At 67.3% G+C, this 112,574-nt stretch carries 105 protein-coding genes, 5 pseudogenes and 3 riboswitches (2 of these 113 running past the window's edge); of the genes and pseudogenes, 64 read left to right on the forward strand and 46 right to left on the reverse strand.

What is annotated here, in order from left to right; all coding sequences use genetic code 11:
• The 7 genes from WS61_RS01030 to WS61_RS01060 form a co-directional block, all read left to right on the forward strand.
• Positions 1 to 263, forward strand: the end of a protein-coding gene (locus WS61_RS01030) for a sugar phosphate isomerase/epimerase (protein WP_059498864.1). The gene continues 502 nt to the left of window position 1, outside the view; the window shows 263 of its 765 coding nt (coding positions 503-765); its start codon lies beyond the left edge, outside the window; its stop codon occupies positions 261 to 263.
• 28 nt (positions 264 to 291) lie between these two features.
• Positions 292 to 1,284, forward strand: coding sequence for a sugar kinase (locus WS61_RS01035; protein ID WP_059498865.1), 993 nt, complete (start codon positions 292 to 294; stop codon positions 1,282 to 1,284).
• A 113-nt stretch (positions 1,285 to 1,397) separates the two neighbouring features.
• Positions 1,398 to 2,678, forward strand: a complete 1,281-nt coding sequence (locus WS61_RS01040; protein WP_059498866.1) for an MFS transporter — start codon at positions 1,398 to 1,400, stop codon at positions 2,676 to 2,678.
• A gap of 4 nt (positions 2,679 to 2,682) precedes the next feature.
• Positions 2,683 to 3,648: an NAD(P)-dependent oxidoreductase gene (locus WS61_RS01045; RefSeq protein WP_059499081.1), complete on the forward strand. Its 966-nt coding sequence runs from the start codon at positions 2,683 to 2,685 to the stop codon at positions 3,646 to 3,648.
• A 332-nt stretch (positions 3,649 to 3,980) separates the two neighbouring features.
• Complete coding sequence (locus WS61_RS01050; RefSeq protein ID WP_059498867.1) at positions 3,981 to 5,024, forward strand: LacI family DNA-binding transcriptional regulator; 1,044 nt, start codon at positions 3,981 to 3,983, stop codon at positions 5,022 to 5,024.
• A gap of 55 nt (positions 5,025 to 5,079) precedes the next feature.
• A complete protein-coding gene (locus tag WS61_RS01055) occupies positions 5,080 to 5,868 on the forward strand; it encodes a YhfC family intramembrane metalloprotease (RefSeq protein ID WP_059498868.1) in 789 nt (262 codons plus the stop codon).
• A gap of 13 nt (positions 5,869 to 5,881) precedes the next feature.
• Positions 5,882 to 6,244, forward strand: coding sequence for a DUF3022 domain-containing protein (locus WS61_RS01060; RefSeq protein WP_059498869.1), 363 nt, complete (start codon positions 5,882 to 5,884; stop codon positions 6,242 to 6,244).
• A 46-nt stretch (positions 6,245 to 6,290) separates the two neighbouring features.
• Here WS61_RS01060 and WS61_RS01065 read toward each other — a convergent pair whose 3' ends face one another.
• Entirely contained in the window at positions 6,291 to 6,722 is a 432-nt protein-coding gene (locus WS61_RS01065) for a PGDYG domain-containing protein (protein ID WP_059498870.1), read from the reverse strand.
• Positions 6,723 to 6,857: 135 nt separating this feature from the next.
• Positions 6,858 to 7,409 (reverse strand): Spy/CpxP family protein refolding chaperone, encoded by a 552-nt coding sequence (locus WS61_RS01070; RefSeq protein ID WP_059498871.1) that lies wholly within the window; start codon positions 7,407 to 7,409, stop codon positions 6,858 to 6,860.
• Positions 7,410 to 7,658: 249 nt separating this feature from the next.
• Between WS61_RS01070 and WS61_RS01075 the strand changes: the two genes are divergently transcribed.
• Positions 7,659 to 8,123: an Lrp/AsnC family transcriptional regulator gene (locus WS61_RS01075; protein WP_006481526.1), complete on the forward strand. Its 465-nt coding sequence runs from the start codon at positions 7,659 to 7,661 to the stop codon at positions 8,121 to 8,123.
• A 504-nt stretch (positions 8,124 to 8,627) separates the two neighbouring features.
• The gene (locus tag WS61_RS01080) at positions 8,628 to 9,728 is read left to right on the forward strand and encodes a saccharopine dehydrogenase family protein (RefSeq protein WP_006481527.1); all 1,101 of its coding nucleotides are present in this window, start codon (positions 8,628 to 8,630) and stop codon (positions 9,726 to 9,728) included.
• A 116-nt stretch (positions 9,729 to 9,844) separates the two neighbouring features.
• Here the strand turns inward: WS61_RS01080 and WS61_RS01085 are convergent, their stop codons facing one another.
• Together WS61_RS01085 and cydX are read right to left on the reverse strand one after the other, a co-directional pair.
• Positions 9,845 to 10,462 carry an ATP-binding protein gene (locus WS61_RS01085; protein WP_059498872.1) on the reverse strand — a complete coding sequence of 206 codons (618 nt, stop codon included), beginning with the start codon at positions 10,460 to 10,462 and terminating at the stop codon, positions 9,845 to 9,847.
• The gene (gene cydX / locus WS61_RS32355; protein ID WP_082742009.1) at positions 10,459 to 10,605 is read right to left on the reverse strand and encodes a cytochrome bd-I oxidase subunit CydX; all 147 of its coding nucleotides are present in this window, start codon (positions 10,603 to 10,605) and stop codon (positions 10,459 to 10,461) included. The genes WS61_RS01085 and cydX overlap by 4 nt, the downstream gene beginning before the upstream one ends.
• A 201-nt stretch (positions 10,606 to 10,806) precedes the next feature.
• Between cydX and corA the strand changes: the two genes are divergently transcribed.
• Entirely contained in the window at positions 10,807 to 11,784 is a 978-nt protein-coding gene (gene corA / locus WS61_RS01090) for a magnesium/cobalt transporter CorA (protein ID WP_059498873.1), read from the forward strand.
• A 7-nt stretch (positions 11,785 to 11,791) separates the two neighbouring features.
• Here corA and WS61_RS01095 read toward each other — a convergent pair whose 3' ends face one another.
• The gene (locus WS61_RS01095) at positions 11,792 to 12,085 is read right to left on the reverse strand and encodes a YciI-like protein (RefSeq protein WP_059498874.1); all 294 of its coding nucleotides are present in this window, start codon (positions 12,083 to 12,085) and stop codon (positions 11,792 to 11,794) included.
• Between the two features lie 458 nt (positions 12,086 to 12,543).
• Between WS61_RS01095 and WS61_RS01100 the strand changes: the two genes are divergently transcribed.
• From WS61_RS01100 to WS61_RS01160, 13 genes are all read left to right on the forward strand, one after another.
• Positions 12,544 to 13,032 (forward strand): aminoacyl-tRNA deacylase, encoded by a 489-nt coding sequence (locus WS61_RS01100; protein ID WP_059498875.1) that lies wholly within the window; start codon positions 12,544 to 12,546, stop codon positions 13,030 to 13,032.
• Between the two features lie 849 nt (positions 13,033 to 13,881).
• Positions 13,882 to 14,586 carry an energy transducer TonB gene (locus WS61_RS01105; RefSeq protein ID WP_059498876.1) on the forward strand — a complete coding sequence of 235 codons (705 nt, stop codon included), beginning with the start codon at positions 13,882 to 13,884 and terminating at the stop codon, positions 14,584 to 14,586.
• Positions 14,587 to 14,672: 86 nt separating this feature from the next.
• On the forward strand, positions 14,673 to 15,578 hold the full coding sequence (locus WS61_RS01110; protein ID WP_059498877.1) for a MotA/TolQ/ExbB proton channel family protein: 906 nt from the start codon (positions 14,673 to 14,675) through the stop codon (positions 15,576 to 15,578).
• A 20-nt stretch (positions 15,579 to 15,598) separates the two neighbouring features.
• The gene (locus WS61_RS01115) at positions 15,599 to 16,021 is read left to right on the forward strand and encodes a biopolymer transporter ExbD (RefSeq protein WP_034207364.1); all 423 of its coding nucleotides are present in this window, start codon (positions 15,599 to 15,601) and stop codon (positions 16,019 to 16,021) included.
• 81 nt (positions 16,022 to 16,102) lie between these two features.
• Positions 16,103 to 16,534 (forward strand): biopolymer transporter ExbD, encoded by a 432-nt coding sequence (locus tag WS61_RS01120; RefSeq protein WP_059498878.1) that lies wholly within the window; start codon positions 16,103 to 16,105, stop codon positions 16,532 to 16,534.
• 16 nt (positions 16,535 to 16,550) lie between these two features.
• A complete protein-coding gene (locus tag WS61_RS01125) occupies positions 16,551 to 17,741 on the forward strand; it encodes a lipopolysaccharide assembly protein LapB (RefSeq protein WP_059498879.1) in 1,191 nt (396 codons plus the stop codon).
• A gap of 310 nt (positions 17,742 to 18,051) precedes the next feature.
• On the forward strand, positions 18,052 to 18,627 hold the full coding sequence (locus WS61_RS01130; protein WP_059498880.1) for a helix-turn-helix domain-containing protein: 576 nt from the start codon (positions 18,052 to 18,054) through the stop codon (positions 18,625 to 18,627).
• Positions 18,628 to 18,979: 352 nt separating this feature from the next.
• Positions 18,980 to 20,848 (forward strand): extracellular solute-binding protein, encoded by a 1,869-nt coding sequence (locus WS61_RS01135; protein WP_059498881.1) that lies wholly within the window; start codon positions 18,980 to 18,982, stop codon positions 20,846 to 20,848.
• A 12-nt stretch (positions 20,849 to 20,860) separates the two neighbouring features.
• Positions 20,861 to 21,913 (forward strand): microcin C ABC transporter permease YejB, encoded by a 1,053-nt coding sequence (locus WS61_RS01140; RefSeq protein WP_059498882.1) that lies wholly within the window; start codon positions 20,861 to 20,863, stop codon positions 21,911 to 21,913.
• Positions 21,867 to 22,982 (forward strand): ABC transporter permease, encoded by a 1,116-nt coding sequence (locus WS61_RS01145; protein ID WP_059498883.1) that lies wholly within the window; start codon positions 21,867 to 21,869, stop codon positions 22,980 to 22,982. Before WS61_RS01140 ends, WS61_RS01145 begins: the two co-directional genes overlap by 47 nt.
• Entirely contained in the window at positions 22,979 to 24,622 is a 1,644-nt protein-coding gene (locus WS61_RS01150) for an ABC transporter ATP-binding protein (RefSeq protein ID WP_059498884.1), read from the forward strand. The genes WS61_RS01145 and WS61_RS01150 overlap by 4 nt, the downstream gene beginning before the upstream one ends.
• A gap of 46 nt (positions 24,623 to 24,668) precedes the next feature.
• Complete coding sequence (locus WS61_RS01155; protein ID WP_059498885.1) at positions 24,669 to 27,830, forward strand: multidrug efflux RND transporter permease subunit; 3,162 nt, start codon at positions 24,669 to 24,671, stop codon at positions 27,828 to 27,830.
• Between the two features lie 845 nt (positions 27,831 to 28,675).
• Positions 28,676 to 31,396, forward strand: coding sequence for a TonB-dependent siderophore receptor (locus WS61_RS01160; protein WP_059498886.1), 2,721 nt, complete (start codon positions 28,676 to 28,678; stop codon positions 31,394 to 31,396).
• Positions 31,397 to 31,756: 360 nt separating this feature from the next.
• Here the strand turns inward: WS61_RS01160 and WS61_RS35470 are convergent.
• Positions 31,757 to 31,880, reverse strand: a pseudogene (locus WS61_RS35470) (transposase); the annotation flags it as partial.
• 730 nt (positions 31,881 to 32,610) lie between these two features.
• On the opposite strand from WS61_RS35470, the gene tnpC reads away from it, so the two are divergent.
• From tnpC to WS61_RS01240, 15 genes and pseudogenes are all read left to right on the forward strand, one after another.
• Positions 32,611 to 32,976 (forward strand): Tn3 family transposase post-transcriptional regulator TnpC, encoded by a 366-nt coding sequence (gene tnpC / locus WS61_RS35890; protein ID WP_059498887.1) that lies wholly within the window; start codon positions 32,611 to 32,613, stop codon positions 32,974 to 32,976.
• A 398-nt stretch (positions 32,977 to 33,374) separates the two neighbouring features.
• Entirely contained in the window at positions 33,375 to 36,161 is a 2,787-nt protein-coding gene (locus tag WS61_RS01170; RefSeq protein WP_059498888.1) for a type VI secretion system Vgr family protein, read from the forward strand.
• A gap of 35 nt (positions 36,162 to 36,196) precedes the next feature.
• On the forward strand, positions 36,197 to 38,134 hold the full coding sequence (locus tag WS61_RS01175; RefSeq protein ID WP_059498889.1) for a triacylglycerol lipase: 1,938 nt from the start codon (positions 36,197 to 36,199) through the stop codon (positions 38,132 to 38,134).
• A 74-nt stretch (positions 38,135 to 38,208) separates the two neighbouring features.
• Positions 38,209 to 39,168, forward strand: a complete 960-nt coding sequence (locus WS61_RS35125) for a T6SS immunity protein Tli4 family protein (RefSeq protein ID WP_179949647.1) — start codon at positions 38,209 to 38,211, stop codon at positions 39,166 to 39,168.
• An 11-nt stretch (positions 39,169 to 39,179) separates the two neighbouring features.
• On the forward strand, positions 39,180 to 39,467 hold the full coding sequence (locus WS61_RS01185) for a PAAR domain-containing protein (protein ID WP_059498890.1): 288 nt from the start codon (positions 39,180 to 39,182) through the stop codon (positions 39,465 to 39,467).
• 25 nt (positions 39,468 to 39,492) lie between these two features.
• Positions 39,493 to 40,290 (forward strand): hypothetical protein, encoded by a 798-nt coding sequence (locus WS61_RS01190; RefSeq protein ID WP_257126093.1) that lies wholly within the window; start codon positions 39,493 to 39,495, stop codon positions 40,288 to 40,290.
• Positions 40,191 to 40,583: a hypothetical protein gene (locus tag WS61_RS01195; RefSeq protein WP_257126634.1), complete on the forward strand. Its 393-nt coding sequence runs from the start codon at positions 40,191 to 40,193 to the stop codon at positions 40,581 to 40,583. The genes WS61_RS01190 and WS61_RS01195 overlap by 100 nt, the downstream gene beginning before the upstream one ends.
• A gap of 97 nt (positions 40,584 to 40,680) precedes the next feature.
• Positions 40,681 to 42,372: a phage integrase family protein gene (locus WS61_RS01200; protein ID WP_059499083.1), complete on the forward strand. Its 1,692-nt coding sequence runs from the start codon at positions 40,681 to 40,683 to the stop codon at positions 42,370 to 42,372.
• Between the two features lie 955 nt (positions 42,373 to 43,327).
• Positions 43,328 to 43,720, forward strand: a pseudogene (locus WS61_RS01210) (helix-turn-helix domain-containing protein); the annotation flags it as partial.
• A 413-nt stretch (positions 43,721 to 44,133) separates the two neighbouring features.
• Entirely contained in the window at positions 44,134 to 45,276 is a 1,143-nt protein-coding gene (locus WS61_RS01215; RefSeq protein ID WP_059498893.1) for an acyl-CoA dehydrogenase family protein, read from the forward strand.
• A 49-nt stretch (positions 45,277 to 45,325) separates the two neighbouring features.
• Positions 45,326 to 46,228 carry a CoA ester lyase gene (locus WS61_RS01220; RefSeq protein ID WP_059498894.1) on the forward strand — a complete coding sequence of 301 codons (903 nt, stop codon included), beginning with the start codon at positions 45,326 to 45,328 and terminating at the stop codon, positions 46,226 to 46,228.
• A gap of 8 nt (positions 46,229 to 46,236) precedes the next feature.
• Positions 46,237 to 46,890, forward strand: a complete 654-nt coding sequence (locus WS61_RS01225; protein WP_059498895.1) for a pyridoxal 5'-phosphate synthase — start codon at positions 46,237 to 46,239, stop codon at positions 46,888 to 46,890.
• Positions 46,890 to 48,119, forward strand: coding sequence for a cystathionine beta-lyase (gene metC, locus WS61_RS01230; protein WP_373557103.1), 1,230 nt, complete (start codon positions 46,890 to 46,892; stop codon positions 48,117 to 48,119). The genes WS61_RS01225 and metC overlap by 1 nt, the downstream gene beginning before the upstream one ends.
• Positions 48,113 to 48,757 carry a glutathione S-transferase family protein gene (locus tag WS61_RS01235; RefSeq protein ID WP_095211562.1) on the forward strand — a complete coding sequence of 215 codons (645 nt, stop codon included), beginning with the start codon at positions 48,113 to 48,115 and terminating at the stop codon, positions 48,755 to 48,757. The genes metC and WS61_RS01235 overlap by 7 nt, the downstream gene beginning before the upstream one ends.
• 20 nt (positions 48,758 to 48,777) lie before the next feature.
• A complete protein-coding gene (locus WS61_RS01240) occupies positions 48,778 to 49,560 on the forward strand; it encodes a glutamine amidotransferase (protein WP_095211550.1) in 783 nt (260 codons plus the stop codon).
• Here WS61_RS01240 and WS61_RS01245 read toward each other — a convergent pair.
• From WS61_RS01245 to WS61_RS01265, 5 genes are all read right to left on the reverse strand, one after another.
• On the reverse strand, positions 49,483 to 50,217 hold the full coding sequence (locus WS61_RS01245; RefSeq protein ID WP_059498898.1) for an autoinducer binding domain-containing protein: 735 nt from the start codon (positions 50,215 to 50,217) through the stop codon (positions 49,483 to 49,485). The two genes, WS61_RS01240 and WS61_RS01245, sit on opposite strands and share 78 nt — an antisense overlap.
• Before the next feature lie 85 nt (positions 50,218 to 50,302).
• Entirely contained in the window at positions 50,303 to 50,788 is a 486-nt protein-coding gene (locus WS61_RS01250; RefSeq protein WP_257126094.1) for a hypothetical protein, read from the reverse strand.
• A gap of 5 nt (positions 50,789 to 50,793) precedes the next feature.
• Positions 50,794 to 52,332: a DHA2 family efflux MFS transporter permease subunit gene (locus WS61_RS01255; RefSeq protein WP_034207345.1), complete on the reverse strand. Its 1,539-nt coding sequence runs from the start codon at positions 52,330 to 52,332 to the stop codon at positions 50,794 to 50,796.
• Positions 52,329 to 53,693 (reverse strand): efflux RND transporter periplasmic adaptor subunit, encoded by a 1,365-nt coding sequence (locus WS61_RS01260; protein WP_059498899.1) that lies wholly within the window; start codon positions 53,691 to 53,693, stop codon positions 52,329 to 52,331. The genes WS61_RS01255 and WS61_RS01260 overlap by 4 nt, the downstream gene beginning before the upstream one ends.
• Before the next feature lie 9 nt (positions 53,694 to 53,702).
• Positions 53,703 to 55,202 (reverse strand): efflux transporter outer membrane subunit, encoded by a 1,500-nt coding sequence (locus WS61_RS01265; protein ID WP_059498900.1) that lies wholly within the window; start codon positions 55,200 to 55,202, stop codon positions 53,703 to 53,705.
• A 103-nt stretch (positions 55,203 to 55,305) separates the two neighbouring features.
• Between WS61_RS01265 and WS61_RS01270 the strand changes: the two genes are divergently transcribed.
• Positions 55,306 to 56,142, forward strand: a complete 837-nt coding sequence (locus tag WS61_RS01270) for a helix-turn-helix domain-containing protein (RefSeq protein ID WP_059498901.1) — start codon at positions 55,306 to 55,308, stop codon at positions 56,140 to 56,142.
• Positions 56,143 to 56,261: 119 nt separating this feature from the next.
• Positions 56,262 to 57,629 (forward strand): glutamate--cysteine ligase, encoded by a 1,368-nt coding sequence (locus WS61_RS01275; protein WP_059499085.1) that lies wholly within the window; start codon positions 56,262 to 56,264, stop codon positions 57,627 to 57,629.
• Positions 57,630 to 57,648: 19 nt separating this feature from the next.
• Here the strand turns inward: WS61_RS01275 and WS61_RS01280 are convergent, their stop codons facing one another.
• Positions 57,649 to 58,761, reverse strand: coding sequence for a 3-deoxy-7-phosphoheptulonate synthase (locus tag WS61_RS01280; RefSeq protein ID WP_095211551.1), 1,113 nt, complete (start codon positions 58,759 to 58,761; stop codon positions 57,649 to 57,651).
• Between the two features lie 384 nt (positions 58,762 to 59,145).
• On the opposite strand from WS61_RS01280, the gene WS61_RS01285 reads away from it, so the two are divergent.
• From WS61_RS01285 to WS61_RS01320, 8 genes are all read left to right on the forward strand, one after another.
• Positions 59,146 to 59,556: a thioesterase family protein gene (locus WS61_RS01285; protein WP_034207340.1), complete on the forward strand. Its 411-nt coding sequence runs from the start codon at positions 59,146 to 59,148 to the stop codon at positions 59,554 to 59,556.
• Between the two features lie 28 nt (positions 59,557 to 59,584).
• A complete protein-coding gene (locus WS61_RS01290) occupies positions 59,585 to 60,232 on the forward strand; it encodes a hypothetical protein (RefSeq protein WP_059498902.1) in 648 nt (215 codons plus the stop codon).
• Positions 60,229 to 60,780: a shikimate kinase gene (locus tag WS61_RS01295; protein WP_095211552.1), complete on the forward strand. Its 552-nt coding sequence runs from the start codon at positions 60,229 to 60,231 to the stop codon at positions 60,778 to 60,780. Before WS61_RS01290 ends, WS61_RS01295 begins: the two co-directional genes overlap by 4 nt.
• 623 nt (positions 60,781 to 61,403) lie before the next feature.
• Positions 61,404 to 61,823: an organic hydroperoxide resistance protein gene (locus WS61_RS01300; protein ID WP_034201940.1), complete on the forward strand. Its 420-nt coding sequence runs from the start codon at positions 61,404 to 61,406 to the stop codon at positions 61,821 to 61,823.
• Between the two features lie 66 nt (positions 61,824 to 61,889).
• Positions 61,890 to 62,216, forward strand: a complete 327-nt coding sequence (locus WS61_RS01305; protein WP_034207338.1) for a DUF4148 domain-containing protein — start codon at positions 61,890 to 61,892, stop codon at positions 62,214 to 62,216.
• 64 nt (positions 62,217 to 62,280) lie between these two features.
• Positions 62,281 to 62,607, forward strand: a complete 327-nt coding sequence (locus tag WS61_RS01310) for a DUF4148 domain-containing protein (RefSeq protein ID WP_059498903.1) — start codon at positions 62,281 to 62,283, stop codon at positions 62,605 to 62,607.
• A 74-nt stretch (positions 62,608 to 62,681) separates the two neighbouring features.
• Complete coding sequence (locus tag WS61_RS01315) at positions 62,682 to 63,011, forward strand: DUF4148 domain-containing protein (protein WP_059498904.1); 330 nt, start codon at positions 62,682 to 62,684, stop codon at positions 63,009 to 63,011.
• A 167-nt stretch (positions 63,012 to 63,178) separates the two neighbouring features.
• On the forward strand, positions 63,179 to 63,895 hold the full coding sequence (locus WS61_RS01320) for a GNAT family N-acetyltransferase (protein WP_059498905.1): 717 nt from the start codon (positions 63,179 to 63,181) through the stop codon (positions 63,893 to 63,895).
• 52 nt (positions 63,896 to 63,947) lie between these two features.
• On the opposite strand, the gene WS61_RS01325 is transcribed toward WS61_RS01320, so the two are convergent.
• The 12 genes and pseudogenes from WS61_RS01325 to WS61_RS35985 form a co-directional block, all read right to left on the reverse strand.
• Positions 63,948 to 64,403, reverse strand: a complete 456-nt coding sequence (locus WS61_RS01325; protein ID WP_012328506.1) for a MarR family winged helix-turn-helix transcriptional regulator — start codon at positions 64,401 to 64,403, stop codon at positions 63,948 to 63,950.
• Positions 64,404 to 64,514: 111 nt separating this feature from the next.
• Positions 64,515 to 64,643, reverse strand: coding sequence for a hypothetical protein (locus WS61_RS35480; RefSeq protein ID WP_256122098.1), 129 nt, complete (start codon positions 64,641 to 64,643; stop codon positions 64,515 to 64,517).
• Complete coding sequence (locus tag WS61_RS01330; RefSeq protein ID WP_059499086.1) at positions 64,640 to 65,011, reverse strand: GFA family protein; 372 nt, start codon at positions 65,009 to 65,011, stop codon at positions 64,640 to 64,642. The genes WS61_RS35480 and WS61_RS01330 overlap by 4 nt, the downstream gene beginning before the upstream one ends.
• 119 nt (positions 65,012 to 65,130) lie before the next feature.
• Positions 65,131 to 65,241: pseudogene (locus tag WS61_RS35485) on the reverse strand (nitronate monooxygenase); the annotation flags it as partial.
• A gap of 274 nt (positions 65,242 to 65,515) precedes the next feature.
• Positions 65,516 to 65,728, reverse strand: a complete 213-nt coding sequence (locus WS61_RS01335; protein ID WP_059498906.1) for a hypothetical protein — start codon at positions 65,726 to 65,728, stop codon at positions 65,516 to 65,518.
• A 198-nt stretch (positions 65,729 to 65,926) separates the two neighbouring features.
• Positions 65,927 to 66,364 (reverse strand): hypothetical protein, encoded by a 438-nt coding sequence (locus tag WS61_RS01340; RefSeq protein ID WP_059498907.1) that lies wholly within the window; start codon positions 66,362 to 66,364, stop codon positions 65,927 to 65,929.
• 120 nt (positions 66,365 to 66,484) lie between these two features.
• A complete protein-coding gene (locus tag WS61_RS01345) occupies positions 66,485 to 67,408 on the reverse strand; it encodes an ABC transporter permease (RefSeq protein ID WP_059498908.1) in 924 nt (307 codons plus the stop codon).
• Positions 67,408 to 68,280: an ABC transporter permease gene (locus WS61_RS01350; RefSeq protein ID WP_059499087.1), complete on the reverse strand. Its 873-nt coding sequence runs from the start codon at positions 68,278 to 68,280 to the stop codon at positions 67,408 to 67,410. The genes WS61_RS01345 and WS61_RS01350 overlap by 1 nt, the downstream gene beginning before the upstream one ends.
• A 49-nt stretch (positions 68,281 to 68,329) precedes the next feature.
• A complete protein-coding gene (locus tag WS61_RS01355; RefSeq protein WP_059498909.1) occupies positions 68,330 to 69,409 on the reverse strand; it encodes an ABC transporter ATP-binding protein in 1,080 nt (359 codons plus the stop codon).
• A 49-nt stretch (positions 69,410 to 69,458) separates the two neighbouring features.
• Positions 69,459 to 70,625, reverse strand: a complete 1,167-nt coding sequence (locus tag WS61_RS01360; protein ID WP_059498910.1) for an ABC transporter substrate-binding protein — start codon at positions 70,623 to 70,625, stop codon at positions 69,459 to 69,461.
• A 384-nt stretch (positions 70,626 to 71,009) separates the two neighbouring features.
• Positions 71,010 to 71,396: a type II toxin-antitoxin system death-on-curing family toxin gene (locus tag WS61_RS01365; RefSeq protein ID WP_059498911.1), complete on the reverse strand. Its 387-nt coding sequence runs from the start codon at positions 71,394 to 71,396 to the stop codon at positions 71,010 to 71,012.
• Between the two features lie 309 nt (positions 71,397 to 71,705).
• On the reverse strand, positions 71,706 to 72,074 hold the full coding sequence (locus WS61_RS35985; protein WP_373557102.1) for an alpha/beta hydrolase: 369 nt from the start codon (positions 72,072 to 72,074) through the stop codon (positions 71,706 to 71,708).
• An 18-nt stretch (positions 72,075 to 72,092) separates the two neighbouring features.
• Between WS61_RS35985 and WS61_RS01370 the strand changes: the two genes are divergently transcribed.
• The gene (locus tag WS61_RS01370; protein ID WP_059498912.1) at positions 72,093 to 72,797 is read left to right on the forward strand and encodes a glutathione binding-like protein; all 705 of its coding nucleotides are present in this window, start codon (positions 72,093 to 72,095) and stop codon (positions 72,795 to 72,797) included.
• Between the two features lie 122 nt (positions 72,798 to 72,919).
• Here the strand turns inward: WS61_RS01370 and WS61_RS01375 are convergent, their stop codons facing one another.
• Entirely contained in the window at positions 72,920 to 73,435 is a 516-nt protein-coding gene (locus WS61_RS01375) for a MarR family winged helix-turn-helix transcriptional regulator (protein ID WP_059498913.1), read from the reverse strand.
• A gap of 130 nt (positions 73,436 to 73,565) precedes the next feature.
• Here WS61_RS01375 and WS61_RS01380 point away from each other — a divergent pair, with 130 nt between their 5' ends.
• Entirely contained in the window at positions 73,566 to 74,744 is a 1,179-nt protein-coding gene (locus WS61_RS01380) for an MFS transporter (RefSeq protein WP_059498914.1), read from the forward strand.
• A gap of 21 nt (positions 74,745 to 74,765) precedes the next feature.
• On the opposite strand, the gene cobM is transcribed toward WS61_RS01380, so the two are convergent.
• From cobM to WS61_RS01400, 4 genes are read right to left on the reverse strand one after another with little or no spacing between them, the layout of a single operon-like run.
• Positions 74,766 to 75,494: a precorrin-4 C(11)-methyltransferase gene (gene cobM / locus WS61_RS01385; RefSeq protein WP_059498915.1), complete on the reverse strand. Its 729-nt coding sequence runs from the start codon at positions 75,492 to 75,494 to the stop codon at positions 74,766 to 74,768.
• 42 nt (positions 75,495 to 75,536) lie between these two features.
• Positions 75,537 to 76,268 carry a cobalt-precorrin-6A reductase gene (locus tag WS61_RS01390; RefSeq protein ID WP_059498916.1) on the reverse strand — a complete coding sequence of 244 codons (732 nt, stop codon included), beginning with the start codon at positions 76,266 to 76,268 and terminating at the stop codon, positions 75,537 to 75,539.
• A complete protein-coding gene (locus WS61_RS01395; RefSeq protein ID WP_059498917.1) occupies positions 76,265 to 77,353 on the reverse strand; it encodes a cobalt-precorrin-5B (C(1))-methyltransferase in 1,089 nt (362 codons plus the stop codon). The genes WS61_RS01390 and WS61_RS01395 overlap by 4 nt, the downstream gene beginning before the upstream one ends.
• On the reverse strand, positions 77,353 to 78,603 hold the full coding sequence (locus WS61_RS01400) for a bifunctional cobalt-precorrin-7 (C(5))-methyltransferase/cobalt-precorrin-6B (C(15))-methyltransferase (RefSeq protein WP_059499088.1): 1,251 nt from the start codon (positions 78,601 to 78,603) through the stop codon (positions 77,353 to 77,355). Before WS61_RS01400 ends, WS61_RS01395 begins: the two co-directional genes overlap by 1 nt.
• A gap of 202 nt (positions 78,604 to 78,805) precedes the next feature.
• Positions 78,806 to 78,996, forward strand: a riboswitch (cobalamin riboswitch).
• 106 nt (positions 78,997 to 79,102) lie between these two features.
• On the opposite strand from WS61_RS01400, the pseudogene cobG reads away from it, so the two are divergent.
• The 5 genes and pseudogenes from cobG to WS61_RS01420 form a co-directional block, all read left to right on the forward strand.
• Positions 79,103 to 80,458 (forward strand): annotated as a pseudogene (cobG, locus tag WS61_RS35490) (precorrin-3B synthase); the annotation flags it as partial.
• Positions 80,459 to 81,085 (forward strand): precorrin-8X methylmutase, encoded by a 627-nt coding sequence (locus WS61_RS35495; protein WP_060035498.1) that lies wholly within the window; start codon positions 80,459 to 80,461, stop codon positions 81,083 to 81,085.
• Entirely contained in the window at positions 81,082 to 81,816 is a 735-nt protein-coding gene (locus tag WS61_RS01410; RefSeq protein WP_059498918.1) for a precorrin-2 C(20)-methyltransferase, read from the forward strand. Before WS61_RS35495 ends, WS61_RS01410 begins: the two co-directional genes overlap by 4 nt.
• Positions 81,813 to 83,528, forward strand: coding sequence for a precorrin-3B C(17)-methyltransferase (gene cobJ, locus WS61_RS01415; RefSeq protein ID WP_059498919.1), 1,716 nt, complete (start codon positions 81,813 to 81,815; stop codon positions 83,526 to 83,528). Before WS61_RS01410 ends, cobJ begins: the two co-directional genes overlap by 4 nt.
• Positions 83,529 to 83,878: 350 nt before the next feature.
• Positions 83,879 to 85,234, forward strand: a complete 1,356-nt coding sequence (locus tag WS61_RS01420) for a chitinase (protein WP_059498920.1) — start codon at positions 83,879 to 83,881, stop codon at positions 85,232 to 85,234.
• A gap of 101 nt (positions 85,235 to 85,335) precedes the next feature.
• On the opposite strand, the gene WS61_RS01425 is transcribed toward WS61_RS01420, so the two are convergent.
• The 4 genes from WS61_RS01425 to WS61_RS01440 form a co-directional block, all read right to left on the reverse strand.
• Positions 85,336 to 86,079, reverse strand: coding sequence for an IclR family transcriptional regulator (locus WS61_RS01425; RefSeq protein WP_059498921.1), 744 nt, complete (start codon positions 86,077 to 86,079; stop codon positions 85,336 to 85,338).
• 60 nt (positions 86,080 to 86,139) lie between these two features.
• Entirely contained in the window at positions 86,140 to 87,306 is a 1,167-nt protein-coding gene (locus WS61_RS01430; RefSeq protein WP_059498922.1) for an acyl-CoA dehydrogenase family protein, read from the reverse strand.
• A 131-nt stretch (positions 87,307 to 87,437) separates the two neighbouring features.
• Entirely contained in the window at positions 87,438 to 88,739 is a 1,302-nt protein-coding gene (locus WS61_RS01435; RefSeq protein WP_059498923.1) for a CitMHS family transporter, read from the reverse strand.
• A 133-nt stretch (positions 88,740 to 88,872) separates the two neighbouring features.
• Positions 88,873 to 90,048, reverse strand: a complete 1,176-nt coding sequence (locus tag WS61_RS01440) for a CaiB/BaiF CoA-transferase family protein (protein WP_059498924.1) — start codon at positions 90,046 to 90,048, stop codon at positions 88,873 to 88,875.
• Positions 90,049 to 90,323: 275 nt separating this feature from the next.
• Between WS61_RS01440 and WS61_RS01445 the strand changes: the two genes are divergently transcribed.
• Both WS61_RS01445 and WS61_RS01450 read left to right on the forward strand, forming a co-directional pair.
• A complete protein-coding gene (locus WS61_RS01445) occupies positions 90,324 to 90,584 on the forward strand; it encodes a hypothetical protein (protein ID WP_059498925.1) in 261 nt (86 codons plus the stop codon).
• Between the two features lie 151 nt (positions 90,585 to 90,735).
• A complete protein-coding gene (locus WS61_RS01450; protein WP_059498926.1) occupies positions 90,736 to 91,158 on the forward strand; it encodes an NUDIX hydrolase in 423 nt (140 codons plus the stop codon).
• 33 nt (positions 91,159 to 91,191) lie between these two features.
• On the opposite strand, the gene WS61_RS01455 is transcribed toward WS61_RS01450, so the two are convergent.
• The 7 genes from WS61_RS01455 to cobW all read right to left on the reverse strand — a co-directional run bounded on the left by WS61_RS01455 (position 91,192) and on the right by cobW (position 99,383).
• Entirely contained in the window at positions 91,192 to 91,518 is a 327-nt protein-coding gene (locus tag WS61_RS01455) for a low molecular weight protein tyrosine phosphatase family protein (protein ID WP_034207305.1), read from the reverse strand.
• Positions 91,519 to 91,547: 29 nt separating this feature from the next.
• Complete coding sequence (locus WS61_RS01460) at positions 91,548 to 92,180, reverse strand: DUF1993 family protein (protein ID WP_059498927.1); 633 nt, start codon at positions 92,178 to 92,180, stop codon at positions 91,548 to 91,550.
• Between the two features lie 25 nt (positions 92,181 to 92,205).
• Complete coding sequence (locus tag WS61_RS01465) at positions 92,206 to 92,658, reverse strand: YaiI/YqxD family protein (RefSeq protein ID WP_059498928.1); 453 nt, start codon at positions 92,656 to 92,658, stop codon at positions 92,206 to 92,208.
• 37 nt (positions 92,659 to 92,695) lie between these two features.
• Positions 92,696 to 93,328, reverse strand: coding sequence for a VWA domain-containing protein (locus tag WS61_RS01470; RefSeq protein WP_059498929.1), 633 nt, complete (start codon positions 93,326 to 93,328; stop codon positions 92,696 to 92,698).
• A 68-nt stretch (positions 93,329 to 93,396) separates the two neighbouring features.
• Positions 93,397 to 94,488, reverse strand: coding sequence for an ATP-binding protein (locus WS61_RS01475; protein WP_059498930.1), 1,092 nt, complete (start codon positions 94,486 to 94,488; stop codon positions 93,397 to 93,399).
• Positions 94,485 to 98,297 carry a cobaltochelatase subunit CobN gene (gene cobN, locus WS61_RS01480; RefSeq protein WP_059498931.1) on the reverse strand — a complete coding sequence of 1,271 codons (3,813 nt, stop codon included), beginning with the start codon at positions 98,295 to 98,297 and terminating at the stop codon, positions 94,485 to 94,487. The genes WS61_RS01475 and cobN overlap by 4 nt, the downstream gene beginning before the upstream one ends.
• Before the next feature lie 6 nt (positions 98,298 to 98,303).
• Positions 98,304 to 99,383, reverse strand: coding sequence for a cobalamin biosynthesis protein CobW (cobW, locus tag WS61_RS01485; protein ID WP_059498932.1), 1,080 nt, complete (start codon positions 99,381 to 99,383; stop codon positions 98,304 to 98,306).
• A 326-nt stretch (positions 99,384 to 99,709) separates the two neighbouring features.
• Positions 99,710 to 99,975, reverse strand: a riboswitch (cobalamin riboswitch).
• Between the two features lie 152 nt (positions 99,976 to 100,127).
• Between cobW and WS61_RS01490 the strand changes: the two genes are divergently transcribed.
• The 5 genes from WS61_RS01490 to WS61_RS01510 all read left to right on the forward strand — a co-directional run bounded on the left by WS61_RS01490 (position 100,128) and on the right by WS61_RS01510 (position 105,811).
• Positions 100,128 to 102,266, forward strand: coding sequence for a TonB-dependent siderophore receptor (locus tag WS61_RS01490; protein ID WP_059498933.1), 2,139 nt, complete (start codon positions 100,128 to 100,130; stop codon positions 102,264 to 102,266).
• Positions 102,267 to 102,335: 69 nt separating this feature from the next.
• Positions 102,336 to 102,573, forward strand: a riboswitch (cobalamin riboswitch).
• Between the two features lie 110 nt (positions 102,574 to 102,683).
• A complete protein-coding gene (gene cobA / locus WS61_RS01495; protein WP_179949645.1) occupies positions 102,684 to 103,493 on the forward strand; it encodes a uroporphyrinogen-III C-methyltransferase in 810 nt (269 codons plus the stop codon).
• Entirely contained in the window at positions 103,490 to 103,867 is a 378-nt protein-coding gene (locus WS61_RS01500) for a cobalamin biosynthesis protein (protein ID WP_059498934.1), read from the forward strand. The genes cobA and WS61_RS01500 overlap by 4 nt, the downstream gene beginning before the upstream one ends.
• Before the next feature lie 34 nt (positions 103,868 to 103,901).
• Positions 103,902 to 104,504, forward strand: a complete 603-nt coding sequence (gene cobO / locus WS61_RS01505) for a cob(I)yrinic acid a,c-diamide adenosyltransferase (protein WP_034207296.1) — start codon at positions 103,902 to 103,904, stop codon at positions 104,502 to 104,504.
• Between the two features lie 2 nt (positions 104,505 to 104,506).
• The gene (locus WS61_RS01510; protein ID WP_059498935.1) at positions 104,507 to 105,811 is read left to right on the forward strand and encodes a cobyrinate a,c-diamide synthase; all 1,305 of its coding nucleotides are present in this window, start codon (positions 104,507 to 104,509) and stop codon (positions 105,809 to 105,811) included.
• Positions 105,812 to 105,905: 94 nt separating this feature from the next.
• On the opposite strand, the gene WS61_RS01515 is transcribed toward WS61_RS01510, so the two are convergent.
• Positions 105,906 to 107,069, reverse strand: a complete 1,164-nt coding sequence (locus WS61_RS01515; protein WP_059498936.1) for a M20 aminoacylase family protein — start codon at positions 107,067 to 107,069, stop codon at positions 105,906 to 105,908.
• Positions 107,070 to 107,412: 343 nt separating this feature from the next.
• Here WS61_RS01515 and WS61_RS01520 point away from each other — a divergent pair, with 343 nt between their 5' ends.
• Positions 107,413 to 108,489 (forward strand): type IV toxin-antitoxin system AbiEi family antitoxin, encoded by a 1,077-nt coding sequence (locus tag WS61_RS01520; RefSeq protein WP_059498937.1) that lies wholly within the window; start codon positions 107,413 to 107,415, stop codon positions 108,487 to 108,489.
• Positions 108,458 to 109,363 carry a nucleotidyl transferase AbiEii/AbiGii toxin family protein gene (locus WS61_RS01525; RefSeq protein WP_059498938.1) on the forward strand — a complete coding sequence of 302 codons (906 nt, stop codon included), beginning with the start codon at positions 108,458 to 108,460 and terminating at the stop codon, positions 109,361 to 109,363. Before WS61_RS01520 ends, WS61_RS01525 begins: the two co-directional genes overlap by 32 nt.
• A gap of 42 nt (positions 109,364 to 109,405) precedes the next feature.
• Here WS61_RS01525 and WS61_RS35895 read toward each other — a convergent pair.
• From WS61_RS35895 to WS61_RS01550, 5 genes and pseudogenes are all read right to left on the reverse strand, one after another.
• Positions 109,406 to 109,827: pseudogene (locus WS61_RS35895) on the reverse strand (PIN domain-containing protein).
• Positions 109,824 to 110,087 (reverse strand): type II toxin-antitoxin system VapB family antitoxin, encoded by a 264-nt coding sequence (vapB, locus tag WS61_RS01535; protein WP_059499090.1) that lies wholly within the window; start codon positions 110,085 to 110,087, stop codon positions 109,824 to 109,826. The pseudogene WS61_RS35895 and the gene vapB overlap by 4 nt, the downstream one beginning before the upstream one ends.
• Positions 110,088 to 110,337: 250 nt before the next feature.
• Complete coding sequence (locus tag WS61_RS01540; protein ID WP_059498939.1) at positions 110,338 to 111,354, reverse strand: GNAT family N-acetyltransferase; 1,017 nt, start codon at positions 111,352 to 111,354, stop codon at positions 110,338 to 110,340.
• A complete protein-coding gene (locus WS61_RS01545; protein WP_059498940.1) occupies positions 111,354 to 112,193 on the reverse strand; it encodes a N(5)-hydroxyornithine transformylase PvdF in 840 nt (279 codons plus the stop codon). The genes WS61_RS01540 and WS61_RS01545 overlap by 1 nt, the downstream gene beginning before the upstream one ends.
• Positions 112,194 to 112,281: 88 nt before the next feature.
• On the reverse strand, positions 112,282 to 112,574 hold the 3' end of the coding sequence (locus WS61_RS01550; protein ID WP_059498941.1) for a TonB-dependent siderophore receptor. The gene runs 1,975 nt beyond the window's last position; the window shows 293 of its 2,268 coding nt (coding positions 1,976-2,268); the start codon falls outside the window, past its right edge; its stop codon occupies positions 112,282 to 112,284.

Genomic DNA, 112,574 nt, shown 5'->3' on the forward strand with positions numbered 1-112,574 from the left:
TCGGCAACTGGCAGTGGCGCGGCGAAGCGCCGCTCGATTGCGCGCAGGTGCTCGCGCCGCATGTGGAATACATTCACTGCAAGACCATCGAAGGCGAGGGCGCGCGTCGGTTCGCCGCCGCGCCGGCGCCGAACGATCCGCTCGTGACCGGCGTACTCGCCGCGCTGCCGCAGCACGCACCGCGCGGCATCGAGTTCCCGTTCGACGCGGCCGACCTGGCCGGCGATGCCTGCCGGCGCGTCGCGTGGCTTGCGACCGCGTGACGGCGGAAGGATCCTGAGGAGTTCAGTCATGAAAGCAGCACTCGATGTCGTGACCTACGGCGAAGCGATGGCGATGTTCGTCGCGACGGAGCCGGGCCATCTCGCGCACGCCGGGCAATTCGCGAAGCGGATCGCGGGCGCCGATCTCAACGTCGCGATCGGCCTGTCGCGGCTCGGCTTCCGGGTTGGCTGGATGAGCCGGGTCGGCCGCGATTCGTTCGGCCGCTACGTGCTCGACACGCTGGCGCGCGAGGGAATCGACGCGTCGTGCGTGACCGTCGATCCGCGCTACCCGACCGGCTTCCAGCTGAAGTCGCGCAACGACGACGGCAGCGATCCGACGGTCGAATATTTCCGCAAGGGCTCGGCGGCGAGCCATCTGTCGTGCGACGACTACGTGGCCGACTACGTGCTCGGCGCGCGCCATCTACACCTGACGGGCGTCGCGCCGGCGATTTCGGCGACATCGTGCGAACTCGCGTTCCGGTTGGCGCGCGAGATGCGTGCGGCCGGCAAGACGATCTCGTTCGACCCGAACCTGCGCCCGACGCTGTGGCCGTCCGCCGACGTGATGGCGAAGACGCTGAATGCCCTCGCGACGCTCGCCGACTGGGTGTTGCCGGGCCTCGCCGAAGGTCGGCAATTGACCGGGCACGACACGCCGGCCGACATCGCAGGCTTCTATCTCGCGCAGGGCGCGCGCGGCGTCGTGATCAAGCTGGGCGAGCAAGGCGCGTATTTCCGCACGGCCGACGGCCGCGAAGGCACCATCGCCGGCGAGCGCGTCGAGCGCGTCGTCGATACGGTCGGCGCCGGCGACGGCTTCGCGGTCGGCGTGGTCAGCGCGCTGCTCGAAGGCCGGAGCGTCGAGCAGGCGGTCGCGCGCGGCAACCGGATCGGTGCGCTCGCGATCCAGGTGATCGGCGATTCGGAAGGGTTGCCGACGCGCGACGCGCTCGACCGTCTCGAAAGTGTCGACGATCGCGCCGATCGCTTAGAGGAAACCGTCACCGCGCAATGAGAGGCCGGACACGGCACAATCCGCGGATCCATTTCGTGCGCGACGCACGGTAGTTTTGTTCGAGGCCGGGCGGGCGCTGGCGCCCACTGCGGTCCATATACGGAGACACTCTCATGGCAGCCAATCTCGCAGCCCGTCGGTGGTGGACGATCATGCCGATCGTCTTCATCACGTACAGCCTCGCTTACCTCGATCGTGCGAACTACGGGTTCGCGGCGGCGGCCGGCATCAACCAGGATCTCGGGATCAGCAAGGGCCTGTCGTCGCTGATCGGTGCACTGTTCTTCCTCGGCTACTTCTTCTTCCAGATCCCCGGCGCGATCTACGCGGAACGCCGCAGCGTGAAGAAGCTCGTATTCGTCAGTCTCGTGCTGTGGGGCGGCTGCGCGGCCCTGACCGGCGTGGTCAGCAACATCCCGTCGCTGATGGCGATCCGCTTCGTGCTGGGCGTCGTCGAGGCGGCCGTGATGCCGGCGATGCTGATCTACATCAGCAACTGGTTCACGAAGAACGAGCGCTCGCGCGCGAATACGTTCCTGATCCTCGGCAATCCGGTCACCGTGCTGTGGATGTCGATCGTGTCCGGTTATCTCGTGCATGAATTCGGCTGGCGCCACATGTTCATCGCCGAAGGCGTCCCGGCCGTCATCTGGGCCGTGTGCTGGTGGCTCCTCGTGCAGGACAAGCCGGCCGATTCGCCGTGGCTCAGCGCGCAGGAAAAGCGCGACCTCGACGCCGCGCTCGCAGCCGAGCAGGCCGCGATCAAGCCGGTCCGCAACTATGGCGAGGCGTTCCGCTCGCCGGCCGTGATCAAGCTGTGCGCGCAGTATTTCTGCTGGAGCATCGGCGTGTACGGCTTCGTGCTGTGGCTGCCGTCGATCGTGAAGAACGGTTCCGATCTCGGAATGGTCGCGACCGGCTGGCTGTCCGCGCTGCCGTACCTGGCCGCGACGATCGCGATGCTCGCCGCGTCGTGGGCGTCCGACAAGGTCGGTTCGCGCCGCGGCTTCGTGTGGCCGTTCCTGCTGGTCGGCGCGGCCGCCTTCGCCGCGTCGTACGCGCTCGGTTCGTCGCATTTCTGGATCTCGTATGCGCTGCTGGTCGTCGCGGGCGCCGCGATGTATGCGCCGTACGGCCCGTTTTTCGCGATCGTGCCGGAACTGCTGCCGAAGAACGTCGCCGGCGGCGCGATGGCGCTGATCAACAGCATGGGCGCGCTCGGCTCGTTCGTCGGCTCGTATTTCGTCGGCTACCTGAACGGTGCGACCGGGTCGCCCGTCGCGTCGTACGCGTTCATGAGCGCCGCGCTCGTCGCCGCGGTGATCCTCACGCTGTCCGTCAAACCCCAGGCGCGCGATGCGCATCCGCTCGCCGCGCCGCTGCAAGGAAAATGAAACGATGAAGCCCCGTATCGTCGCGTACAAGACGCTGCCCGATGACGTTCTCGCGTACCTGCGCGAGCATGCGGAGGTCGTGCAGGCCGACGGCGCCGACGCGCTCGCCGCTGCGCTCGGCGACGCGGACGGCGCGATCGGCGCGAGCCTGAAGGTCACGCCGCAAATGCTCGACCGCGCGCCGCGGCTGAAGGCGTGGTCGACGATCTCGGTCGGCTACGACAACTTCGACGTCGCCGATCTCACGCGGCGAGGCATCGTGCTCGCGCATACGCCGGACGTGCTGACCGAGTCGACGGCCGATACGGTGTTTTCGCTGATCCTGGCCTCCGCACGGCGCGTGGTCGAACTGGCCGAATGGGTGAAGGCCGGCCACTGGCATCGCAGCATCGGCCCGGACCTGTACGGCACCGACGTGCAGGGCAAGACGCTCGGCATCGTCGGGCTCGGGCGGATCGGCGGCGCGGTCGCGCGGCGCGCGGCGCTCGGCTTCCGGATGCAGGTGCTGTACGCGAACCGGTCCGCGCATGCCGAGGCCGAGACGCAGTACGGCGCCCGGCGCGTGACGCTCGACGCGCTGCTCGCGCAGTCGGATTTCGTGTGTCTGCAGGTGCCGCTGTCGCCCGACACGCGCCACCTGATCGGCGCGCCCGAATTCGCGAAGATGAAGCGCAGTGCGATCCTGATCAACGCGTCGCGCGGGCCCGTCGTCGACGAAGCCGCGCTGATCGACGCGCTGCGTGCGGGGACGATCCGCGGCGCGGGGCTCGACGTGTTCGAGAAGGAGCCGCTGCCGGCGGATTCGCCGCTGCTGCAGATGAAGAACGTCGTCGCGCTGCCGCATATCGGCTCGGCGACGCACGAGACGCGCCATGCGATGGCGCGCTGCGCCGCGGAAAACCTGGTCGGCGCGCTGGCCGGCACGCTGCGCACGAATCTCGTCAATCCGGATGCGCTGGCGCACGCCTGAACTGCCTCCGGCAACCGGCTGGCGCGGCGCCGGCGCCGTTAGAGTCGATGGTCTTGGTGCCGGCGGGCCGGCTGCGTTATGATCGCCCGCTCTCGTCGCATCGACGGCCGGCCGTGCGGCCGGCGGCGTCGGGCGACGGGCATCCGCGCCGGCTCCGGTGCGGCCGACTGCCGTAGCACGCGACTGGCGGGCGCTGCGCGAGCGCGAAGCACCGGGCCGGCGCAGGCGCCGATGCGCCAGGACAGGGGAGGCCGCCGGTTGGCTTACGTTTCCAACAACAATGGTCCGTCTGCTCACGAAGCGGCGCGGATCGTACGTCGCGAGGCACGACAGTGACCGATTCGCAACCTTCCACGACGCGTCCGGCGACGATCAGCGACGTCGCGCGCGAGGCCGGCACGGGCAAGACCAGCGTTTCGCGCTACCTGAACGGCGAGACGCATGTGCTGTCCGTCGATCTGCGCCAGCGGATCGAAGCGGCCATCGCGCGGCTCAACTACCGGCCGAACCAGATGGCGCGCGGGCTCAAGCGCGGCCGCAACCGGCTGCTCGGCATGCTCGCGGCCGACCTGACCAATCCTTACACCGTCGAAGTGCTGCAGGGCGTCGAGGCCGCGTGCCATGCGCTCGGCTACATGCCGCTCATCTGTCACGCGGCGAACGAAGTCGAGATGGAGCGCCGCTTCCTGCAACTGCTCACGACCTACCGCGTCGAAGGGCTGATCGTCAACGCGCTCGGCGCCGACGAAGACGTGCTGCGCCCGTTGCGCGGCGCGGGCATTCCGGCCGTGCTCGTCGATCGCACGGTCGAGGGCTTCGAGGCCGACCTGATCGGCCTCGACAACGACGACGCGATCGAGACGGCGCTCGCGCATCTGGTTGAACGCGGTTTCGACGCGATCCATTTCGTCGTGCAGCCGTTCGAGCGCGTCAGCTCGCGGCGCGTGCGCGAGGCCGCGTTCCGCGCGGCGCTGGCGGCGCGCGGGCTGGCGGTGCCGTCGACGGTCGTGCTCGACCTGAACGCCCCCGACGCGGCCGCGGCGGCGCTCGCCGACGTCGATGCCCGCATCGATCACGCGGTCCGGCGCGGCGTGCGCGCGGCGCTGTTCGCCGCGAATGCGCCGGTCGCGCTGGCGATCGCGCGCCACCTGCGCGCGCGCTTCGGCGCCGCGTGGCAGCAGCAGGCGGCGCTGCTGTCGATCGACGATCCGGAGTGGGCCGAGCTGATCGGCATCACGACGATCCGCCAGCCCACCTACGAAATCGGCTACAAGGCCGTCGAATTCGTGCACGAGCGGATCGACGGCGCGGCGGGCGACGTGCGCGTCGCGATGCTGCCCGGCGAGCTGATTGCGCGCGCGTCGACCGCAAGCTGAGTATCATTCGGGGCACGCGGCGCATCGGGTGCGCTGCCTCGAACCAAGGAAATACATGACTGTCGCTCCCGTCACGCTGGCGGCGCTGATCGCCGCCACGCTGATCATCGCGCTGCTGCCGCTCGTCCTCTACCGCATCCTGCGCAAGCCGCTTGCGCTCAATCGCCGCGACACGATCGTCGGCGTCGCCGTCTTCACGCTGTTTGCCATGATCCTCGAGCGCGCGTTCCATGGGCTCGTGCTGAGCCACACGCCCGAGGACGGCTGGCTCACGCAGCCGCTCGCGTTCGTCGCGTACAGCGTGTTCGCGACCGCCGTGTTCGAGGAAGTCGGCCGCTATCTCGGGATGCGTGTCCTGAACCGCCGCTATGGCGCATCGGACGGCGATGGGCGCGGCATCGGCTACGGGATCGGCCACGGCGGCGCCGAAGCGTGGTTCGTCGGCGTGCTCGTGTGGGGCCAGTGGTCGTATCTCGGGTGGCTCGCGAGCCGCGGCCAGCTCGAGGCGCAATTGTCCGACCTGCCGGTCGACACCGTCGTGCGGCTGCACATGATGCTCGCGACGCTGTCGGTCCAGTCGATCCTGCTGTTGCTGCTCGAACGCTGCGCGGCGTTCGCGGTGCAACTGGCGCTGTCGGTGCTGGTGTGGCGCGGCGTGCGGGCCGGCCGAATGGCCGTGTTGCCGCTCGCGATCGTGCTGCATGCGCTCGCGGCGACGCCGGCGCTGCTGTACCAGGTGCGCGTGCTGCCGGCCGCGTGGGTCGAGGCCGCGTATGTCGTGCTGGCCGCGATCCTGGCGATCGTGCTGGTGAAGGCGTGCCGGCCGTCGCGTGCGGCGGCCTGACGGGAGAGACGGAGTGGACGACTATCTGATCGAATGCCGGAGCGCGGAATTCGACGCGCTCGCGCGTGTGATCTGCGATCTGTTTCCGGAGCAGACGCGCTTCGCCGAAAGCAGCGACGCGCGCGGGCGCTTCCTGTCCGTGCACTGGCTGGCGATGCGTTTCGGCGCGACGCCGAAGCGGATGACGCTCGACATCCGGATCGTGCCGGCCGCGCTCGCGCGCTACCTGGCGCTCAAGCCGATGCAGCGCGCGCGCAGCCATGCGGTGCTGCATGCATATACGGAAGCGATGCTCGGATCGCTCGAAGAGCGGCACGCGGCCGGCGAGGCCGTCGAACGCGAGGCGGAACTCGAACTCGACGAAGACTTTGCGTGAGCAGCGGCGCCGGCCTCGGGCCGGTGCGGTGCATTACGCGGGTGCATTACGCGTCGCGATAGACCTGAGCGAAGCGCTGCGCCTGCACGACGCCGTAGTCGCCGGGCGCGTATTGCATCACCCAGTCGCCGGCGACGCCGCGCAGCGTGTCGCCGTTCTCCGAGCGGGCGATCGTAAACGGTTCGTCCATCCGGCGTGCGAGCACGACGGCAGGCCGATTGCGGTAAGCGCCCGGCGCGCCGTGCGCGAGCGCCGGATCGGCGGGCAGGTATTTGGCGTCGAAGCGCGCGCGCGACACGACCCAGCGGTCGCCGGTCGAGCCGGTGATCAGCGCGTCGCCCACACCATAACGGTTCGGGCCTTCGAGGCTCATCAGTTCGCCGTCGGCCTCCGCGAAGGACACGGCGACGGTTTCGTCCTTGACGACGCGACGGGCCTGCGGATCGGTACGCAGATCGAGTTGCTTGAGTTCGAGCATGGCGGGGAAGGGCGGGAAAGCGGGAAAAGCCGGGAGCTTATCCCGAATTCGGCGCGCCGTGTGACGCGCCGATGCCGCCGGCGGCGCGGCACCGTTCGGCCCGGACGAGCCGGCACGGCGCCGACGGGGAGGGCGTCAGGGCTGCGCGGGTGCGCTCGCGGCCGGCGCGGCGGCTGCGCTGCCTTCCTTGCCCTTCGTCTTGCCCTTGCCGCGGTGCTCGCCGCCGTGGTGCAGCCAGTTGCGGAAGGTCGTGTCGGCCAGCGCCTTCTGCTCGGCCGGGAAGCTCTCGTAGAGCGGCGCGAAGGCGTCGGCGAGCTTCTTTGCACCGTCGGCGTTCGCCTGCGACAGTTCCGCGTACTGCTTCATGTCGTCGAGCGCGGACACGTCGTGCTTGGCCATCCGTTCGCCGTAGAGGCGGCCCATCGTTGCGCCGTTGTCGCGCATCGTATCGGCGAACGTCTTCCATTGCGGCTCCTGCGCCGACGTGATCTTCAATTGGTCGTGCAGGTACTTGATGCGCTGCTCGATGCGCGCTTCGTGGCGTGCCGCGCGCTGTTCGGCGCTCGGGGCCGACGCGGCGGCCGTCGTGGCCGGCGCCTGGGCGGGCGCTTGCGGCTGCGCCGGGGTTTGCGCGAACGCGCTGGCTGCAACGACGAGCGTAGCGAGGGTGAGCGAGATTTTCTTCATGGTTGGCTCTCCGGGGTGGTGTCTTGCGAGCGGGCGCGGCGGCCATCGCCGCCGGCGCGCATCTCGCGTCGCCCGCTATTAGTAGCACGTTGCATGCAGTGCGGCAGCGAATGCGACACTTGCTTACATCCGATACGAATCGAAATCGAAAGGTTCGAATCCGGGCCATGCCGGTTGGGCGCGCCGGCGTTCGGCGCTATCATCCCGTCACTTTCCACTCTGCCGGCACCTGCGTACCGGCCCAGCGTCATGCGTCCACCCCGCCTCGACCAACTCGACGATCTCGACCGGCAACTCGTCGCGCTGCTGCAAGCCGATGCGCGCGCCAGCGTCGCGGATCTCGCGCGCCAGCTCGACGTGGCGCGCACGACGGTCGTCGCACGGATCGCGCGTCTCGAACGCACCAACGTGATCGCCGGGTACAGCGTGCGACTGGGGCAGGACGTGCTCGACGCCAGCATCTATGCGTACGTCGGCATCATCCTCACGCCGAAGTTCGGCAAGGACGTATTGCGCAAGCTCGACCGGATGCCGGAAGTCCAGCTGCTGTGCGCGGTGAGCGGCGAGTACGACTATGTCGCGTGGCTGCGCGCCGATTCGCCCGAACGGCTCAACGATCTGCTCGACCAGATCGGCACGCTCGAAGGTGTCGAACGCACGACGACGTCGATCATCCTGTCGCGCAAGATCGATCGCGGGACGATCGGCGGCTGACCGGTCGCATGCCGCGCCGCGCACGACCGCGCGAGCGTGGTGCGGATTGGGTGGCGTCGCGGCGGGCGCCCGGCCTGGCGTCGGGTGCATGCCCGCACGCATTCGTCTTGACCTTTGCTGTACGTCGTGATCGGCACGGGTTTCCGCCATCATCCTTTCGCGCACTTCGCGCATCTCTCCCGAATCTCCTTTCGCATTCCGCTTCGACCGGCGCGCCGCATCCGACGCATGGGCTGTTCGTGTGTCCGGTGCCACGCCGTGCGTCCTCGTCTTCGTCGTTGCAACTTGCAACCGCTAACGACCGGTCTGCGACAGCACCGCTACGCCTTTTTTAGGCGCTTCTTGAATGAGTATGTCATTTCGGCGAAATACATCGTCATAACGTCGAAATTATCGGTCGTTTCGCATCATTCTTCGTCTTGGAACTGATTTTGAGCGCCCCTACACTGTGTGCATGGCTCGACGCCGTCCACAACACCAAACCCATCATCAGGAGATAAGCGCATGAAAATCGCCATCGTCGGCGCAGGTCTGATCGGCCACACCATTGCTCACATGCTGCGTGAAACGGGCGACTACGAAGTCGTCGCATTCGACCGCGACGCGGATGCGCTCGCGAAGCTGTCGCGCGAAGGCATCGCGACGCAGCGGGTCGATTCGGCCGACGCGAATGCGATTCGCGAAGCAGTGAAGGGTTTCGATGCGCTCGTCAACGCGCTGCCGTACTATCTCGCGGTCAACGTGGCCGCCGCCGCGAAGGCTGCCGGCGTTCACTACTTCGACCTGACCGAGGACGTGCGCGCCACGCACGCGATCCGCGAACTGGCCGACGGCTCCGATCGCGCGTTCATGCCGCAGTGCGGCCTTGCACCGGGCTTCATCGGCATCGCCGCGCACGAGCTCGTGAACGGCTTCAGCGAAGTGCGCGACGTGAAGATGCGCGTCGGCGCGCTGCCCGAATATCCGACCAACGCGCTGAAGTACAACCTCACGTGGAGCGTCGACGGCCTGATCAACGAATACTGCCAGCCGTGCGAAGCGATCCGCGACGGCCGCAAGCAATGGGTGCAGCCGCTCGAAGGCCTCGAACACTTCTCGCTCGACGGCACCGAATACGAAGCGTTCAACACGTCGGGCGGCCTCGGCACGCTGTGCGAAACGCTGTCGGGCAAGGTCGAGACGCTCGACTACAAGTCGGTGCGCTATCCGGGCCACCGCGAGCTCGTCCAGTTCCTGCTGGAAGACCTGCGCCTGTCGACCGACCGCGACACGCTGAAGTCGATCATGCGCCGCGCGGTGCCGTCGACGAAGCAGGACGTCGTGCTCGTATTCGTCACGGTGACGGGCGTGAAGGACGGCCAGCTGGTGCAGGACGTGTTCACGCGCAAGATCTTCGCGAAGGACGTGTGCGGGATGCACATGAGCGCGATCCAGATCACGACGGCCGGCGCGATGTGCGCGGTGCTGGATCTGTTCCGCGAAAAGAAGCTGCCGCAGAGCGGTTTCATCCCGCAGGAAAAGGTGTCGCTGAAGGCGTTCCTGTCGAACCGCTTCGGCAAGCTGTACGACGGCGGCACGATGGAGCGCGTGCACGCGGTCGCCTGACCGCGGTTGCGGGACCATTCGCCAGTCTCTGGCACGAGGGCCGTACGACGCCGGAAGCGCAGCAGCGCTTCCGGCGTTGTTTTTTGAGGAATCGGGAAGGGCGCTTGGCCGTGCGATCAGGCCGGCAGCGGCGGCACGATCGTCGCGGGTTGCGGCGGCGGCACGATGCGGTACAGCAGCGCGTCGATGTCCGCATCGGACGGCGCGGTGTTGTCGAACATCACGATGCCATCGCATTCACGGCCGGTCGGCACGAAGCGGCGTTGCCGGTATTCGTCCCAGTGCGCGAGCTTGTACGCATCGTTCGGGTTGCCGCGCGCGACGATCCGCTGGTGCGCGACGTCTTCCGACGTGTGAACCCATACGACCGTCAGCGCGACGTCGGGCGCGATGCCGAGCCACGCGCGATCGAGGATGCGCCGGTCGCGCACTTCACGCGACAGCGGGCCGACGACGAGCACGCCGATACCGAGTGCGAGATTTTCACGGGCCGTATCGAGCAGGCCCTGGTATTCGGGATCGCGAAGATGTTTGAGGTAGAGCGGGCTGTCGCGGTCGTTCGGATCGTCCGTGAGCGCGCCCATCGCGGCCGCGCTGTAGCGGCCGTACAGCGTGTCCTTGTCGAGCAGGCAGAACGCCTCGCCGGTCGCGCGCATCAGCGGCCCGATGAGCCGCTTCGCGAGCGTGGTCTTGCCGGTGCCGGCGTGACCGCAGAAGAACACGAGATGCGTCACGAATACCGGCTCCCCGCTTTCCGGCGCGACGTGTCGCCGCGCGCGTCGCCGCGCGAGAACACTTCCGCTTCCAGCCACATCGCGTTGATGATGCCGAAGCCGAGTGCCACGCCGATGCCGAGTATCCACGAGAAATACCACATAGGTCTGTCTCCTTGACGGTGGGGCCGCACGGCCGTTGTGCATCGCGCAACGCAGGCCCGGCGGGCCTGCCGACGTGCCCCGACGCGCGTGCTGCGGCGCACGCAGCACGATCATGACCAATATCGGCGTGCCGCGCAAGCCGGGCCGTCCGTGCGGCAAACCGGTAAACTGATGGGCAAACCGCAACATCGTGGGACAACATGCTGATCAACTGTGCTGCTTACCAGGACGGCCGCAAGCTGGCCGATATCGACATCGCCGCCATCAGCGATTACGTGTCGAAGCCCGAATGCTTCGTGTGGGTCGCGCTGAAGGATCCGACGCCCGAGGAAATCGATCTGATGGGCGAGGAGTTCGGCTTGCACGAGCTGGCGCTGGAGGATGCCCGCAAGGGTCATCAGCGGCCGAAGATCGAGGAATACGGCGATTCGCTGTTCGCGGTGCTGCATACGGTCGAACTCGACGAGGACGACGAATTCAAGGTCGGCGAACTGAACGTGTTCGTCGGCCCGAATTACGTGCTGTCGATCCGCAACCATACCGAGCAGGATTTCCGCGACGTGCGCAAGCGCTGCGAGCGCGAACCGCATCTGCTGCGCGAGGGGGCGGCGTTCGTGTTCTACGCGTTGATGGACCAGGTCGTCGACCGGTATTTCCCGATCCTCGAAACGCTCGGCACCGAGCTCGAGGAACTCGAGGATCGCATCTTCGCGAAGGCGACGCCCGCGTCCTCGCGCGCGATCATCGAGGATCTCTATTCGCTGAAACGCCGGCTCGTGATGCTGTACCAGCACACGGCGCCGCTGATGGAGCCGCTCGCGAAGCTCACCGGCGGGCGCATTCCGGAGGTCTGCAGCGGGATGGCGGCCTACTTCCGCGACGTGTACGACCATCTGCAGCGGATCGTGAAGACGATCGAAGGGCGCCGCGAGATGGTCGTGACCGCGATCCAGGTCAACCTCGGAATGATTTCGCTCGCGGAGAACGAGGTGACCAAGCGGCTCGGCTCGTTCGCCGCGCTGTTCGCGATACCGACGATGATCGCCGGCATCTACGGGATGAACTTTGCGAACATGCCCGAGCTGCACCTGAAATACGGGTTCTACGGCTGTATCGCGGTGATGGCCGTCGCCGACCTCGCGCTGTGGTGGCGCTTCAAGCGGGCAGGGTGGCTGTAGCCCGATTTCACGCCGGACGCGGCGCGTGCTTGCCGACCACGACGCGCCACGGCCGCACGCGCCACGATTTCACGAGGCCATTCTGCACGTACGGATCGGCGCGCGCGAACGATTCGGCCGCTTCCGGCGAATCGCCTTCGAACACGAGCACGGCCTGGTCGGCCGGGTCCGCCAGCGCGCCCGCGAGCACGAGTTCGCCGCGCTCGGTCGCGGCCTGCGCGAGTGCGAGATGCTGCGCACGGAACGCGTCGCGCCGCGACAGGTAATCGTCGACGAGTTCGTAGATCAACTGGTAATGCATGATGGCTCCAGGAGTCGGTTTCCGCCGGGAGATGGGGGGCGGCCGGCTCAGTATAGGGCACCGCGAAAGCTGTTGGCGGCATGGCGTGCCGGCGTGACGGCGGGCATTCGCGGGTTCGCTTTTTGAACGGCGCATTCCCGGCGGTATCCCGTTGTTTTTCGGAAAAATGCAACTAACGGTCCGGTTTCCCGACATCGGCAAATTGCCGACGCGCTCGCGTGTACGTAGCACTACCTAAAATTCGTCTACAGAGACGAGGGGGCTTTCCAGGCCCGTTCCGGGTCTCGATCTCGCATGCCGGCGAGGGCGGGCGCACAGATGAAAAATGACGGGAACGGGTTGCCGGGGCATCGGGACCGGCGTCGCGCGAGGGCGTTTCCATTGAGCCCGAATGCGACCTATGCTGAACGAATCCGGAGCGAACGCCGTTCGCCCGATTCACCCAGACGAGGTGTGCCATGCCGGTCTCAGCCACCCTGCAGGATTGCCTGCGCCAGAAGTCATCGCGGTACGAAATCGTGTACCACCCCTATAGTCATACGAGCATGGAGACGGCCGCCGCCGCGCATATTCCCGGCGACCGGCTCGCGAAAACGGTGCTCCTCGAGGACGCCGAGGGCTACGTCGCCGCCGTATTGCCGACGACGCACGCCGTGCGCCTGTCGGATCTCTGGGTGAAGACGGGACGCCATCTCGTGCTCGCCCGGGAGGTCGAATTGCGCGAGTTGTTCAAGGATTGCGACATGGGCGCGCTGCCGCCGGTCTGCATGGCGTACGGGATGAAGACGTTCCTCGAGGAACGCCTCGCGCAGCAGCCGGAAGTCTATTTCGAGGCCGGCGATCACGAAGCGCTGATTCACATGACGCAGGACGAATTCCTGATGCTGATGGAGACTGCCGAGCGGGCGCATTTCTCGCACCGGATGCAGGGGATGATGCTGTCCTGAGCGATGCCGGTCGTGCATCGACGAAGCATGCACGCGCATTGTCTCATCGGGCTCGGTGAAGTGGATGTGCCGGTGCGCGCAAAGTGGCGGGCAACGCATTCACGCTGATGCAGCGGTTTCCGGCATCGGAAAGCAGATTCGGTGTGCAGATCATCGTATAGATCAGATCGGTGTAAAAGCATTCCTCTTTTTATTTGGAATCCTTATAAATAAGCGAAGGGTGTCCCGTCAGAACATCGCGTGAACAAGCCCGGCCCGCATGACGACGGCCAATCGGCTTCCATCCGTGCATGTGACATGCGAAGCGCATCCGCCGAGCTCATTACAGACGCGCCGATTCGGTGCTTCGCACTAAATTGGTGATTATTTTTTAGAAGCACTTGATTGGTGCGATAACCATACAAAGTAATTGCCAAATCGATGGAAAATGTTTACTAAATCGTTATTCGAGCAAGGCATCCAAACTTTGTATTCGAGTATCAAATAAAGTTTGACGCCCAAATTTTTTCCTTGCTATCTTCTGCACCCAAGACGAACGGCCCGGCTGACATCAGTGTGTAACGAAGATCCAGTCGTCACGCGAGAAAAGTGCCGGTGTCGACGCAGCAGCTGACAATTGCCTGAATGCGCTGGTTCGGAATAGACGCCGGATAGGGCGGCTATCCCGTTGCGGTTGAAACGATTCCTTGAAATTGAGTAAATCGGGATCCGAAATCGATTCTTTCGATTTGGATCGCTAATTGCATTGAAAGTGAAATTTCGGGGTGAGGCGGAGACGGAACCGACCCGGTTCCGGGGCCAGCCATCGTCGCGAAACTGGGCGATTCGCTTGGGGGATGGATAGTGGGCATGAAAGTCGAAGAGCATCTGGTTGCTTCGAACAGCGGACTGGCCACGCTAGGGCGTCCGCGGGAATTCGGCAAGAAGCAGCAGAATCCGGTGCGCCGTTTCGGCGGCATCGCAGTCGTCCTCCTGTTGCATGCAGTGCTGATCTACGCATTGCTCAACGGCCTCGCGACGAAAGTCGTGCAGGTGATCCAGCATCCGATCGAAACCCGCATCATCGAGCCGGTGAAGCCCCCGCCACCCCCGCCGATGCCGGTCGTCAAGCTTCCGCCGCCCAAGTTCGCGCCTCCGCCGCCGCCGTTCGTGCCGCCGCCGGAAGTGCCGGTGCAGGCGCCGCCGCAGGCGACGATCACGCACCAGTCTGCACCGGTGCCGTCCGCGCCGGCCGTGCAGGCGCCCGTCATCGCACCGCCCGCGCCCGCGCCCGCGAAGCCGGTCAGCCACGAAGTGGGTGTCGTCTGCCCGAATTCGGACACGATTCGCGCGTCGATGCAGTATCCGAAGGAAGCGCAGGAAAACAACATCACGGGTGACGTGACGATCGAGTTCGTCGTGGATGCGGACGGGAACATCACGAACGAACGCGTGGCCCAGTCGGCCGACCCCGTGCTCGATCGTGCGGCCTACAACACCGTGAAGCGGTTCAAATGCGTGGCGCAAGGCCAGGCGGTAAGGGTGCAGGTGCCGTTCTCGTTCAACCTGAATTGATGCAGTGGGCGGCCCGGCGAGAGCCGGGCCGGGGAAAACCGGCTTGAACCTTAATCGTAAGTTCAACGAAAGAATTGGAGTGGGGTATGACCAAGCGTTCTCTGGCCGCACTGGCGGCAAGCCTGTTGATGTCCGTCGCTGCAATCGACGGGCTCGTAGCACCGCAATTCGCTTACGCGCAGGCGAGTGGATCCACGGCGGCGCCCGACGCGTCGACACAAGCCGCGGCGCCTGCGCCCGCGCCGTCCGTCGCCGAGCCGGCCCCGCCGCCGGCGCCGGCCGCGACCGAAGCAGTCGAGAATCCGTACGGGCTGGGAGCACTCTGGAAGAACGGCGACTTCGTCGCGCGCTTCGTGCTGATCCTGCTCGTGATCATGTCGATGGGCAGCTGGTACATCATGGTCACGAAGTTCGTCGAGCAGTTGCGGGCGAACCGCCGCGCGAAGCTTGCGGACGCGCAACTCTGGAGCGCGCCGTCGCTGGCCGAGGGCGCGAAGCTGCTCGACGAAGCATCGCCGTTCCGCTTCATCGCCGAAACGGCGATCGAGGCGGGCGAGCATCACGACGAGGCATTGCTCGAAGCCGTGGACCGCAACACGTGGATCGACGTGTCCGTCGAGCGCTCGATCACGAACGTGTCGAACCGCATGCAAGACGGACTCGCGTTCCTGGCGACGGTCGGTTCGACCGCGCCGTTCGTCGGGCTGTTCGGCACGGTGTGGGGGATCTATCACGCGCTGACGGCGATCGGGATCGCGGGCCAGGCGTCGATCGACAAGGTCGCGGGCCCGGTGGGCGAGGCACTGATCATGACGGCGATCGGTCTGGCGGTCGCAGTGCCTGCCGTACTCGGCTACAACTTCCTCGTCCGGCGCAACAAGTCGGTGATGGAGCGGGTCCGCAACTTCGGCGCCCAGCTGCATACCGTGCTGCTGGCCGGCAGCAAGCGTGCCGCTCGCGCGCCGTCGCCTGCCGCGTCGCTCGTGAACTGACCGGCTGACGGAGGCGCGCGATGGGCATGAACGTCGGGCAGGACGAAAGCGACGAGGTGATCGCGAACATCAACACGACGCCGCTCGTCGACGTGATGTTGGTGCTGCTGATCATCTTCCTGATCACGATTCCGGTCGTCACGCACACGATCCAGCTGCAGCTGCCGAAGGAGGTCGTGCAGCCGCTGCAGACCACGCCGAAGAGCGTCGAGATCGCGGTGAATCGCGACGGCGATTTCTTCTGGGGTGAACAACGGGTGGATGCGTCGACGTTGCTCGCGAAGCTGAAGGGCGTGTCGCAGCAGCAGCCGCAGCCGAGCGTGCACGTGCGCGGTGACCAGAACACGCGCTACGAGTTCATCGGCCGGGTCGTCACGATGTGCGAGCGGGCAGGTATCGCGAAGGTGTCGTTCATTACGGAACCGCCGGCGCGGGGTGGTTAGCCTTGCACGGGGACGGCACGCGCGTCGATTCCGATTGACGGCGACGCATGGAATCAGAGCAAGCATCGACAGGAGCAGACGATGGGAATGAACGTGCCTTCGGGCGGAGGCGGCGCCGAGCCGGACGTGATGGTCGACATCAACACCACGCCGCTGATCGACGTGATGCTGGTGCTGTTGATCATGCTGATCATCACGATCCCGATCCAGATGCATTCGGTGAAGATGGACCTGCCGGTGGGCAACCCACCGCCGCCCGCCACACCGCCGGAGGTCGTGCAGATCGATATCGACTTCGACGGTACGACGACGTGGAACGGCGCGCGGGTGCCGGATCGCGCGGCACTCGAGGCGAAACTGACGGCGATTGCGCACGAGCCCGTGCAGGCGGAGATCCATCTGCGGGCGAACAAGCTGGCGCCGTACAAGGACGTGGCGGCCGTACTGGCGTCCGCGCAGCGTGTGGGCGCGACGAAGATCGGCCTGATCGGCAACGAGCAGTTCATGCAATGACGGGACAGGCCAACCGATGAGCCAGCGACGATGGAAATGGATGATGGCGCTGACGGCGCTCGGTGCGGCCTGCGTGCTCGGCGGGCCGGCGTGGACGGCCGACGCGTTGCGGCCCGATGTGGCGAAGCCGCTGGCGGCCGCGCAGGACCTGTATCGCGCGCACAGGTATCGCGACGCGCTCGGCAAGATTGCGCAGGCGGCCGCCGTGCCCAACCGCACGCCGTATGAAACCTACATGGTGGAAGCGACGCGCGGCGCGGCGGCGATGGCGGCCGGCGATACCGGCGTGGCCGCGCAGGCCTACGAAACCGTCCTGAACTCGGGGCGCCTGTCGGGCGAGGACGAGCAGAGGACGACGGCGGCGCTCGCGGGGATCTACTTCCAGCAGAAGAACTATCCGCAGGCGATCCGCATCGCGCAGCGCTACTTGAAGGCGGGGGGCACGGATCCCGAAATGCGCACGCTGCTCACGCAGTCGTATTACCTGTCGAACGATTGCGGCCAGGTCGTGAGCCAGCTGAAGGCAAGTGCGGACGCACAGGTGAAGGCCGGCCACGCGCCGGACGAAGGACAGTTGCAGATGCTGGCGGACTGTGCGCAAAAGAGCAAGGATGCCGGTGCGTATCGCAGCGCGCTCGGCATGCTGGTGGCTTATCATCCGAGCCCCGCGTACTGGGAGGAAATGATCTCGGCGATTCGCGGCAGCCCCGGTTACCTGTCGTCGCTCGACCTCGACATATACCGGCTGCGCAGAGCGACGGGCTCGCTGACGACGGCCGGCGCCTATATGGAGATGACGCAGCTCGCGCTGGTGGCGGGCACGCCGGCCGAAGGCCGGCAGGTGATCGACCAGGGTTTCGCGTCCGGCGTGCTCGGCAAGGATGCGCAGGCGGACCGCGAGAAACGGCTGCAGGCGCTGGCCGCAAGGCGCGCGCAGTCGGGCGCGGACACTGCCGATCCGGTGGCACCGATCGACGCAGGCATGAATCTGGTGTTCGCGGGCCATGCGGCGCAAGGGCTGTCGATGATGGAGCAGGTCATCGCGAAGGGCGGGCTCGAGCATCCCGATGCGGCGCGGCTGCGGCTCGGCGAGGCGTACTACGTGTCGGGCCAGAAGGCGCATGCGGTCCAGGTGCTGCGCACGGTGAAGGGTAACGACGGATCGGGGGATCTGGCGAAGCTGTGGACGGTCGTCGCGTCGCGGTAAGGCGGCGCTGGGGGGATGCAGCGGCCGAATGCGGGATGGGCGCCGTACCGCATGCACGTGCCATTGCGGCCACCTGAAGGTGGAGAAGTCTGACTGGGCGAGGAAAAAAGGGGCAGCCGTGTTAATTAGTAAACCGAATGAAATGAGCGCGAATCGCGCGATCGCGAAGTGGGACTCCCGTTTCGCTTCGCGTGAGACGTGCGCGCGGCGGCGACGGGCAGCGGAGCCTCGCACCGTGGCGGCAGTTTCATGGCATCGGGCAAGGCCTGCCGACATCAAATCGATTGCGATTGAGAGGGTCCGTTCTTCCATGGTCTTGCCTCCCGATGAATCGGTGCTCGTCGCGGTTTCGCTCGGCAACAAGATCCGCGCGCTTCGGCAGCGGCTGAAACTCACGCTCGACGAAGCGGCCACGACGGCAGGGATCTCGAAGCCATTCCTGTCGCAGGTCGAGCGTGGGCGCGCGACGCCGTCGATCACGTCGCTGGTCCGGATTGCGAAGGCGCTCGGCGTGACGATGCAGTACTTCATCGACACGCCGACCGAGGCGCGCTCGGTGTGCCGCGGCGACGCACTGCAGTATTTCCAGTTCACGAACTCGGCCAGTTCCTTTGCCAGGCTGACGAATCTCGTGGACGGTCGCAAGCTCGACGCGATCCTCGTCAGGATACCGGCGGGCCAGTCACCGTCGGAAGTGACGACGCATGCAGGGGAGGAGTTCCTCTACGTGATGCGCGGAAGGGTCGCGCTCACGCTGGAGGATTGCACGTTCGTGTTGAGCCCTGGCGACACCGCGCACTACGAGTCGACGATGCCGCATGCGTGGCACAACACGGCCGACGAAGAGGCGGTGATCGTCTGGGTTGGTACGCCGCGGCTGTTCTAGCCCGTCGGACCAGCATTATTCGAAACGGAAAGCAAGCAGTGCGCTCAGTGCAAGTAATCAGTTTCGGCGTGCCCGGCACGCTGAGCCAGAGCGGGTACGACACGTCGGTGTATTCGTACATCGGCCGCTTCGCGCAAGTCGGCGCGACGTACAAGTTCTGACGGCGACACGCGCAAGACTGGCCAGCTTGGACGGGCCGCTCCACGTCCACTACCCCAAATTAGGAGCGGCCTTTTTTTTAACCAGGCGCGATGACGGTACAGCCGGATCCGACCGGCATCGACGACGTATGAATCGACAGACATTGATCGCGTGCGGGCATCGGGCCGGCACGCAACCGGGTTGACTGAACATGAGACTGTTGAAATGGCGGCGGATGCCCGCGCTGATCGCGTGCGTGGCGCTGATCGCATACGCCACGGCCATGCCGCTGGTCGCGCGTGCGGTGCCGGCCATCGCGCAATACGACCAGCCGAAATATCCGCTGGGCTTCACGCATTTTGACTATGCGGATCCGCAGGCGCCGGACACCGGCGCGCTCAATTTCGAAAACTACGACGAAGCGCAGAGCTACGACTCGCTGAACCCGTTTCTCGTGCGTGGCTCGCCCGCGCCGGACATCAAGAACCTGATGTTCGACACGCTGATGCAGCGCAGTTGGGACGAGCTCGCGTCCGAATACGCGTTGATCGCCGACGACGTCGAGGTGGCGCCCGACGGGCTGTCGGCGACGTTCCACATCAACGCGGCCGCGCGCTTCTCGAACGGCGACGCGATCACCGCGGCCGACGTCAAGTATTCGTTCGATACGCTGACGAGCCCGCAGGCGTCGCCGCTGTACAACGCGCAGTTCTCGATCATCCGGCGCGCGGTGGTCGTCGACAGTCACACGATCCGCTTCGAATTCAAGCATGCGGAGCGCGACGCCCCGCTGATCGCAGGCGACCTGCCGGTGTTCTCGCCGAAGTGGGGGCAGCGCGCGGACGGTACGCGACCGCCGTTCGACCAGATCGCGAACGTGCCGCCGATCGCGAGCGGCGCGTACCTGATCGAGCAGCGCAAGAACGACAAGCAGATCACGTACGTGCGCAACCCGCACTACTGGGCCGCGAACCTGCCGTCGCGGCGCGGGATGTTCCGTTTCGCACGCGTGTCGTTCAAGCTGTACCTCGACCAGTACACGGCGCTCGAGGCGCTCAAGGCCGGCGACGTGGACGCGCGGATGGAATACAGCTCGACGCAGTGGGCGCGCAAGTACGTCGGCAAGAACTTTCGCAACGGACTGCTGAAGAAAGGCGAATTCCCGGACGGCCCCGCGCAGATGCAGGGTTTCCTGATGAACCTGCGCAAGCCGATGTTCCAGGACGTACGCGTGCGTCATGCGCTCGCGCTGGCATTCGACTTCGACTGGATGAGCCGGATGATGTTCTACGGGCAGTACCGCCGCACCAACAGCTTCTGGGACGCGAGCCCGTTCGCCGCGTCCGGCATGCCGAGCGCGAAGGAGCTCGCGCTGCTCGAACCGTACCGGTCGACGCTGCCGCCGGAGGTGTTCGGCCCGATGAGCAAGAAGCCGTCGACGCTGCCGCCGGGCTCGTTGCGCGCGAACCTCAAGCAAGCGCGCGACCTGCTCGCGCAGGCCGGCTGGCACTACCGCGACGGCGCGTTGCGCGACGCGAACGGCACGCCGATGACGATCGAGATCATCGACGACCAGCCCGGCATGGATCGGCTGATCCTGCCGTACACGCAGGCGCTCGCGACGCTCGGCATCCATGCGTACCTGCACGAGATCGATAGCGCGCTCTACCAGAAGCGGCTCGACAATTTCGAGTATGACATGACGACGTATATCTACTCGCCCGTGACGATCCCCGGCGCGGAGCTGACACGCCGTTTCGGCAGCGCGGCCGCGTCGCAGCCCGGCTCGGAGAACTATCCGGGCGTGAAGTCGAAGGCCGTCGACGCACTGATCCGCGCGGCGCTCGCGGCCAATACGCTCGAGGATCTCGAGACGGCCACGCACGCCCTCGACCGCGTGCTGATCAACCTGTACGTGCTGGTCCCGCAGTACTACATGCCGAACGCGCGGATCGCGTACAAGGCGACGCTCGGCCATCCGGCGGTCGTGCCGGCTTCCTATCAGTACGAGAACTGGATCATCGACTACTGGTACGAGAAGAAGCCGGCCGCACGGCCACAACCCGCTCCGGCGGCCTGACGGGGAGCAACGATGCTGGCATACATATTGAGGCGGCTGCTGCTGATGATTCCGACGCTGATCGGGGTGGTGACGATCACGTTCGCGGTCACGCAGTTCGTGCCGGGTGGTCCGGTGGAGCAGGTGCTCGCGCAGTTGCGCCACGGCAGCACGCGGGGAGGCGAGGCGGGCGGAGGCGGGGGCGGCTACCACGGCAGCCAGGGCGTCGATCCGCAGCAGATCGAGCAGATCCGCAAGCAGTTCGGTTTCGACAAGCCGCCACTGGAGCGCTATCTGCTGATGCTGAAAAGCTATGCGACGTTCGACCTCGGCCAGTCCTACTTCGCGCACCGCAGCGTGTGGACGGTCATCCGCTCCAAGCTGCCGGTGTCGATCACGCTCGGGCTGTGGACGGTGATCCTCACGTATCTGGTGTCGGTGCCGCTCGGCATCGCGAAGGCGGTGCGCAACGGCTCGCGGTTCGACACCGTGACGAGCGTGCTGGTGCTGACCGGCTACGCGGTGCCGGGCTTCGTGCTCGGCGTGCTGCTGCTGATGCTGTTCGGCGGCGGCACGTTCTGGCAGGTCTTTCCGATGCGCGGGCTCACGTCGGACAACTTCGACGACCTGACGCTGGTCGGCAAGACCCTCGACTATCTGTGGCATGTCGCGTTGCCGGTGACGGCCTCGGTGGTCGGCAATTTCGCGATCGTCACGATCCTCACGAAGAACACGTTTCTCGACGAAATCGGCCGGCAATACGTGCTGACCGCGCGCGCGAAGGGCGCGCCGGAGCGCGACGTGCTGTGGAAGCACGTGCTGCGCAACGCGGCGATTCCGCTGCTCACCGGGTTGCCGGCCGCGTTCGTCGGCGCGTTCCTGAACGGCAACCTGTTGATCGAGACGCTGTTCTCGCTCGACGGGATGGGGCAACTGTCGTACGACTCGGTGATCCGCCGCGACTATCCGGTCGTGCTCGGCTCGCTGTTCCTGTTCACCCTGATCGGTCTGCTGACCAAGCTTATCGCGGATATCTGCTATGTCCTCGTCGACCCCCGTATCCAGTTCAGCCGCCTGGACCACTGATCCGGCCGCCGTCGCGTGCGCGGCGTCGCCGTCGCCGTGGCGACGCACGTGGCTGCGGTTTCGCGCGCAGCGACTTGGCTACTGGAGCCTCATGATCTTTGCCACGCTGTTCGCGCTCAGCCTGCTGGCCGACGGATTGTCGAACGACCGGCCGCTGCTCGTGCGCTACGACGGACACTATTATTTCCCGATCCTGAAGGATTATCCGGAGACGCAGTTCGGCGGCGATTTTCCGGCGAAGACCAACTATCTCGATCCGTACATCCGCGCGAAACTCGAGTCGCACGGCAACTTCGCGATCTATCCGCCGAACCGCTACCGTTACGACACGATCGACTACTTCGCGTCGCGGCCGTATCCGGCGCCGCCGTCCGCGAGCAACTGGCTCGGCACCGACCAGTTCGGCCGTGACGTGCTCGCGCGATTGCTGTACGGGTTTCGGCTGTCGGTGCTGATGGCGTTGGCGCTGACGGTGTCGGGTGTCGCGCTCGGCGTGCTGACGGGGGCGCTGCAGGGCTTCTACGGCGGGCGCACCGATCTCGTCGGGCAGCGCCTGATCGAGGTCTGGAGCGCGCTGCCCGACCTGTACCTGCTGATCATCTTCGCGTCGATCTTCGAGCCGTCGCTGTGGCTGCTGTTCGTGCTGCTGTCGATGTTCGGCTGGATCGTGCTGTCCGACTACGTGCGCGCCGAGTTCCTGCGCAACCGTGCGCTCGACTACGTGAAGGCCGCGCGCACGATGGGGCTGTCCAACCGGCAGATCATGTGGCGACATGTGCTGCCGAACAGCCTGACGCCGGTGATCACGTTCCTGCCGTTCCGGATGAGCGCGGCGATCCTGTCGCTGACGAGCCTCGACTTCCTCGGCCTCGGCGTGCAGCCACCGACGCCGAGCCTCGGCGAACTGCTGCAGGAAGGCAAGAACTACCTCGACGCGTGGTGGATCTCGATCTCCGCGTTCTCGGCGCTGGTCGTCACGCTGCTGCTGCTCACGTTCATGGGCGACGCGCTGCGCAACGCACTCGACATGCGCGCCCGCGGCTCGGCCTTCGGCGGGGAGCAACGATGACGACGCCCTTGCTGGACATCCGGCGGTTCTCCGCGCACTTCGGCGCGAAAGCCGCCGTGCAGGATCTGAGCCTCTCGGTCGGACGCGGCGAGCGCGTCGCGCTCGTCGGCGAATCGGGCTCGGGCAAGAGCGTGACGGCGCTGTCGATCCTGCGGCTCGCACAGCAGGCGACGCTGTCGGGACAGATGCTGTTCGACGGCGAGGATCTGCTCGCGAAGACCGAGCAACAGATGCGCGGCATCCGCGGCGCCGATATCGCGATGGTGTTCCAGGAGCCGATGACGGCGCTCAATCCGCTGTATACGATCGGCAAGCAGATCGCCGAGAGTCTGCGGTTGCACGAGGGCCTGCGAGCGGGCGAGGCGCGCGAGCGTGGCATCGCGCTGCTGCGGCGCACCGGGATTCCCGAGCCGGAACGGCGCATCGACAGTTTCCCGCACCAGTTGTCGGGCGGGCAGCGGCAACGCGCGATGATCGCGATGGCGCTCGCGTGCAGGCCGCGGCTGTTGCTCGCCGACGAGCCGACGACGGCGCTCGACGTGACGGTGCGCCAGCAGATCGTCGACCTGCTGATCGAACTGCAGGAGCAGGAGGCGGCCGCGCGCGGCATGGCCGTGCTGCTGATCACGCACGACCTGAATCTCGTGCGGCGCTTCGCGCAGCGCGTGGCCGTGATGGAGCAGGGCGTGCTCGTCGAGACGAACGCGACGGCCGCGCTGTTCGCCGCGCCGCAGCACGCGTACACGCGCCGGCTGCTGGACAGCGCGCCGCGACGCGCCGTCCGGCCGGTCGCGGCTGGCGCGCAGACGATCCTCGACGTGCAGCAGCTCGCCGTCGATTACCGCATCGCTGCGAAGGGCTGGCGCGCGGTGTTCGGCAAGACGGCGTTCCGGGCCGTGCACGACGTGAAGCTGAGCCTGCGGCGCGGCGAGACGCTCGGCATCGTCGGCGAATCGGGGTCGGGAAAATCGACGCTGGCGGCGGCCGTGCTCGGCCTGCAGCGGCCGGCGTCGGGCGGCATCGAGATCGACGGCATGCCGCTGGCGTTGCTGCGCACGACCCGCGGCCGGCGCGCACTGTACGGCCGCATGCAGGTCGTGTTCCAGGATCCGTTCGGCTCGCTGTCGCCGCGCATGACGGTCGAGCAGATCGTCGGCGAGGGGCTCGCCGTGCACCGGCCGCAGGTGGCCGGCGCTGCGCGGCGCGCTCGGATTGCAGCCCTGCTGCAGGAGGTCGGCCTGCCGGCCGAAGCTATGATGCGCTATCCGCATGAATTTTCCGGCGGCCAGCGCCAGCGCATCGCGATCGCGCGCGCGCTGGCGGTCGAGCCGGAACTGCTGGTGCTGGACGAGCCGACGAGTGCGCTCGACGTGTCGATCCAGAAGCAGGTCCTGAATCTGCTGACGAATCTGCAAAAGAAGTACGCACTGAGCTACCTGTTCATCACGCACGATCTCGCGGTGATGCGCGCGATGGCTCACCGGGTCATCGTGATGAAGGCGGGGCGCGTGGTCGAGGAGGGCGATACGCTCGACGTGTTGCACGCGCCGTCCCACCCGTATACGCAGGCGCTGCTCGCGTCGTCGATGCTCGCGCCGGAACCGGGCCCGCTGCGGAAGGAAGGGGGCACGGATGATTGACGTGAACCGGGCGCGGCGCGCCCGTGCCGTTCGCTGACGCATCGCGATGCCGTCGTTCTTCATCGACCGCCCGGTGTTTGCGTGGATCGTCGCGCTCGCGATCGTCGTCGCGGGTGTGCTCGCCGTTCCGCAATTGCCGATCGCGCAGTATCCGCGCCTTGCGCCGCCGCGCGTCGTGATCACCGCGACCTATCCGGGCGCGTCGACCGAGACGGTCGACGGCGACGTCGGCAGCATCATCGAGGAGAGCCTCGACGGCGCCGACGGGCTGCAGTACTACGAGACGAGCAGCGACGGTCACGGCAACCTCGAGATCGACGTGACGTTCGCGCCCGGCACCAATCCGGACATCGCGCTCGTCGACATCAACAACCGGCTGAAGCAGGTCGAGCCGCGGCTGCCGCAGCAGGTCGTGCAGCAGGGCATCGGCGTGTTCAAGGCCGCCAACACGTTCCTGATGCTCGTCACGCTGACGTCGACCGACGGCACGCGCGACTCCGCGCAACTCGGCGACTATCTGAACCGCTACGTGCTGCGCGAACTGAAACGTGCGCCGGGCGTCGGCGCGGCCGAGCTGTGGGACGCCGACGAGGCGCTGCGGGTCTGGCTCGATCCGAACAAGTTGCGCGAATACGACCTCGGCGCCGACGACGTGATCGCGGCGATCGGCGTGCAGAACGCGACGGTGACGGCCGGCGCGATCGGCGATGCGCCGTTCGTGCACGGCCAGCAGCTCACCGCGACGATCGTCGTCAAGGGGCAGTTGACGTCGCCGGAGGAGTTCGGCCGGATCGTGCTGAAGTCGAAGCTGGACGGTTCGGTGGTGCGCGTCGCCGACGTCGCCCGCGTCGAAATCGGCCGCGACGACTATTCGTTCTATTCGCGGCTGAACGGCCGTCCGGCGGCCACCGTCGGCATCCAGCTCGGCCCGCGCGGCAACGCGCTCGAAACGTCCGACGCGATTCGCGCGCGGCTTGCCGAGCTGTCGAAGACGCTGCCGCCGGGCGTCGCGGTCGAGATTCCGTTCGACGGTGCGCATTTCGTGAAGATCGCCATCCGCGAAGTCGTGCTGACGCTCGCCGAGGCCGTCGTGCTGGTGTTCTGCGTGATGTGGCTGTTCCTGCGCGAGCTGCGCTACACGCTCGTGCCGACGGTGGTGATTCCCGTCACGCTGATGGGCGCGTTCGTCGCGATGTGGGCGTTCGGGCTGTCGATCAACGTGTTCACGATGTTCGGCCTCGTGCTGGCGATCGGCATCCTCGTCGACGATGCGATCGTCGTGGTCGAGAGCGTGCATCGCGTGATGGAGGAGGGCGTGTCGCCGCGCGATGCGACGCGCCGCGCGATGAAGCGGATCGGCGGGGCAATCGTCGGCGTGACGGCGGTGCTGACCGCCGTGTTCGTGCCGATGGCGTTCTTCCCGGGCAGCGTCGGCGGCATCTACCGGCAGTTCGCGGTGTCGATGATCGCGTCGATGCTCGTGTCGTCGTTCATGGCACTGTCGCTCACGCCGGCGTTGTGCGCGAACCTGCTGAAACCGGTCGGCCGTCACGAAGGCGGTGGCGGACGCGTGCCGCGACGCAACCTCGGCGCGCGCCTGGCCGACCGCTTCGGCGTTGCATTCTCGCGCGCGGAGGCCGGCTATCGGCGCATGACCGTGGCGGCGGTACGCCGCACGGGCGCGGTCGCGGGCATCTACGTCGCACTCGTGGCCGTGTGCGGGCTGCTGTCCTGGATGATGCCGGGCGGTTTTCTGCCGACCGAGGACCAGGGGCAACTGCAGGTGATGATCCAGTTGCCGGCTGGCGCCACACAGGCGCGCACGGCCGCGGTCGTCCAGCGCGTCGAGGCGATCCTGCAGGCGGAGCCGGCCGTCGCGAACGTGACGAGCGTGATCGGCTGGAGTTTCGCGGGCAGCGGGCAGAACGTCGGGATGGCATTCGTCGAGCTGAAGGACTGGTCGCAGCGCGACGTCGATGCGATGACGTTGCGCGATCGGCTCAACCGGCGTTTCGATGCGATTCTCGACGGCGACGTACAGGCAACGCTGCCGCCATCGGTGCCCGGCCTCGGTCACGCGGACGGCTTCACGTTCCGTCTCGAGGATCGTGGCGGGGTCGGGCTCGACGTGCTGAAGGCCGCTCGCGAGCAACTGGCCGTGCGCGCGAAGGCGGACCCGGCGCTCGCGTCCGTGCATTTCGAGGACTTGCCGGATGCGCCGCGCATCGAGCTCGACGTCGATCGCGCGAAGGCGTATGCGCTTGGCGTGCCGTTCGAGCGCATCGCGGGGCTGCTCGGCGGCACGTTCGGCTCGAATTACATCAACGATTTTCCGGCGTCGGGCCGGATGCGCCGCGTGATCATCGAGGCCGATCCGGGCGCGCGTGCGACCGACGCGCAACTGATGGCGCTGTCGGTGCCGAACCGGACGGGGGACATGGTGCCGCTGTCGGCTATTGCCGCGCGGCACTGGACGGTCGGACCCGTGATGCTGAATCGCTACGACGGCTACCCGTCGCTCGACGTCAGCGGCCGGGCGGCGACCCACACTAGTTCGGGCGCGGCGATGGCGGAGATGGAGCGGCTGGCCGCCATGCTGCCGGCCGGGATCGGTTACGACTGGGTCAACGCGGCGCGTGAGGAGCGGATCGCCGAGCGGCAGACGCCGCTGCTGGTCGGGTTGTCGGTGCTCGCGGTATTCATGGCGCTCGCCGCGCTGTATGAGAGCTGGACGATTCCGCTGTCGGTGCTGACGATCGTGCCGCTCGGCATCGTGGGCGCGTTGGCGGCGGCGCTCGCGCGCGGGATGCCGAACGACGTGTACTTCAAGGTCGGGATGATTACGGTGATCGGGTTGTCGGCGAAGAATGCGATTCTGATCGTGCAGTTCGCGCGTGAACTCGTCGCACGCGGCGTGCCGCTGCGGCAGGCGGTGGTGGAGGCGGCGGCCGCACGGTTTCGGCCGATCGTGATGACGTCGATGGCGTTTCTGCTCGGCGCCGTGCCATTGGTGCTGGCGACCGGCGCGGGCGCGGAAAGCCGGCGTTCGATCGGGACCGGCGCGTTCGGGGGCGTGCTGGCGGCGACGATGTTCGGGCTGGTGTTCGCGCCGGTGGCGTTTCGGGTAGTCGTGTCCATAGGCCGACGCGGGCGGCATGCGGCGGTGACGAAGCGCATGGAAACGGCCGGGAATCTGGAGATCGATTGATGTGCGCGACGAGGTGTTGCGGTGGGATCAAGGGGCGACGACGTGTGAATATCACACGAAAGCCGTCAATTCGGTGGTGCACGACGCCACGCACATGCTCGAGGGGCTGATATATCAGGAATCCTATCCGATATTCGAGGAACACCATCCGGGCCCGACCGGGAAATCCCGTTCCAGGGGGTGCCCGTGTCGGCTAAACAAAACAGTTCGGACCGGCGAATGCCTGCCGTGTGCTCCATTGCGGCGCATTCACGAGCGGGAAAAAAAGCAGCCGAACAAGGAAGAAAGGCAACGGTGGCGATTGATGAACCATATCGATTTTCATTCGGCACCAACCGAGTGCATTCAATGCACCTAAACAAAGTTATGTGCCATCAAATATTTTTTGACGCGTCGATTCTGTCCTGATATGTTCGCGTCCAGCGTAAAGCCTGGTAGTGAACGGTAATGAAAATTCCGTGCATTAAGACTTTCAAAGTGAATACGTAAAGCAGCTCTTCAACGGGTGACTGCCTTTCCTGGTAGCGCGTACGTTCTGGTTGACGAGGCGCCATGGCGCGAATGTGCCAAGTGCCGTTGGTAGTACGGCTTGCACAGGGCCGTTCGATACATGGATAGATCGATCCATGTAATTAGAGCTACTAATTTTGTGGATATTTTATTTCTTGAATTTCAGCTTGGTTATTCCTGTAAGCGGAATAAATAAAGTTGAAAGAAATGAACGGTCGGACGGAATGGTTGTGAGCACCAGATGACGAATCAGGAACGCGGGGCAACGCTATTTAAAGGCCGGCGAATCTCCGTGCATACAAAAAGGTCAGGCCTTGCGACGACAAAGGGGTGTTATGAAACCAACGGCTTTGGGATCGGCAATACGCAGCATCGCATGGGCTGAAGTCGCGTTGACGGCGGCTTTGGGTACCTCCGCTTACGCGCAGACAACGCCTGTCGACGGGGGCGTCGCCACCGAGCAAACCGGCAGCACCGCCGCCGCCGCGCCCGCGCCGGCGTCGGGCACTGCCGCGGGCGGGCAGACCGTGAAAAAGCTCGACAAGTTCGAGGTGACGGGTTCGCTGATCCGCACATCCGACAAGGTCGGCCACACCGAAGTGCAGGTCATCACCGCGAAGGAAATCCAGCAAAGCGGATACACGACGGTCGCCGATTTCCTGCGTTCGACCTCGGCCAATTCCGCCAGCAGCTGGGGCCAGACGACAATGAACAGCTCGGCCCCCGGCGGCGCCGGCATGGCGTTGCGAGGGCTCAGCGAGAAATACACGCTCGTGCTCGTCGATGGCCAGCGCGTCGCGAACTATGCGCAGTCGGTGAACTTCACCGACACGTTCTTCGATGTCAACGCAATTCCGCTGAACATGGTGGAGCGCGTCGAGATCGTCAAGACCGGCGCGGTGTCCGTCTACGGGTCGGACGCGATCGCGGGCGTCGTCAACATCATTACGAAGAAGAACTTTCAGGGCCTGCAGATCGACGGCCAACTCGGCAAGGCGCAGCATCCGGGCGACGGGCAAGGCAACTTCAGCGTACTGGCCGGCTTCGGCGATCTGAATTCGGATCGCTTCAACGTCACCGCGGCCGCCAGCTATTACCGCGATTCGGGCTCGACGCTCGGCGATCGCGACATGACGTCGGCGCAAGACTTCACGCAATATCCCGGCGGGCTGGCCGCGCCGCTCGGGCCGAACCAGCAGTCGTACTGGTCGCTGGCGGACGGCTCGAAGGTGCCGCTTTCGCCGTGCCCGCCGGGCAGCAAGACGAGCGCGACCAATTGCACGTACAACCCGGCCGCCTCGACATCGCTCGTTCCGTCCACGACGCGCCTGAACGCGAAGGTGCGGGCCACGTTCAAGATCGACGACAACACGCAGGCCTATGCGGGCTTCTGGGTGAGCCGCGATGAAACCGTCCAGTCGCAGGGGCCGGCCTCGATCTCGAGCACGACGAACATCTACAACCCTTCGACCGGATCCGTTTCGCCGTTGCCGCGCACGGTACCGGTGAGCAACCCCTATAACCCGTTCGGCGTGCCGACGGCGATCAACCTGACCTTCCCGGGCAACGTCGTGGGGGCGGATACGGTATCGACGTTCTGGATGGCGAATACGGGCGTCAAAGGCGCGTTCGACGCGGGCAGGTTCGGCGCGTGGGACTGGTCGGCCGATTACGGCCACTCGCAGAGCACCGTCGATACGACGTATAGCAACCGGATCAACGTCGCGGGCCTCGAGAACATGCTCGCCAACGGCACCTACAACTTCTCGAACCCGGCCTCCACGCCGAACGGCCTGAAGGGTGTTTTCACGGACGACGATCAGCAGGCCATCTCGAAGGTCGACAGCGTGACGGCCAAGGCCTCCACGTCGAATCTGTTCACGCTGCCCGGGGGACCCGTCGGCCTGGGCCTGGGCACCGAGTTCCGCCACGAATCGTCGACGATCAACCCGCAGACGCTCGCATCGCAAGGCGTATCAGCGCCCGCGAACGTGCAGACGGTGGAGGGTTCGCGCAACGTCGCCGCCGCGTTCTACCAGGTCGACATTCCGATCCTGCGCAATCTGACGTTCACGCAGGCGGGCCGCTACGATCACTACAGCGACTTCGGCGGGGCGTTTTCGCCGAGCTTTGCGCTGCGTTTCCAGCCCGTGCAAATGCTGACGACGTATGCATCGTATAGTCGCGGCTTCCGCGCGCCGACCCTCGTCGAAAACTCGCAGGCCGTCTATCTCTCTCACCAGAACCTCGTCGATCCGAACGATCCGAGCGGTGTGCCGACGAAGCACTTCACGACGGAGCAAGTCGCGGGCAATCCGAATCTTCAGCCCGAGCACACGAAGAACTACAACATCGGCTTCCAGCTTTCGCCCGACGCGATGACCGATATCGGCGCGGCGTTCTACAAGGTCCGCATCGACGGAGTCATCGGCACCGACGATCCGAACGCGGTGCTCGTCGCCAACGATCCTTCCCGCGTCGTGCGCAACGCCGACGGGTCGGTGCGTTACCTTGTTCAGCATTTCGTGAACCTCGGCGCGCTCGACACCGACGGTTTCGATCTCAACTTCCGCAAGGCGCTACGCACCAAGTACGGCACGTTCACGCTCTCGGGCGACTGGGCTTATGTGTGGCACTTCAAGCTGCACAGCCCCGGAACCGCACCGCAGGACTTCGCCGGCAACAACCTTGCGCTGCTGCAGCCGTTCGGCGCGAGCAACCCGCGCTGGAAGGGCAATACGAGCCTGAGCTGGGACTACCGGCAACTGACCACCACGCTGACCTGGCAATACACGGGGCCCTATACGAACGCCGTGGCCGCGGAATTCGGCGATGGCGGCACGGGCTCGGTGGCGTCGTACAGCCAGTTCAACCTGATGTTCAACTACCGCGGCTTCAAGCACTGGACGATTTACGGCGGCATCACGAACCTCTTCGACAAGAAGCCGCCGTTCGACGTCGAGTGGCAAGCCGTGCCCGACATCACGGGCTATGACCAGTCGCTCTACACGGACCTCGGCCGCTTCTTCCAGGTCGGGGCGACGTACCGGTTCTGACGGCGAGGAGGCCGCCAGGCTGCAACCGGTCCCGGCGCGCGGCGCGCGCCGGGACGATGAAGGATGCGCGCGGACCGGATCGGCTGCATCGGGCAGAAGTATGGTGGAGAGATACACGTTCGATCCGCTCTTGCGGCGCACCTTGCAGGCGCCTTCGTGAGATTCCTTCTGGATTGGCAACCAGCCTCACTCGAGGTCAAGTGCAGTGGTGTAAGGTCTGAACGCGAGGACGCGCGATCCCGGAATTGCGACTGAGAAGGGTAGCGAACGTGTGGTATTTCTAACGCAATTCGACGCACGTGTGACCGGACCATGCGGCGTTGGCCGACCGAGTGTCGGTCGCGCGGGCTTTACCTCCCGATGACGTCGATTCCAGACGCCCGCGTGCTGCCAATCGCGTAGCCTGTGCCAGCAGCCCATGCCTGAATCACAGCCGCATTTTGTGCGGAAGCATTTCCCAGGGAATACTGGATTGCCGCACGAAAGACCGGTGGCCGTTGGTTTAAGCAATTTTGTTCCCTCTGGTTTGGCGGAAACCCGGTGTTTGGCGCCGCAGCAGGAACAATTTTTCCTTGAAAAATTCTTAGGAAAGTTGTTCCTTCGCCATGCAGACAAAGCAATTTTGTAACTTTTTCGACGTGTTGTCGTGGGGCGACTTGCTTTCTCGCGAATGCCTTCTATCTTTAAAGACCGTCTGCCCCTTTAGCCTCGGTAATTGTCTGATCGGAAGGGCCATGCAAGTAGCCGACGTTGATGAAAACCTTCGCTATTCTCGCCGGACCGTGGGTGGGCGGAGCATTGATACGTCGCAATGGGCCACGCCGGACGAGGGGGCGCTCGATGACGCGAGGCGCGCCCTGTATCTTGCGAGAAAGCAGGCTGTCTCACTGTATCTTGAAGGTGCTTCGGCTCAGACCATCAGGCAACTGACTTCACTCGGCGCCAAACAAGCCTACCGCCTTATCAGAGAGCGTTGCCTGGAGACGCATCCGGACGGGCAACCTTACGGATGGCGAGGACTCGTTCCTTGGTACAGGATAAGGCCCTACCAGCGACGTACGAAGATTCGCGTCGATCGGTTTGGCAGCGGTGGTGCTGGTGCGCTACAGACGCTGCTGGATCATCATCCGGAAACTGCACCTGGGCAGTCGTCCGGAAGCCTGGATCAGAGATCCGTTATTCGGTCACGCGCCCCGTCACTATCCATCTCGCCCATGACCGCACGCCCGGCTACGACCACGACCTATTTCGGCGACGTTGACACTGCGGCGCTGACACGGCTCGAATCGAGTTACGACACGACGCGGTTGCTAGCGGCTGTGGATATTGTCGATCGCATCCGAATCCAACTGCACGATCCCGAGGGACTGCGCGACGATTTGCTGGCCATCCACACCATGGCGCATTCGGTCTTGAACGACGCGCCGTCGGTCCCGTCACGGCGTGAAGGCACCTTCCCTGAGCAAGTACTGGATGCGCTCTATCTAATCGACGAATTCGCATCGGAATTAACGCGCGTGAGGACGATTCTCGAGCCGCTCGAGGCGTTATATCCGGATGACGAATTTTGGGAAGCGTAACCAGGCGCCCGCGAGCCCGTTCGAGCGAAGCGAGCGGATCGTTATGCGATAATCGAACCCTCTCAGGTTCTGGCGAAGCCTCCCCGGATTCCCGGAACATTCGGGCCGACCTTCCACGGTCGGCCTTTTTTTCGGCCGCACAGCGCCAATCCTGGCGGGTGCCGGTTTGACCGTTGCAAACCGCACGATCCAGACATCCGGTTAGAATAGCCCGGTCAGTGCGGAGTGCCGGTGTTGATGGCAGCCGAATCATGGCAATGATCGTCGACGGGCAGTTCCCCGTTATCGAATTGGTGCACGATTATTTGACAATCGCTGTAGTTTGGTGTCGTTTGCTCTGCCTAAAATGAGCTGGCCGCATGTGCGGCGGAAAATTCCAGAAAAACATTGAGAGAAAAATGGTACTCAGACCACCCGCGCTCGGGGAGCTGAAATATCGCGATCTGTATAACGCGATCCACCGGGGCCTACTGCAGAACAACCGCCTGTTGCGGCTAGACACGCCGCTCGGCCAGAACGCGCTGATCCCGCTGCGCGCACGCGGATCGGCTCGGATCGGCCGCGATTACAACTGGACACTCGACGTCGCGTCGCTGCGCGACGACACCGCGCTGCTGTCGCTGATGCACCAGCCCGTCACGCTGTGGATCCAGCAGCCCACCGCCCCGTTTGCCGACTCCGTCTATCGCCCGGTCCACGGCTTTGTGCACCGGGTCGGCTACCTGGGCGAGGACGGTGGGCTGTCGACATACCAGCTCGAATTTTCGTCGGCGTTGGTGTTCCTGGGCGGCACGCGTAACGACGAAGGCTGGCTCGAACAGACGGCGCAGGAGATCGTCTCTGACCTCCTCAACCGCTATCCGCAGCTGCAGGGCCGATTCCGCTTCAACCTGAACCGAGAGCCAGCGGTGCGCTCGTGGTGCCGGCAGAGCGAAACGGATCTGCATTTCTTCCACCGTCTGCTCGAAGACGAAGGCTGGTATTGCTACTGGGCGCACGAGCCGGTCCGCGACGGCGAGACACCCAAGACCACGCTGGTGATCGTCGACCAGGTCGCGGCGCTGCCCGACGCGAAGCCGGCCGACTTCGTCCACGGCGCCGGCGACAACGAGGCGGTGAGCGGCTTCACCCACTGGGCGGCGATGCAGACGATGCAGAGCCTGCGGTACGAGTCCAGCGCGTTCGATTACAAACGCCCCGCTTCCCGCTTTGAAGCGGCGAGTACGCTAGCGTCGGTCAGTTACGTCACGGACGACGGCCGGCACCAGGCGCAGCAGAACCGGATTCCGAATGCGCCGATGACGTTCTATGAGCCGACCGCGTATGGCTATCCCGATTCCGACAGCGGCGGCGCCCGCGCGCGCCGGCGCGTGCAAGGCTGGGACGCGCGTGCCCGGCGCTACTTTGGGGTCGGCGGTCTACGCTGGCTTGATGCGGGATCGCGCTTCGTGCTGAACGACCACCCGCGCCATCCGGAACGCGACGACGCCGACCGGACGTTCTTGGCCGTCGAGGCGCGCTGGTTCATCGAGAACAATGTGCCGATCGGCCAACCGCCGACCGAATTCCCGCTCAGCCTGCGTGCGACGCTGGCCGAACAGCAGTCGGCGCACGGCGCACGCTTCGCGACACCGGGCCACGCCGAAGACGGTACGGCCGGCTTCTTCGTGCTCGAGGTCGAGGCGCAGGACGCGCGGGTCGAATTCCGCAGCCCGTTCGACCATCCGAAGCCGACAATGTCGATCGAGCATGCGCTCGTCGTCACGCAGCAGGGAGTCGAGGCCTGGTCGAACGAGCGGAACCAGGTCCGCGTGCATTTCGCGTGGGACCGGAAAAATCCTGACGGCGCGTTCAATGCGTCACCCCTGCTGTCGTCGATGCAGGCAGATACCGGCAATGGGTACGGCGCGGTGCACGTACCGCGCGCGGGCGAATGGGTGCTCATCGGCTACTGGAGCAATGACTGCGACAAGCCCTTTATTTTGGGGCGCGTCAACGGCGGCACGACACCATCGCAATGGCACACGAACGTGCTGCTGTCCGGGTTCCAATCACAGGGCTTCGGCAACACCGGCGCGTACAACGCATTCGTGCATGACGACGCGACGAACCAGGGCGGCACGCGCCTCATCAGCTACACGGGCAGGAGCTACGCGGCGCTCACGCAGGGCTACCTGATCCAGCAGGACGGCAACACGCGCGGTCGATATCTCGGCCAGGGGTTCGTGCTGCATGCCGACGAATACGGCGCGGTGCGGGCGAACAAGGGTCTGTCGATCAGCACGCACGCGAAAGCCTACGACGACGAGCAGCTCGGCGTCGACGAGGCCCGCACGCGGCTGCAGCAGGTCGGGATGCTGGTGGAATCGCTGTCGAGCGCCAGCACGACAGCGCAGGCCGAATCGCTGCAGGCGGGCCAGGATGCGCTCAAGGATCTAACGACCGCCGTACAAAAACCGGTGTCGGGGCAGACGTCGGGCGGCGTCACGGCCGGCGGCGGCACCGGCAACGCGAACAGTTTCGCGAAGCCCGTGATCGTGATCGCGACGCCGGCGGATTTCGCGGCCGTGGCGGACCGCTCCGCGCACGTGTTGGCGGAAGCGGAAGTCAACGTGGTCAGCGGTGAAAACACCCACCTGGCAAGCGGCAAGTCGTTGATCGCAGCCGCGGCCGAGAAGATCAGCCTGTTCGTGCAGAAGGCCGGCATGAAGCTGTTCGCCGCGAAGGGGCCGATCGAGGTGTCGGCGCACACCGACGAAATCAAGCTGAACTCGGCCAAGGACACGTCGCTGTTCAGCAAGAAGCGGATTGTGATCCAGGCGACGGACGAACTGATTTTCAAGTGCGGCGGCTCGTACATTCGCATCACGAAGGACGGCATTGAGGACGGCACGCGCGGTGGTCGCACGATCAAGTCGGCGTCGTTCAGCCGACAGGGGCCGAGCTCGGTCGCCGAGCACATGAACAGCTTGCCGGCGGCCAAGTTCAACGATCCCTATGTGCTGCGCGATCGCATCTCGGGCGAGGTGCTGAAAAACCATCCGTACGAGCTGATCCGTGGCGATGGGACAAAGTTGTCCGGGATGACGAACGAGTTGGGGCATATCACCGAACAGAAGAGCGAGGATATCGAGAAGCTGGCGGTGCGCGCTTTGCGGCCGACGCCGAACGGCCCTGCGGCATGAATCCGATAATCAATGCTCGAATTTGACGAACGAAGATGAGCGATAACACAGATCAATCCAGCAGCAGTTCGCCCTTTATCGACGCCGAGCAAGCTGTGCGGCAGGTAGGACGCACGGACAAGGACGGTGCGTCGGTTGGACACTTCACGTTGACGCCGTCGAGCGACACGCGCCCCAAGGAACTGCTGTGTGACGTGCGGCCAATCATTCCCGTGATCTTCTTGCCCGGCATTATGGGTTCACCCCTGATTAACACGGACACCGGCGATGAGATGTTTTTTCCGCCGAACACGGACGGTATGCTTGGGAAAGCGGGCGCGTTGCCGGCATTGATCGGCATGTGGTTCAAGGGGGCTTCCACGCGAGAAACACAGTTCGACGCGACCGTGGCATCTCCGACTCCGCTCGGACCGATCCGTGCCGGTAAGCTTCAAAAGGGCGACACGGAAGATCAGTACGTGGACGAGGCAGAGGCGCGTCGACGCGGCTGGGGCTCGGTATACCGGTCGAGCTATCAACCGGTGTTGGCCTGGTTGGAGGAGCAGCTCAACGAGCCGATGCATATGGGAGAGTTGAAGGGTCAGTGGATCGAAACGGACCCCGATGGCAAGACGTGGACACTCCAGCCGCTCCTGGACACCGCTCCCGCCGACTACGGCGCGACCGACGCCGGCGCGCAAGGTCGGGGACAGACGATCACGAAAGATTCGGAAGCCTTCAAACACTTCCTGAAATATCGGTACCGGGTATATGCGATCGGCTACAACTGGCTGCAATCGAACGAGAAGTCGGCAAGAGACGTCATTGAAGGACTGGACGTCAAAGACAAGAAGACCGGCAAGACGACGCGACTGATGGGCATCAAGGAGATCATCGCCGAGAACCATAGCGGCAAGGCTATCATCCTGACGCACTCGATGGGTGGGCTGGTCGCGCGCATGGCGATCGCTATGCACGGCGCGGCGGATCTGATGCACGGTGTGTTCCATAATGTGTTGCCGGCAACCGGCGCACCGATTGCGGCGAAGCGGTTCCGCACTGGTGGTGGTAGCGAGGGCGGGATTGACGGCTTCATCAATGGCGCCCTGCTCGGCAGTGATGCGAACGAGTTCGTCGCGGTGGCGGCAAACGCACCGGGCGCGCTGGAATTGCTTCCAATGCCCGACTACCACAACGGGGAGCCGTGGTGGATTTTTTCGCGACTCGATGGCACCCCGGTGATGAAGTTGCCGCAGCAAGGCGACGTATATAACGAGGTCTTTATAAACCCAAAATGGTACGGCTTGGTCCCCCAAGAATCGACTTCTCTACTCGATCCGGCAGGAATCGTGAAGAAGCGACTCGGTGCTGACGCAACCGACAATAATGTCTTCGAAAATTTCACAACAACAATGCTGTCTGTTGTGAGCAATCAATTGAAGATTAAAGAGACCTACCACGATAAGACATACGTCACCTATGGGGATGGGGCTCTGAAGCCCAAGGAATCAACAGCGTCGAGCGACGGCCACAGCAAACCCACGGTCGAGAAAGGTAAGAAGCTCGACGAGCTGTTGGCCTGGGGCACGGTGATCTGGAAAGGGAATATACCGCTCGGCGTGACGGAAGAAGAACTGCGCGCCGCGCGGTTCCTCGGTGAGAAACACGATGATTCCCACACCGGAACGCTGCGCGTGCATCTGGATTCGCGCAACGTTACAGTCGAGTTCGAGGTGCAGAAGGTGGCGAAGCTGCCGCCGGGGAGCGATGCCCCCGATCCCAACAAGAATGGCATCGTGCCCGGTGACGGGACGGTGCCGGTATGGTCAGCGGAAGCCCCCGCGCGCGGTGCGGGCGGCGGAGCGGCCCCAGGCGTACAAATGGTGTTTGACCAAGGAGGCTATGTGCACCAGGAAAGCTATAACCATCCGTGGGCGCGCTGGGCGCTGCTCTACAGCATCGTGCAAATCGCGCAGGATGCGCCGTCATGCTGACGCGTATTGGGCGAGTCATGATCTTGGTGGCGGGCCTGTGCGCCTGCTCGATAACGTTTTCCGGGGAACCAACGATGACGAATCCCTTGCTATCCAAGCAGCGCCCGTGGTGCATTGGGCGTTTCGTATTCAATCGGCCAGAGGCAAGCGAAATCACGAATCAGCGATATAAATTTAGAGGAGAGAAGCTGGAAACACAGCACAACGCTTCATCTGCCAGCTATCAAACCAAAGTTGACGGTCTGGAAAATGAATATCGAACCAAACAACGATTTGATCCGTCAAATCCAAATGGTAAGACAGGACATGCCTGGCTCGAAAAGGCCTTCTCCCCGACAAAAAACTCAAGGGTTTTTGTTTATCAAGAAGGGGTAGCAAAGGCGGCGAAATTGCCTTTTGAAACAGAAGGATATCTCTACGAAAATACCACTCTGTTCCATACGGTTGGTCGGATTGGGTCGGCTGCAATTGGGCGAGCAGAGGAAATTTATAGCGATACCTATCGTAGGATCAAGGCGCGCGACAATTGGGCAGTGCCGACCGAATCGGGATTCTGTTTCGATGGAGGGATCGTCACGGGATCGTCGACCTACACCGAGGAAGTCAGCCAGTCGTTTGCGCTGATGCCGGGACGCCCAGCGCTGCTGGTGATTCAGATGCGGGATTCAGTTGACGTCGACCAAAAAGAGCCGCTGACCAAGACACTGCCCGCCCTGCGTGCACAGATGGATCGCGTGTCGAGTGGGAGCTACCGGATTCTGCGGCAAGGCAAGCGAACGGTGGCCGGGATGGAGGCAGAAGAAGTCCTGTTCGCCCTGAAGGAAGGCGAAATCACGTCTTACCGCTTCTACCTGCTTGCGCCGGGCGATCCGAGCACGCTGGCGAAGCCGCATACGGCGATTCAGTTGCTGCTCGGTGCGAGCAGCCCCGATTTGAAGCCTGAAGAAGCGACGTCTCCGGTCGACGAGGCCGGCGCGCTGCAAACGTGGGACATGCTCCTGAACAACCTTCGCCTGCGGCCGGGCGCGGTCTAAACGAGGCAGCCATGCGACGCTACGACATCGTGAAGGGCGACACGACGACGGTTGGCGGCATCGTGCAAGGCGGCGATGGCGCCGATCTGATCGATGGCCGGGAGCAAGCCTACGAACACGATCCGGTGTGGTGCCCCGTCTGCAAGACGCTGGGCAAGATCGGCTGCACCGGCCCGCGGATCTCCACCACCGGACCGGATGGGCGAGAGGCAGCGTTGAGCGACGATCTCTGCCTTTGCGCGTGTCCGACGCCGCCGAAACTGGTGGCATCTCAATCGGTGTCGTACATCGATCTCTAAACTGAGGAATGATCTCCGCATTGCGATGACGTCTCCTCATTTCCCGGAACCCAGCGAGCTTGCCTTCTCCGATGGCCAGCTTTTCGCCGAGGGACGCGAGTTGGACGTGTTTGGCGATCCGCTCGATACGCAGGATATTTTCAGCCTCGCAATGACGGCGTCGCTCGAACTGCGCGGCCAGCCCGTCGTCTGCCAGGACCTGCTGCCCGAGCTGTCGATGCGGATTGAGGCGCGGCCGCTTCCCGCTGGCAGCGGCCCGGCCGATATGCAGCAGTACGTCGGCCAGGCGTGGCGTTCCGTGGCCGAAGTCCTGACCGAGCGCCGCGGCCGTCTGGATGGGCACGAATGCGTCACGCTGACGGCGCCGGCGGGCGTGCACGTGACGCTGGCGCGCACGCGCGGGCAAGCCGTGCTGCCACAGCACGCCATGCGCATCCGTGTCGACTACAGTCCTGTCCTCCTCGCGCGGTTCCTCGTCGCCCGGCACGAGCTGCCGCTGATCCGGCAATCGCACCGCACTACGGCTCCCTTCAAGAGCGCGAAACAACCGCACCCGCCCCGTCTCGCACCCGATACGCCGCCGATCACAGAGCTGATTCGCGAGGCTCTGCTCAAAACCGAGCAGGCCGCGGATGACCGATTCGCGCGACTGCCGATGCCGGTACGTTACCGCGCCAGTGGCACGCTCGGCGCCTGGTCTCGCGTCCGGGCGGCTGCCGGCCAATCCCGACCGAAAAGGTCCGCGCGCTGTCGCTCGAGAACCATCTCGCGTTGGCCACTGTTCGGGGCGGCCGCGGCGACCTCGATCAGGTCAGTTGTCTGATACGCGTCGTCTACTTGGCGTTCTACATGCGGGACGTGACTTCGGCCGGAGCGGATTTTGATCTGTATCGGCGTGCCGAGGTCGCGCTCAATGCATGCGTCACGCGAGTCGATCGAGGTGAACGTTGCCTGCTGCTCGACCACGAACTGGTGACCATCGAGCGCATTCTCGTCATCCACGACGAGCAACTCGCTGCGATCTCGTACCACCGCTATCTCGACGCGTGGGAGCGGCTGCGGCAGTACATCGTAGCGGGCAAGCATTCGCCGATCACGGCCGCCGCAAGCAGGTAACCGCATCGATGGAAAGGAAATTGTCAGGTTATGCACGACGATGGACAGATAAGGGATATTATCTGCCCGTCATCGAAATGCATCTAAACTGGTGATCATGAAAACGCGTGAGACTTCTTCTCCCCACGCGGGCGAACCTGGCTTCCCCGATGAGGCCAAGCTTGCCGCGTTGCGTAGCTGGTACGCTGGCCTGGACGCGCGCGCGGCCGTTGCCCGCTATCTGGGCGATCGACGAGCAGCCGGAGGATCGTCGCGCGGCATCCTCGGCCGCATTCGGCGGCAGCTCATCGCGTACGCGCGAACACGTCATCGCGAAGACCTGGCTGCCGCATTCGTTGACCGCCCCTCCAAGACGTCGGCTGACGCCGTTGCGCGGGCTATCGACGCACTTCGGCACCTCCCCTTGCCGGAGCCGCACATTTCGGACGAGATCGGCGCATGGTTGCCGCCGCGTATTGTGGCGAATCTGCGTACCCACGGTATCCAGACGCTGGCGGATCTGACCGTGCGGATTCCGCGGCGACGCCGCTGGTGGTCGACGATCGATGGCCTTGGGGTCGCCAGCGCGCGACAGGTCGAAGCGTTCTTCGCCGCACACCCGGCGCTGACCGAACGGGCGCGCGCCTTGATCGCCGCGACGCCGTCCGGCACCATCGTGCCGTGGGAGCAGATTTGTGTGCCGCACGAGGTCGACGGCTCGCGCGGACTGTTCCGGGCCCCGCAGGAGGCTTGCCTGCTGAGCGCCTCGAACGACTATCAAGCCATCCAGTCCTGGCTATCCCTGCACGAGTCAGCGGCGACCCAGCGCGCCTATCGGAAAGAGGCCGAGCGGTTGATCCTGTGGGCCATTGTCGAACGCGGCCAGGCGTTGTCGTCGCTGACGACTGACGATGCGATCGTGTACCGCGGGTTCTTGCGGCGGCCGGCACCGCGCGAGCGTTGGGTGGGGCCATCGCGGCCGCGACAAAGCATCGAATGGCGGCCGTTCAGCGGCCCGCTGTCGGCACGGTCGGCGGCATACGCACTCACGGTCCTGTCGGCGATGTTCCGCTGGCTGATCGAGCAACGCTACGTGCTGGCGAATCCCTTTGCGGGCGTCAAGGTGCGTGGTGCCGCCGCGAGCACGGGGCTGGACGTTGCCCGTGGATTCACCGAAGGCGAGTGGCTGTTGATCCGTGCGCTGGCCGACGGCCTGGAATGGTCGTATGGCTGGAGCGCGCCGGCCGCCCAACGCTTGCGCTTCCTGCTCGATTTCGGTTACGCGACCGGTCTGCGTGCCAGCGAGTTCGTCGGCGCGACGCTCGGCGACATCCGGCGCGACGAACACGGCGATCATTGGCTCCACGTGGTCGGGAAGGGCGGCAAACCCGGCAAGGTGGCGTTGCCGGCGCTGGCACGAACCGGGCTGGATCAGTTTCTCGTGCAGCGTGGTCTGCCGGTCACGCCGTCGCGCTGGGACCCGGCCACACCGCTGGTCGCGAACCTCGAGGAGGACGGCGCGGGCATCGAGAGCACACGGCTTTGGCGCGTACTGCGGCGCTTCTTCCGGCAGGCAGCCGACGCGATCCAGGACGAGCGGCCTGCGACGGCCGAGAAACTGCGCCTCGCGAGCCCGCACTGGATGCGCCACACGCATGCAACGCACGCGCTGGCCCGGGGTGCCGAACTGATCATGGTGCGCGACAATCTCCGTCACGCGTCAATCTCGACGACGTCGACCTACCTGCACAGCGACGAGGTCCGGCGGGCGCGGCAGTTCGACCAGGCGTTTGAGGCACGTAAGGGCTAGCTCTCGGTCGACTCGAACGAAAAACTAAAATTTGGCTTATAGATCAATCGGATACGGCCGTTTTGGCGAAAATTCACGAATCCCGGCCGACCCTCTTGTTCACACCCGTATCCGTCGCGACGAGCACGGCAATTTGATCAGGCGTTTGCTCACGGGATTTCCAGCAGTAGGCTAGGGTGCCGGAAGCCGCGGTTTTTGCGAAATCGCCGTCTTGAAAATTGTGCTACGTAGAGATTCGAACTGTCGAATGTCCATTGGGGAGAGGAAAACTATGTTAAGCAGGGGTGAACGGACACAGGTCGTCAAGGAGTTCCCTGAGCACTTGGCCAGGATGAGGAAATGCCTGGCGGACACGGGACGTATCGTCTCTGACAGTGACATCACGCTCGCTTGGGCCAGATATTCAGATAGCCTATGTGCCAGCTGGCTGGAACCGCCGCACGACGATATCGCTTTGACCGAGACGTTGCTTCGGTATTTGCCGCAGAGCGACGCTGCCGCGGAAGGCGCGTTTCGGGCGCGACTTGAGGACGCTGGGGACGATACAGGCGATGCCATCCTTAACTTGCCTGTGCAATGTTTGGATCGCCTCGGGTGGGAAACCGGAGACACACTGTCGATCAGTCAGGACGCGCAAGGTAGATTGATATTGCGTCGAATCTCAGGTGAAGAGGTTTGACGTTGTATGTCCTTGATAGTAGGCGCGGCCATATGAAGTTTCCCATCTAGGGGGCTGGGAACAAAATTGCTTTAAAAGCGGGAACAATATTGCTTAAACAGACGCCTGACAGAAGTACCGGTTTTGCTAACTACCTTATTTGACATAATCAACATTATCGATAGTTTGTATTGTAGCAGCTAAGTTCAAATGTCCGCTTCCGGCTAAGTTCAGATGTCCGTTTTTCGACCCGTCGCAAGCTGACCGACCGCTGGCAATCCAGCGCCGGAGGCTGCGATGGCTGCAACGGAACGGATCACGATGACGATGCGCGAGCTGGACCGATTCAAGGTCATTCAGGACGTAGCCGACGGCAAGCTCAAACCATGGCGTGCGGCGGAACGGTTGGAACTGACGACCCGGCAGGTTCGCCGACTGGTCGCCAGATTGCGGGAAGACGGACCTCAAGGTCTTGTGTCGGGACGGTATGCGAAGCCCGGCAACAACCGGCTGGACGCGGTAATTGTGGACCGGGCGCTGTCGATCATCCGCGATCGCTACGCCGATTTCGGGCCGACGTTGGCCTGCGAGAAGCTCTGGGAGTGTCACGGCATTCGGCCGGCCAAGGAGGCGGTCAGGAAGCTGATGACGGAGGCCGGGTTATGGATTCCGCGTCGGCAACGACCGCCGAGCCGACCGTCTGGCTGAAATCACTTTTAAATCGCCGGCAGGCGGACATCTGACGGACATCTGAATCCGGGTATGGCACGGGTTATCAAACCCGGATTCAGGCGATGCGAAACACGGAATTGCATCGCAATCCTAATTGTTTAAGTGTCGACCATCCTCTGCGCGATCGCGTCGCGCTCGACCGCACGCACGCTGGCGGCCGCCGTGCCCTTTGCCGCATCGATACGCCGGATGTCCAGCGTCGGTGAATCGATCAGCCTCGTATCCCGGGCCGTCGCGATCCCCCCTGAACCGTCCATTCACCCTGCAACTACCACTACTGCCAGTACCTGCGCTGTCCGTGGCCTCTTAATCTTGTCGTCACCACTGGCGCGCCGTCGAAGGCCGCGCCGCTTCGACTGGAGACACGAAAGATGCCATTTGACTGGACGCAGGAGCAGCACGCGACGCGTACGCGGTTTCGCGATATCGGCGCGGGGATCGCCGCTGCCGTCGAACACGACGGCAACGCGCCCGCCGGGTTCGACGAAGCCGGCTGGACGCGGCTCGGGCACGAAGGACTGTGGGACATGATCGTGCCGGAGACGTATGGAGGCGACGGTCACGGCTGGTGGCATTTTTCCGCGGCGCTGGAAGGGCTTGCATCGTCGATCCGCCGTCCGGCGCTGCTGCTGTCGGTGATCGCGCAGGCCGGCATGGTGCGCGCGCTCGAGCGATATGGCACGGCGGCGCAGCAGGACCGCTATTTCGGCGCGATCCTGCGTGGCGAACTGAGCGCGACCGCGATTGCCGAGCCGGGCACCGGCACCGACGTGCGCAGTATCGCGACGACGCTCGTCGAGCACGGCGACGGCTACCGGCTGACCGGCAGCAAATTCAATATCGCGCATGCACCGCTTGCGCGTTTCATCCTCGTCGTCACGCGCATCGAAACGCCGGGTCGGCGCAACACCGCGCTCGTGATCGTCGATCGCGACCAGCCGGGCATGACGGTGGCCCCGCCCGACCGCAAGCTCGGCCTCGACGACCTGCCCACCGGCGCGCTGCATTTCGACGACTGTCCGATCATGCGCGGCCAACTGCTCGGCGAACCGGGTGCCGGGCTCGGCAACCTGATCGACATCATCTCGCTCGGCCGTCTCTATTACGGTCTCGTCGCCGCCCAGGTGACGGCGCCCTATCTGCACGATGCGATCGACTATTGCCGCGAGCGACGCAGCTTCGACAGCACGATCGACACGCATCAGTACGTGCAGCGCCGCCTCGTGGACCTGCAGATCGGCATCGAGCGCGGCACGTGGCTCGCGCGCGGCGCGCTCGCGCAGTTGCTGACGGATCATCCGCAAGCGTTGATGACGTGCTCGATCGCGAAGCTGGTCGGCGCGCAGGATCTCGTCGACAGCGCGCTCGGCCTCGTGCGGCTGTACGGCAGCCTCGGCTACCAGGCCGGGCCGGTGGCCGCGTTCGCCTCGGACGCGCTGGGCTTCATGAGCGTCGGCGGCACCGAGGAAATGCATCGCAAGAACATCTTCAACCAGATGATGCGCGCCGGCTGATCGCCCGCGCCATCGCCACGCGTACCACGCGCCCTACAGGAAACCACGCATGACACCGACGAACCGACGCCCTTCCCGCCTGCGCCGCTCCTGGCTGTTTCTCGCCGGCGCCGATCACGATGCGCTCGTTGACGGCACCGCGAGCGGTGCGGACGTCCTGATCCAGGAACTGGAAACCTTTACTCCTCCCGACCGGCGCCCGGCCGCGCGCGAACTGAGCGAGCGGGTGCTCGCGGGCTGGCGCGATGCCGGCGTGCTGGCGTCCGTGCGCGTGAATCCGCTCGACGCGGGCGGCATCGACGACCTGCGCGCCGCGATGCGCGGGCGCCCGGACATCGTGATGATGTCGTACGTCGCGACGCCCGAGCAGGTCGTCGCGCTCGACGAAGCCGTCACACGTTTCGAGCGCGAGTACGGCATCGCGCCGGGCTCGACCGAGCTCGTGCCGAACGTCGAGACGACGCTCGGTCTCGTGAACACGATGGCGATCGCGCGCTCGAGCCCGCGTGTGTCGGCCGTGCTCGTCGCAACCGAGGACATGGTGGCCGACATGGGCGCCGAGCGCACCCGTGCGGGGCGCGAGCTCGACTACGTGCGCTCGCGCTTTCGCGTCGAATGCGCGGCGGTCGGCGTGACCGCGATCGACTGCCCGTACAGCTATGCCGACAACGAAGGTGCTGAACTCGACATGCGCGTGTCGCGTGGCCTTGGCTACCAGGCGAAAGCGATCGTCAACGCGCAGTTCGTGCAGGTCGTCAATCGCGTACTGACGCCGACGGCCGATGAAGTCGCCCTCGCCCGCCGCGTGATCGACGCGTTCGATCACGCGCGGCGCGCCTCCGGCGGCCGTCGCGTTGCCGCCGCCGTCGTCGACGGCTTCCTCGCGGAAGTCCCCGACTATCTCGCCGCGCATCGGTTGATCGCCCGCGCGACGCAATTCGGCATCGCATGAGTGTCGCCATGGATACGATCGCAACGCGCCTGAAGGCGCTGAAAACCCTCGCCCACGCTGCGCCGCACGTGGCGACCGACAACTGGGCCGGCACGCCGCACGCGCAGTTCGAACGCTGGCTCGACGAGGCCGTGAGCGCCGGCGCACTCGAACCGCAGGTGACGACGCTGTCGACGCTCCACCCGGACGGACGGCCCGATGCACGGTCCGTCGTGCTGCTGAATGTGGACGCTCGCGGCTGGCATTTCGCGGCGAACGCGTGCAGTCCCAAGGGGCGCCAGCTCGCGAACCGGCCGTTCGCGGCGCTGACTTTCTACTGGCCCGCGATCGCGAGCCAGATCCGGCTGAGCGGCCCGGTCGAGCGGTTGCCGGCCGCCGAAGGCCACGCCGATTTCGCGGGCCGCCCCGAGCGGTCGCGCGCGAGCATTCTGGCCGGACGGCAAAGCGAACGACTCGACGATCCCGCCGACCTGACGCGTGCGATCGACGCGCAGCTCGAGCGTCTGGCCGCCGACCCCGCGCTCGTGTCGGAGGACTGGCACCTGTATGCGCTGGCGCCCGACGAAGTCGAGTTCTGGCGGGCCGACAGTTCGCGCCGTTTCGTGCGGCAGGCTTACCGTCGCGCCGGCGCGCGCTGGGAGCGGTGTGCGCTATGGCCGTGATGTCCGCCGAAGCGCCGTCGCTGCCGCGCGACGGCATGCATGACCGCCTGCACGACGACACGCGGCTCGCGCACGCGGGCCGCGACAGCACCGCGTGGCACGGCTTCGTCAATCCGCCCGTCTACCATGCGTCGACCGTGCTCAGCCCGACGGTGTCGGATCTGTTGAACCGCACGCAGCCGTATATCTACGGCCGTCGCGGCACGCCGACGACGGAAGCGCTCGAGCGCGCGGTGACGAGCCTCGAGGGGGGAGCCGGCGCGGTGCTGTGCCCGTCGGGCCTGTCCGCGTGCACGCTCGCGCTGCTGTCGTGCCTGAAGCCTGGCGACCATCTACTGATGACCGCATCGGTCTACGGCCCGGTGCGTCACGCATGCGAAGGCGTGCTTGCGCGGCTCGGCGTCGAGACGACGTGGTACGACGGCAGCACGCCCGTCGCAGCCGCGTTTCGTCCGAACACGCGCGCGCTGTACGTCGAAGTACCCGGGTCCTACACGTTCGACATGCATGACATCCCTGCCCTCGTGCGGCTCGCGCACGCACACGGCGCCCAGGTCATCGCGGACAACAGTTGGGCCACGCCGCTGTTCTTTCAGCCGCATGCGTTCGGGATCGACCTGTCGATCCAGGCCGCCACCAAGTATCTGGTCGGGCACTCGGATGCGATGCTCGGCACGGTGTCGGCCAGCGCGCGCGCGTGGCCCGCGTTGAAGCAACTGCATGGCGATCTCGGACTGTGCGCGGGCCCCGACGACGTGTATCTCGCGCTGCGCGGGTTGCGCACCCTCGGCGTGCGGTTACGGCAGCACCAGCGCAACGCGCTCGCGGTCGCGAGCTGGCTCGACGGGCGTCCCGAGGTGCAGCGCGTGCTGTATCCGGCCTTGCCGGGCGACGACGGGCACGCGCTGTGGCGCCGCGATTTCCGTGGCGCGTCGGGGCTGTTCTCGGTCGTGCTGCAGCCGGCTCCCGCGCACGCGATCGACGCGTTTCTCGATCACCTGACGCTGTTCGGGCTCGGCTATTCGTGGGGCGGCTACGAGAGCCTCGCGCTGCCGTTCGAGCTGGAGGCGCACGGCCTCGCGGCGCGCTGGCCGTCCGGCAGCCGCGGCGTGCGCCTGCACATCGGGCTCGAGGATCCGGACGACCTGATCGCCGACCTGGCGGCTGGCCTCGATCGCTACGCGGCATGCGCGTCGGTCGCCGCCTGCGGGGATGCGTCGCGATGCTGACCGTCTGGGGCCGCCGCACGTCGTTCAACGTGCAGAAGGTGTTGTGGCTGATCGGCGAGCTCGGCCTGCCCTACCGGCATATTCCGGTCGGCGGCGAGCACGGCTCGCTGCAGACGCCCGCATTCGCGACACTGAATCCGACCTGCCGGATTCCGGTGATCGACTGGGACGGCGACGTCGTATGGGAGTCGCACACGATCCTGCGCTATCTGGCCGCGCGGGTGCCGAACAATCCGTTCTGGTGTCGCGACACGTTCGCACGTTCGCGCGCGGAGCGCTGGATGGACTGGTCGCAGACCGCGCTCGAACCCGACGTGATGACCGGACTGTTCTGGGCACTCGTGCGAACGCCACCGGAGCGGCGCGACGATGAGATCGTGCGCGACAAGGCCGCGCGCAGCGCCATGCATTACCGGCTGCTCGACCGGCTGCTGTCGACCCAGCCGTTTCTCGGCGGCGCGACGCCGGGCCTGGCCGACATTCCGGCCGGCGCGACGCTGTTCCGCTATTTCTCGCTCGACGTCGAGCGGCCGCCGCTGCCGCACGTCGAAGCCTGGTACGCCCGCCTGTGCCGACGGCCCGCCTACCGCGAACAGGTGATGGTGTCGTTCGACGCGTTGCGCGGCCAGCCGGGCTGATCTTCTACCGACTACACGACATGACGCACTTCGAACTTCGTCCGATCCTGATCGTGCTGCATCGCGAACAGTCGAGCCCCGGCCGGATCGGCCGGCTGCTCGCCGCGCGCGGCCATCCGCTCGACATCCGCCGTCCGCCGCTCGGCGATCCGTTGCCGGCGACGCTCGCCGACCATGCCGGCGCCGTGGTGTTCGGCGGCCCGATGAGCGCCAATGACGGCGATCGCTGGATCCGCGACGAGATCGACTGGATCGGTGTGCCGCTGCGCGAGGCGGCGCCGTTTCTCGGCGTCTGCCTCGGCGCGCAGATGATGATCCGCCATCTGGGCGGTCGCGTGAGCGCGCATCGGGACGGGCGCGCGGAAATCGGCTACTGGCCGATCGCCGCGACGCCGGCCGGCCGGCGGCTCGGTTCATGGCCGTCGCACGTGTACCAGTGGCATCGCGAGGGCTTCGAGCGCGTTGCCGGGCTCGAGATTCTCGCGACCGGCGAGCATTTCGAGAACCAGGCCGTCCGTTACGGGCCGTGCGCGTACGGTGTCCAGTTCCATCCGGAAGTGAGCTATCCGATGATGCGGCGCTGGAGCACGGCCGCCGCGCACAAGCTCGCGGCACCCGGCGCGCAGGACCTCGCGACGCAGGCGAGCGAAGGCTGCCGCCACGACCGCTCGACGGCCGCGTGGCTCAGCGCGTTTCTCGACCGCTGGCTCGACGAGACGCCGGCATCAGGTCGGCACCGTCACGTCGGAGATGCTGATCAGCCCCCACTCGACCGCGCGCAGCACGGCTTCGTGCCGACGTGACACGTTGAACTTGCGGCGAATGTTCATGAAGTGGAAGTTGATGCACGACTCGGTCACGTTCAGGATGTGGCCGATTTCCCACGAGGTCTTGCCGGCCGCATGCCAGCGCAGGCACTCGACCTCCCGCCGGCTGAGGCGCGGCACGCTGTCGGGCGGTGCGTGGTAGCGCGTGCCGGCGATCGCTTCGCATGCGATGTCGCGCAACAGCGTGAGCGCGGCCAGATGCCGGTCGCAGCGCTCGCGCGTGGCGGCGAGATCGTCCGCGCTCGCGCACGACAGCATGCCGACCTCCCCCTTCGGGCCGTGCACGGGCAGCACGACGCCGCTGCGCATGCCGTACGCGGCCGCCGCTTCGTAGCACGGCCGTTGCCCGGGCAATTCGTACAGCGCGTCGTCCCAGACGAGCGGCAGCGCCGAACGAAAGCAATGCTGCAGCATCGGGTCGATGCGGTCGAACTGCCGCTGCCGGTACAGCGCCGTCCAGCCCGGCACGCCGCTGCTCCACTTGCGCGCGAGATCGAACGATGCGCCGGTAAACGGCAACACGATCAGCACGACCTTGTCGAATCCCATGCCGGCGGCCGCGTCGGTCATCCGCTGCCATGACGCGTCCGTGTCGCCGGGTACCAACCATTTCAGACAATCCAGTCCTTTCATACAAGCCACCCCGTTTATTCGTTGAAATCTTCAATCAGGCGGACTTGCGCAACCGGTTCGAGGCGTTGCGCGCGAACGGGCCGCGCTAAACCGCCTCGGTCAGTCGTCGCCGACCCGCCTGCTTCGCGTCATCCAGCGAAGCCGCGACGTCGAACGGAATCCCGAACGCCTTTTCGATGCCGGACGCGTTGGCAATGGCCGCTTCACGCTCGTTCGGGTCCGGTTCGACCGACACGAGCGCGCGGCAGACCGCAGCAAGCGCGGCGCGGTTCTGCTTGAGCCACATGCCGCGCTCCTTGCGGTCGTCGTGCGGTTCGTCGGGGCGGGCCGGCGGAAAGATCATGACAAACGGCTCGCCGTGCCGCATCAGCGCATGCATGTCGTCGAGCCAGCGTTGTGCGTAGCCGGGGGATGCGATTGCATCGTTGCGCACGACGACGAGCGGAAATTCCGCGACGTCGAATACGGCGAGCGTCGCCAGTGCGGGCGGCGTGTTTCCGGCGTGGTGGGTAGGCATCGGGTCAATCTCCATCGAATTGAACAGCATGGGTCGGAACGGGCCGCGCAGCACTCGCTTCATCGTTTGGCGGCGGCCCCGGGGCCGAACGGCGGGCGGGCGAGCCACACCACCGCGATCACGGCGAGATACACGCAGCCGAGCGCGAACGACACGTCGTTGAACGAAATCTGGTACGCCTGCGCATCGACCAGGTTGCCGAGCAGCGCCGCCGCGCGTTGCGGATCGCCGCCGCCGAGCTGCGCGAGCTCCGCGCGAACGGCCGGATCGAACTTGCTCACGTGTTCGCTGAGCTGCGCGTGATGCAGGATCGCGCGCCGGTCCCACAGGAACGACGTGATCGACACGGCGAAGCTCGCGCCGAGCGTACGCAGGAACGTCGACAGGCCGGAGCCGGCGGCGATCTCGTCCGGCTTCAGGTCGGACAGCAGGATGCTGTTGATCGGCATGATGAACAGCGCGAGGCCGAGGCCCTGCAGCAACTGGATCAGCGCGATGTGCGTGAAGTCGACGTCGGGCACGAAGCCCGCGCGCAGGAACGACGACGTACCGAGGATCGCGAACGCGCAGCACACGAGCACGCGCATGTTGAAGCGCGGCGCGTACTTGCCCATGAACGGCGTCATCAGCACGGGTATCACGCCCATCGGCGCGACAGCCAGCCCGGCCCAGAACGCCGTATAGCCGAGCGTGCGCTGCAGCCACTGCGGCACGATCACGTTGACCGCGAAGAACGCCGAGTACGCGAGCACGAGCGTCAGCGTGCCGGCCGCGAAGTTGCGATGCGCGAACAGCCGCAGGTTCACGATCGGGTTCGGCTCGTTGAGCTCCCAGATCAGGAACAGCAGAATCCCGAACGCGGCGACCACGGACATCACGACGATGAACGTCGAGTTGAACCAGTCGGCCTCGTTACCCTTGTCCAGCACGATCTGCAGCGCGCCGACGCCGACGACGAGCGCGGCGAGACCGACGTAGTCGACGCGCGCGGCGACCGTCGTCTCGACGCGCGCGCGCATCTGCGCGAACACGCACATCGCGGCGAACACGCCGATCGGAAGATTGATCAGGAACGCCCAGCGCCACGAGTAATGTTCCGTCACCCAGCCGCCGAACACGGGGCCGGCGATCGGCGCGACGACGGTGACCATCGCGATCATCGACAGCGCGAAGCCGCGCCGCTGCGGCGGGTAGATCGACAGCATCAGCGCCTGGGTGGTCGGGATCATCGGGCCGGCCACGAGGCCCTGCAGCGCGCGGAACGCGACGAGCTGCGGCAGGTTCTGCGCGAGGCCGCACAGCAGCGACGCGAACGTGAACGCCAGCGTCGCCCACACGAACAACCGCACTTGTCCGACGCGCTTGACGAGAAACCCGGTCAACGGCAATGCGATCGCATTGCTGACCGAGAACGTCGTGACGACCCATGCGCTCTGCGTCGTGCTGACGCCGAAGTTCCCGGCGATCGTCGGCAGCGAGACGTTCGCCACGGTGCCGTCGAGCACCTGCATGAACACCGCGAGCGCGAGGCCGAACGTCGTCAGCGCAACGCTCGACGGACGAAAGCCGGCGTCTGCGGCCGGCATCGGGCCGCTCATCGCACACGCTCCGCACGCACCGCCGCCGGCAGGTTCGCATGCACGATGTCCGCGATCAGGCTGTCGGCGCGCGCGAGCTCGTCGCGGTACACGTCGGTCCGAAACACCGGCGAATCCTGCTCGCGACGCGACAGCATCGCGCCGCTACGGTCGTGCTGGTCGACGCGCGCATGCATCGACAGGCCGATGCGCAGCGGATGCGCGTCGAGTTGCGACGGATCCGTCAGTTCGATGCGCACCGGCAATCGCTGCACGATCTTGATCCAGTTGCCGGTCGCGTTCTGCGCGGGCAGCAGCGAGAACGCGCTGCCGGTGCCGACGCCGAGGCTCTGCACGCGGCCCGTATACCGCACGGCGTTGCCGTACAGGTCGGCCGTCAGTTCGACCGGTTGCCCGATCCGCATGTGCTCGAGCTGTTTTTCGGTGAAGTTCGCGTCGACCCACAGCTCGCGCAGCGGTACGACCGCGAGCAGCGGCACGCCGGGCGACACGCGCTGCCCGACCTGCACCGTGCGCTTGGCGACGTAGCCGGTGACGGGCGCGACGATGTCGGTGCGCGCACGGGCAAGATAGGCGGCGCGCAGCCGCGACGCCGCAGCTTGCACGTCGGGATGCGACGCGACCGCGGTGTCGTCGACGAGCGCCTTGCTCGTCTGGTGCTGTTCGCTCAAGGTCGCGAGCGCGCTTTGCGCGGCGGCGTACGCGCTTTGCGCGGACGTCAGCGTGTCGAGCGCATGGGCGAGCTCCTCGCGTGAGATCGCGCCGGAGCGGCCGAGATCCTCGCGGCGCCGGTAGTCGGCCCTTGCCTTGTCGAGCGCGGTGCGCCGCGCGTCCAGGTCGGCGCGCGCGCCGTCGATGCTGTTCGCGAGCCCGCGCTCGTTGCTGTACAGGCCGCGCACCTTGCGCACGGTGGCCGCGAGATCGGCCTGCGCGGCCGCGAGCGCGATCTGCGCGTCGCTCGCGTCGAGACGGACGAGCGGCGTGCCGGCGCGGACGAGGTCGCCGTCGTCCGCGTCGATCGACACGACGGTGCCCGTCACCTGCGGCGTCAGCTCGACGACGTTGCCTTGCGCGTACGCGTTGTCGGTGGACTCGTACCAGCGGCCGACGATTCCGTACCAGATACCCCACCCGGCGATGCCGACCGCGAACGCGGCGACGAGCGCACGTACGAGGTGCTTGCGTCTGGCGGGCGGCGGCGTGGCCGGTGCGGCGCCGCCCGGTACCGGTTGCGTGCGGGCGTCCGCCCCACCTGGGGCGCGTGGCGCACCGGTGTGGTCGGCCGACGGGTGCTGGCGGGCGCTGGCGGGATCGGCGGCTGCGGGCCGCGCGGGAGTCTGCAGGGTGTTGTCGCTGCTCATGGTTCGATGTCAAGGACGGTTGGAAGGCGTGGCGGCAAGCGCAACGTCGTCGGGCTCGGCGCGAAAGCCGCCGCCGAGGGCTGCAACGAGCTGCAGCGACTGGTCCGCGCGCTGGGCGCGCAACGCGGCGACTTCGCGACTCGCGATCAAGAGCTGCTGGCGCACGACGAGCGCGTCGAGGTAACTGCCGACGCCGGCCCGGTAGCGCGCGTCCGCGAGCCGCCATGCATCGGTGGCGGCATCGAACGCGCGCTGCTGGGCATCGGCCTGCACGGCGAGCGCATGCAGCCGGTGCAGATCGTCGGCCACCTCGCCGATCGCGCCGATCAGCGTCTTGTTGTAGGCGGCGACCGCGACGTCGTATTGCGCGTCGCGCTTGCGCAGCACGCCGCGCCGTTCGCCGCCGTCGAAGATCGGCAGGCTCACGGCCGGGCTGACGTTGTAGGTGCGCGAGGCGGCCTGGAACAGCGATGCGCCGCCGCGCGTTGCAAGACCGATCAGCGCGGTGAGACTCACGTCGGGCAGGAAGTCCGCGCGGGCGGCCGCGACGTTGCGGCTCGCGGCCTCCACCCGCCAGCGTGCGGCGACGAGATCGGCGCGCCGGCCGAGCAGCGCGGCCGGCAGGTCGGCCGGCACCGCGAGCGCGGCGGCGGGCAGCGGCGCAGGCCGCGCGAGCGCGAGGCCGCGATCGGGGCCTGCGCCGAGCAGGATCGCGAGCGCGATGCGCGCGCTGTCGACCGCCTGCGCCGCGCGTGCCTGCTCGCGCATCGCGCTCGCGACTTCGCTTTCCGCCTGGCGCTGCTGCGCGACGTTGTCGATGCCTTTCGTGACACGCTGTCGCGTCAACGACAACGCTTCGTCGGCGCGGTCGTATTCGGCCTGCGCGACGTCCTGCTGATCGAACGCATAGGCGAGATTCACGTAGGCCCGCGCGACGTTGACGGACAGCAGCACGCGCGCGGCCCGCGCATCGATCCGTGCGGCCCGCGCTTCGCCGAGCGCGGCTTCCCACGCCGCGCGGCGGCCGCCCCACAAATCGAGATCCCAGCTCAGGCCGAGATTGATCTCGCGCGTGTGGCTGAAGAAACCGCCGCCCTCATCCGCCGAGAATTGCGTGCCGGACGTTCGCTCGCCTTTCGCGCTTGCACGGCCGACGAGGTGCGGCAGTCGGGCGGCCTGCGCTTCGATCACGAGCGCCTGTGCCTCGCGGGCACGCGCATCGGCGGTCGCGAGATCGGGATTGCCGGCAAGCGCTTCGTCGATCAGCGCATTCAGTTGCGCATCGTTCAGCGCAACCCACCAGTCGGCGGCCGGCCAGTCGCCGGCCGGCGCATGCGCGAGGCTGCGCGATGCGGCGAGCGTATCGGCGCCGCGCAGCGTACCGGCGGGCGCGAGCCCGTCGCGGCTCGCGCAGGCGCCTAGCAAGGCGAGCGCCACGGCGACGGCCATGCGCGACAGCGTGCGCAGCGTGATGGCATCGCGTGGCGAGAGAGCAAGTGCTGCATGCATCGCGTTCCTCTGCTTCGTTTGGGTTTGAACACGACTCGCATTGTTGGACGCTCGCGGGCAAAGCTGATAATGTTGTTTAGACAAAAAATAATGAATTCCGGCCATGCCCATCCGAGACGCTTCTCCCGCCCGCGCAGTGCAGCGCGCCAACGCCGATCCGAGCGAACGCGCGGACGGCCCGTCACTGATCGCCGTCTGGGGCGAGGACGACGGCAGCAACGCCTACCAGCTCGGCACGCGAGAGGTCGACTGGCACAGCCATCTGCGCGGCCAGGTGTTCTGCGTCGAAAGCGGATTCGCGCACGTGCGCACGCCGCACGGTTCGTGGCTGCTGCCGCCGCATCGCGCGGGCTGGATTCCGCCGGGAGAGCAGCACAAGGTCAGCATCAGCGGTGCGTTGAGCGGCTGGAGCGTCGTGATCGCACCGGCCGCGAGCCGCCGGATGCCCGATCAGCCGTGCGTGATCGCGATCACCGAACTGATGCGCGCACTCGTGCGGCGCGCGGTGTCGTGGGCCGCTCAGGATCGGCTCGACATCGAGCAGGCGCGCATGAGCGTCGTGCTGCTCGACGAGATGCGCCGCGCGCCGCACGAACCGCTGCACTTGCCGATGCCGCACGACCGGCGGTTGCTGCGGATCGCCAACGCGATCCTCGGGCAGCCGCACGATGGCCGCACGCTCGACGCATGGGCCGAATGGGCCGGACTGTCCGCCCGCACGCTGAGCCGGCTGTTCGTCGCGGAAACCGGCACGAGCTTCGCGCAGTGGCGGCAACAGGCACGGCTCACGCATGCGCTCGAACGTCTGGCGAACGGCGACAGCGTCGCCAACATCGCGGACGCGCTCGGCTATGCGACGCCGAGCAATTTCATCGCGATGTTCCGTCGCGCATTCGGCGATTCGCCTGCCCATTACTTCGCGAAGCGCAAGCAGCCGTAATGCCGCACGGCATCGCACGGCCCCTATCACCCCTGCCAGTACTGCGCGCGCATCGACGTCGCTATAGTCGCCGTGCGACCGGCCGGTCGGTCGCCCAATGTGACCTGTGGAGGATGTCGATGTCGAATGCCGTCGGATCGGACAACACGCCGATCGTCTCCGAGCAGCAGCTCGCCGATCATCTGGCCGCCGGCTGCAAGCCGGCCGCGCAGTTCCGGATCGGTACCGAGCACGAGAAGTTCGTCGTTTCCCGCGCGACGCACGCGGCTGCGCGCTATGAAGGGCCGTCCGGCATCGCCGCGGTGCTGGCGCGGCTGCGCGGCGACGGGGCGCCGATCGTCGATGCCGGGCAGACCGTCGGCGTGATTCAGCGCGACGGCGCCGCGATCTCGCTCGAGCCGGCCGGCCAGCTCGAACTGTCGGGTGCGCCGCTCGATACGCTGCACGACACGCATGCCGAACTGCATGCGCACCTCGCCGCGGCCCGTGCGGCATGCGATCCGCTCGGCCTGCGCTGCGTGCCGCTCGGCTTTCACCCTCACCTGTCGCGCGACGCGCTGCCGTGGATGCCGAAGCAGCGCTACGCGATCATGCGGCGCTACATGCCGCGTGTCGGCACGCGCGGGCTCGACATGATGCAGCGCACCTGCACCGTGCAGGTCAACCTCGATTTCGCATCGGAAAGCGACATGGCGCGCAAGATGCGCGTCGCGCTCGCGTTGCAGCCGGTCGCGACCGCGCTGTTCGCGAATTCGCCGTTCCGCGACGGCCGCCCGTCGGGCCTGCTGTCGACGCGCGCACACACGTGGCTCGATACCGACGAGGATCGCTGCGGCGTGCCGGCGCTGTTCCTGTCGCGCAGCTTCGGCTTCGAGCGCTACGTGAGCTGGCTGCTCGACAACGTGCCGATGTATTTCGTGCGGCGCGGCGATCGTTATGCGGATGCGACCGGGCACACGTTCCGCGATTTCATGCGGCGGAGCATTCCGCATCTCGAAGGCGAGACGCCGACGCTGGGCGATTTCGCGGACCATCTGACGACGGTGTTCACCGAGGTACGGCTGAAGCGCTATCTCGAGATGCGCGGCGCCGATGCCGGCTCGCCCGACATGATGGTCGCGCTGTCCGCGTTCTGGACCGGCCTGCTGTACGATCCGGCCGCGCTGTCGGACGCCGGGACGCTGGCTGCCGCGATCGACCGCGGCACGTTGCTCACGCTGCGTCGCGACGTGCCGCGTACCGGGCTCGATACGCCGGTCGACGGCCGGTCGTTGCGCGCGATCGCGGCCGATGCGCTCGCGATCGCGCAGCGCGGCCTGCGCGCGCGGGCGCGCATGGATGCGGCCGGCCGCGATGAATCGATGTATCTCGCGCCGCTCGACGAGATCGTCGCCGGCGCGCCGACCCAGGCCGAACACTGGCTGGCCCGCTATCGCGACGCGTGGGCCGGCGATGCGACGCGGATCCATGACGAAGCCGCCATCTGAGCACGTCGCGCCGGGCCGCTCACGCGCAGCAGGCGAGCAGCGGCTCGTGAGCGAACTCGACGCCGATCGGCAGCGCGTGGCCGCGTCGCCGCGTACGGACGGCGTGCGCGAGCGTCTCGAACAGCCGAGCGGTATCGGCGAACGACAGGCACGCGTCCGTGATGCTCTGCCCATAGCGCAGCGGTACGCCGGGCACGAGATCCTGGCGCTCTTCGATCAGGTTCGACTCGATCAGCACGCCGACGATGCGCGTATCGCCGGCCGCCACCTGCGCGGCGACTTCCGCGCCGACTGCGAGCTGATTCCGGTACTGGCGGCGGCTGTTGCCGTGACTGACGTCGATCATCACGCGCGGTGCGAAGTGCGCGGCCGTCATGCGCTCGCACGCGGCATTCACGGCGGCCGCGTCGAAATTCGGCTCGCGGCCGCCGCGCAGCACGACGTGCGTATGCGGATTGCCGGACGAAGCGGCCGCGCATAGCCGGCCGCCCGCATCGATCGACAGGAAGCGGTGCGCGTGCGCCGCCGCGCGCATCGCATCGACGGCGATCTGGACATTGCCGTCGGTACCGTTCTTGAAGCCGATCGGGATCGGCAGCGACGACGCCAGCTCGCGATGCACCTGCGACTCCACGGTGCGCGCGCCGATCGCGCCCCACGCGACCAGATCGGCCAGGTAGCGCGGCGACAGCGGATCGAGCAACTCGGTCGCAGCCGGCATTTCCGTGCCGTTGATGTCGCACAGCAACGCACGGGCCGTGTGCAGTCCGACGTCGATCCGGTCGCTACCGTCCAGCAGCGGATCGTTGATCAACCCCTTCCAGCCGACCGTCGTGCGCGGTTTCTCGAAGTACACGCGCATCACGATTTCCAGTTCGTCCGCAAAGCGCGCGCGTTGCAGCGCGAGCCGCGCCGCGTAGTCGCGCGCGGCGTCGGGATCGTGTATCGAGCACGGGCCGGCGATCACCACGAGCCGGTCGTCCGTGCCGTCGAGCACGTCGACGATCGCGCGGCGGGTCGTATGAACGGTGCGCGACGCGCGCCACGCCGGCGGCAGTGCGTCGGCCAGATCCGCAGGGGACGGCAAGCGCAGCACGGCGTCGCGGTTTGTCGTCCAGGCGTTTGCATCCATGGGGACTGCCCTCCTGTCGATAATTAACGAGACTTTTTACTACAGCGCGACTGTATTGAATGGTGCTTTCGACGCGCAACTAACATATTTATCAGTATCTAATTCATAATCTTATGAATGTGAAGAATAAGCGTCGGATTCGATAATCGGGGGGGCCGGCAATTTGCTGTTAGCGGGGCGTGGAATGGAGCGTGCATTCGGTTTTCATTTGAAAACGCGGATGCGATTGTTGCGCGGCAATGCACGCACGGACGGCATTTTTACCAAGCTTCGCTATTCGTTCTGATAGTGGCGGCCCGATAGTCGTTCGATTAATTTTCGGATGCCCGACAGGCCATTCGGGCTCGAAAATATAAATCAACCCAGTCATTGCGGAGAGTCATCATGTCGAAGCGACATTACGAAACCCCCATTCACGTCAAGTATCGCGATACGGATTCGATGGGGCATGTGAGCAGTCCCGTCTATTACGACTATCTGCAGCATTCGTATCTCTGCTACATGTTCGACCTGCTCGGCCTGCCGCGCAGCGAGAAACTGCCGCACATCATGGTGAAGACACAGTGCGAATACCTCGCGCCGGCACAGTTCGGCGACAACCTGACCGTTCGCTCGAGCATCGTGCGCTTCGGCAGCAAGAGCTTCGATCTCGAACACCTGATGGAGCGCGACGACCAGACCATCGTCGCGCGCGGCGTGTCGACGCACGTGATGTTCGATTACGCGAACAACACGACGCTGGCCGTGCCCGACGAATTCAAGACGCGCGTGCTCGAATTCCAGGGGTCGCTGTAATGGGGGCGCGCCTGCTCGGGAGCGACACGTGAGCTGCGCGGTGGCGCGCGCCCGGCGCCGGATTGGCGCGATCGTCGAGCGGCGGGACGATCGCGCGATCGTGATCGTCCGGCATGCGGCGCAGGCATTGCTCGAGCCGGCGACGCTCGAGCGGCACCGCGCGCTCGCATGCCGCCATGAGGACGAGCTGGAGGTGCTGCTGCAGCCGTGCGGCGGTGTGCACGACGGCGTGCGGCCGCTGCTCGGCCGGCTGCGGGACGCCGGCGTGGCCGTGGCGCTCGACGCGGCGACGGTGGCCCACGACGCGTCGCTGCTCGAATTCGCGAGCTGGGTCACACGGTGTACGACGCCCGACGGTTCGGCGGCGGCCCCCGACGACACGGCCGTGCCCGGCGGTGCGCTGCTCTACGGGCTGGTCGTGCGGTGGCGCGATCTGCACGGCAGGTGGCGACGGCCGGGGCGCGACGCGGAGCCTGACCGCACGCCGCGGACCATCGCGGCGGACGCGGCCGAGCACCTCGTGGCCGGCGATCCCGACGCGCCGGTGCTCGGCGCGCTGCTCGACGCCGATGACGCGTCGACCGACGCGGCGCTCGACACGCTGTCGGATGCGGTGCGCGCGCGACGGATCTGTCTGGCGACGCGGGCGCGCTGGCCGCTCGCGCGACGGTTATGAGCGGCGTGGTCGCGCCGGCTGGCGGGCGCGCGTTCCTGGTCGGCATGATGGGTGCAGGCAAGTCGACGCTTGGCCGCGCGCTCGCGGCTTCGCTCGGCTGGGCGTTCGCCGACAGCGACGACGAGATCGAACGGCGCACGGGGCGCTCGGTCCCCGCGCTGTTCGATGTGGTCGGCGAAGGCGGCTTTCGGCTGCTCGAAACGCAGATCGTCGACGAGCTGACGCAACGCGCGAACGTGGTCGTCGCGACCGGCGGCGGCTCGGTCCTGAATCCGCGCACCCGCGCACGCCTGAGCGAACGCGGCAGTGTGATCTATCTGCATGCGGATCCCGATGTGCTGTGGCGGCGGACACGCGACGACACGCGGCGGCGGCCGCTGCTGCAGTCGGGCGAGCCGCAGCAGACGCTCGCCGCGCTGTACCGGATGCGCGACCCGCTGTATCGCGAATGCGCGCATGCGCTGGTCGATACGGCCGCACATGATGTCGCGCGCGCGACGGCGGAAGTATTGACGTTGCTGTTTGCGCGGATGAAGGTGCCGGAGTGACGGCGCTTTCGCTTCCCTGCCCTTCGAATCGAGCGCGCGTTCGGTATCACGCGCGTTTTTGGAACGGCGAGTTCGGATTCTTTATCGTCCTATTGTGATAAGAAAAGTTATCCAGATGGTAGTGTTGCGTGATCCAACTGCGTGTTCCGCGACAGAAGAATCGACGCGCCGCGCGCCGCGAATCCGTACTCGTCGAACCACCCGGCGCGGTGTCGTCGCGCGACACGTAACGTCTCCGTTTCGAATGCGCTCGTTGTCCGTGCAAGCGCAGGCCGTCGGCGGGTCGCTCGCGATCGGGGCCTGCAAAGCTGGGAGAGACGGTGCGCTGTAGAAAGCGAAATAATGACGAGGCGCCTGTTCGCTTTAGGGAAACGTTGAGCGGACGACTGCTCCGCTTTCCCGCGGCCTTTCCGGAATCGTTCGCCGTTCGTCGATGTCCGGCCATCATCGCTGGACCGCCCGAAAGCCTTGTCCAGCAAGGCGCTACACGATCCAGATACATTGAAATACAAAATATCGCATGCGATTTAATCGAATGCGCTTGACGTGGCCGGCCGTCAGGCGGAAACTGCTTCGCATGCGATCGAATCGCATCTGAGACAAACCAACCGACGGAGCAAACGATGAGCAAGATCGACAAAGTGCTGTACACGGGCAAGACGCATACGACTTCCGGCGGCCGCGACGGCGCCGCGCGCAGTTCCGATGGCCGCCTCGACATTCAGTTGTCGTCGCCGGGCAGCGCCGGCACCGGCACCAACCCGGAGCAACTGTTCGCAGCCGGCTGGTCGGCCTGCTTCATCGGCGCGATGCAGCTTGCGGCGCGCGCCGCGAAGGTGACGCTGCCGGCCGATCTCGCGGTCGACGCCGAAGTGGATCTCGGCACGGCGGGCAACGCGTACTTCCTGCAGGCCCGGCTGAACGTGAGCGTGCCGGGGCTCGAGCGCGACGTCGCGCAACGCATCGTCGACGCCGCCCACCAGACCTGCCCGTATTCGAAAGCGACGCGCGGCAACATCGACGTCGACATCCGGATCGCCTGAACGTTGCATCGGGCGGCCGAGCGCCGCCCTCCCGAATTCCCGATTCCTTTTCCATCGAGGTGAAACATGAAAGTCCAACTGATCGCTGCCCTGTTCGTCGCTGTTTCGGCTGCCGTTGCCGCTCCGGCGTTTGCCAATGAAGCTACCGTGACGCGTGCGCAGGTGCGCGCCGAACTCGCGCAGCTTCAACGCGTCGGCTATCCGCTGAACCGCGCGACCGACGCCACCTACCCGAACGATCTGCAGGCCGCGCTGACGCAGATCCACGCCGACGATGCCGTCGCGGCCAACGCCGCAGCGTCCGGCTACGGCAGCGACGGCGACACCGCGACGCAATCCGGTCGCCGGCACGTCGCAAGCGTGGCCGAGCGCTCGGTGTACTTCGGTCACTGAGCACACACGCGGTACGTGAACCCTGATTCCCTTTATCCCTGATTCCATTTTGTCGAGGTGAACGATGAAAACCCGATTGATCGCTGCCCTTCTCGTGGTTGTTTCCGCTTCTGCCGCCGCACCGGCGTTTGCCGACGAAGCCGTCGTGTCCCGCGCGCAAGTCCGCGCCGAACTCGTCCAACTGGCACAGGCCGGTTATCGGCCCGGCCGCGCGAACGATCCGCACTATCCGGACGACCTGCAGGCCGCGTTGACGCGCATTCATGCCAGCAACGCGGTGGCGGCCGATGCTGCGGCATCCGGTTACGGCAACGATGCCGCCGCCGCGACGCAGTCGGGTAGCCGGCCGGCGACGCGACTCGCCGAACGCTCGATCTACTTCGGTCATTGAACGAACGCGCGAACGGCGCCGATGGCCGGCGTGCGATGCGCAACCCCTGAATTCCTGAATCCCTGTCGAGGTGAATGATGAAGACCCAACTGATTGCCGCCCTTCTCGTTGCCGTGTCGGCTTCTGTCGCCGCACCGGTTTTTGCCGGCGAAAGCACTGTCACGCGTGCGCAGGTGCGTGCAGAACTGGCCGCGTTGCAGCAAGCCGGCTACCAGCCGAATCGCCCAAACGATCCGAACTACCCGGACAATATCCAGGCCGCGCTGAACCGGATTCGCGATGGCGGCGCCGTCGCGGCCGATACGCAGGCGGCCGGTTACGGCAGCGACGCCGGCGGCGCCACGCAGTCCGGCAGCCGAAACACGGTGCGTACAGCCGAGCGCTCGATCTATTTCGGCCATTGAGCGCGGTACGGCGAATTCGGCCGCCGAAGTCCACCATATAACGCGCATACGATGTAATCGCATGCGTGTTATTGTTTGCATCGTCCGGACTGCATCGTCAGCGCTACCTGTTCGCCTGATCCGGGATTATTCTGTGCGGCACCCCATCTTCCACCGAGGAGCCGCCGATGCCGGACGCCATGACCGGAAACGCGACAGGCGATGCGCACGTGCTCGACCGGGTCGTCTGGAATGCGCTCACGGGCAGGCAACGCCGTTTCGCGCTCGGCGAGGGTCGCGCGCTGCGGTTCCCGGTGGCCATCGCGCCGTTTGCCGCGATCGACGACACGAGCCCGGCGTCGTTCGGCGCGCTGTGCGAACTGATCGCCGCACACGGACCGGCGGCGCTCGTCACGCCGGACGAGATCGAGCCGCCGGCAGGCTTGTCGGTGATCCGGCGCGCGACGTTGCTTCAAATGACCTGGCAACGGACGTTCGATCCGACGCACGACGCGGAATCTGTCCCGCTCGGCGAAGCCGACGTGCCGGACATGCTCGCGCTGACCGCCGCCGCGCAGCCGGGCCCATTCGGTCCGCGCACGTTCGAACTGGGCCACTACGTCGGCGTGCGCCGTGAAGGCCGGCTGGCCGCGATGGCGGGCCAGCGAATGCAGGTCGACGGATATACCGAGATCAGCGCCGTCTGCGTGGATGCCGCGTTTCGGCGGCAAGGGCTGGCGACGCGGCTGATCCGGTCGTTGATCGCGACGATCGGTGCGCGTGCGGAAACGCCTTTCCTGCACGTCCTCACGACGAATCAGGTGGCGATCGCGCGCTATCTCGCACTCGGTTTCGTCGTCCGTCGCGAGATGCACCTGCTGGTGGTGGGCGACGCGCGCACGTGACAACGCGGCCGGCGCGATTCTCGCGTCGGCCGCTTGCCGTATCCGGATGTTTTTATGCTTCGGTCGATCGGATCAGGTTGCCGCGCAGCGTGACGATCGCCTTCTGCACCTTGGCGAACTCGTCCGGCTTCAGCCCGGTAGCTTCGACCAGGTTCATGTCGAGCCCCTTCTCGCGCACGCGGCGACCGCTTTTGGTCAGGCTGACGAGCACCTGGCGCTCATCGGACGGATCGCGATGCCGCTCCAGATAGCCCATCGCCTCGAGCTTCTTCAGGATCGGCGTCAGCGTGTTGGATTCGAGGAACAGCTTCTCGCCGAGCTGGCCGACGGTCTGGTTGTCCTGCTCCCACAGCGCAATGATCGTGATGTACTGCGTATACGTGAGGCCGAGCTCGTCGAGAATCGGCTTGTATGCCTTGCCGAACGCGAGGTTCGCCGAGTAGATCGCAAAGCACAGGAACTCGGACAGCTTCGGCGCGGCGGACGACGGGGTTTCGGTCGGTTTCATGGACTTCCTCCAGCGACGCAAACGGTCGCAGACGATCGCATTATATATCGCATACGATCTTATCGGAAGCATGATAATCGGTGTCGATAGGCCGACGCCCGCCGCGTTCGCTCAGCCCGGCTTGCGGCGCTTGCCGGTTTGCTGACGGCTGACCGACAGCAACGTGCACTGCACCGGATGCGCGATTTCGGTCGCGAGCCCGCCCGCGGCAAACAGCAGGATCATCAGCCAGCGTTTCATGCGTCCTCCACGACCGAAAGGCTCGCGCCGTCGGCGACCGTCGCGTCGAGCGTAGTCGGATCGACGCCGTCGAGGCAGCCGAGATTGACGCGCCAGCATGCCGGGTCCTTGCGGGTCTGGTGGAACGGATAGACGCCGCACCGGCTGCAGAAATAGTGGCGCGCGGTGTGCGAGTTGAAGCGATAGCACGTCAGCACGCCCTCGCCTTCGACGATCGTCAGGTTGGCGGCGGCGAACATCGGGCTCATCAGCGCGCCGCGCCGGCGGCACAGGCTGCAGTTGCAGCGGACGGCCGGCGTGATGGCCGCGCTGACTTCGAATTTGACGGCCCCGCAATGGCAGGACCCTTTGAACCAGGTGGCAGACATGATGGGCTCCGAAACGGTCATGCCTGCTTTATAGCGAACCCGCGCGCGGGCGTTGTATCGCACTGTATCGACGGTCGGCGCAGATACAGGACATTGCAAATCCGCGGCGCACGCACTCGGTCCGGCACGTGCTGCATCCGCGCGATTGCCGCGCGCGTTTCGCGTTCTAGCGCCGCGAACGGCTCGGCTGCCGGCAGCGCGCGAGCCAGCGGCGCTGCCGGCCCCGCCCATTCGTGGACGACTCGCGTTGCGCGACGCGCAACGTCGCCGCTTTCGTTGGCGGCGGGCTGCGGAATGTCGCGTGACATGCACAAACAGAACGGCCCCGCTCGATTGCTCGAAGCGGGGCCGACCGGATGTGGGGCTGCTTACGCCAGCGACTCGGCACGTAACAGATTCGTACATGCTCCCTGTCTTGCGGCCGGTTTCCGAATACCGGATGGCCGCTGCTTCAACGCATTCGGATCGGCGGTGATGCAGGCAAGCCCGGCAAGCGGCTCAGGCTCAGTAAGCGGACATCTCGACGCAGGGATCGACCTTGGACGGCGAGCAGATGACCGAGTACTTGGCGCTTTCGCGCATCAGCGCTTCGCCTTCGTGCAGCGCGATCTTGATCTCGGGGTGACGCTCGTACGCGAGGAAGGCCGAGCACACGACGGCAGACATCACGACGACGGAAAACACAAATTTTTCAAGGGTTTGGAAGCGTTCAGGCATGGTATGACCTTTCTCTCATGGCCGAAATTATACCTTGAGATAAGGGTTTTCCCTATAACCCTTTCTGCATACCGAGGATGCGTTCGAACGAGATGGGCACGACACTCGCGCCCTTTTACCGGGGCAAGCGCGGCGCTACGGCCGGCAAGGCCCGCGCCGCCTATTCGGGGAAGAGAACGAAGGCTTGCCGCCCGCGCATCACTGCGGCGCCGACGCGCCGCTCGCCGCATTGCCCGGCCACGCCTTGCCGATATGGTCGATCAGCGACTTCGCGGTGCCCGTCACGATCGCCGCGTCGACACCCGACGTCTGCCACGAGCCGTCTGCTGCCTTCACGAAGGTCAGGTTCGCGCGCGACGGCGAGTAATCGGCGTTGCGCCACGTGACCACGACGTCGCACGAATACGTGCGATCGCCGAGCTTCTTGCAGTCGCCGTCGGGTTTCGCCGACACGACGTCGGCCGATACGGGCAGCGGCTGACCGAACAGCGCGTTCAGGCCGCCGTGGTTTTCCGCTTCGAGCGCGCGGCGCACGGCGGCGTCGACGTCGCTCGATCCGGGACCGTCGTGAAGCAGGTTGCAGGCGGCCAGCAGCGTCGAGGCGCCGGCGAGTGTCAGCAGCGTTTGAACCTTCATGGATATCCGTCGATCGGGGGAACGCCGCGTAGTCTGCAACGTCCGCGTGTCGTGCGCGGTATCCATTTGTAACCAATTGCACGCTGTCGGCAGCCCCGCGCGACTGTACGATGCCCTCGCCTACTGCCGCTCCTGCTTCACGCGGCTCACGAGCTGGGTCGGACTGACGAACTGCAGCGCGATCACGACCCACACGAGCGTGATGACCATGTAGATCATCGCCATCGCGTCGATCGACTGCGGCGCGCGCACGCCGGTCGAGAACACCGCGTAATACAGCGCGACGACGAGCGTCTGCGTGCTCGGGCCCGCGGTGAAGAACGTCAGCTCGAACATCCCGATCGTGCGCACCAGCACGAGCAGCCCGGCCGCGAGCATGCCCGGCACCAGCAGCGGCAGCAGCACGTAACGGAAATAGCGCCACGTGTTCGCGCCGAAGATGCGCGCGGCGGCTTCGAGGTTCGGATCGATCTGCTCGATGAACGGTGTCATCACGAGGATCACGAACGGCAGCGCCGGCACGAGGTTCGCGAGGATCACGCCCGGCAGCGTGCCCGCGAGCCCGATCTTGTACATCACGGTCGCCATCGGGATCCCGTAGGTGACGGGCGGCACCATCAGCGGCAGCAGGAACACCAGCAGCGCGAAGCGCTTGCCGCGGAACTGCAAGCGTGCGAGCGCATATGCGGCCGGCACGCCGAGCGCGATCGACAGCAGCACGACCGCGCCGACCACCTCGACGGTCACCCACAGCACGCTCGCGAGTTGGAAGTCTTCCCACGCCTTCGCATACCAGTGCAGCGTGAAGCCCTGCGGCAACGGCGTGCCGAACCAGCGCGTCGCGACCGAATTCACCGCGACGGTCGCGATCAGCAGCATCACGTTCAGCAGGAAGAACGCCATCAGCGCCCACACGAGCGCCTTCCATGCGCGGCCGGCGAGGTTGCTTCTCATCCTGTGCGGTTTTCCCGTGTCGACGGGCCGCGCGTCGGGTGCATCGTGCTTCGGCGGCCACGTGCGAGCGGCATGATCGTCGGTCGCCATCAGCCCTTGCCTCCCGTCACCGCGCCCGTATAGAAGAAGCGGCGCGCGCCGAGCATCGACGCGACCACCAGCAGCTGCACGAAGCCCATCACGATCGCGATCGCCGACGCGAGCGAATAGTCGTAGCTCTCGAACGCGGCTTCGGCCGCCGCGATCGAGATCACGCGCGTCGGCCCGGCCGGCGCGCCGAGCAGCACGGCCGACGGAAATACCGAGAACGCCTGCACGAACGACAGGCACGCGGCCATCGTGAGCCCCGGCACGAGCAGCGGCAGGTAGATCTGCCGGAACTGCTGCCACGGGTTCGCGCCGAGCGTCGCGGCCGCGTGCGCGAGGGTCGGGTCGATGCCGCTGATGTACGACAGCATCAGCAGGAACGCGAATGGAAAGCCCGACACGATCAGCGACAGCAACACGCCCCAGTAGTTGTGCGTGAGGCGCACTTCGTCCGTGTACAGGTGCAGCCCCTGCAGCGCCTGCGGAAACCAGCCGTTCGGCCCGAAATACGTGAGCATCCCGTCGGCGACGAGCACCGTGCCGAGCGTGACGGGAATCACGAGCAGCGTCGTGACGAACTTCTGGTATGGCGAGTTGCGACGCAGCGCGAATGCGACGGGCACCGCGATGCCGACGTTGAGCAGCGTCGCGGGCACCGCGAGCTTCAGCGTGACGAGCACGGTCGGCCACATCGCGGTGTCGGTGAAGAACTGCACGTAGTTCGCGAGCGCGCCGCCGCCGTTCATCGGCTGGAACGACAGCACGAGACCGTACGCGAACGGATAGATGAACAGCGCGGCGATGAACGCGAGCGCCGGCGTGACGAGCCAGGCTTTCGCGTCGCGCGGCGCGCCGCCGGTCGCGAGCGTGCTCATGCGGCCTCCGCGCGAGACGCCGCCGTGCATGCCGCTTGGCGCAGCCCGTTCATTGCACGCCTCCCGGATAGACCAGCGTCCGTGCCGGCGCCACGCGCAGCCGCAGCGGTTCACCTTCCGCGAACTCCCCGGCCACACGCGCCCAGATCGCGCCGAACGGCGTGAGCGCGCGAATCAGCGAGTCGCGCCCGCCGTACTCGACGGTCTCGACGGTCGCGTCGAACGCGTTGTCGGCGCCTTCTTCCGCGCGCTCGACGTCGTCGGGGCGCAGCGCGACCACGACGTCCTTCGCGTCGAAGCCGGCCATCGGCACGCCCGCGAGGCGCACGCCGCCCGACGCGACGCTCACGCGATCGCCTGCCATTCCTTCGAGCGTAAACGGCAGCACGTTGCGATAGCCCATGAAGCGCGCGACATGCAGGTTGTGCGGGCGCGTGTACACGTCCTTCGGCGACGCGACCTGCTGCACGACGCCCTCCTTCATCACGACGATGCGGTCGGCCATCGACAGCGCCTCGTCCTGGTCGTGCGTCACGTAGATCGTCGCGCGTTCGAGCTGCGTGTGGATGCGGCGAATCTCCGCGCGCATCTCGATGCGCAGTTTCGTGTCGAGGTTCGACAGCGGCTCGTCCATCAGCACGAGCGGCGGCTCGATCACGATCGCGCGCGCGATCGCGACGCGCTGCTGCTGCCCGCCCGACAATTGCCCGGGCAGCTTGCCTTCGTGGCCGACGAGCTGCACGAGCTCGAGGGCCTGCTGCGCGCGCCGCCGCGTTTCCTGCTTCGGCACGCCGCGCATCTTGAGGCCGAAGCCGACGTTGTCGAGCACCGACATGTGCGGAAACAGCGCGTAGTTCTGGAACACCATCCCGAAGCCGCGACGCTCGGGCGGCAGCACGTCGATGCGCGTGTCGTCGAGCCAGATGCCGCCGCGCGTGAGCGGCTGCAACCCGGCGATGCAGTTCAGCGCGGTCGATTTGCCGCAGCCCGACGGGCCGAGCAGCGCGATGAACTCGCCGCGCCGGATCTCGAGGTCGAGCCCGTTCAACGCGGCGACCTGTGCGCCTTGCGCATTGGTGAAACTGCGGCACACGCCGTCGAGCCGCAACCGTTCGAAACCGTGCTTCATTCCACGAACTCCATCGACGCGGGCGCCGCGGCGCCCGCCGGTTCAGCCGTCACTTGGATTTCTGCGAACCGATCTCGCGATCCCACTTCTGGAACGCGGCGACCATTGCCTGCGCGCTGAGCGGCTGCACGTGCGGTCGATCGGCGAGCAGCTTCGCGTATTCGGGGCGACCGAACTTGCGAACGACTTCCTGGCTGTGCGCGGGCGCCATCTCGAGCGTCACGCCCTTCACCGCCGGCCCCGGATAGAAGTACCCGTCGTCGTAGGTCATCGCCTGCTGCGCCGGTTCGAGCAGGAAATTCATCAGCTTGAACAGCACGTCGAGCTTTTCCTTCGGCACGCCCTTCGGGATCACCATGTAGTGCGCATCGTTGACCCACGTCATGTTGTCGAACGCCTGGATTCTGAATTCGGCCGGCACGATGCCGAGCGCGCGCGGGTTGAGGTCCCAGCCGGTGACGGTCACGGTCATGTCGCGCGTGCCTTCGCCGAGCTCCTTCATCACCGCCGACGTGCCGCCCGGGTAGTACGGCACGCAGTCGTTCAACTGTTTCAGGAACGCCCAGGTCTTGTCCCAGCCGTTGATCGGGTCCTGCGGATTCTTGTCGCCGAGCACGTACGGCAGCCCCATCAGGAACGTGCGGCCGGGGCCCGAGTTCGCCGGGCGCGCATAGATCAGCTTGTTCGGGTGCGCCTTGCACCAGGCGAGCAGTTGATCGGGGGTCTTCGGCGGGGCGCTCACCTTCGCGGGGTTGTATTCGAGCAGCGGGCCGGCCGGCATGTAGGTGACTTCGAGACCGAAGCCCTGCGCGAGATCCTGCATCTTTCGCGGGCCGGGCGCGTACTTGTCGAGTACGCCGGGGAAGGCGGCCGCGTTGTCGGGCAGGAGCTTCTGCCACAGGTTCTGCTCGATGCCGGCGGCCAGCGCGTCGGTGCCCGTCAGCACGAGGTCGATGTCGGAGCGCCCCGCCGCCTGCATCGCCTTGATCTTGCCCGGCAACTGCGGGGCGGGTGCGTTCGTGAACGTGACGTTCGCGACGAGATTCGGATTCTTCTCCTTGAACGCCTCGATGGCCTTCTGCGTGAGCTGCAGGTTGCCTGCGACGTCGACGATGTTCAGCGATACGGGGGCGGCAACGCCTGCGGCGGCCGACAGCGCGAAGCCCAGTGCGAGTGCGATCCGGCGGACACGGCGAGCGATCGGGGTGGTGTTCATGTCTCCTCACTTCGGTCGGTGGATGGGACCTTTCTTGTCAGGAAATCATGACGGCGTTATACGATGTCGGTCAACAAAAAACCACGGAATCCGGGGCGGGACTTTCCCTGACAAAAACCCTTCTACGATGAGGCAATCCAGCAGGCAGAATGAACGCCAAGGGCCGAAATGGAGCGCTGAACGATATGAGTTAGGACATCGTATATCGATGCGAGATCAGGCTGAAACCGGGGCGGCGACCACGCACAACCGGCATATTTCGCGGGATGGATGCCAGGCCCGACGGACGTCCGGCGCGAGTAATCGAATCTTCGTGCCCGTTGTTTATCGACGAGTAGCCATTGGCGGAGACATGGCGAGAAAATGGCCCGGCGGGTCCCGCTTTCAGCGAGACAGGGACAATTCCCAGACCGCACTGAAATACTCGGCCAGTTCCTCGTTCGTCACGCTGCCGTCGGCAACATCGACCATGAGATCTTCGAGATCGGCTAGACGAGGAATCGAGATGCCCTGTCGTTCCATATACGTCAACGCACAAGTGAGGCCGGTACGCTTGTTTGCATCATTGAACACGTGGCCCCGTGCGATTGCGACGGCATAGGTCGCCGCAATGCCGAACACGTCATCGAGCCCCGCGTAATGGACATGATTGTCGACGCGTTGCAGGGCGGCCTCGACTCCGCCCCGGCCTGCATGCGCGAAACCGCCGAGGCCGCCGAGATCGCGGATGATCTCGTCGTGGATGGTGATGACGTAGTCGAGATCCAGCAAATCAGCGATCCTTCAACGCGATTAGTACGTCCCGGTGTTCCGAAATGACTTTTCGCGCCGCGCGAAGCACATCGCCTTTCTCGGTCTCGGTCGAAGCCTTGACCTCCGTCGTGGGACGAATGATTGCGCGGGGTTTCAGTTCAACCCCGTACAGCACCTTTCTCTTGGGAGCCATGACAGATACCCACTAAAAAAACGATAACAATCAGCCGCTTACCCCGTTGTCATACGGGTGGCCATATCACCGGCAATCATAGCACCCGACGAACCGGCGAAGGAGGCCCGGGACGGGCAAACGGTATCGGTGCGTCAATCCCTCGGACCGGAGCGACCTTCGCCGAGCGCGATCGTCTCGTTGGCCAGCCGCTCCGCATCACGCCACTCGCCGTAGCGGGATGCCGGATTAAGGTGCCCGACCTCGCCGAGATGGACGAGCTGGCTACCCACCCGGCCGTCAGCGTCTCGATGCGTTCGAAGCGCGAGCGGATCGTTGCGGCTTTCGACGACGATGCTCGGGAATGGCAGACGCGCAGCCGGGCGGTACAGGCGCAGGCGTGGCCAGCTCCTGCATCGATTTCCCGGATCGGCTACAGTGGGCGCTTTCGGCGCGCACCGCCCCGCCGCCGCGCCGCGAACCGTGCGCGAGCGCGGCGGCACGGGCGGGCGCGGATCATTCACTTCGACGAGCGAACCTTCATGCCCGATCTGTCCGCCTTCCCGATCACGCACAAGTGGCCGGCCCAGCACCCCGACCGTCTCCAGCTCTACTCGCTGCCGACGCCGAACGGCGTCAAGGTGTCGATCATGCTCGAGGAAACCGGCCTGCCGTACGAGCCGCACCTCGTGCGCTTCGACACGAACGACCAGATGTCGCCCGAATTCCTGTCGCTGAATCCGAACAACAAGATCCCCGCGATCATCGATCCGAACGGCCCCGACGGCCAGCCGCTGCCGCTGTTCGAATCGGGCGCGATCCTGATCTATCTCGCGGACAAGACGGGCCAGCTGATCCCGAAGGATCTCGCGGGCCGCTACGAGACGATCCAGTGGGTGATGTTCCAGATGGGCGGCATCGGGCCGATGTTCGGCCAAGTCGGCTTCTTCCACAAGTTCGCCGGCCGCGACTACGAGGACAAGCGCCCGCGCGACCGCTACGTCGCCGAATCGAAGCGCCTGCTCGGCGTGCTCGACGCGCATCTCGCGAACCGCCAGTGGGTGATGGGCGATACCTACACGATCGCCGACATCGCGATCTTCCCGTGGGTGCGCAACCTGGTCGGCTTCTACGAAGCGGGCGAACTGGTCGGCTTCAATGAATTCCGGCACGTCAAGCGGGTGCTCGACGCGTTCGTTGCGCGGCCGGCCGTCGCGCGCGGGCTCAATATCCCGGCGCGCGATTGAGACCGGGCAGCAGCGCGGGCTCGCCGTGTGCGGCCCGCGCGCTGTTCGAGCCAGGCCCGCCGCATTGCGCGGCGGGCATTTTTTTGCCCGTGCGGTGCGCCGGCGTCACGCATCCGGCGGCGCTACTTTCCGCCACGCGCGTCCGGTGCTGGATTTTCCAGCCCCGCCAGCAGCTTGCCCAGCAGTTGCGACAACTGCGCCTGTTCGGCCGCCGACAACGCGGCCAGCAGATCGCGCTGGTTGTCGATGTGCGCGACCACCGCTTCGTCGATCAGCGCACGCCCGGCGTCGGTCAGCGCGACCAGCGTGCCGCGCCCGTCGGCCGGGTTCGGCCGGCGCTCGACCCAGCCGGCCTTCTGCAGCCGGTCGATGCGCGCGGTCATCCCGCCCGACGACATCATCAGCGCGTCGTACAGCGCGGTCGGCGTCAGCGCGAACGGCGCACCGCTACGCCGCAGCGTTGCGAGCACGTCGAATTCGCCCGGCTGCATGCCGTAGCGCGCGAACAGAGGATTGAGACGGTCGCGCGCAATCACGAGCGCGGCTTCTTGCAGCCGCCCCATCACGACCATCGATGTCGCGTCGAGATCCGGGCGCTCCGCGCGCCATTGCGCGAGCGCATGCTCGGCTCGATCCATTAACCCTCCTCGGCTTGCCAGTTATCTTGACGTCGAGATAAATAGTCATTTATCTTGATATCGAGATACTTTACCTGAAAAACGCGCGGCGCCTCGCGGGCGGCCGCGCACCGATATCGAGGGCCTTGCATTGAATCGCTTCACTTCCCCCGGATGGCGGCTCGGCGCGATCGTGCTCGTCGGGCTGAACCTGCGGCCGGCGCTCGCCGCGGTCGGCCCGTTGCTCGACATGATCCAGCGCGCGACCGGTATCGGCGACGGCGCGGCGAGCCTGCTGACGACGATCCCGATTCTGCTGATGGGGTTCGGCGCGCTGAGCGCGCGGCGCCTGCAGCGCGTCGCCGGGATCGCGGGCGGCGTGTGGCTCGGCGTCGCGTTGATCGGGCTGGCTTGCGCCGCGCGCGTCGGTGCGCAGCACGCAGGGTTGCTGCTCGCGAGCGCGTGCTGCGCGGGCGTCGGAATCGCGATGGTGCAGGCGCTGCTGCCCGGCTTCGTGAAGGCGCATTTCGCGACGCGCATCGGCGGTGCGATGGGCGTCTACTCGACGTCGATCATGGGCGGCGCGGTGCTCGCGAGCGTCGTCGCGCCCTTCGCGGCGGCGCGCTGGGGCTGGCTCGTCGCGCTCGCGGGCTGGGTGTTGCCGGCGGCGCTCGCCGCACTGGCCTGGCCGCTGGCGAGCCGTGGCGGCGACGCGCCGGCCGGCGGGCCGCTGTCGGTATCGAATGCGCGGCCGTCGCGTTCGCCGCGCGCATGGCGGCTCGCGCTGTTCTTCGGCATCGCGACGGGCGCCTACACGCTCGTGCTCGCGTGGCTGCCGCCGTACTACATGCGGCTCGGCTGGTCGCCGACCGCGGCCGGCAGCCTGCTCGGCGGCGTGACGCTCGCGGAAGTGGTCGCGGGATTGACGATTGCCGCGACGATCGACCGCCTGCCCGATCGCCGGCCCGCGCTGCATGCGGCGATCGCGTCGCTGTTCGTCGGGTTGCTGACGATGCTGGCCGCGCCCGACGCACTCGCGTTGCCGGCCGCGCTGCTGCTCGGCGCGGGAATCGGCGCGCTGTTTCCGCTGTCGCTGATCGTCACGGTCGACCACGCGGCCACGCCCGCCGATGCCGCGTCGCTGACGGGGTTCGTGCAGGGTGTCGGCTACCTGATCGCCGGCTTGTTTCCGTTCGCGGCAGGCGTCGTGCGCCAGCATCTCGCGGACCTGACGCCCGCGTGGGTCGCGATGGCGTGCCTGTGCGTCGCGCTATTCGCGCTGGCGGCGGGGTTTGCGCCGAAGCTGGCGCGGCACGTGGCGCGGGTCTGAGCGACGCGGGCGCGGGTGCGTTCAGCCCGCGCTCGCGTACAGCGTCGAATCCGCGAACCCTTCGGCGTCGAGCACGCGACCGATCAGGATCAGCGCGGTGCGCTCGATCTGCGTGCCCTGCACCTTGCCGACGATGTCGGCCAGCGTGCCCGTCACGCGTTCCTCGTCGGGCCAGCTCGCGCGATAGATCACCGCCACCGGGCAATCGGCACCGTAATGCGGCAGCACTTCGTCGACGATGCGCGCGAGATGGCGCACGCCGAGATGGATCGCGAGCGTCGCGCGGTGCGCGGCGAGCGAGCCGAGCGCTTCGCCTTCCGGCATCGTCGTCTTGCCCGCGAAGCGCGTGAGGATCACCGTCTGCGCAACGTCGGGCAGCGTCAGCTCGACGCCGAGCGTCGCCGCGCACGCGGCCGTGGCCGTCACGCCCGGCACGATTTCGTACGGAATCCCGAGCGCTTTCAGGCGGCGGATCTGCTCGCCGATCGCGCCGTACAGCGATGGGTCGCCCGAATGCACGCGCGCGACGTCCTGCCCTTTCGCATGCGCGGCGGCGAGCAGCGCGACGATCGCGTCGAGATCGAGGTCGGCCGTGTTGACGACCTGCTCCGCGCGATGACCGTCGAGCACGGCGGCCGGCACGAGCGAGCCCGCATACAGGATCACCGGGCACGTGCGCACGAGGCGCTGGCCCTTTACCGTGATCAGCTCCGGGTCGCCGGGGCCGGCGCCGATGAAATACACCGTCATCGAAATTTCTCCGTCAATTCGTGGGATGACCGCTGCGTCGCGTCAGGCGCGCGCGGCCGGATCGAGTGCGTCGACGAGCGTCCGGGCCGAATCGAACGCGCGGTCGGCATCGGGCAGCGGCGGCCGGCGCAGCATCACGACCGGCAGCCTGCGTTCGCGTGCGACGTCGAGCTTGGCCTCCGTGGCCGCGCCGCCGCTGTTCTTGCTGACGACGACGTCGATCCCCGCCAGTGCGAACAGCGCACGCTCGCCGTCGGGCGTGAACGGCCCGCGCGCGGCGATGACCTGTGCGCGGGCGTTGCCGGGATGCGCATCGAGGCAGCGCACGAGCCAGAACTGGTGCGGCGGGATCGTGTCGAGATGCGCGAGCGGTTCGCGGCCGAGCGTGAACAGCGGACGCCTGAACGGCGCGAGTGCGGCCTCGATGCCGGCCCAGTCGTCGACCATCCGCCAGTCGTCGCCCGGTTGCGGCGTCCACGGCGCGCGGCGCAGCGCCCATAGCGGCACGCCCGCGTCGCGCGTCGCCGCCGCGGCGTTCGCGCTGATTTGCGCGGCATACGGATGCGTTGCGTCGATCACGAGGCCGATGCCGGCGTCGCGAAGATACGCGGCGAGCCCGGCTGCGCCGCCGAAACCGCCGACGCGCACATCGCAGCGCAAGTCCTCGGGCGTCTTGCCGAGGCCGGCAAGACTATAGACATGATGCGGGCCGAGCGCGCGCGCGATTTTCAGCGCATCGCCGGTGCCGCCGAGCAGCAGGATGCGCGGGCTCATCGCGCCTCCCCGACGAAGCGGCCTTGCCGGTCGATCGCGAACATCTCGACCGCGACCGACGGCGGCACGATGTCGCGCGCCACCTGCAACGCATGTGCGCAAACGAGATCGCCGAGCGGCACGCCATCGGCCTGCGCCAGTTTCAACGCTTCCTGGCTCGTGTTCGCGGCGCGCATCGCGGCCTGCAGCGCATCGCTCGCTCCGGCTTCGGCCGCCCACTGCGCGAGCAGCGGCAGGTCGATGCTCGAATGGCGGCTGTGCAGATCGAGATGGCCGGCCGCGAGCTTGCTCAGCTTGCCGAAGCCGCCGCACATCGACAGGCGCGCGACCGGCGCGCGCCGCAGGTGCTTGAGCACCGCGCCCGCGAAGTCGCCCATCTCGATCAACGCCATGTCGGGCAGACGGTAGTGCGCGCGCATCGCGTCCTCGCTCGCATTGCCCGTGCAGGCGGCGATGTGCGCGATGCCGTTCGCTCGCGCGACGTCGATGCCCTGATGAATCGACGCGATATAGGCCGAGCACGAGAACGGCCGCACGATGCCGGTCGTGCCGAGGATCGACAGCCCGCCGACGATGCCCAGGCGCGGGTTCATCGTCTTCAGCGCGAGCGCCTCGCCGCCGTCGACGCCGATCGTCACGTCGAAGCCGCCCGCGTAGCCGTGTTCGGCGGCGAGCGCTTCCAGGTGCGTGGTCATCATCCGGCGCGGCACCGGGTTGATCGCCGGCTCGCCGACCGGCAGCGTCAGCCCCGCCCGCGTGACCGTGCCGACGCCCGGCCCGGCATGAAAGCGCACGCCAGGCGCCGCCGCGAGCGCGACGCGCGCGAAGATCAGCGCGCCGTGCGTGACGTCCGGATCGTCGCCGGCATCCTTGATCGTGCCGGCTTCGGCGCCGTCGGCCGTGGCGCGGCAGAATTCGAGCCGCATCATCACGCGCTGCCCCTTCGGCAGCACGATCTCGACCGCGTCGTCCGCATGGCCCGCGAGCAGCAGTCGCGCGGCCGCGAGCGACGTCGCGGTCGCGCAACTGCCGGTCGTGTAGCCGAAGCGCAGCGGCGCGGGCTGTTCGGGAGTTTCGTCGCGCATCACGCGTCCGTTGCGTTCGACGGATTCAGAGTCGACGAGCCGGCCGCGTCGGGCTTGCGCACGTCGTACAGCGTGACCGGCAGCGGCTGTCGCCACGTGTCGAAACGGCCAAGCGGTTCGGCATGTGCGAGCGACACGCGCGTGAGCGTGCCGCCGTGCACGTCGCGCCACGCGGCGAGCGCCATCTCGCCCTGCAGCGTGACCGCGTTCGCGACCAGCCGGCCACCCGGTTTCAGCGACGCCCAGCACGCGTCGAGCACGCCGGGCGCCGTCGCGCCGCCGCCGATGAAGACCGCGTCGGGCGCGGCAAGCCCCGCGAGCGCATCGGGCGCACGACCCGCGACGAGTTGCAGGCCCGGCACGCCGAGCGTATCGCGGTTGTGTTCGATGAAGCGCTGCCGCTCCGCATGCGCTTCGATCGCGATCGCCTGGCACGATGGATGCGCACGCATCCATTCGATGCCGATCGAGCCGCTGCCGGCGCCGACGTCCCACAGCAGCTCGCCGGGCGCGGGGGCGAGGCGCCCGAGCGTCATCGCGCGCAGGTCGCGCTTGGTGAGCTGGCCGTCGTGGCGGTACGCGTCGTCGGGCAGGCCGGGCGTGAGCGCGCGGCGCGGCGCGTCGGGGCCTGCCCGGCAGTCGAGCGCGACGAGATTGAGCGCGGTGGTTTCGGCGACGCTCCAGTCTTGCGCGAGGCCATCGATCCGTCGCTCGAGCGGGCCGCCGAGGTGTTCGAACACGCTGACGCGCGTCGGCCCGAACCCGCGGGCGGCGAGTTCGGCCGCGACGGCGGCCGGCGTGCGGCCGTCGGCGCTCAGCACGAACAGGCGCCGGCCCGGTAGCAGATGGCGCACCAGCGTCGCGAGCGGCCGCCCGACGAGCGAGACCGCGCCGACGTCCTGCAGCGCCCAGCCGAGGCGGGCGGCCGCGAGCGACAGCGACGACGGCGCGGGCAGCACGCGCCATTCGTCGGGAGAAAGCGCGCGGGCGAGCGTCGCGCCGACGCCGAACAGCATCGGGTCGCCGCTCGCGAGCACGCACACGGGCGCGCCGCGGCGCGCGAGCAGCCCCGACAGGTCGAACGGCGACGGCCATGCTTCGCGCGTCGCCCGCAGCCGTGCGGGCAGCATGTCGAGATGCCGTTTCGCGCCGACCACGTGCGTCGCGTCGAGCAACGCGCGCCGCGCGTGGCGTCCGAGCCCCGCGTAACCGTCGTCGCCGATGCCCACTACCGTCAGCCACGCCGTCATCCACCCTTCCCCATCGTTCGATTTCATCGTGTCGCCGCGCGGCGCCGAAAGCGCCGATGCGGCCGTCCGCATTGCGAAATACGGCATGGTACCGTGTTCCACTCCGCGTTTCATCCGGCCGCCCGCTCGCGCCCGGGCATTGCCCGCTTCGCCCGCCGCGAACGGCCAGACGGTCGCGAATCGTGGTCGAAATCGGGTATCCTACGGCCGTTCGTTCGCCGGTGCCCTTCGGGGCCGAAGAGGGAACACAGGGCGCACCGCGCGCCGCTGTGGCTGCCCCCGCAACTGTAGACAGCGAGCCGATCCCCCCTCATGCCACTGGTTTCACCGGGAAGGCCGGGAGCCGGCGCCGACCTGTCAGCCAGGAGACCTGCCGGCCAGAAAGTGCGTGCGTGCCAGTCGGCGTCGGGCGGGGTGTACCGATGCGTTGGCCGCGGCGCCACACTGTTCCGGTATCCCGTTGAGTTCCGCTCCCGATTCGATTCCTGCGTCGTCCGTCGTGCGCCCGTCGGCCTGCCCGGGGCTCGTGCGCGTGGTCGCGGCCGCCGACGGCGGGCTGTGCCGGATCAAGCTGCCGGGCGGCCGGCTCGACGCGCGCCAGGCGCGCGCAATCGCCGCCGCCGCGCGCCTGTACGGCTCCGGCGCGATCGATGCGACCAATCGCGCGAATCTCCAGTTGCGCGGCATTCGCGACGGTGCGGCCGATGCGCTGACGCGCGCGTTGCTCGATGCGGGGCTCGGCCCGCGAGCAAGCGCCGGCAACGCCACCATCGTCAATGCGGCCGCGCTCGCGGCGAGCGACGACGTCCGCAACGTGATGTTAAGCCCGCTTGCCGGGCACGACCCCGCCGCACTCGTCGATAGCTACGCGCTCGCCGTGCCGCTGCTCGACATGCTGGCGAGCGAGCCGCGCCGCGGCGAATCGTCGCCGAAATTCTCGATCCTGCTCGACGGCGGCGAAACGGTCGCGGCGCTCGATCATCCGCACGACATCTGGCTGGCCGCGTGGCGCCGCGGCGACGGCGCAGTACGTCTCGCGGCGGGGCTGGCCGGCTGTCCGCCCGTGGCGCGCGGCGATCGGCCCGCTTCGGTCGACGTGTCCGCGGACCAAGGCGTGGCACTGGTTCGCGCGCTGCTGCTCGCGTTCCTCGATCTCGCGCCGGCCGACGTCACGCGGATGCGCGCATTGCTTGCGACGTGCGACGAACGCACGCTGCTGGAGCGCGCGCAGCACTACCTGCCCTTCCCGCTCGCGGCCGATCCGGCGCTTGCCGACTGGCGGCGCACGCGCGTCGACCCTGCGTTGCGTTTCGGCGCGCGCCCGTCGCGCGACGCGGCGCGTTGCAGCGTCGGCGCGCAATTCGCGCTCGGGCGGCTCGACGCGGCGCAATTGGAGCAGCTCGCCGCACGGGCCGAAGCCGATGGCGACGGCACGCTGTCGATGACGCCGTGGCAAGGCGTGTTCGTGCACGGCGTGCCGAACGAGCGTGCGGCTGCGACGCGCGACGCACTCGCGTCGCTCGGCCTCGTGTGCGCGCCGTCCGACCCGCTGGCGATGCTCGTTGCCTGCACCGGCAGCACGGGCTGCGCGAAAGCGCGCGCCGACACGAAACGCGACGCACGCGCACTCGCCGCGCGCGTCGGCCATCCGCTCGACGTGCATCTGACCGGATGCGAGCGCCACTGCGCGCTGCCGCACCCGGCCGCCCATACGCTCGTCGCGGTGGCGCCCGCGCATTACGACCTTTACCGGCGCGACGCGGCCGCGGGCCTCGGCGCCCCGCTCGCGCGCCATCTGACGATTGATCAGGCCGCGGTCCGACTCATGGACGCGCGGCACAGCCAGGACACAACGATGCTTGACTACATTCGCGACGGGCAGGAAATCTACCGCCAGTCGTTCGCGACGATCCGCGCCGAGGCCGACCTGTCGCGGGTTCCGCCCGATCTCGAGAAACTCGCGGTGCGCGTGATCCACGCGTGCGGGATGGTCGACGTCGTGTACGACCTGCGCTTCTCGGCCGGTGCCGGCGCGGCCGGCCGCGCAGCGCTCGCGGCCGGCGCGCCGATCCTCTGCGACGCGAGGATGGTCGCCGAAGGCATCACGCGCGCGCGGCTGCCTGCGGCCAATCGCGTGATCTGCACGCTCGGCGAGCCGGAAGTGCCCGACCTCGCACGGCACCTCGGCAACACGCGTTCGGCCGCCGCGCTCGAACTGTGGCGCCCGCATCTCGCGGGCAGCGTCGTCGCGATCGGCAATGCGCCGACCGCGCTGTTCCACCTGCTCGACATGATCGACGCCGGCGCGCCGCGCCCCGCGCTGATCCTCGGTTTCCCGGTCGGCTTCATCGGCGCGGCCGAATCGAAGGCGATGCTCGATGCCGACAGCCGCGGCGTGCCGTACGTGGCGCTGCTCGGCCGGCGCGGCGGCAGCGCAATAGCCGCCGCCGCGGTCAATGCGCTGGCGACGGAGGTCGAATGACGCGCGCGCGCGGACGGCTGTTCGGTGTCGGCGTCGGCCCCGGCGATCCCGAACTGATGACGATCAAGGCGCTGCGCGTGCTGCAGGCGGCGCCCGTGGTCGCGTATTTCGTCGCGAAGGGCAAGAAAGGCAACGCGTACGGCATCGTCGAAGCGCACCTGCACGACGGGCAGACGCAATTGCCGCTCGTCTATCCGGTGACGACCGAGGCGCTGCCGCCGACGCTTTGTTACGAGACGGTGATCGCCGATTTCTACGACACCGCGGCCGAGATCGTCGCGGCGCATCTCGATGCAGGCCGCGACGTCGCGGTGATCTGCGAAGGCGACCCGTTCTTCTACGGCTCGTACATGTACCTGCACGACCGTCTCGCGCCGCGTTACGACACCGAGGTGATCCCCGGCGTGTGCGCGATGCTCGGCGGCACGGCCGTGCTCGGCCAGCCGCTCGTCTATCGCAACCAGAGCCTGTCGGTGCTGTCGGGCGTGCTGCCCGAGCACGAGCTGCGCGAGCGGCTCGCGCGCGCCGATGCGGCGGTCGTGATGAAGCTCGGCCGCAACTTCGACAAGGTGCGGCGCGTGCTCGACGAACTCGGGCTCGCGAAGCGCGCGCTGTACGTCGAGCGTGCGACGATGGCAAACCAGCGCATCGTGCCGCTCGACGAGGTCGATCCGATGGCGTCGCCGTATTTCTCGCTGCTCGTCGTGCCGGGGGAAAAATGGCAAGGATGACGACACCGCCCGCGATCGTGATTCTCGGCGCGAGCGCGCTCGATACCGCGCGACGTATCCAGGCGCGCTACCCGGGCGCCCGTGTGCACGGGCTCGCGTCGCGCGTCGACGCGGACGTGCCGTTCGACGAACTCGGCGCGCACCTGCGCGAACTGTATGCGCGCGGCTTGCCGATCGTCGCGCTGTGCGCGGCCGGCATCGTGATCCGCTGCCTCGCGCCCGCACTCGCCGACAAGGGCGTCGAGCCGCCGGTGCTCGCGGTCGCGGAGGACGGTTCGGCCGTCGTGCCGCTGCTCGGCGGGCTGACGGGCGTCAATGCGATCGCGCGCGAAATTGCCGAATGCGTCGGCGTCGCGCCCGCGATCACGACGAGCGGCGAACTGCGCTTCGGCGCGTGCGTGCTCAATCCGCCGGAAGGCTATGCGCTCGCCGATCTCGCGCAGGGCAAGCGCTTCGTGTCCGACCTGCTCGCGGGCGCGTCGACGCGCATCGACGGCGCCGCGCCGTGGCTCGACGCGGTCGCGCTGCCGCGCGATGCCGCGGCCGCACACGCGATTCGCGTGACGCCCGATGCGTGGCGCGGCGCGCGCGACGAACTCGTGATTCATCCGCGCAGCGTGGTGGTCGGCGTCGCCGCGGGGGCCGTGCATGCGGAACACGCGCTGGCCGAGCGCATCGCAGCTGCGCTCGATACGCAGGGTCTCGCCCGGCTGGCGCTCGCGGCCATCGTCGCGCCGGCGTCGGCGATCGGCGAATCCGCGCTGGAAGAAGCGGCGAGCACGCTCGACGTGCCGCTGCGTTTCGTCGATGGCGATAGCGACCGCGACATGCCCGCCGACGCCGCCACGCTGCTCGCCCGCGCATTGCGCGTCGCCCACACGATGCGTGCGGCATCGCACGGCCTCGCGTGCGCGGTCGCCTCGCATCCGATCGATCCCGCGACGCTCGGCCGCGCACGCGGCCGCCTGACGGTGCTCGGTCTCGGCCCGGGCGGCGCCGCATGGCTCACGCCGGCCGCACGCGCGGCGCTCGCGGACGCGACCGACATCCTCGGCTATACGACCTACGTGAACATGGCCGGCCCGTTCCGGGCGAACCAGCGCGTGCACGGCACCGACAATCGCGAGGAAATGCAGCGCGCGCGCCATGCGTTCGAACTGGCGGCCGAGGGCCGCCGCGTCGCGGTCGTATCGTCGGGCGACCCCGGCGTATTCGCGATGGCCGCGGCCGTGCTCGAAGCGCTCGACGAAGCGCGCGACCCGCAATGGGCCGCGGTCGACCTGCGCGTGGAGCCCGGCATCTCGGCGTCGCTCGCGACGGCCGCGCAGGCCGGCGCGCCGCTCGGTCACGACTTCTGCGCGATCTCGCTGTCGGACAACCTGAAGCCGTGGGACGTGATCGAGACGCGCCTGCGGCATGCGGCGCAAGCCGATCTCGTGATGGCGTTCTACAACCCGATTTCGCGCGCGCGGCCGTGGCAGCTCGACCGGGCGCTCGATATCGTGCGCGCGTATCGCACGGCCGACACGGTGGTCGTGCTCGGCCGCGACATCGGCCGGCCGGGCGCAACGCTGTCGACGACGACCCTCGGCGCGCTACGCGGCGACCAGGTCGACATGCGCACGATGGTGATCGTCGGCTCGTCGACGACGCGGCGCTTCGCGATCGGCAACACGCGCGAATGGGTCTATACGCCGCGCTGGTATCGCTGACGGCCGCTGCGCCCGGCCGGCGCGCGTACCGCATCCGGCGGCGCTCGCGTGAATGCGCATGCGCGCGAGGCGGTAATCGGCATGCCGGCGCGTCGCCGGTTCGCTGGAACCGGTCCATGCGCACCGCGTCGCGCGATCGGCCGGAAAAAATGCCCGCCCTGCGTTTCGAAATGCGATCGAATCGGCAAGTTCGTTACGTATCGGGAATCGAATAACAAAAAGAAGAACACCTAAATTCCCTATTCGACGCGAATCCTCCAAGATAGGCACGCCGCCGGCGGGGCACGTGCCTGCCCCGTCGGCGGCGATACGCAGGCCAGCGTATCCCTCTTCCACTTGGAGAACACAGAATGAACAACAATGCGTTGACGCGTTTCGTTCCGCGTGCGTTTGCCGCGGGTTGTCTGCTCGCGATGGCGAGCGTGTCGCACGGTGCCGGCGTCTATGCGCCCTATGTCGACGTGACGCTTTATCCGACACCGCTGATCGACCAGATCGGCGTGCGCCAGGGCATCCAGCAGTTCACGCTCGCGTTCGTGGTCGCGGGCAACGGCTGCGTGCCGTCGTGGGGCGGCGTGCAGCCGATCGGCAACGGCGCGAGCGGCGGCCTGCTGACTGCACTATCCACGTCGATCGCGAGCTACCGCGCGAAAGGCGGCGAAGTCGCCGTGTCGTTCGGCGGTGCGAACGGCACGCCGCTGATGCAGGCGTGCTCGACGGTCCCCGCGCTGAAAGCCGCGTACCAGACGGTGATCGACACGTACGGCCTCACTCATGTCGACTTCGACATCGAGGGCGGGTCGCAGCAGGACACGGCGGCGCTCGCGCGCAACTTCCAGGCCGTCGCGCAACTGCAGGCCGACTACGCGGCGAAGGGCAAGCCGCTGCATGTGACGCTGACGCTGCCGACGATGCCGACCGGGCTCACGCAGGACGGCGTGAACGTCGTCAACGCGGCCATCGCGAACAAGACCGCGTTCGACGCGGTCAACGTGATGGCGATGGATTACGGCCCGGCGAACCTCGACATGGGCGCCGCGGCGATCAGCGCCGCGCAGGCGCTCTACTCGCAGCTCGACACGGCGTTCAAGTCGGCCGGCCAGCCGAAGACGAATGCGCAGCTGTGGCAGATGGTCGGCGTCACGCCGATGATCGGCGTCAACGACGTGCAGGGCGAGACGTTCACGCTCGCGAATGCGCAGACCGTGCTGAACGCGGCAGTCGCGAACGGCTACGGCTTCTTCGGCAACTGGTCGGTCGGCCGCGACCAGGCGTGCCCGTCCGGCGGCACGTATGCGTCGCCGACCTGCTCGGGCGTCGCGCAGCAGCCGTACGCGTTCGCGACGATCTTCAAGAAGCTCGACGGCAAGTGGGGCGCGGGCGTCACGCAGGACCCGAACTACGGCGGCGGCACGAGCGGCGGCACGCCGCAGCCGGGCGCACCGTGGGCGGCCGGCCAGGTCTATACGGCCGGCGCGACGGTCACCTACCAGGGCACGACGTATCAGGCGCAGTGGTGGACGCAGGGCGACGTGCCCGGGCAGGCGGCCGTGTGGAAGCCGGTCGGCGGCGGCACGCCCGCGTGGTCGGCGACGACCGCCTACCAGGGCGGCACGTGCGTGACGTACCAGGGCGCGAAGTATTGCGCGAAATGGTGGACGCAGGGCGACAACCCGAGCGCGGGCGGCGTGTGGGTGAAGTCCTGACGTTGCGACGGGCCGGCGCGTGACGTGCGGCGGGCCGTTTTCGGCGTGGCTGACCGCACGCCGGCAACGGCCCGCTGCCGGCGCCGTCGGGTGCCGCCGCCCTACCCGCGTGCATGCTCGGCCAGCAGCCGCGCCTTCGCGTCGACGAGCAGCGCCGCATGCGCGTCGCGATGCTGGCGAATCCGCTCGGTCGGCCCGACGACCGACAGCCCGTACCAGTCGCCGTCGAGCAACAGCGCGACCGCGATCGCCGACAGTTCGGGCGCGCTCTCGCCGAAGTTCTCCGCCCAGCCGAGTTCGCGAAACCGCGCAGTCTGCGCGACGAGCGCCGGCAGGTCGGCCACCGTCGCGTCAGTGAAGCGGTCGAACGGCAGTTGCGCGCCGAGCGCCTGCTGCACGTCGCTCGCGAGTTCCGCGAAGATCGCCTTGCCGATCGAGTTCGCGTGCAGCGGGCGCAGCTCGCCCGGCTGGCGCGTATAACGGATCGCCTGCTCGGATTCGACGACGTCGAGGTAGGTGACCGACACGCCCTGGATCTTGCCGAGCACGGCGGTTTCGCGGGTCGCGTCGCGCAGCGCGACGAGGTGCGGATGCACGATGTCGACGACCGGGTCGGTCGCGTCGATCGCGGCGGCGACCGTCTGCAGGCGTCGCGTCGGATAGTAGCCGCCGCGCTTGCGCACTTCGTACAGATAGCCGCGGCTCACGAGCGTGCGCGCCATCGCGAGACAGCTCGACGCCGGCACGTTGAGCAGGCGCGCGAGTTCGGTCAGCGGCAGCGGCCGCCGTTCGGCGGCGAACAGCTCGAACAGGTCGAGCGTGCGGGCAACGAGTTTGACGTCCATGGCGAGCGCTTGATTCGGAACGGGAAACCGCGCGCCGGGCGAGCCGCCGGGTCGGTACGGTCAGTACGACTTCGGCAGCCCGAGCACCTTCTCCGCGATGTAGCACAGGATCAGTTGAGGGCTCACGGGCGCGAGCCTCGGAATCATACACTCGCGCAGGTAGCGCTCGACATGGTATTCCTTCGCATACCCCATCCCGCCGTGCGTCGCGATCGCCGTCTGACAGGCCTGGAACGCGGCTTCCGCGCCGAGGTATTTCGCCGCGTTCGCCTCCGCGCCGCACGACTGGCCCGCGTCGTAGCGCGTCGCGGCCTTCATCACCATCAGCCATGCGGCCTCGAGCTGCATCCACGCCTGCGCGAGCGGGTGCTGGATCGACTGGTTCTGCCCGATCGGCCGGCCGAACACGACGCGCTCGCACGCATACTGCGTCGCGCGGCGCAGCGCGGCCTGCCCGAGCCCGATCGCCTCGGCGGCGATCAGGATCCGTTCGGGGTTCAGGCCGTGCAGCAGATAGCGGAAGCCGTCGCCTTCGTTGCCGATCAGGTCGTCGCGCGACACGCGCAGGTTGTCGATGAACAGCATGTTCGAATCGACCGCCTTGCGGCCCATCTTCTCGATTTCGCGCACCTCGACGCGCGAACGGTCGAGGTCGGTATAGAACAGGCTCAGCCCGTCGGTCGGCTTCGCGACCTGGTCGAGCGGCGTCGTGCGCGCGATGATCAGCATCTTGTTCGCCACCTGCGCGGTCGAGATCCAGATCTTGCGTCCGCTCAGCACGTAGTGATCGCCGTCGCGGCGCGCCTGCGTGCTCAGGTGCGTGGTGTCGAGGCCCGCGTCGGGCTCGGTCACCGCGAAGCACGCCTTGTCGCGCCCGGCGATCAGCGGCGGCAGGAAGCGCGCCTTCTGCGCATCGTTGCCGAACACCTGCACCGGGTTCAGCCCGAAGATGTTCATGTGGACGGCCGACGCGCCGGACAGGCCGGCGCCCGATGCGCTGATCGTGCGCATCATCAGCGCTGCCTCGGTCATCCCGAGCCCGGCGCCGCCGTAGGCGGGATCCATCGCGATGCCGAGCCAGCCGGCGTCGGCGAGCGCCGCATGGAAATCGGCCGGAAACCCGCCCGCGCGATCGCGTTCGAGCCAGTAGTCGTCGCCGAAGCGCTCGCAGATTTTCTCGATCGCGCTTTCGATCGCGCGCTGGTCGTCGGTCAGGTCGAACTGCATGGTTTGCTCTCCAGGAAAACGTGAACGGCCGCGCCGCTTTCGCGACGACAGCGGGCCGCCCCGGCCGTCCGTCGCGCCGACGAAAAACGCCTTCGGGTGGCCGGCACGCGGCGTTGGGGCAACGCGCACGGTCATAACGGAAACACGCCCGTCGCGACCGCGGCGAATACCATCAGCACGGTGGCGGCGAACAGGAACGGAATCGTGAATTTCTGGTGCTCGGCGAGCTCGACGCCGGTCAGGCCGACGATCAGGAACGTCGCGGGCGTGAGCGGGCTCACCGGAAAGCCCGTCGTCATCTGGCCGAGCAACGCGGCTTGCGCCATCTGGATCGGCGGCACGCCGAGCAGCTTGCCGCTTTCCGCGAGCACGGGCAGCACGCCGAAGTAGAACGAATCGGGATCGAACAGCAGGCTGAGCGGCATCGACAGCAGCCCGAGCACGAACGGCATGTGGCGCGCATGCTCGATGGGCACGTGCGCGACGACGACCTCGGCCATCGCCTTCAGCATCCCGGTGCCGGACATGATCCCCGTGAACGCACCGGCCGCGAGCAGCACGCTCGCCATCATCAGCGCGGCTTTCGCATGCGCGTCGATCCGCTCGCGCTGCGCCTGGACGTCCGGGTAATTGATCACGAGCGCGGCGACCGTGCCGAGCATGAACATCACCATCGGGTCGACGATGCCCGACACGAGCGTGACGAGCACGACGAGCGTCAACGCGACGTTGATCCCGAATCGCCGCGGCCGGCGCAACGCGCGTTCGGCGTCGGTCAGCTCGCGCGGCGCGATCGCGAGCGACGCCGCGCCGGCGCGGTCGAGCCCGAGCCGTTTCGCCTCGCGTACGCCGAGCACCCAGGCGGTGCCGAACACGAACGCAAGCCCCACGATCTGCACCGGAATCATCGGCGTGAAAATCGCCGAGCCGGGAATGTGCAGCGCCGCCGACGCGCGCAGCATCGGCCCGACCCACGGCAGGAAGTTGACGCCGGCCGCCATCGACGCGACGCACGCGAGAATGCGCCGATCCATCCCGAGCCGCGTATAGAGCGGCATCATCGCGGGCAGCGTGACGAGAAACGTGACCGCGCCGGAGCCGTCGAGATGGATCAGCAGCGCGAGCAGCGCCGAGCCCATCACGATGCGCGGCGGATGGCAGCCGATCACGCGCAGCACGCCGGCGATGATCGGGTCGAGCATCCCCGCATCGGTAAGGATGCCGAAAAACAGAATCGCAAAAACGAACATCCCGGCGATCGGGCCGATGTTCTGTACGCCGTGCACGACGAACTTGCCGGTCTGCAGCCCGAAACCTGCCGCGAGCGACGCGGCCACCGGCACGACGATCAGCGCGACGAGCGGCGACAGCCGCTTCGTGATGATCAGGCCGAACAGCGCGACGATGGCGACCGCGCCGATCCATGCGAGCATGATGCGTCTCCTCTTCTGCCGGTGCGCATGTCGGTGCGTGTCGACGCGCGGGCCGGCGTGATGTCCGAATGACGGTGCGCGCGGCGCGCGGCCGTGCGCCGCGGTACGGCACGGCTGGCGGCCGCGATGCCGGTCAGCGCCGGCGGTCGTCGGCGTTGCCGTTGTCGTTGCCTTCGTCGTCCGCGAAAACCTGCGCCGCATGTTCGTTCAGCGCGGGCGGCGGACGCCGGTACGTGGCCGGCGTGCGGCCGAGCTTGATCGGCGACGCGATGCCGCGATGCCGGCCCAGCTCGATCTTCATCCGCCGATGTGCGACATGCGGGTGGTCGAGCGCCGCATCGAGCCCGAGCACGGGCGCGCACGGCACGCCGCGACGCATCAGTTGCTCGGCGAGCGCGGCGCCGTCGTGCGCAGCCAGCGCCGTTTCGAGCAGCGTGCGCAGCGCGGTGCGATGCTGACTGCGCGCGCGGTTGTCCGCGAAGCGCGGATCGTCGAGCCAGTCGCGCGTGCCGAGCACGTCGCACAGCGCGGCGAACTGCCCGTTGTTGCCGACCGCAAGGAAGATGTCGACGCCCGCCGTCGGAAAGCTGTCGTACGGCGTGATGTTCGGATGCGCGTTGCCGGTGCGCACGGGCGCCTTGCCGGAATGGAAGAAGTTCGGCGTATGCGGATGAAGGATCGACAGCGCGCAGTCGAACAGCGTCGATTCGACGAACTGGCCGCGGCCGCTGGCGTCGCGCTCGCGCAACGCCATCAGCACGCCGAGCGCCGCGTTCAGCCCCGTGACGAGATCGACGATCGGCACGCCGACGCGAAGCGGCGCGCCGCCGGCTTCGCCGTTGACGCTCATCAGCCCCGCGAGCGCCTGCACGGCCGCGTCGTAGCCCGGCAGCCCGCCCAGCGGGCCGTCCGCGCCGAAACCCGACACGCGGCAATGGACGAGGCGCGGAAACCGCGCATGCAGGGCGTCGAACCCGAGCCCCCAGCGCTCCATCGTGCCGATCTTGAAGTTCTCGACCAGCGCGTCCGCATGTTCGAGCAGCCCGAGCAGCCGCTCGCGATCGGCCGGCTGCGTCAGGTCGAGCGCGATACCGAGCTTGTTGCGATTCACGCCGAGAAAGTACGACGCGGTGTCGCCGTCGAACGGCGGGCCCCACGTGCGCGTTTCGTCGCCGGACGGCGGTTCGACCTTGATCACCTCCGCGCCGTGATCGGCGAGGATCTGGGTCGCGTACGGACCGCCCAGCACCCGCGACAGATCGATGATGCGCAATCCCGCCAGCGCGCCCTGCTGCTCGTGTTCCGCCATGCGTCTCGCTCCTGGTTCCGGTTGATCGGACTGCCGGTTCCGGCGGCCCGGCGCGTGCAGCGCGGTTGCTCCGGATTCGACGAATAATTCTTGTATGTGAATTTATATTCACACCCACGAATTATGTTGTCAAGCCCGGATGGACCCGGCTGCCGCGCGGACGACGTCGGCGTGCACGAGGTGGAACGGCACCGAACGCGCGCCGGTTGCGGTCGCGCCCCGCCGTTGGCTAAGCTGGCGGGCGACATTCATCCCCCATACAAGGCGGAACATTCATGAAACGGTTGTGGCTGACGGCCTTCGTGCTGGCGTCGACGCTGGGCGTCGCGCACGCGCAAAACCAGACTTTCCACTTCGGCGAAGGGCAAGCCGGCATGCCGGGCGCGGCGCCGCACGCTGCCGCGCCGGCGGCCCGGCCCGCGCCCGCACGCCGGCACGTCGCCGCGCCGTCGCCTCATCATCGGCGTGCGGTTCACAAGCGCCGCCATTCGCGCGGCGCGAAGCCGGCGCGCGGCGGGATCTACACGCACGCGTGACTGGCGTCCGTGGCGCGACCGCGGTGCACGCGATTGTCACGAACGGCCGGTAACATCGGCGCGGCGGCTTGCATGCCGTCGCCGCCTGCTGCCAGACCACGCGCAGCCGACGTGCCTTTCCTCCACGATTCAGCACCTGTTTTGCCAGAACATGAGCACCGGGCCGGATACCCTCGCCGTCAACAAGGAACGCGCCACGATCGTGTGCCGCCAGCGCAGCAGCGTGCTGCTGGTCGCGCGCACCGCGGCGCGCTGGTCGCTACCGGGCGGCACGATCCGGCGCGGCGAGACGCCGCTCGAAGCCGCGCAGCGGGAACTCGCGGAGGAAACGCGGCTGGAGGGGCTCGCGCTCGACTACGCGGTGCAGTTCGGCGGGCTGACGAAGCTGCATCACGTGTTCGTGGCCGACGTGCCGGCGCACCTGACGCCGCGCGCGAGCAACGAAATCGCCCGCTGCAAGTGGTTTACCGTCGACCGGCTCGACACGCTGCGCGCCAGCGTGCCGACGCGCAAGATCATCGAGTTGCTGCGGCTCGACTGTTTCTCTGCGCTCGCGAGCGGGCCGCTTCGCTGAGGCCGATGCCGGGTCGGGCTCCGACCGCGGCGATTACGCGCGCAGGAACGGGCCGGCCTTGCGTTCGAGCAGTGCGACGAGTTCGGGTTGCATGAACGCGTAGCGGTCGGGGATGTCGAGGCAGACGATCTTCCGATGCTTCAGATGCGCACCGAATTGCGCCGACAGTCGCGCCTTGTGCGCGCGCTCCATCACGAACACGATGTCCGCCCAGTCGAGTTGCTCGGCGGACAGCCGTACGTCCGCGTCGGGCGCGAGGCCCGCAGAGTCGGTTTCGATGCCGGGCCACGCGGCGAACACCGCTTCGGCCGTCGGGCTGCGTAGCCGGTTGCGGCTGCAGATGAACAGTGCCCGTGTCATGTCGCTTCGCGGCCGCCCGAAAGGCCGGCTCAGCCCTGCGGAATCGTGCCCGGCCGCACGTACGCAAGCATGTGCGGCACGTAATCGGCCTTGCCGAGCTCGACGCCGTGATGGCGCAGGATCGCGTACGCAGCGATCGCGTGGAAGTAGAACTGCGGCAGCGCCCAGTCGCGCACGTACTGTTCGCCCGTCATGTCGAACGCGATCCCGTTCGGCAGTTCGAGCGTGATCGGCAGCGCTGCGCCGCCATCGAGCGCATCCGGCGCGAGTTCGCCGAGAAAGGCGAGCGTGCCGGCGATGATCGCCTGCGCATCGGCCGGCGAACCGGGTTGCGCATCGGCGTTCCAGCCCGCCTCGCGCAACGCGAGCAACGCCGCCGGCAGCGGTTCGCCGCGCAGCCGGTGGACCGGCTCCATCGCCTGGAAACACGAGAAGCGCACCTGGGCGGCGAGCGGATACATGTCGGGCGCCAGCCTCAGCGTCATCGCCGCGTCGGGTTCGTCGCCGGCGGACTGCCGGTGCGCGACGGCCTTGTCGAGCCACGCGGACTGCGCACGCAGCATCTGGATGTAGGTCGGAACGAGAAGTTGGGTCGGTGACACGCGTGCGCTCCTGTGCTGGGGTTCGCGCCACACGATAGCAGCGTCGGCACAAACCTGCATCCTTGGTCGGGCGCGCCGTGTGCCGTCACGGCTTGCCGTGCCGCGCCAGGAACCGGTCGAGCTGCGACGCAAACGCCTTGCCGTCGCGCGCGCTGAACGGCGCCGGCCCGCCCGTGTCGATGCCCGCGCTGCGCAACTGGTCCATCATCGCGCGCGTCGACAGGCGTTCCTCGATGTTCTCGCGGCTGAACCAGTTGCCGCGCGGGTCGAGCGCGTGTGCGCCCTTGTCGAGCACGGCGGCGGCCAGCGGGATGTCGGCCGTGATCACGAGGTCGCCGGGTTCGGCCAGCTCGACGATGCGCGCATCGGCCACGTCGAAGCCGGCCGGCACCTGCACGGCCTTGATGAACGGCGACGGCGGCGTGCGCAGAAACTGGTTCGCGACCAGCGTCACGCCGATCTCGGCGCGACGCGCGGCGCGAAACAGCATGTCCTTGATGACGGCGGGACACGCGTCGGCATCGACCAGTACTTGCATGGCGGAGGTTTCCGGTGGGCAGAAGCAGAAGCGGCGATCATAGCGCACCGCCGGCCGGCCATCGGCCGCCGAGATCGGTGCGAAGCCCGGCGGCCGTCACCCACTGCGCGCCCCACGACGCGGCGAGCCGCGCACCCTGCCCGATCCGCACGGCCGCATCGTCGAAGTCGACGAACACGACGTGATCGGCCGCCGCGGGTCTGGCCGGCGTGTCGCGCGTGCGCCCGTCCGACAACACCCATAGCCAGCGCGCTTTGCCGGGCTCGCGCCGCGCCGCGCGGGCGAGCAACTGCGCGGCGGCCGCGATGCCGTCCGCGAGCGGCGTACCGCCGCCGCCGTCGACCGGCTCGAGCCAGCGCGCATTCCACCAGCGCGGCACGGCCGGGCCGAAGCGCCGCACGGCGCCGTTGCCGCCGAAGCAGACCAGCGCGGTTTCGACACGCGCGCGCGCGGCCTGATCGAAATACGCGACGATCAGCCCCTTCGCGAGCGCGAGCCGCTCGTGCGACAGCATCGACGCCGAACAGTCGAGCACGAAGCAATGCAGCGCGTGCGGCGTGCCCGCGCGTTTCCCGTAGCGCAGATGATCGCGATGCAGCGGGCCGCCGCGTTTTGCGGCGAGCGTCGCCGGCCACGCGACGGCCGTGCCGGCGCGCACCGTGCCCGGCACGCGCGCGGCGGCGCCTGACTGCCATCGAGGACCGCGAATCGCGTTCGCGGCGGCGCCGGCTCGATGGCTCAGCGTTTTTTTAGCGGCAGCGGCACCACGCTTTTCACGTCGCGCAGCCCGGCCGGTTCGGGCGGCAGGTAGCCCCAGTCGCCCTGCGGTGCCGACGCGCCGGCCTTCGGGTCGCCCGTTTCGCGCGGCCGGTCGTCGGGGCGCGGGTCCGGCGGCGCGCGACCGTCGCGTTCGTCATCGTGCTGCGACGACTGGTACGACGATTGCTGCGACGACTGCGGCCCCGCATGGCGCCGGTGTCGCAGCACGGCCTCGGCCACGCGCTCCACGTGCGACACCGCCACCGCGCCGGCCCGTTCCAGCGCGGCCAGCGCACGCGCGGCGCGCAGCATCACGAGATCGGCACGCAGCCCGTCGACGGCCGCGTCGATGCACAGCGCGCTGACGCGCGCATGGACCGCATCGTCGAAATCCAGCGCCGGCAGCCGGGCGCGCGCCACGCGAATCCGGTCCGCGAGTTCCCGCTGAGCGGACGCGTGACGCGCGCGAAACGCGTTGGGATCGAGATCGAACGCGAGTCGCGCCTTCACGATCCGCTCACGCTGGGCGGCGTCGAAGCAGTTCTCCAGTTCGACCATCAGCCCGAAGCGGTCGAGCAACTGCGGGCGCAGCTCGCCCTCCTCGGGATTCATCGTGCCGACCAGCACGAAGCGCGCGTCGTGCGCGTGCGACACGCCATCGCGCTCGACGATGTTCACGCCGCTCGCGGCGACGTCGAGCAGCGTATCGACGAGCCCGTCGGCGAGCAGGTTCACTTCGTCGACATACAGCACGCCGAGATGCGCGCGAGCCAGCAGGCCCGGCCGGAAGCGCACGCCGTTTTCGGCCAGCGCATGCGCGAGATCGAGCGTGCCTGTCACTTGCTCGTCGCTCGCCGACAACGGCAGCGTGACGAACTGCCCTTCCGGCAACAGCTCCGCGAGGCCGCGCGCAGCAGTCGACTTGGCGGTGCCGCGCGGCCCGCTGACGAGCACGCCGCCGAGCGACGGGTCGATCGCGGCAAGCAGCAGCGCCTGCTGCAACGCGTCCTGCGCGACGAGCGCCGCAAACGGAAAAACCGCGCGGGCGCGGTGCGTCGTCGGATCGGTCATCGCCGCCCCCCTTCCTGAAGTTGTTCGCTCGCGAGCCAGACCGCTTCGATCCGCTCGCGATAGTTGCCCGGCTGCTGCCACAACCCGCGCTGCATCGCCTCGACGAAGCGTTCGCAGATCCCGTGCAGCGCCTTCGGGTTGTGCCGCTCGAGGAACGCGCGGGTGGCACCGTCGAACAGGTATGCGTCGGCGACGAGCGCGTACTGGTGATCGGACAGCACGCGTGCGGTCGCGTCATAGCCGTACAGATAGTCGACGGTCGCGGCCAGCTCGGCCGCGCCTTTGTAGCCGTGACGCTTCACGCCGTCGAGCCATTTCGGGTTGACGACGCGCGAGCGGATCACGCGCGCGATTTCCTCGCGCAGCGTGCGCATCTTCGGCGCGACCGGGTTCGCATGGTCGCCGTGGTAGATGCTCGGCTGTTGCCCGGACAGGTGTCGCACCGCCGCCGTCATCCCGCCCTGGAACTGGTAGTAGTCGTTCGAGTCGAGGATGTCGTGCTCGCGACTGTCCTGGTTCTGCACGACGACGTCGATCGTCGCCAGCCGTTCGCCGAACACGTCGGCCGCCGCGTCGCCCGCGCTGCTCTGCGCGTACGCATGGCCGCCCCATCGACGGTAGGCGTCCGCGAGATCGGCGTCGGTCTGCCAGCGGCGCCGGTCGATCAGGTCCTGCAGGCCCGCGCCGTAGCTGCCGGGCCGCGCGCCGAACACGCGCCAGCCGGCGCGGCGCCGCGCTTCGTCGGGCGCCACGCCCTGCGCGATCCATTTCGCGCGTTCGCGCTCGATGCGCGCGCGGATCGGGTTCAGCGCCTCGGGCTCGTCGAGCGCGGCGACGGCCTGCACGGCCGCGTCGAACAGGTGCATCAGGTTCGGGAACGCGTCGCGGAAGAAACCCGACACGCGCAGCGTCACGTCGATGCGCGGCCGGTCGAAGATCTCGATCGGCAGGATCTCGAAGTCGGTCACGCGATGGCTGCCGTGCGCCCATTTCGGTCGCACGCCGATCAGCGCGAATGCCTGCGCGATGTCGTCGCCGCCGGTGCGCATCGTGGCCGTCCCCCACACCGACAGCCCGATCGCGCGCGGATAGTCGCCGTGATCCTGCAGATGGCGCTCGATCAGTTGCTGCGCGGATTTCAGGCCGAGCGACCACGCCGCCTGCGTCGGCACCGCGCGCGTATCGACCGAGTAGAAGTTGCGGCCGGTAGGCAGCACGTCGGGACGGCCGCGCGACGGCGAGCCGCTCGGCCCCGGCGGCACGAAACGGCCGTCGAGCCCGCGCAGCAACTGACGCATTTCCTCGCCGCCGCAGGCGTCGAGCGCGGGTAGCAGCATCGTGCGCACGCGCTCGATCACCGCGAGCGTATGCGGCCATGCGCCGGGCGGCGGAATGGCGATGCCGGGATCCTCGAAAGATTCGGTTCGGCACACGGCGTCGAGCCAATGCTGCGCAAGCCGTTCGAGCCGCTCGCGCGTATCGCCCGCATGACGCCACGGCGATGCGTCGAGCGCCTGCAGGACGGTCGGCCGCGGCCCAGTCCACGGCGCGGCCCAGTCGGCCGCGAGCGGATCGAAATCGTCGCCGAGCGCGAGATCGCGCGCGAGTGCGCCGATCAGCCCGGCGCGTTCGCCCTTGCCGTCGCCGACCGGAAAACGCGCGAGCGCGAGCAGCGTGTCGCGCCGCTGGCGCTCGATCGGCGACGCGCCGAACACGTGCAACCCGTCGCGAATCTGCGCTTCCTTCAACTCGCACAGCCATGCGTCGACCCGCGTGAGCAGCGCATCCTCGTCGCCCGCGTCGCGCGGCGGCGACACGCTCAGCTCGTCGTGCAGCCGATGCTCGGCGATCGTCGCGAGGATCGACTTGCGCAACAGCTTCGCGCGCCGCGCATCGACCATCAGCGCTTCGTAGTATTCGTCGACCTGCCGTTCGAGATCCTGCAGCGGGCCGTAGTTTTCCGCGCGGGTGAGCGGCGGCATCAGGTGATCGACGATCACGGCCTGTGCGCGGCGCTTCGCCTGGCTGCCCTCGCCCGGATCGTTGACGATGAACGGATACAGGTGCGGCAGCGGCCCGAGCGTCAGGTCGGGCCAGCACGCGTCGGACAGCGCGACGCTCTTGCCCGGCAGCCATTCGAGATTGCCGTGCTTGCCGAGATGGATGACCGCGTCGACGCGATACGCATCGCGCAGCCAGAAATAGAACGCGAGATACGCATGCGGCGGCACGAGCTCCGCATCGTGGTAGCTCGCGTAGTCGTTGTCGTCGCGCGAGCGTGACGGCTGGATGCCGACGAACACGTTGCCCGCGCGCCAGCCGGCGATCGTGAAACGCCCTTGCCGCAGCGTCGGGTCGGCTTCAGGCGGCCCCCAGCGCGCGTTCAGCGCGTCGCGCACGGCCGCCGGCAGCCGCGCGAAATGCGCGACGTAGTCGGCCAGCGGGAAGCTCTGGAACGCCGGGCGCAGCGCATGCACGGCCGTGTCGTTGGTCACGCCTTCGGTGAGCCGCGCGATCAGCGCGTCGCCGTCGGGCGGCAGATCGGCCACCGTATAGCCCGCGTCGCGCAGCGCCGCGAGCACGCGCAGCGCGGATGCCGGCGTGTCGAGCCCGACGCCGTTGCCGATGCGCCCTTCGCTTTGCGGATAGTTCGCGAGAATCAGCGCGATGCGCTTGTCGGCATTGTCCAGCGTGCGCAGCCGGCACCAGCCGCGCGCGAGCGCCGCGACGAACGCGATCCGCCCGGCATCCGGCTGGTAGCGCACGACGTCGACCTCGGTATGCGGGCAGCGATACGCGAGCCCCTTGAAGCTCACCGCGCGCGTGACGATGCGCCCGTCGACTTCGGGCAGCGCGACATGCATCGCGATGTCGCGTGCGTGCAGGCCCTGGTTGTCCGCCACCCACGCGTCGCGATTGCCGCCGGACAGGATCACTTGCAGCACCGGCGCGTCGCCGGCGAGCACGTCGTGTTCTGGGCTGTCGATCGCGCCGGCCGCGAACGCGGTCGTGTTCAAGACGAGTGCGACGCCGTGCGTGTCGCAGAGTTGCGTGATGACCTCGCGGCTCACCGCATCCTTCAGCGACGTCACCGCGATCGGCAACGGATTCAGCCCTGCGTCGATCAGCGCGTCGGCCAGCGCGTCGAACACGGCCGTGTTCGCGGCTTGCCAGTGCGCGCGATAGAACAGGATCGCGACGACGGGCGCGCCGGGTGTCCAGCGCGGCCGCCAGTCGTCGACGCTCGCGCGGTCGCGCGCCGGGTGGTACAGCGCGGCGGCCGGCAGCGGGCGTGGCGGTTCGGGCTCGTCGCCGAACCCGAGCGTGTGAAACGCGATGCTGCGCAGCAGCGCGTCGGCGTTGTGCACGCCGCCTTCGCGCAGATAGCGCCACCATAGCCGGCACAGGTCGGCCCCGACCGTGCTCTTCGCGACGAGGTTCGGGTCTTCCTGCAGGTCGCCCGAGAACATCGCGAGCCGTTGCCCGCGCTTCGACGCGAGCGACACCGCCTGTTCGATCCCGTACGGCCAGTACGCTTCGCCGCCGAGGTGATCGATCACGACCGTCTTCGCGTGACGCAGCACGTCGTCGACGTAGAAATCGACCGACGCCGGCTGCCGCAGGAACGTGACGTTCGCGAGCCGCACGCTCGGGAACCCGGCGGGCAAGTGCGGCACGACGCTCGCGAGCAGCGACAGCGTCGTGTCGGCCGAGCTCAGGATCACGATGTCGGCCGGCTGCTGGTCGATCCGAACGACACCCTGCGTATCGTCGACGAAGCCGCCCGGCGTGGTGCGCAGCAGATGCATCGTGCGTTACGCCCGTTGCGGCTCGGCCGCGCACGCGGCGTCGAACGCGCGTTGCAGCGCGGCCGCGTCGAGATCCTCGCCGATCAGCACGAAGCGGCTCGCGCGCGTTTCGCCGTCCTGCCAGCGGCGGTCGAAATAGCTGTCGAAGCGGCGGCCGACGCCCTGGATCACGAGCCGCATCGGCGCGCCGGGCAGCGCGGCGAAGCCTTTCGCACGATAGATCGTGTGCGCTTCGACCACGCGCTGCAGCGCGGCGATCGTCGCTTCGCGCGTGCCGGCGTCGCCCGACACCACCACCGAATCGAAATCGTCGTGATGGTGGTCGTGATCGCCGTCGTCGGCCGCACCGTGATGGTCGTGACGCAGGTGGATCGTTTCCTCCGACGCCGATTCGAGGCCCAGCAGCATCGCGAGATCCAGTTCGCCGCGCGTCGCGCGCACGATCTTCACCTGTGGCGGGATCTCGTCGCGGATCGCGGTTTCGATTCGCGCGAACTCGGCGTCGCCGACGAGGTCGGCCTTGTTCACGATCACGAGATCGGCGGATGACAACTGATCGGCGAACAGTTCGTGCAGCGGCGATTCGTGGTCGAGATTCGGATCGGCGCGGCGCTGCGCGTCGACGGCCTGCGGGTTTTCCGCGAACTGGCCGCTCGCGGCGGCCGGCCCGTCGACGACGGTCACGACCGCGTCGACCGTGAAGCTGTTGCGGATCGTCGGCCAGTTGAACGCCTGCACGAGCGGCTTCGGCAGCGCGAGGCCCGACGTCTCGATCAGCACGTGGTCGATGTCCGCGCGGCGCTCGACGAGCGCTTCCATCACCGGATAGAACTCTTCCTGCACGGTGCAGCACAGGCAGCCGTTCGCGAGTTCGTACAACTGGCCCGATGCCTCGCCCCGTGCATCGTCGCAGCCGATGCCGCAGCCCTTGAGGATTTCGCCGTCGATGCCGAGTTCGCCGAATTCGTTGACGATCACCGCAATGCGGCGGCCTTCGGCGTGCTGCAGGATATGGCGCATCAGCGTCGTCTTGCCGCTGCCGAGAAAGCCCGTGACGATCGTGACGGGAAGCTTGCGTAGGGTCATGGTAGGTCCTGTGACGGAAATGGAATCAGGCCGGGGTCGTCGCGTCGGTGGCGGCGCGGCCATTCATGGGGCGGGACGCGGGAAGGCCGCCGCGCAGTCCGGCCGGACAGCCGCAGGACGGGCGGAACAACGAATCGGGCATGGTGCTTCCTTGCGAACGGTCGACATCGTGAATGCCAACACGGCTGCCGCGGCCCCGCCCGCGCCGCCTGCCGCTCGCCGCGCCGGCCGCTCGCGTGCGCGCGGCGGCAGATGGGCGGAGGAAGCGTCGAACACCGGGCGTCGGGCCTGCTGCGGCCGTGGACGATGCGCCGCCTCCCCGCGGCGCTGAACCCCAACGTTTAGGCCGGTATCCGGGCTGACGAACACGCCGCTTCGCCTTCCCGGATACGCGCGGCATCCAGTGGCGGTCGTCCGCATGCGCGAGGCATGCGGCGAAGCGGCGCTGCATCGCGCTGCGCGCGACGCGTTCGCTTACCGTTGCGGGGGCAGCACAGGTTGGCTCGACTGCGGCGCAGGCAGGCTCCCTGTTTCCCGTTTAACTGCGTGCGCCGGAGCGGCGCGCGCGAGCACCAAAACGCGTGCGAGTGTAGGCGGCGGTGCGGGGAGCGTCAAGGCGAGCGGCCGGCAGCAAACGCGAATGATTGTCGTTTTCAACCGCGTGAGATAAACTTCGCTCGATAACGAAACCTACCATCACGCGACGGCCATGTGAGGCAATCACTCAGTCATCCTTAAATTTCCATGTCGAAACGACAGATATCCGGGCGGCGGTTTCCTGTGCTGGCCCTGTCGCTGTGCTCGATCGCCGGCGTTGCTTCCTGCCCTGCCCCGGCGGCCGAGTTCGACGACGAGCTGCCCACGCTCGAGGTGCGCAGCCGACGCCATCCGAACGATCCGCGCGCCGAAAGCGTGAGCACGGCGACCCGCACCGCGAGCGATCCGCGTGACGTCCCGCAAACCATCGACAGCGTCCCGGTCGAGGAAACGCTGTCCTATGGCGGCCGCACGCTTGCCGACGCGCTGGCCGGCGTGCCGGGCGTGTCCAATACGTCGGACACGCGCTTCGATGCGTTCCGCATCCGCGGCTTTTCCGCCGCGGGCGACCTGCTGCTCGACGGCATGCGAGACGACGCGCAATACGTGCGCAGTCTCGGCAATATCGAACGCGTCGAAGTGCTGAAGGGGCCGGCCGCGGCGCTGTACGGGCGCGGCAGCGGCGGCGGCGTCATCAACCGGATCACCAAGCAGCCGTTGCCGGAAAACTTCGGACATGTCTCGGCGGCGACCGGAAGTTATGGACGGCTCGGCGCGTCGGTCGATCTCAACCGGATGCTGTCGAGCGCATGGAGCATGCGGCTCAACGCGGGGCGCGAACACGCAGGCAGCTTCCGCGACCACGTCGACGGCACGCACCAGTACGTCGCGCCGTCCATCAAGTGGCAGGACGCGCGGCGAAGCTGGCTGCTGCAATTCGAATACGACACGTACGACCGCGTGCCCGATCGCGGCATGCCGGCGCCGGTCGCCGCGGTCGACGCGGCCGGCAAGCCGGTCGCGTTCTCGCTGCCGTCCACGCCACGCGCAACCTTCTTCGGCGCGGCGGGCCGCGACACCCTCCGCGACGAGAACATGAACTGGCGCTCGGTCTTCACGCACGTGCTCGATGGCGACTGGAAATTGCGCCATACGCTGGGCGTGCTGGATTTGCGCAGCACCTTCGACAATACCTACGTCACGCAAAGCTACGTCACGAAGCCGCGCGACTACCGGCGCGTGCAACGTGCGCGCTACCTGCAGGACATGACGCATCTCAACGTGCAGACCGGCGTCGAGCTGAGCGGCAAAGTCGCGACCGGCCCCGGCTTGCATCACCTGCTGTTCGGCATCGAATACGGCTGGCAGAAACGCAGCCCGACGCTCTGGCAGGCCGACGCGGCGCCGGTCCCGATCACCGGGCCGGATCGTCTCGCGCCGGCCGGTGGAGCGCCGCGCCCGTATGCGATGAACCGCCATCGCGTCAGCGACTACGCGATCTTCGCGCAGGATCGCATCGACCTCGGGCGAGCGTGGAAACTGCTCGGCGGCGTGCGCGGGGAACGCTTCGACGTCGATTCGACCAACGCGCTGAACGCTTTGCATGCGCGGCGCACGACGACGGCATGGAGCCCGCGGCTCGGCGTCGTGTGGTCGCCGGTTGGCGTGCACAGCGTGTATGCGTCGTACAGCAAGAGCTTCGCGCCGGTCGGCGGCGACCTGATCGGCATCACGCCGGACGCGCGCGGCAACGCCAACGATCTCGGCCCGCAATACAACCGCCAGTACGAGATCGGCGTGAAAAGCGACTGGCGCGATGGCGCGCTGAGCACGACGCTCGCACTGTTTCAGCTCGATCTGTACAACCGCCGCGTCGCCGATCCGGTTCGGCCCGGTTTTTTCGACCTCAACGGCCTCGAGCGCAATCGCGGCCTGGAACTGGGCGTCGCCGGCCGGCTCGCGGGCGACTGGTTCGTTCGCGGCGGCATCGGCTGGCAACACGCACGCGTGGTCGACGCCGAGCCGAAGTACGCGGGCAAGCGGTCGGCGGGCGTGTCCGGGTCGAACGGCAGCCTGTTCGTCAGCCATGCGCCGCTGCGCGGATTTTTCGCCGAACTCGGGCTGGTGTACGAAGGGGCCCGTTACGCCGATCGCGACAACCTGCTCGAACTGCCCGCATACGTCCGCTGGGACGGCAAGGCCGGATATCGCACGCGCGACCTCGAGGTGACGCTGGCGGCCGTCAACCTGACCGATCGCGACTACTACGCGAATGCGACGGGTCTCGCGCAGATCGTGCCCGGTTCGCCACGCACGTTCACGCTGACGGCGGCGTACAAGTTCTGACCTCGCGGGCCGCGCCGACGCCCCGCGCAACCGGTCCGCCGGGCGGCTCGTGCGTTGCACGCCTGTGCTATCGTATGCGCCGCGTTCGGTGCTCGCATGCGCATTCCGCGCATGCAGTTAAACGGGAAACAGGAGGCGGATGTCCGCCCGGCCTGTGCTGTCCCCGCAACGGTACGCCGCCCGCGCAACGCGCTTTTCCGCACGTGCGCCCAGGCCGCCCGCGATGCCACTGCCCTTCGACCGGGCGGGAAGGCTGCGGTCTGGCAAGCGGCCAGCCCGGATACCGGCCGACGCAAGGGGCGAGCGCGATGCTCGCCGAACGCCCGATCCGCGGGGGACGGATGGGGTGCGCATTCCACCCGCGTTCGCGCGGGGTTTCGCCCGATCCGTCATGCACTGCCTGCCCGCCGGCCGCCGATGTGCCGCCCGCCTTCCCCGTTCCACTGTGTCGACACGGTGCGCACCGTGCCGCGCGCGATGAGCCGCGCATGGCTCGTCGGCGCGGGCCCCGGCGACGCCGACCTGCTGACGCTCAGGGCCGTGCGCGCGATCGGCGCGGCCGACGTGCTGCTCGTCGACGATCTCGTGAACCCCGACGTGCTGCGCCATGCGCGCGCCGACGCGCTGATCGAGCACGTCGGCAAGCGTGGCGGCCATGTGTCGACGCCGCAGGAGGCGATCGTCGCCGCGATGCTCGCGCACCTGCACGCGGGCCGCAGCGTCGCGCGGCTCAAGGGCGGCGATCCGTTCGTGTTCGGCCGCGGCGGCGAGGAACTGGTCGCGCTCGGCGCGGCGGGCTTTCCGGTGGAAGTCGTCAACGGCATCACCGCGGGCATCGCCGCGCCGGCCGCGCTCGGCATCCCGGTCACGCACCGTGGCGACGCGCAGGGCGTGATCTTCGTCACCGGCCACGGCGCGGGAGCCGACGAGCCCGACTGGCGCGCGCTCGCGGCCACGCGCATGACGATCGTGATCTACATGGGCATCCGCCGCCTCGACGCGATTGCCGCGGCGCTGCGCGGCGGCGGCCTGCCCGGCGATACGCCGTGCGCGGCAATCGAAAGCGCCACGCGCCCCGAACAGCGCCACCTGCTCGCGACGCTCGATACGCTCGTCGAGTGTGTCGGTGCGGCCGGTATCGGTTCGCCTGCGATCGTCGTGATCGGCCGCGTCGCGGCGCTCGCCGACGATCCGGCGGTGCGTGCGGCGCTCGGCGGCTGCGCATGATGCGCGTCGCGCTCGGCGTCGGCTTTCGCGCGGGCGTCACGGCCGCGCAACTCGATGCCGCGATCCGCGCCGCACTCGCGCGCTACCCGGCCGCCGAACCGGCGCTCGTCGCGACGCTCGCCGACAAGGCACGCGCCCGTGCGCTGCGCACGCTGTGCGCACGCCGTGGCTGGCCGCTCGTCGCGTTCGATGCGGCGCAACTCGCGAGCCGCCCGGAACTGGCCGCGAGCGGCCCGTCCGGCGCCGCGCTGGCGCGCTTCGGCATCGCGGGCGTGGCCGAGCCGTGCGCGCAGCTCGCCGCGCCGCACGGCCGGCTGCTCGGCCCCAAATCCATCCGGGACGGCGTGACGGTCGCGCTCGCCGGCCCGCTCTGAACCCGTTGTTTCGCTTTCGACAGGACGATTCCCGATGAAGACCGATTCCGAATCCCATCAGCGGATGGCCGAACGCCGCCGCGCCGGCCACGAGAAGAAGCAGGCCGCCGCCACGCAGGAAAAGGGCCTGCTGATCGTTCACACCGGCAACGGCAAGGGCAAGAGCACGGCCGCGTTCGGGATGGCCGTGCGCGTGCTCGGCCACGGCATGCGGCTCGGCGTCGTGCAGTTCATCAAGGGGGCGCTGCACACGTCCGAGCGCGACTTCCTCGGCGCGGTCGCGCAATGCGATTTCGTGACGATGGGCGACGGCTATACGTGGAACACGCAGAATCGCGACGCCGATATCGCGACCGCGCGCAAGGGCTGGGACGAGGCGCGCCGGATGATCGACAGCGGCGACTACCGGATGGTGATCCTCGACGAACTGAACACCGTGCTGAAGTACGAATACCTGCCGCTCGACGAAGTGCTCGCGACGCTCGTCGCGCGTCCGGCGTCGGTGCACGTCGTCGTCACCGGGCGGCATGCGCCCGATGCACTGATCGATGCAGCCGATCTCGTCACCGAAATGCGGCTCGTCAAGCATCCGTACAAGGAGCAAGGCGTGAAGGCGCAGCGCGGCGTGGAGTTCTGAGCATGCCGGCCTGCCCCGCGCTGTTCGTCAGCGCCCCCGCGTCTGGCCAGGGCAAGACGTCGGTGACGGCCGGCCTCGCGCGGCTGCACCGCCGGCTCGGCCGCCGCGTGCGCGTGTTCAAGACCGGCCCCGATTTTCTCGATCCGATGCTGCTCGAACGCGCGAGCGGCGCGAGCGTGCATGCGCTCGACCTCGGGATGGTCGGCGAGGCCGGCTGCCGCGCGCTGCTCGCCGAAGCCGCGCGCGACGCGGACCTGATCCTGATCGAAGGCGTGATGGGGCTGTTCGACGGCACGCCGAGCAGCGCCGATCTCGCGGCCGCGTTCGGCGTGCCGGTCGTCGCGGTGATTTCGGCGAAGGCGATGGCGCAGACGTTCGCGGCGATCGCCTTCGGGCTCGCGCGGTTCCGGCCGGGATTGCCGTTTCACGGCGTGCTGGCCAATCGCGTCGGCTCGGGTCGGCACGCGCAATTGCTGCAACAGGCGTTGCCCGACGAGCTGCGCTGGCTCGGACACGTGCCGGCCGATGCGGGCATCGCGCTGCCGGAGCGACATCTCGGCCTGCATCGGCCGGCCGATATCGACGATCTCGACGCGCGGCTCGATCGCGCGGCCGATGTGCTCGCGCAGACGGCGCTGGCCGACTTGCCGCCGGCCGTCGCGTTCGCGGAACCGGACGTGGCCGCGCCGCTGCCGCGCGCGCTGGCCGGCAAGCGGATCGCGGTGGCGCGCGATGCGGCGTTCTCGTTCATCTATCCGGCCAATCTCGCACTGCTGGATACGCTCGGTGCGACGCTGCGATTCTTCTCGCCGCTCGCCGACGAACCCGTGCCCGACGATTGCGATGCGCTGTTTTTGCCGGGCGGCTATCCGGAACTGCATGCGGCGACGCTTGCCGGGAATGCCGTGACCGCACGGACGATTCGTGCGCACGCGGCAGCCGGACGGCCGATCGTCGCGGAATGCGGCGGGATGGTGTATTTGTGCGAATCGCTGACCGATGCGGATGGCTCGACGACGCCGATGCTCGGCCTGCTGCCGGGGCATGCGACGATGCAGCGCCGGTTCGCGGCGCTCGGCATGCAGCAGCTCGATACGCGCACCGGGCCGATGCGCGGTCATACGTTCCACTATTCGCGGCTCGCGACGCCGCTGGAACCGGTCGCGCGCGCCGCGCGCCCCGACGCCGCGCGGGACAGCGGCGAAGCCGTCTACCGGAGCGGCGCGATCGTCGCGACGTACATGCACATGTACTGGCCGTCGAATCCGGATGCAGTCGTGGCGTTGTTCGGCGGGGACGCGTTCTAGATAGCTGGATGCGGCGCTCGGATCGAGGCCGCGCGTTCGCCGTTCCGAAGCGGGGCCGATGCTCGGCCCGGCGCCGCGTGCCTCGCCTCGTCCGTCACACCAGAAACGCCTCGGTCAGCTTGACCCAATACGACGCGCCGGTCGGCAGCGCCGCGTCGTTGAAGTCGTAGCCGGGGTTATGCACCATGCAGCCGCCCTCCCCGTCGCCGTTGCCGATGATCAGGTAGCAGCCCGGCCGTTTCTCGAGCAGGAACGCGAAATCCTCGCTGCCGGTGAGCGGCACCATCCCGTCGATCAGATTGGCTTCGCCGACCCATTCGCGAGCGACGCCGCGCGCGAACGCCGTCATCTGAGCATCGTTCACGAGCACCGGGTAGCGGCGCTGGTAGTCGATCGTCGCGGTCGCACCGAACACGGCCGCCTGCGTATGCACGACCTCGTTGATGCGCGTTTCGAGCAGGTCGCGCACCTCGGGCTTCAGCGCACGCACCGACAGGCGCATCTGCGCGCGATCGGGAATCACGTTCGGCGCCTCGCCCGCATGGATCGCGCCGACCGTGACGATCGCCATGTCGAGCGGCGACACGTTGCGCGACACGATCGTCTGCAGCGCCAGCACGATCTGCGCGCACACGACGACCGGATCGATCGCCCGGTGCGGCACCGCGCCGTGACCGCCGCGGCCCTGCACGTCGATGACGACGGTATCCGACGACGCCATGAACGCCCCCGGCAGGAAACCGAATTTGCCGGTCGGAAAGCCCGGCATGTTGTGCATCGCGAAGATCGCGTCACACGGAAATTGCTCGAACAGCCCTTCGTCGAGCATCTTCTTCGCGCCGCCGAGCCCTTCCTCGGCCGGCTGGAAAATCAGGTTCAGCGTGCCCGAGAAGCGGCGTTCGCGCGCGAGGTGTTTCGCGGCCGCCAGCAGCATCGCCGTGTGGCCGTCGTGGCCGCATGCGTGCATCTTGCCCGCGATCGTGCTCTGGTACGGCAGGCCCGTCGCTTCGTGAATCGGCAGCGCGTCCATGTCGGCGCGCAGGCCGAGGCGCTGCTTGCCGTCGCCCACTTTCAACTGGGCGACGACGCCGGTGCCGCCGAGCCCGCGATGCACGGTGTAGCCCCACGACTGCAATTGTTCGGCGACGAGATCGCTCGTCGCGAATTCCTCGAAACCCAGTTCGGGATGGGCGTGGATGCGATGCCGAATCTCGATCATTTCGTCGGCGAGGCCTGCGGGAATCACGCTGTGCGTCACGGTGTCGTCTCCTGATGTGCGATGAGGAACATGCAGGCAACGATAGTCGATTCGGCAGCAACCGGGCAGACGGAAAGTCGTCGCGGTAGCAACCGGTGGTTGCTATATGGAAATATGGCTCAGCGCACATGGTGGCCGGCCATCCGGACGACTGACGCGGCCGATCCGGCCGTGCGACACTGGGCGTCCTGTCGCGAATTCTCGTGCAAGAGGGGTGGTCGTGGTCATTTATGCGCCTGAAATACTGCCTTTATCTCAAAGACTTACGAGATTATGTTCACTCTTTGACGTTTGTACATTTTTTGTGTACGCTGATAAAAAAGTGAACAAGCGATCCTCGTTGATGCCCAAGAACGCCACTCTCCCGATGTCGGAACAGCAGGTGCTCGACGAAGCGTGCGCCGCGTTCGGCCGCATAACCCCGCGCTTCAACGCGCGGCCCGTGCGCGTGCCGGCGGCATACCGCGCGCGTGCCGACGCGATGATTCGCTTCGACGTGGCGGGACAGGTGGTGGAGATGCCGGCCGCCGTGAGCCTTCGTATCGAATCGCTGGCGGGCGCGCTCGCGGAACTGCGTCGCCGCAGAGGCGGGACCGCACACGCGCCCGGCGAGCGGCCGCTGATGCTGGTCGCACCCTACCTTTCCGGCGAACTGGCCGCCGGCCTGATCGACCAGGGTATTCCGTTTCTCGACACCGCCGGCAACGCATGTCTGATCCAGCCGGAAGCGACCGTCATGATCGCGGGCCGGCCCAAACCTGCACGCACGCCGCGCCGGCAGGCGTCACGCGCGACGACGCCGAAGGGGCTGGCCATGATGTTCGCGCTGGCGACGCAGCCGGGCCTGGTCGCGCAGCCGTATCGGGAGATTGCCGCCGCGTCGGGCGTCGCGCTCGGCACGGTCAATCTCGCGATGGACGATCTGATCGCGCGCGGTCTCGTCGGGCAACGCCGCAACGGCGAGCGCCTGATTCCCGACTGGCCGCGCTTCGTACAGGAATGGGCCGCGCTGTACCCGAGCCGCTTGCGTGCGAAGCTGCCGAGTCGCCGGTTTGCCGGCCTCGCGCCCGACTGGTGGCGCGGCTTCGATTTCGCGGCTTTCGATGCGCAACTCGGCGGCGAGCCGGCGGCCGATCTGCTGACGCACGATCTGAAGCCGGCCGCGATCACCGTCTATACGCACGGCGCCGTGCCGAACCGCCTGCTGCTGCAGGGCCGCCTGCGTCCGGACGCGCACGGCGACGTCGAAATCCTCGAAGCTTTCTGGCCGCGCTCGCCGGCACTCGACTGGCGCGAGCAAGATGTGCCGCTCGTGCCGCCGCTCCTGATCTATGCGGATCTCGTCTCATCCGGAGACAGCCGCAATCTTGCCGCCGCCGAACACATCCATGACCGATACCTCGCCCACCCGCCCGCTTGAAGTTGATGCGAGCCGCCCGCTCGAGCCGGCGGCGGTGGCGCTGCTGCAGTCGGTTGGCGCGGCCTGCGCGCAACTCGACGCGGCATTCGTCGTGGCCGGCGCGACCGCACGCGACATCCTGATGTGGCATGTCCACGGCATCCGGCCGGTGCGCGCGACGCGGGACGTCGACGTCGCGGTGTGCGCGGTCAGTTGGCCGTTTCATGCACGGCTCGTCGATACGCTCGTCGCGACCGGGCAATTCGCCCGCGCGCCGAAGCATCGGCAGAAACTGCTGTTCGACAGCGGTACGCAAGGCTTTCGCACGGAACTCGACCTCGTGCCGTTCGGGCCGCTCGAAGCGCCGCCCGGCGAAATCGCATGGCCGCCCGGCGGCGACTTCGTGCTGAACGTGCTGGGTTTTCAGGAGGCGGTCGATACCGCGCTGACCGTGTCGATCGGCGCCGGCATCACGGTGCCGGTGGCGAGCCTGCCGGCGCTCGCGCTGCTGAAGCTGCTCGCGTGGAAGGACCGACGCGCACGCCAGAACAGCGACGCGTACGACCTGCTGTTCCTGCTCACGCATTTTCACGATGCGGGCAATCGCGAGCGCATCTGGGACGTCGCGCCCGACCTGCTCGAACGACATGGCTTTCAGCCGGAGCTGGCGGCAGCGGCGCTGCTCGCGCGTGACGCGAAGCGCGCCGCGTCGCCGCATACGCGCGATGCGATCCGCGCGCTGTTGTCCGACGAAGCGACTTACGCGACGCTCGGGCAGGATCTGCAGGCCCGCGCGTTCGCGCTCTTGCCAGGTGAATTCAATGACGATGCCGACCGGTATCTCGATGCGTTCCGCGATGGCTTCCTCTCGGACCCGCCCGTTCGTCGGGCATGACATGCTGCCGCGCGACGGCAATACCGTCGTGCATTCGCCGCGTCATGCCGAGGCTGCCCAGTCTTCGAGCGGCAACCCCGCGACACGACTGAATTCGCGACCATTGTTCGTGACGAGCACCGCACCGGCTGCGATCGCGTGGCCGGCGATCGAGGCGTCGTTCGCGTCGATCGGCGTGCCGCGTGCGGCAAGGTCGGCGCGGATCGCAGTCGTTGCATCGATCGCCGCGGTATCCCACGACAGCACGCCGTCCAGCCGCGCGACAAAGCTCGTCACGAGCTCGGCATGCTTCGCGATGCCTTTCTGCCGACTGCACCAAACCGCATTTCGGCATAAGTAACGGCCGATACGACGATCCGGTGCTGCGCGTTGACGCACGACTGCAACCGCGACAGCACCGCGGGCGGCCGCTCGCGCATGATGAACGAACAGATGTTCGTATCGAGCATGTAGAGCGTGGTCACCGCTTGGACTCCGTCGGCGCATCGGCGTCGCCGGACAAGTCGAAGCGGCCGGATTCGATGACGGCCGGGCGCTCGGCAAGGAAATCGGCATCGGCCAGCGGTTCGTTCGCGAACGACAGCCACGTGGGACGGACCGGCCGTAACAGCAGCGTATCGCCCTCGCGGCGGATCTCGAGCTCCGTGACACCCTCGAACTCCATGTCCTTCGGGATGCGGATTGCCTGGTTACGGGCGTTCTTGAAAATGGAAACGGTGCGCATGAGCCACTCCATGGGAGTACGATGCGCCCACTGTAGACATATGCTGGCATATGTCAATTTGGCGGGAGGCGAATCCACCGTTGCGCCCCACGTGGTCGAGGATGTCTGATTCATGCTGCCGGCCTGTCGTCGATGATAGGAGCAATCCATTCTTCATGACGCAGGCCGCGCGGTCCATATACCGGACGGCCAATGCATACGCATCGCAAGGCCGCGCACACCGTCGCACCGACGCTGCGCGCGCCGCCCCTCATGGCAACCGGAAAGTGTCAAAGAACGTATCGCGCTCGATCACGGTGAGCGCCGCGCGCTTGTGCGGGAAATCGAACTCCTTCAGCGTGTAGAACCCGAGCCGATGCATGTACGCGATATGCCGCACGTGGTCGACGCGCGGCTCGCCGACGAGCCGCTGCGTGCGCGGCTCGTCGACGAACATGTAGTGCAGCACCCCGCTCCACCACGCATGCAGCTTGCCGGCGCTCTGAAAACGCGAGTCGCCGATCAGCAGGTGCAGCCCGCGATCGTAGTCGTGCGCATCGTAGAACGGCGCGAGGCGGTCCTCCTTCGCCCAGTAGAACTCGAAATAGCCGAACGGCGTGTCGTCGAAATAGCCGATCATCGGGTGCATGTGCGGGTCGGCGAGCCGTTCGGCGAGATACGCCGCATGCTCGTCGCGCGTGCCGCGCTGGTCCCAGAAATGCGCGACACGGTCGAGGTTCATCCAGGTGCTGAACAGGTCCGCGTGCGCATCGATGTCGACGGTGCGCAGGCTGAACGTCATGCCGACCTGCGGCATCGCGCGGGCATAAATCTCGCCGGCCGGCGACGGCGGCCGCACCGGATGCCGATGGCCGTTCGTGATCGCGTAGCGCAGCGGCATCCCGCCCGACGCGGGCGCCTTCAGCCACGGCCGCGGATTCTGCCAGAACGTCGTGCGCGACACGGTGAGCCGCAGCGTGTCGCCCGCGACCTGCGCGCCGTCGATCACGCCTTCGCGCACCGCACGCGCGACGTACGATGCCACGGCCGCCGCATCGGCGCCGCCGAGCGGCACCGAGATCGTCGCCGCATCGTGCCGCGTGTCGGTGTTGAACAGTGCGACGAAGGTCGCGAGCAGCGCGTCCGGCGCGTCGTCGGGCCGCCATGCGTCGAGCGCCTGCTCGACGACGGCCGCCGCTTGCCCGTGCGCGGCGCCGTCGAGCGCCGCGGCCACTTCACCTTCGACGGCGTCGGCCGTGCCGGCCGGTTTCGTCAGCGTGTCCTGCATCACAATGCTCCCGCGTCGTGGCGATCGGCGAGCACGTGCAGCCCGCGTTCGAGCGCCGGAAACAGGCTGCGCTGGAAGTTGTTCCAGCGCAGTTCGAGAATCGTGTCGTCCGGCGCGATCGGCGTGTCGAGCACGTCGCAGATCACCTCGCCGGAATCGATACCGTTGTCGACGTAGTGGAACGACGCGCCCGTCATCGTCACGGGTTCGACGGACGACGTCGCGCCGGTGGCCCAGTCGACCCGTTCGCCGCGTGCGCCGTGCAGCGCGTCGAGCGTCGCCCACGCGCCGCGCCGCTGGTACGGCGAATCGTCGGCCGTGATGCCCGGGTGGATGTTCGCGATGCGCCGGTGAAAACGCGCGCCCGGCCGCACGAGTTCGTCGAGGATCACGAGCAGCCCGTCGAGCACGACGATGTCGGCGTCGAGTTCGAGCAGGCGCTCGAGCAGGCGGCGCTCGAATGCCTGTTTGCCGGTCACGCGTTCGCGCGCGTCGCGCGGCAGCCGCCGATACGTCGACGCGATCGTGCAGAACAGTTCGTCGACGGGCCGGCCTTGCACCGTCAAGCCCTCCGGCAAGATCCACGGGCGGCCCGGCGTGCGTGCGAACCCGTAATCGGCCACTTTCGCGCGGTCGGATGGCGACCCGTCGTCGTCGTCGACGATCACGCCCTGGAGCGTGTAGCGTTCGCCGAGCGGCGAATCGTTCAGGCGTTCGACGAGGAATTCGAGCGGCGCCTTCATGTAGCGCGTGCCGCCCCGATAAGCGACCGGCTGGCCGGCACGATCGGCCGCGCCGTTGCGCAGCGACTGGATGTAGACGAGATTTTTCTTCGGCATGGAGGCGTCGTGGAAAAAAGCGGACGAAGGCGCCGCGGCCGGCCCGCGCCGGCCACGAAGGCCGGCCGGCGAGCGGCGGCGCGCGACGTCACCAGTTGTATTTCGCGGTCGCGATCACCGTGCGGTCGGTCCCGAAAATGCAGACGTTCGCCGATTGGCAACCGCTGATGTAATGGCGATTGAACAGGTTCGTCCCGTTTACGGCGAAGCGCCAGTTACGCGTGTCGTAATGCAGGCCCGCATCGAACAGCGTGACGCTCGACACCGTCAGCGAGTTGTCGGCCGCACCGGCCGACGCGCTCTGGTAGCGAATGCCGCCGCCGAGGCCGAAGCCGGCGAGCGGCCCCGTGTGCCATGTCCAGTCGGTCCACAGCGACGCCA

This window comes from Burkholderia sp. ABCPW 11, assembly GCF_001523445.1.
Lineage (GTDB): Bacteria > Pseudomonadota > Gammaproteobacteria > Burkholderiales > Burkholderiaceae > Burkholderia.

What these genes read in the sequence shown, in the direction of transcription:
- WS61_RS01200 (WP_059499083.1), top strand. Translation starts at nt 40,681, where the DNA reads ATGAAAACGCGTGAGACTTCTTCTCCCCACGCGGGCGAACCTGGCTTC.
- WS61_RS01125 (WP_059498879.1), top strand. Translation starts at nt 16,551, where the DNA reads ATGAGCCAGCGACGATGGAAATGGATGATGGCGCTGACGGCGCTCGGT.
- cobA (WP_179949645.1), top strand. Translation starts at nt 102,684, where the DNA reads ATGTGCCGCCCGCCTTCCCCGTTCCACTGTGTCGACACGGTGCGCACC.
- WS61_RS01270 (WP_059498901.1), top strand. Translation starts at nt 55,306, where the DNA reads ATGCCCATCCGAGACGCTTCTCCCGCCCGCGCAGTGCAGCGCGCCAAC.
- WS61_RS01540 (WP_059498939.1), bottom strand. Translation starts at nt 111,354, where the DNA reads ATGCAGGACACGCTGACGAAACCGGCCGGCACGGCCGACGCCGTCGAA.
- WS61_RS01435 (WP_059498923.1), bottom strand. Translation starts at nt 88,739, where the DNA reads ATGCTCGCATGGATCGGCGCGGTCGCCATCGTCGCGCTGTTCGGCCTG.
- metC (WP_373557103.1), top strand. Translation starts at nt 46,890, where the DNA reads ATGTCCGCCGAAGCGCCGTCGCTGCCGCGCGACGGCATGCATGACCGC.
- vapB (WP_059499090.1), bottom strand. Translation starts at nt 110,087, where the DNA reads ATGCGCACCGTTTCCATTTTCAAGAACGCCCGTAACCAGGCAATCCGC.
- WS61_RS01120 (WP_059498878.1), top strand. Translation starts at nt 16,103, where the DNA reads ATGGGAATGAACGTGCCTTCGGGCGGAGGCGGCGCCGAGCCGGACGTG.
- WS61_RS01355 (WP_059498909.1), bottom strand. Translation starts at nt 69,409, where the DNA reads ATGAAGCACGGTTTCGAACGGTTGCGGCTCGACGGCGTGTGCCGCAGT.
- WS61_RS01215 (WP_059498893.1), top strand. Translation starts at nt 44,134, where the DNA reads ATGCCATTTGACTGGACGCAGGAGCAGCACGCGACGCGTACGCGGTTT.
- WS61_RS01055 (WP_059498868.1), top strand. Translation starts at nt 5,080, where the DNA reads ATGACTGTCGCTCCCGTCACGCTGGCGGCGCTGATCGCCGCCACGCTG.
- WS61_RS01325 (WP_012328506.1), bottom strand. Translation starts at nt 64,403, where the DNA reads ATGAAACCGACCGAAACCCCGTCGTCCGCCGCGCCGAAGCTGTCCGAG.
- WS61_RS01130 (WP_059498880.1), top strand. Translation starts at nt 18,052, where the DNA reads ATGGTCTTGCCTCCCGATGAATCGGTGCTCGTCGCGGTTTCGCTCGGC.
- cobO (WP_034207296.1), top strand. Translation starts at nt 103,902, where the DNA reads ATGAAGACCGATTCCGAATCCCATCAGCGGATGGCCGAACGCCGCCGC.
- WS61_RS01315 (WP_059498904.1), top strand. Translation starts at nt 62,682, where the DNA reads ATGATGAAGACCCAACTGATTGCCGCCCTTCTCGTTGCCGTGTCGGCT.
- WS61_RS01240 (WP_095211550.1), top strand. Translation starts at nt 48,778, where the DNA reads ATGACGCACTTCGAACTTCGTCCGATCCTGATCGTGCTGCATCGCGAA.
- cobJ (WP_059498919.1), top strand. Translation starts at nt 81,813, where the DNA reads ATGACGACACCGCCCGCGATCGTGATTCTCGGCGCGAGCGCGCTCGAT.
- WS61_RS01310 (WP_059498903.1), top strand. Translation starts at nt 62,281, where the DNA reads ATGAAAACCCGATTGATCGCTGCCCTTCTCGTGGTTGTTTCCGCTTCT.
- WS61_RS01115 (WP_034207364.1), top strand. Translation starts at nt 15,599, where the DNA reads ATGGGCATGAACGTCGGGCAGGACGAAAGCGACGAGGTGATCGCGAAC.
- WS61_RS01155 (WP_059498885.1), top strand. Translation starts at nt 24,669, where the DNA reads ATGCCGTCGTTCTTCATCGACCGCCCGGTGTTTGCGTGGATCGTCGCG.
- cobW (WP_059498932.1), bottom strand. Translation starts at nt 99,383, where the DNA reads ATGACCCTACGCAAGCTTCCCGTCACGATCGTCACGGGCTTTCTCGGC.
- WS61_RS01425 (WP_059498921.1), bottom strand. Translation starts at nt 86,079, where the DNA reads ATGGACGTCAAACTCGTTGCCCGCACGCTCGACCTGTTCGAGCTGTTC.
- WS61_RS01450 (WP_059498926.1), top strand. Translation starts at nt 90,736, where the DNA reads ATGAGCACCGGGCCGGATACCCTCGCCGTCAACAAGGAACGCGCCACG.
- WS61_RS01170 (WP_059498888.1), top strand. Translation starts at nt 33,375, where the DNA reads ATGGTACTCAGACCACCCGCGCTCGGGGAGCTGAAATATCGCGATCTG.
- WS61_RS01500 (WP_059498934.1), top strand. Translation starts at nt 103,490, where the DNA reads ATGATGCGCGTCGCGCTCGGCGTCGGCTTTCGCGCGGGCGTCACGGCC.
- WS61_RS01220 (WP_059498894.1), top strand. Translation starts at nt 45,326, where the DNA reads ATGACACCGACGAACCGACGCCCTTCCCGCCTGCGCCGCTCCTGGCTG.
- WS61_RS01455 (WP_034207305.1), bottom strand. Translation starts at nt 91,518, where the DNA reads ATGACACGGGCACTGTTCATCTGCAGCCGCAACCGGCTACGCAGCCCG.
- WS61_RS01445 (WP_059498925.1), top strand. Translation starts at nt 90,324, where the DNA reads ATGAAACGGTTGTGGCTGACGGCCTTCGTGCTGGCGTCGACGCTGGGC.
- WS61_RS01140 (WP_059498882.1), top strand. Translation starts at nt 20,861, where the DNA reads ATGCTGGCATACATATTGAGGCGGCTGCTGCTGATGATTCCGACGCTG.
- WS61_RS01375 (WP_059498913.1), bottom strand. Translation starts at nt 73,435, where the DNA reads ATGGATCGAGCCGAGCATGCGCTCGCGCAATGGCGCGCGGAGCGCCCG.
- WS61_RS01045 (WP_059499081.1), top strand. Translation starts at nt 2,683, where the DNA reads ATGAAGCCCCGTATCGTCGCGTACAAGACGCTGCCCGATGACGTTCTC.
- WS61_RS01035 (WP_059498865.1), top strand. Translation starts at nt 292, where the DNA reads ATGAAAGCAGCACTCGATGTCGTGACCTACGGCGAAGCGATGGCGATG.
- WS61_RS01190 (WP_257126093.1), top strand. Translation starts at nt 39,493, where the DNA reads ATGACGTCTCCTCATTTCCCGGAACCCAGCGAGCTTGCCTTCTCCGAT.
- WS61_RS01390 (WP_059498916.1), bottom strand. Translation starts at nt 76,268, where the DNA reads ATGAGCCCGCGCATCCTGCTGCTCGGCGGCACCGGCGATGCGCTGAAA.
- WS61_RS01330 (WP_059499086.1), bottom strand. Translation starts at nt 65,011, where the DNA reads ATGTCTGCCACCTGGTTCAAAGGGTCCTGCCATTGCGGGGCCGTCAAA.
- WS61_RS01255 (WP_034207345.1), bottom strand. Translation starts at nt 52,332, where the DNA reads ATGAGCGGCCCGATGCCGGCCGCAGACGCCGGCTTTCGTCCGTCGAGC.
- WS61_RS01095 (WP_059498874.1), bottom strand. Translation starts at nt 12,085, where the DNA reads ATGCATTACCAGTTGATCTACGAACTCGTCGACGATTACCTGTCGCGG.
- WS61_RS35480 (WP_256122098.1), bottom strand. Translation starts at nt 64,643, where the DNA reads ATGAAACGCTGGCTGATGATCCTGCTGTTTGCCGCGGGCGGGCTCGCG.
- WS61_RS01075 (WP_006481526.1), top strand. Translation starts at nt 7,659, where the DNA reads ATGCGTCCACCCCGCCTCGACCAACTCGACGATCTCGACCGGCAACTC.
- WS61_RS01185 (WP_059498890.1), top strand. Translation starts at nt 39,180, where the DNA reads ATGCGACGCTACGACATCGTGAAGGGCGACACGACGACGGTTGGCGGC.
- WS61_RS01105 (WP_059498876.1), top strand. Translation starts at nt 13,882, where the DNA reads ATGAAAGTCGAAGAGCATCTGGTTGCTTCGAACAGCGGACTGGCCACG.
- WS61_RS35495 (WP_060035498.1), top strand. Translation starts at nt 80,459, where the DNA reads ATGCTTGACTACATTCGCGACGGGCAGGAAATCTACCGCCAGTCGTTC.
- WS61_RS01040 (WP_059498866.1), top strand. Translation starts at nt 1,398, where the DNA reads ATGGCAGCCAATCTCGCAGCCCGTCGGTGGTGGACGATCATGCCGATC.
- WS61_RS01350 (WP_059499087.1), bottom strand. Translation starts at nt 68,280, where the DNA reads ATGAGCACGCTCGCGACCGGCGGCGCGCCGCGCGACGCGAAAGCCTGG.
- WS61_RS35125 (WP_179949647.1), top strand. Translation starts at nt 38,209, where the DNA reads ATGACGAATCCCTTGCTATCCAAGCAGCGCCCGTGGTGCATTGGGCGT.
- WS61_RS01065 (WP_059498870.1), bottom strand. Translation starts at nt 6,722, where the DNA reads ATGCTCGAACTCAAGCAACTCGATCTGCGTACCGATCCGCAGGCCCGT.
- WS61_RS01160 (WP_059498886.1), top strand. Translation starts at nt 28,676, where the DNA reads ATGAAACCAACGGCTTTGGGATCGGCAATACGCAGCATCGCATGGGCT.
- WS61_RS01510 (WP_059498935.1), top strand. Translation starts at nt 104,507, where the DNA reads ATGCCGGCCTGCCCCGCGCTGTTCGTCAGCGCCCCCGCGTCTGGCCAG.
- WS61_RS01460 (WP_059498927.1), bottom strand. Translation starts at nt 92,180, where the DNA reads ATGCAGGTTTGTGCCGACGCTGCTATCGTGTGGCGCGAACCCCAGCAC.
- WS61_RS01080 (WP_006481527.1), top strand. Translation starts at nt 8,628, where the DNA reads ATGAAAATCGCCATCGTCGGCGCAGGTCTGATCGGCCACACCATTGCT.
- WS61_RS01465 (WP_059498928.1), bottom strand. Translation starts at nt 92,658, where the DNA reads ATGCAAGTACTGGTCGATGCCGACGCGTGTCCCGCCGTCATCAAGGAC.
- WS61_RS01110 (WP_059498877.1), top strand. Translation starts at nt 14,673, where the DNA reads ATGACCAAGCGTTCTCTGGCCGCACTGGCGGCAAGCCTGTTGATGTCC.
- WS61_RS01430 (WP_059498922.1), bottom strand. Translation starts at nt 87,306, where the DNA reads ATGCAGTTCGACCTGACCGACGACCAGCGCGCGATCGAAAGCGCGATC.
- WS61_RS01475 (WP_059498930.1), bottom strand. Translation starts at nt 94,488, where the DNA reads ATGACCGATCCGACGACGCACCGCGCCCGCGCGGTTTTTCCGTTTGCG.
- WS61_RS01300 (WP_034201940.1), top strand. Translation starts at nt 61,404, where the DNA reads ATGAGCAAGATCGACAAAGTGCTGTACACGGGCAAGACGCATACGACT.
- WS61_RS01100 (WP_059498875.1), top strand. Translation starts at nt 12,544, where the DNA reads ATGCCGGTCTCAGCCACCCTGCAGGATTGCCTGCGCCAGAAGTCATCG.
- WS61_RS01225 (WP_059498895.1), top strand. Translation starts at nt 46,237, where the DNA reads ATGGATACGATCGCAACGCGCCTGAAGGCGCTGAAAACCCTCGCCCAC.
- WS61_RS01545 (WP_059498940.1), bottom strand. Translation starts at nt 112,193, where the DNA reads ATGCCGAAGAAAAATCTCGTCTACATCCAGTCGCTGCGCAACGGCGCG.
- WS61_RS01175 (WP_059498889.1), top strand. Translation starts at nt 36,197, where the DNA reads ATGAGCGATAACACAGATCAATCCAGCAGCAGTTCGCCCTTTATCGAC.
- corA (WP_059498873.1), top strand. Translation starts at nt 10,807, where the DNA reads ATGCTGATCAACTGTGCTGCTTACCAGGACGGCCGCAAGCTGGCCGAT.
- WS61_RS01245 (WP_059498898.1), bottom strand. Translation starts at nt 50,217, where the DNA reads ATGAAAGGACTGGATTGTCTGAAATGGTTGGTACCCGGCGACACGGAC.
- tnpC (WP_059498887.1), top strand. Translation starts at nt 32,611, where the DNA reads ATGACCGCACGCCCGGCTACGACCACGACCTATTTCGGCGACGTTGAC.
- WS61_RS01070 (WP_059498871.1), bottom strand. Translation starts at nt 7,409, where the DNA reads ATGAAGAAAATCTCGCTCACCCTCGCTACGCTCGTCGTTGCAGCCAGC.
- WS61_RS01305 (WP_034207338.1), top strand. Translation starts at nt 61,890, where the DNA reads ATGAAAGTCCAACTGATCGCTGCCCTGTTCGTCGCTGTTTCGGCTGCC.
- WS61_RS01440 (WP_059498924.1), bottom strand. Translation starts at nt 90,048, where the DNA reads ATGGCGGAACACGAGCAGCAGGGCGCGCTGGCGGGATTGCGCATCATC.
- WS61_RS01525 (WP_059498938.1), top strand. Translation starts at nt 108,458, where the DNA reads ATGACCGATACCTCGCCCACCCGCCCGCTTGAAGTTGATGCGAGCCGC.
- WS61_RS01275 (WP_059499085.1), top strand. Translation starts at nt 56,262, where the DNA reads ATGTCGAATGCCGTCGGATCGGACAACACGCCGATCGTCTCCGAGCAG.
- WS61_RS01410 (WP_059498918.1), top strand. Translation starts at nt 81,082, where the DNA reads ATGACGCGCGCGCGCGGACGGCTGTTCGGTGTCGGCGTCGGCCCCGGC.
- WS61_RS01150 (WP_059498884.1), top strand. Translation starts at nt 22,979, where the DNA reads ATGACGACGCCCTTGCTGGACATCCGGCGGTTCTCCGCGCACTTCGGC.
- WS61_RS01320 (WP_059498905.1), top strand. Translation starts at nt 63,179, where the DNA reads ATGCCGGACGCCATGACCGGAAACGCGACAGGCGATGCGCACGTGCTC.
- cobM (WP_059498915.1), bottom strand. Translation starts at nt 75,494, where the DNA reads ATGACGGTGTATTTCATCGGCGCCGGCCCCGGCGACCCGGAGCTGATC.
- WS61_RS01420 (WP_059498920.1), top strand. Translation starts at nt 83,879, where the DNA reads ATGAACAACAATGCGTTGACGCGTTTCGTTCCGCGTGCGTTTGCCGCG.
- cydX (WP_082742009.1), bottom strand. Translation starts at nt 10,605, where the DNA reads ATGTGGTATTTCTCGTGGATACTCGGCATCGGCGTGGCACTCGGCTTC.
- WS61_RS01345 (WP_059498908.1), bottom strand. Translation starts at nt 67,408, where the DNA reads ATGGCGACCGACGATCATGCCGCTCGCACGTGGCCGCCGAAGCACGAT.
- WS61_RS01265 (WP_059498900.1), bottom strand. Translation starts at nt 55,202, where the DNA reads ATGCATGCAGCACTTGCTCTCTCGCCACGCGATGCCATCACGCTGCGC.
- WS61_RS01370 (WP_059498912.1), top strand. Translation starts at nt 72,093, where the DNA reads ATGCCCGATCTGTCCGCCTTCCCGATCACGCACAAGTGGCCGGCCCAG.
- WS61_RS01295 (WP_095211552.1), top strand. Translation starts at nt 60,229, where the DNA reads ATGAGCGGCGTGGTCGCGCCGGCTGGCGGGCGCGCGTTCCTGGTCGGC.
- WS61_RS01280 (WP_095211551.1), bottom strand. Translation starts at nt 58,761, where the DNA reads ATGGATGCAAACGCCTGGACGACAAACCGCGACGCCGTGCTGCGCTTG.
- WS61_RS01340 (WP_059498907.1), bottom strand. Translation starts at nt 66,364, where the DNA reads ATGAAGGTTCAAACGCTGCTGACACTCGCCGGCGCCTCGACGCTGCTG.
- WS61_RS01235 (WP_095211562.1), top strand. Translation starts at nt 48,113, where the DNA reads ATGCTGACCGTCTGGGGCCGCCGCACGTCGTTCAACGTGCAGAAGGTG.
- WS61_RS01335 (WP_059498906.1), bottom strand. Translation starts at nt 65,728, where the DNA reads ATGCCTGAACGCTTCCAAACCCTTGAAAAATTTGTGTTTTCCGTCGTC.
- cobN (WP_059498931.1), bottom strand. Translation starts at nt 98,297, where the DNA reads ATGCATCTGCTGCGCACCACGCCGGGCGGCTTCGTCGACGATACGCAG.
- WS61_RS01520 (WP_059498937.1), top strand. Translation starts at nt 107,413, where the DNA reads ATGCCCAAGAACGCCACTCTCCCGATGTCGGAACAGCAGGTGCTCGAC.
- WS61_RS01260 (WP_059498899.1), bottom strand. Translation starts at nt 53,693, where the DNA reads ATGAGCAGCGACAACACCCTGCAGACTCCCGCGCGGCCCGCAGCCGCC.
- WS61_RS01490 (WP_059498933.1), top strand. Translation starts at nt 100,128, where the DNA reads ATGTCGAAACGACAGATATCCGGGCGGCGGTTTCCTGTGCTGGCCCTG.
- WS61_RS01135 (WP_059498881.1), top strand. Translation starts at nt 18,980, where the DNA reads ATGAGACTGTTGAAATGGCGGCGGATGCCCGCGCTGATCGCGTGCGTG.
- WS61_RS01400 (WP_059499088.1), bottom strand. Translation starts at nt 78,603, where the DNA reads ATGACGGCGTGGCTGACGGTAGTGGGCATCGGCGACGACGGTTACGCG.
- WS61_RS01285 (WP_034207340.1), top strand. Translation starts at nt 59,146, where the DNA reads ATGTCGAAGCGACATTACGAAACCCCCATTCACGTCAAGTATCGCGAT.
- WS61_RS01360 (WP_059498910.1), bottom strand. Translation starts at nt 70,625, where the DNA reads ATGAACACCACCCCGATCGCTCGCCGTGTCCGCCGGATCGCACTCGCA.
- WS61_RS01145 (WP_059498883.1), top strand. Translation starts at nt 21,867, where the DNA reads ATGTCCTCGTCGACCCCCGTATCCAGTTCAGCCGCCTGGACCACTGAT.
- WS61_RS01395 (WP_059498917.1), bottom strand. Translation starts at nt 77,353, where the DNA reads ATGCGCGACGAAACTCCCGAACAGCCCGCGCCGCTGCGCTTCGGCTAC.